General features: G+C 59.6%; 110 protein-coding genes and 1 pseudogene (2 of these 111 running past the window's edge). 92 read left to right on the top strand and 19 right to left on the bottom strand.

Features of this window, described 5'->3' with window-relative positions; translation table 11 throughout:
- A protein-coding gene (gene phhA / locus ACYZTL_RS08160; RefSeq protein ID WP_461951351.1) for a phenylalanine 4-monooxygenase crosses the window boundary here: on the bottom strand, positions 1-603 show its 5' portion. Its footprint begins 183 nt before the window's first position; only the first 603 of its 786 coding nucleotides appear in the window; the start codon lies at positions 601-603; the stop codon falls past the left edge of the window.
- 373 nt (positions 604-976) lie between these two features.
- Between phhA and ACYZTL_RS08155 the strand changes: the two genes are divergently transcribed.
- From ACYZTL_RS08155 to flhB, 50 genes are all read left to right on the top strand, one after another.
- Positions 977-2,536: a sigma-54-dependent transcriptional regulator gene (locus ACYZTL_RS08155; protein ID WP_461951350.1), complete on the top strand. Its 1,560-nt coding sequence runs from the start codon at positions 977-979 to the stop codon at positions 2,534-2,536.
- A gap of 264 nt (positions 2,537-2,800) precedes the next feature.
- Complete coding sequence (locus ACYZTL_RS08150; RefSeq protein ID WP_008030482.1) at positions 2,801-3,541, top strand: flagellar basal body rod protein FlgF; 741 nt, start codon at positions 2,801-2,803, stop codon at positions 3,539-3,541.
- A gap of 45 nt (positions 3,542-3,586) precedes the next feature.
- Positions 3,587-4,372 carry a flagellar basal-body rod protein FlgG gene (gene flgG / locus ACYZTL_RS08145; protein WP_461951349.1) on the top strand — a complete coding sequence of 262 codons (786 nt, stop codon included), beginning with the start codon at positions 3,587-3,589 and terminating at the stop codon, positions 4,370-4,372.
- A 52-nt stretch (positions 4,373-4,424) separates the two neighbouring features.
- On the top strand, positions 4,425-5,120 hold the full coding sequence (flgH, locus tag ACYZTL_RS08140) for a flagellar basal body L-ring protein FlgH (protein ID WP_461951348.1): 696 nt from the start codon (positions 4,425-4,427) through the stop codon (positions 5,118-5,120).
- Between the two features lie 45 nt (positions 5,121-5,165).
- Positions 5,166-6,236 (top strand): flagellar basal body P-ring protein FlgI, encoded by a 1,071-nt coding sequence (locus tag ACYZTL_RS08135; protein WP_461954286.1) that lies wholly within the window; start codon positions 5,166-5,168, stop codon positions 6,234-6,236.
- Positions 6,237-6,247: 11 nt separating this feature from the next.
- Positions 6,248-7,543, top strand: a complete 1,296-nt coding sequence (gene flgJ / locus ACYZTL_RS08130; RefSeq protein ID WP_461951347.1) for a flagellar assembly peptidoglycan hydrolase FlgJ — start codon at positions 6,248-6,250, stop codon at positions 7,541-7,543.
- Between the two features lie 23 nt (positions 7,544-7,566).
- Positions 7,567-9,633, top strand: coding sequence for a flagellar hook-associated protein FlgK (gene flgK / locus ACYZTL_RS08125; protein ID WP_461951346.1), 2,067 nt, complete (start codon positions 7,567-7,569; stop codon positions 9,631-9,633).
- 13 nt (positions 9,634-9,646) lie between these two features.
- The gene (locus ACYZTL_RS08120; protein ID WP_461951345.1) at positions 9,647-11,236 is read left to right on the top strand and encodes a flagellar hook-associated protein 3; all 1,590 of its coding nucleotides are present in this window, start codon (positions 9,647-9,649) and stop codon (positions 11,234-11,236) included.
- A gap of 124 nt (positions 11,237-11,360) precedes the next feature.
- The gene (locus ACYZTL_RS08115; protein WP_461951344.1) at positions 11,361-14,939 is read left to right on the top strand and encodes a glycosyltransferase; all 3,579 of its coding nucleotides are present in this window, start codon (positions 11,361-11,363) and stop codon (positions 14,937-14,939) included.
- A gap of 1,038 nt (positions 14,940-15,977) precedes the next feature.
- A complete protein-coding gene (gene rfbF, locus ACYZTL_RS08110; RefSeq protein ID WP_461951343.1) occupies positions 15,978-16,751 on the top strand; it encodes a glucose-1-phosphate cytidylyltransferase in 774 nt (257 codons plus the stop codon).
- A complete protein-coding gene (gene rfbG, locus ACYZTL_RS08105; RefSeq protein ID WP_461951342.1) occupies positions 16,733-17,815 on the top strand; it encodes a CDP-glucose 4,6-dehydratase in 1,083 nt (360 codons plus the stop codon). Before rfbF ends, rfbG begins: the two co-directional genes overlap by 19 nt.
- On the top strand, positions 17,812-18,372 hold the full coding sequence (locus ACYZTL_RS08100; RefSeq protein ID WP_461951341.1) for a dTDP-4-dehydrorhamnose 3,5-epimerase family protein: 561 nt from the start codon (positions 17,812-17,814) through the stop codon (positions 18,370-18,372). Before rfbG ends, ACYZTL_RS08100 begins: the two co-directional genes overlap by 4 nt.
- Positions 18,369-19,595, top strand: a complete 1,227-nt coding sequence (locus ACYZTL_RS08095) for a methyltransferase domain-containing protein (RefSeq protein WP_461951340.1) — start codon at positions 18,369-18,371, stop codon at positions 19,593-19,595. The genes ACYZTL_RS08100 and ACYZTL_RS08095 overlap by 4 nt, the downstream gene beginning before the upstream one ends.
- On the top strand, positions 19,592-20,713 hold the full coding sequence (locus ACYZTL_RS08090; protein ID WP_461951339.1) for a DegT/DnrJ/EryC1/StrS family aminotransferase: 1,122 nt from the start codon (positions 19,592-19,594) through the stop codon (positions 20,711-20,713). The genes ACYZTL_RS08095 and ACYZTL_RS08090 overlap by 4 nt, the downstream gene beginning before the upstream one ends.
- The gene (locus ACYZTL_RS08085; protein ID WP_461951338.1) at positions 20,710-21,375 is read left to right on the top strand and encodes an acetyltransferase; all 666 of its coding nucleotides are present in this window, start codon (positions 20,710-20,712) and stop codon (positions 21,373-21,375) included. Before ACYZTL_RS08090 ends, ACYZTL_RS08085 begins: the two co-directional genes overlap by 4 nt.
- Before the next feature lie 30 nt (positions 21,376-21,405).
- Positions 21,406-22,134, top strand: a complete 729-nt coding sequence (locus tag ACYZTL_RS08080; RefSeq protein WP_461951337.1) for a cephalosporin hydroxylase family protein — start codon at positions 21,406-21,408, stop codon at positions 22,132-22,134.
- Between the two features lie 54 nt (positions 22,135-22,188).
- On the top strand, positions 22,189-25,122 hold the full coding sequence (locus ACYZTL_RS08075; protein ID WP_461951336.1) for a TIGR00180 family glycosyltransferase: 2,934 nt from the start codon (positions 22,189-22,191) through the stop codon (positions 25,120-25,122).
- Between the two features lie 104 nt (positions 25,123-25,226).
- Positions 25,227-26,396, top strand: a complete 1,170-nt coding sequence (pseC, locus tag ACYZTL_RS08070; protein ID WP_461951335.1) for a UDP-4-amino-4,6-dideoxy-N-acetyl-beta-L-altrosamine transaminase — start codon at positions 25,227-25,229, stop codon at positions 26,394-26,396.
- A 55-nt stretch (positions 26,397-26,451) separates the two neighbouring features.
- Positions 26,452-27,147, top strand: a complete 696-nt coding sequence (gene pseF, locus ACYZTL_RS08065) for a pseudaminic acid cytidylyltransferase (protein WP_461951334.1) — start codon at positions 26,452-26,454, stop codon at positions 27,145-27,147.
- Positions 27,144-28,649: a UDP-2,4-diacetamido-2,4,6-trideoxy-beta-L-altropyranose hydrolase gene (gene pseG / locus ACYZTL_RS08060; protein WP_461951333.1), complete on the top strand. Its 1,506-nt coding sequence runs from the start codon at positions 27,144-27,146 to the stop codon at positions 28,647-28,649. Before pseF ends, pseG begins: the two co-directional genes overlap by 4 nt.
- Complete coding sequence (gene pseI, locus ACYZTL_RS08055) at positions 28,642-29,694, top strand: pseudaminic acid synthase (protein WP_461951332.1); 1,053 nt, start codon at positions 28,642-28,644, stop codon at positions 29,692-29,694. The genes pseG and pseI overlap by 8 nt, the downstream gene beginning before the upstream one ends.
- A gap of 228 nt (positions 29,695-29,922) precedes the next feature.
- A complete protein-coding gene (locus ACYZTL_RS08050) occupies positions 29,923-30,849 on the top strand; it encodes a ketoacyl-ACP synthase III (RefSeq protein ID WP_461951331.1) in 927 nt (308 codons plus the stop codon).
- An 84-nt stretch (positions 30,850-30,933) separates the two neighbouring features.
- Complete coding sequence (locus ACYZTL_RS08045; protein ID WP_461951330.1) at positions 30,934-32,226, top strand: motility associated factor glycosyltransferase family protein; 1,293 nt, start codon at positions 30,934-30,936, stop codon at positions 32,224-32,226.
- Positions 32,223-32,489: a hypothetical protein gene (locus ACYZTL_RS08040; RefSeq protein ID WP_461951329.1), complete on the top strand. Its 267-nt coding sequence runs from the start codon at positions 32,223-32,225 to the stop codon at positions 32,487-32,489. The genes ACYZTL_RS08045 and ACYZTL_RS08040 overlap by 4 nt, the downstream gene beginning before the upstream one ends.
- Positions 32,490-32,741: 252 nt before the next feature.
- On the top strand, positions 32,742-33,587 hold the full coding sequence (locus tag ACYZTL_RS08035) for a flagellin domain-containing protein (protein WP_461951328.1): 846 nt from the start codon (positions 32,742-32,744) through the stop codon (positions 33,585-33,587).
- A 72-nt stretch (positions 33,588-33,659) separates the two neighbouring features.
- The gene (locus tag ACYZTL_RS08030) at positions 33,660-34,025 is read left to right on the top strand and encodes a flagellar protein FlaG (protein ID WP_461951327.1); all 366 of its coding nucleotides are present in this window, start codon (positions 33,660-33,662) and stop codon (positions 34,023-34,025) included.
- Positions 34,026-34,107: 82 nt separating this feature from the next.
- Positions 34,108-35,550 (top strand): flagellar filament capping protein FliD, encoded by a 1,443-nt coding sequence (fliD, locus tag ACYZTL_RS08025; protein ID WP_461951326.1) that lies wholly within the window; start codon positions 34,108-34,110, stop codon positions 35,548-35,550.
- A gap of 126 nt (positions 35,551-35,676) precedes the next feature.
- Complete coding sequence (fliS, locus tag ACYZTL_RS08020; RefSeq protein WP_461951325.1) at positions 35,677-36,072, top strand: flagellar export chaperone FliS; 396 nt, start codon at positions 35,677-35,679, stop codon at positions 36,070-36,072.
- 10 nt (positions 36,073-36,082) lie between these two features.
- A complete protein-coding gene (locus ACYZTL_RS08015; protein ID WP_017337176.1) occupies positions 36,083-36,379 on the top strand; it encodes a hypothetical protein in 297 nt (98 codons plus the stop codon).
- Between the two features lie 172 nt (positions 36,380-36,551).
- Positions 36,552-38,027 carry a sigma-54 dependent transcriptional regulator gene (locus tag ACYZTL_RS08010; protein ID WP_461951324.1) on the top strand — a complete coding sequence of 492 codons (1,476 nt, stop codon included), beginning with the start codon at positions 36,552-36,554 and terminating at the stop codon, positions 38,025-38,027.
- 128 nt (positions 38,028-38,155) lie between these two features.
- A complete protein-coding gene (locus tag ACYZTL_RS08005; RefSeq protein WP_461954285.1) occupies positions 38,156-39,361 on the top strand; it encodes a sensor histidine kinase in 1,206 nt (401 codons plus the stop codon).
- Between the two features lie 5 nt (positions 39,362-39,366).
- Positions 39,367-40,752: a sigma-54-dependent transcriptional regulator gene (locus ACYZTL_RS08000; protein ID WP_461951323.1), complete on the top strand. Its 1,386-nt coding sequence runs from the start codon at positions 39,367-39,369 to the stop codon at positions 40,750-40,752.
- Between the two features lie 294 nt (positions 40,753-41,046).
- On the top strand, positions 41,047-41,376 hold the full coding sequence (fliE, locus tag ACYZTL_RS07995; protein ID WP_461951322.1) for a flagellar hook-basal body complex protein FliE: 330 nt from the start codon (positions 41,047-41,049) through the stop codon (positions 41,374-41,376).
- A 15-nt stretch (positions 41,377-41,391) separates the two neighbouring features.
- The gene (gene fliF / locus ACYZTL_RS07990; RefSeq protein WP_461951321.1) at positions 41,392-43,176 is read left to right on the top strand and encodes a flagellar basal-body MS-ring/collar protein FliF; all 1,785 of its coding nucleotides are present in this window, start codon (positions 41,392-41,394) and stop codon (positions 43,174-43,176) included.
- Entirely contained in the window at positions 43,169-44,188 is a 1,020-nt protein-coding gene (fliG, locus tag ACYZTL_RS07985; protein ID WP_461951320.1) for a flagellar motor switch protein FliG, read from the top strand. The genes fliF and fliG overlap by 8 nt, the downstream gene beginning before the upstream one ends.
- A 7-nt stretch (positions 44,189-44,195) precedes the next feature.
- Entirely contained in the window at positions 44,196-44,996 is an 801-nt protein-coding gene (fliH, locus tag ACYZTL_RS07980; RefSeq protein ID WP_461951319.1) for a flagellar assembly protein FliH, read from the top strand.
- The gene (gene fliI, locus ACYZTL_RS07975) at positions 44,986-46,344 is read left to right on the top strand and encodes a flagellar protein export ATPase FliI (protein ID WP_461951318.1); all 1,359 of its coding nucleotides are present in this window, start codon (positions 44,986-44,988) and stop codon (positions 46,342-46,344) included. The genes fliH and fliI overlap by 11 nt, the downstream gene beginning before the upstream one ends.
- A gap of 6 nt (positions 46,345-46,350) precedes the next feature.
- On the top strand, positions 46,351-46,800 hold the full coding sequence (gene fliJ / locus ACYZTL_RS07970; protein WP_461951317.1) for a flagellar export protein FliJ: 450 nt from the start codon (positions 46,351-46,353) through the stop codon (positions 46,798-46,800).
- A gap of 195 nt (positions 46,801-46,995) precedes the next feature.
- Positions 46,996-47,301, top strand: a complete 306-nt coding sequence (locus tag ACYZTL_RS07965) for an STAS domain-containing protein (protein ID WP_461951316.1) — start codon at positions 46,996-46,998, stop codon at positions 47,299-47,301.
- 5 nt (positions 47,302-47,306) lie between these two features.
- Complete coding sequence (locus ACYZTL_RS07960) at positions 47,307-49,013, top strand: SpoIIE family protein phosphatase (RefSeq protein WP_461951315.1); 1,707 nt, start codon at positions 47,307-47,309, stop codon at positions 49,011-49,013.
- Between the two features lie 30 nt (positions 49,014-49,043).
- Entirely contained in the window at positions 49,044-49,412 is a 369-nt protein-coding gene (locus ACYZTL_RS07955; RefSeq protein ID WP_461951314.1) for an Hpt domain-containing protein, read from the top strand.
- 82 nt (positions 49,413-49,494) lie between these two features.
- A complete protein-coding gene (locus tag ACYZTL_RS07950) occupies positions 49,495-50,862 on the top strand; it encodes a flagellar hook-length control protein FliK (protein WP_461951313.1) in 1,368 nt (455 codons plus the stop codon).
- 207 nt (positions 50,863-51,069) lie between these two features.
- On the top strand, positions 51,070-51,573 hold the full coding sequence (gene fliL / locus ACYZTL_RS07945) for a flagellar basal body-associated protein FliL (RefSeq protein WP_461951312.1): 504 nt from the start codon (positions 51,070-51,072) through the stop codon (positions 51,571-51,573).
- A gap of 9 nt (positions 51,574-51,582) precedes the next feature.
- Positions 51,583-52,551: a flagellar motor switch protein FliM gene (fliM, locus tag ACYZTL_RS07940; RefSeq protein WP_461951311.1), complete on the top strand. Its 969-nt coding sequence runs from the start codon at positions 51,583-51,585 to the stop codon at positions 52,549-52,551.
- Between the two features lie 69 nt (positions 52,552-52,620).
- A complete protein-coding gene (fliN, locus tag ACYZTL_RS07935; RefSeq protein ID WP_461951310.1) occupies positions 52,621-53,079 on the top strand; it encodes a flagellar motor switch protein FliN in 459 nt (152 codons plus the stop codon).
- Positions 53,080-53,523 carry a flagellar biosynthetic protein FliO gene (gene fliO / locus ACYZTL_RS07930; RefSeq protein WP_461951309.1) on the top strand — a complete coding sequence of 148 codons (444 nt, stop codon included), beginning with the start codon at positions 53,080-53,082 and terminating at the stop codon, positions 53,521-53,523.
- 1 nt (position 53,524) lies between these two features.
- On the top strand, positions 53,525-54,283 hold the full coding sequence (fliP, locus tag ACYZTL_RS07925; protein ID WP_461951308.1) for a flagellar type III secretion system pore protein FliP: 759 nt from the start codon (positions 53,525-53,527) through the stop codon (positions 54,281-54,283).
- A complete protein-coding gene (fliQ, locus tag ACYZTL_RS07920; RefSeq protein WP_008024593.1) occupies positions 54,280-54,549 on the top strand; it encodes a flagellar biosynthesis protein FliQ in 270 nt (89 codons plus the stop codon). The genes fliP and fliQ overlap by 4 nt, the downstream gene beginning before the upstream one ends.
- 3 nt (positions 54,550-54,552) lie before the next feature.
- Positions 54,553-55,335, top strand: a complete 783-nt coding sequence (gene fliR, locus ACYZTL_RS07915; RefSeq protein WP_461951307.1) for a flagellar biosynthetic protein FliR — start codon at positions 54,553-54,555, stop codon at positions 55,333-55,335.
- 2 nt (positions 55,336-55,337) lie between these two features.
- A complete protein-coding gene (gene flhB, locus ACYZTL_RS07910) occupies positions 55,338-56,477 on the top strand; it encodes a flagellar biosynthesis protein FlhB (RefSeq protein WP_461951306.1) in 1,140 nt (379 codons plus the stop codon).
- 202 nt (positions 56,478-56,679) lie between these two features.
- On the opposite strand, the gene ACYZTL_RS07905 is transcribed toward flhB, so the two are convergent.
- On the bottom strand, positions 56,680-57,795 hold the full coding sequence (locus ACYZTL_RS07905) for an RHS repeat-associated core domain-containing protein (protein ID WP_461951305.1): 1,116 nt from the start codon (positions 57,793-57,795) through the stop codon (positions 56,680-56,682).
- Positions 57,796-58,198: 403 nt separating this feature from the next.
- Between ACYZTL_RS07905 and flhA the strand changes: the two genes are divergently transcribed.
- The 14 genes from flhA (at position 58,199) to ACYZTL_RS07835 (ending at position 72,598) form a co-directional block, all read left to right on the top strand.
- Complete coding sequence (gene flhA, locus ACYZTL_RS07900; RefSeq protein WP_461951304.1) at positions 58,199-60,328, top strand: flagellar biosynthesis protein FlhA; 2,130 nt, start codon at positions 58,199-58,201, stop codon at positions 60,326-60,328.
- An 11-nt stretch (positions 60,329-60,339) separates the two neighbouring features.
- Positions 60,340-61,668 carry a flagellar biosynthesis protein FlhF gene (flhF, locus tag ACYZTL_RS07895; protein WP_461951303.1) on the top strand — a complete coding sequence of 443 codons (1,329 nt, stop codon included), beginning with the start codon at positions 60,340-60,342 and terminating at the stop codon, positions 61,666-61,668.
- A 116-nt stretch (positions 61,669-61,784) separates the two neighbouring features.
- Positions 61,785-62,615 carry a flagellar synthesis regulator FleN gene (gene fleN, locus ACYZTL_RS07890; RefSeq protein ID WP_007975361.1) on the top strand — a complete coding sequence of 277 codons (831 nt, stop codon included), beginning with the start codon at positions 61,785-61,787 and terminating at the stop codon, positions 62,613-62,615.
- Positions 62,612-63,352, top strand: a complete 741-nt coding sequence (fliA, locus tag ACYZTL_RS07885) for an RNA polymerase sigma factor FliA (protein WP_007894214.1) — start codon at positions 62,612-62,614, stop codon at positions 63,350-63,352. Before fleN ends, fliA begins: the two co-directional genes overlap by 4 nt.
- A gap of 167 nt (positions 63,353-63,519) precedes the next feature.
- Complete coding sequence (locus ACYZTL_RS07880; protein WP_003183998.1) at positions 63,520-63,891, top strand: chemotaxis response regulator CheY; 372 nt, start codon at positions 63,520-63,522, stop codon at positions 63,889-63,891.
- A 22-nt stretch (positions 63,892-63,913) separates the two neighbouring features.
- Positions 63,914-64,702 carry a protein phosphatase CheZ gene (locus tag ACYZTL_RS07875; RefSeq protein WP_461951302.1) on the top strand — a complete coding sequence of 263 codons (789 nt, stop codon included), beginning with the start codon at positions 63,914-63,916 and terminating at the stop codon, positions 64,700-64,702.
- Positions 64,703-64,749: 47 nt separating this feature from the next.
- On the top strand, positions 64,750-66,999 hold the full coding sequence (locus tag ACYZTL_RS07870) for a chemotaxis protein CheA (RefSeq protein WP_461951301.1): 2,250 nt from the start codon (positions 64,750-64,752) through the stop codon (positions 66,997-66,999).
- A 51-nt stretch (positions 67,000-67,050) separates the two neighbouring features.
- A complete protein-coding gene (locus tag ACYZTL_RS07865) occupies positions 67,051-68,175 on the top strand; it encodes a protein-glutamate methylesterase/protein-glutamine glutaminase (protein WP_461951300.1) in 1,125 nt (374 codons plus the stop codon).
- Complete coding sequence (locus ACYZTL_RS07860; RefSeq protein ID WP_461951299.1) at positions 68,175-68,915, top strand: flagellar motor protein; 741 nt, start codon at positions 68,175-68,177, stop codon at positions 68,913-68,915. The genes ACYZTL_RS07865 and ACYZTL_RS07860 overlap by 1 nt, the downstream gene beginning before the upstream one ends.
- A 15-nt stretch (positions 68,916-68,930) precedes the next feature.
- Entirely contained in the window at positions 68,931-69,821 is an 891-nt protein-coding gene (motD, locus tag ACYZTL_RS07855; protein WP_461951298.1) for a flagellar motor protein MotD, read from the top strand.
- A gap of 39 nt (positions 69,822-69,860) precedes the next feature.
- Positions 69,861-70,649: a ParA family protein gene (locus tag ACYZTL_RS07850; protein WP_214381554.1), complete on the top strand. Its 789-nt coding sequence runs from the start codon at positions 69,861-69,863 to the stop codon at positions 70,647-70,649.
- A 117-nt stretch (positions 70,650-70,766) separates the two neighbouring features.
- Entirely contained in the window at positions 70,767-71,645 is an 879-nt protein-coding gene (locus ACYZTL_RS07845) for a CheW domain-containing protein (RefSeq protein WP_461951297.1), read from the top strand.
- Between the two features lie 74 nt (positions 71,646-71,719).
- Positions 71,720-72,205: a chemotaxis protein CheW gene (locus tag ACYZTL_RS07840; protein WP_131061597.1), complete on the top strand. Its 486-nt coding sequence runs from the start codon at positions 71,720-71,722 to the stop codon at positions 72,203-72,205.
- Entirely contained in the window at positions 72,206-72,598 is a 393-nt protein-coding gene (locus ACYZTL_RS07835; protein WP_461951296.1) for a DUF2802 domain-containing protein, read from the top strand.
- A 92-nt stretch (positions 72,599-72,690) separates the two neighbouring features.
- Here ACYZTL_RS07835 and ACYZTL_RS07830 read toward each other — a convergent pair whose 3' ends face one another.
- Both ACYZTL_RS07830 and fliK read right to left on the bottom strand, forming a co-directional pair.
- On the bottom strand, positions 72,691-73,020 hold the full coding sequence (locus tag ACYZTL_RS07830; RefSeq protein ID WP_461951295.1) for an EscU/YscU/HrcU family type III secretion system export apparatus switch protein: 330 nt from the start codon (positions 73,018-73,020) through the stop codon (positions 72,691-72,693).
- Complete coding sequence (gene fliK / locus ACYZTL_RS07825; protein WP_461951294.1) at positions 73,017-74,591, bottom strand: flagellar hook-length control protein FliK; 1,575 nt, start codon at positions 74,589-74,591, stop codon at positions 73,017-73,019. The genes ACYZTL_RS07830 and fliK overlap by 4 nt, the downstream gene beginning before the upstream one ends.
- A 197-nt stretch (positions 74,592-74,788) precedes the next feature.
- On the opposite strand from fliK, the gene ccmA reads away from it, so the two are divergent.
- The 12 genes and pseudogenes from ccmA to phnN all read left to right on the top strand — a co-directional run bounded on the left by ccmA (position 74,789) and on the right by phnN (position 83,067).
- Positions 74,789-75,424: a cytochrome c biogenesis heme-transporting ATPase CcmA gene (gene ccmA, locus ACYZTL_RS07820; RefSeq protein ID WP_461951293.1), complete on the top strand. Its 636-nt coding sequence runs from the start codon at positions 74,789-74,791 to the stop codon at positions 75,422-75,424.
- On the top strand, positions 75,421-76,089 hold the full coding sequence (gene ccmB / locus ACYZTL_RS07815) for a heme exporter protein CcmB (protein WP_084320586.1): 669 nt from the start codon (positions 75,421-75,423) through the stop codon (positions 76,087-76,089). Before ccmA ends, ccmB begins: the two co-directional genes overlap by 4 nt.
- A 97-nt stretch (positions 76,090-76,186) precedes the next feature.
- Entirely contained in the window at positions 76,187-76,942 is a 756-nt protein-coding gene (locus ACYZTL_RS07810; RefSeq protein ID WP_461951292.1) for a heme ABC transporter permease, read from the top strand.
- Entirely contained in the window at positions 76,939-77,115 is a 177-nt protein-coding gene (gene ccmD, locus ACYZTL_RS07805) for a heme exporter protein CcmD (RefSeq protein ID WP_192560104.1), read from the top strand. The genes ACYZTL_RS07810 and ccmD overlap by 4 nt, the downstream gene beginning before the upstream one ends.
- On the top strand, positions 77,112-77,567 hold the full coding sequence (ccmE, locus tag ACYZTL_RS07800) for a cytochrome c maturation protein CcmE (protein WP_008026817.1): 456 nt from the start codon (positions 77,112-77,114) through the stop codon (positions 77,565-77,567). Before ccmD ends, ccmE begins: the two co-directional genes overlap by 4 nt.
- Positions 77,568-77,570: 3 nt before the next feature.
- Positions 77,571-79,559, top strand: a complete 1,989-nt coding sequence (locus tag ACYZTL_RS07795; protein WP_461951291.1) for a heme lyase CcmF/NrfE family subunit — start codon at positions 77,571-77,573, stop codon at positions 79,557-79,559.
- Positions 79,556-80,092 carry a DsbE family thiol:disulfide interchange protein gene (locus ACYZTL_RS07790; protein ID WP_461951290.1) on the top strand — a complete coding sequence of 179 codons (537 nt, stop codon included), beginning with the start codon at positions 79,556-79,558 and terminating at the stop codon, positions 80,090-80,092. Before ACYZTL_RS07795 ends, ACYZTL_RS07790 begins: the two co-directional genes overlap by 4 nt.
- Positions 80,089-80,562, top strand: coding sequence for a cytochrome c-type biogenesis protein (locus ACYZTL_RS07785; protein ID WP_461951289.1), 474 nt, complete (start codon positions 80,089-80,091; stop codon positions 80,560-80,562). The genes ACYZTL_RS07790 and ACYZTL_RS07785 overlap by 4 nt, the downstream gene beginning before the upstream one ends.
- Positions 80,555-81,757, top strand: coding sequence for a c-type cytochrome biogenesis protein CcmI (gene ccmI, locus ACYZTL_RS07780; RefSeq protein WP_461951288.1), 1,203 nt, complete (start codon positions 80,555-80,557; stop codon positions 81,755-81,757). Before ACYZTL_RS07785 ends, ccmI begins: the two co-directional genes overlap by 8 nt.
- A gap of 15 nt (positions 81,758-81,772) precedes the next feature.
- The gene (locus ACYZTL_RS07775; RefSeq protein ID WP_461951287.1) at positions 81,773-82,186 is read left to right on the top strand and encodes a hypothetical protein; all 414 of its coding nucleotides are present in this window, start codon (positions 81,773-81,775) and stop codon (positions 82,184-82,186) included.
- A 76-nt stretch (positions 82,187-82,262) separates the two neighbouring features.
- Positions 82,263-82,438 (top strand): annotated as a pseudogene (locus tag ACYZTL_RS07770) (alpha-D-ribose 1-methylphosphonate 5-triphosphate diphosphatase); the annotation flags it as partial.
- Positions 82,439-82,521: 83 nt separating this feature from the next.
- Positions 82,522-83,067: a phosphonate metabolism protein/1,5-bisphosphokinase (PRPP-forming) PhnN gene (phnN, locus tag ACYZTL_RS07765; RefSeq protein WP_461951286.1), complete on the top strand. Its 546-nt coding sequence runs from the start codon at positions 82,522-82,524 to the stop codon at positions 83,065-83,067.
- A 175-nt stretch (positions 83,068-83,242) separates the two neighbouring features.
- Here phnN and ACYZTL_RS07760 read toward each other — a convergent pair whose 3' ends face one another.
- Positions 83,243-83,638 carry a LysR family transcriptional regulator gene (locus tag ACYZTL_RS07760; RefSeq protein ID WP_461951285.1) on the bottom strand — a complete coding sequence of 132 codons (396 nt, stop codon included), beginning with the start codon at positions 83,636-83,638 and terminating at the stop codon, positions 83,243-83,245.
- A gap of 345 nt (positions 83,639-83,983) precedes the next feature.
- On the opposite strand from ACYZTL_RS07760, the gene ACYZTL_RS07755 reads away from it, so the two are divergent.
- Both ACYZTL_RS07755 and ACYZTL_RS07750 read left to right on the top strand, forming a co-directional pair.
- On the top strand, positions 83,984-84,196 hold the full coding sequence (locus ACYZTL_RS07755; RefSeq protein WP_461951284.1) for a type II toxin-antitoxin system HicA family toxin: 213 nt from the start codon (positions 83,984-83,986) through the stop codon (positions 84,194-84,196).
- Positions 84,196-84,600: a type II toxin-antitoxin system HicB family antitoxin gene (locus tag ACYZTL_RS07750; protein WP_461951283.1), complete on the top strand. Its 405-nt coding sequence runs from the start codon at positions 84,196-84,198 to the stop codon at positions 84,598-84,600. Before ACYZTL_RS07755 ends, ACYZTL_RS07750 begins: the two co-directional genes overlap by 1 nt.
- A gap of 112 nt (positions 84,601-84,712) precedes the next feature.
- On the opposite strand, the gene ACYZTL_RS07745 is transcribed toward ACYZTL_RS07750, so the two are convergent.
- Entirely contained in the window at positions 84,713-85,918 is a 1,206-nt protein-coding gene (locus ACYZTL_RS07745) for an MFS transporter (protein ID WP_461951282.1), read from the bottom strand.
- A 223-nt stretch (positions 85,919-86,141) separates the two neighbouring features.
- Here ACYZTL_RS07745 and ACYZTL_RS07740 point away from each other — a divergent pair, with 223 nt between their 5' ends.
- On the top strand, positions 86,142-86,771 hold the full coding sequence (locus ACYZTL_RS07740) for a hypothetical protein (RefSeq protein WP_461951281.1): 630 nt from the start codon (positions 86,142-86,144) through the stop codon (positions 86,769-86,771).
- Between the two features lie 215 nt (positions 86,772-86,986).
- Here ACYZTL_RS07740 and ACYZTL_RS07735 read toward each other — a convergent pair whose 3' ends face one another.
- The 8 genes from ACYZTL_RS07735 to gcl form a co-directional block, all read right to left on the bottom strand.
- Positions 86,987-87,985 carry a sulfate ABC transporter substrate-binding protein gene (locus ACYZTL_RS07735; RefSeq protein WP_461951280.1) on the bottom strand — a complete coding sequence of 333 codons (999 nt, stop codon included), beginning with the start codon at positions 87,983-87,985 and terminating at the stop codon, positions 86,987-86,989.
- Between the two features lie 195 nt (positions 87,986-88,180).
- A complete protein-coding gene (locus tag ACYZTL_RS07730; protein ID WP_461951279.1) occupies positions 88,181-89,005 on the bottom strand; it encodes an ion transporter in 825 nt (274 codons plus the stop codon).
- A 21-nt stretch (positions 89,006-89,026) separates the two neighbouring features.
- Positions 89,027-89,941, bottom strand: a complete 915-nt coding sequence (locus tag ACYZTL_RS07725) for an urea transporter (protein ID WP_461951278.1) — start codon at positions 89,939-89,941, stop codon at positions 89,027-89,029.
- A 191-nt stretch (positions 89,942-90,132) separates the two neighbouring features.
- Positions 90,133-91,548, bottom strand: coding sequence for a pyruvate kinase (gene pyk, locus ACYZTL_RS07720; protein ID WP_461951277.1), 1,416 nt, complete (start codon positions 91,546-91,548; stop codon positions 90,133-90,135).
- Positions 91,538-92,818, bottom strand: coding sequence for a glycerate kinase type-2 family protein (locus ACYZTL_RS07715; protein ID WP_461951276.1), 1,281 nt, complete (start codon positions 92,816-92,818; stop codon positions 91,538-91,540). Before ACYZTL_RS07715 ends, pyk begins: the two co-directional genes overlap by 11 nt.
- A gap of 180 nt (positions 92,819-92,998) precedes the next feature.
- Positions 92,999-93,886 carry a 2-hydroxy-3-oxopropionate reductase gene (locus tag ACYZTL_RS07710; protein WP_461951275.1) on the bottom strand — a complete coding sequence of 296 codons (888 nt, stop codon included), beginning with the start codon at positions 93,884-93,886 and terminating at the stop codon, positions 92,999-93,001.
- Between the two features lie 198 nt (positions 93,887-94,084).
- Complete coding sequence (hyi, locus tag ACYZTL_RS07705) at positions 94,085-94,867, bottom strand: hydroxypyruvate isomerase (protein WP_461951274.1); 783 nt, start codon at positions 94,865-94,867, stop codon at positions 94,085-94,087.
- Between the two features lie 173 nt (positions 94,868-95,040).
- A complete protein-coding gene (gcl, locus tag ACYZTL_RS07700) occupies positions 95,041-96,816 on the bottom strand; it encodes a glyoxylate carboligase (RefSeq protein WP_214381608.1) in 1,776 nt (591 codons plus the stop codon).
- A gap of 267 nt (positions 96,817-97,083) precedes the next feature.
- On the opposite strand from gcl, the gene ACYZTL_RS07695 reads away from it, so the two are divergent.
- Positions 97,084-97,524: a GlcG/HbpS family heme-binding protein gene (locus ACYZTL_RS07695; RefSeq protein ID WP_461951273.1), complete on the top strand. Its 441-nt coding sequence runs from the start codon at positions 97,084-97,086 to the stop codon at positions 97,522-97,524.
- Positions 97,525-97,718: 194 nt separating this feature from the next.
- Positions 97,719-98,177 (top strand): REP-associated tyrosine transposase, encoded by a 459-nt coding sequence (locus ACYZTL_RS07690; protein WP_461951272.1) that lies wholly within the window; start codon positions 97,719-97,721, stop codon positions 98,175-98,177.
- 110 nt (positions 98,178-98,287) lie between these two features.
- On the opposite strand, the gene ACYZTL_RS07685 is transcribed toward ACYZTL_RS07690, so the two are convergent.
- Positions 98,288-98,896: a TetR/AcrR family transcriptional regulator gene (locus ACYZTL_RS07685; protein WP_461951271.1), complete on the bottom strand. Its 609-nt coding sequence runs from the start codon at positions 98,894-98,896 to the stop codon at positions 98,288-98,290.
- 134 nt (positions 98,897-99,030) lie between these two features.
- Between ACYZTL_RS07685 and ACYZTL_RS07680 the strand changes: the two genes are divergently transcribed.
- Together ACYZTL_RS07680 and ACYZTL_RS07675 are read left to right on the top strand one after the other, a co-directional pair.
- A complete protein-coding gene (locus ACYZTL_RS07680) occupies positions 99,031-99,945 on the top strand; it encodes a DUF808 domain-containing protein (protein WP_461951270.1) in 915 nt (304 codons plus the stop codon).
- A 130-nt stretch (positions 99,946-100,075) separates the two neighbouring features.
- Complete coding sequence (locus ACYZTL_RS07675) at positions 100,076-100,438, top strand: DUF805 domain-containing protein (protein ID WP_461951269.1); 363 nt, start codon at positions 100,076-100,078, stop codon at positions 100,436-100,438.
- Between the two features lie 71 nt (positions 100,439-100,509).
- Here ACYZTL_RS07675 and ACYZTL_RS07670 read toward each other — a convergent pair whose 3' ends face one another.
- Positions 100,510-101,298, bottom strand: a complete 789-nt coding sequence (locus ACYZTL_RS07670; RefSeq protein WP_461951268.1) for an MlaA family lipoprotein — start codon at positions 101,296-101,298, stop codon at positions 100,510-100,512.
- Positions 101,291-102,589, bottom strand: coding sequence for a serine/threonine protein kinase (locus ACYZTL_RS07665; RefSeq protein WP_461951267.1), 1,299 nt, complete (start codon positions 102,587-102,589; stop codon positions 101,291-101,293). Before ACYZTL_RS07665 ends, ACYZTL_RS07670 begins: the two co-directional genes overlap by 8 nt.
- Positions 102,590-102,816: 227 nt before the next feature.
- Between ACYZTL_RS07665 and ACYZTL_RS07660 the strand changes: the two genes are divergently transcribed.
- Positions 102,817-103,185 carry a hypothetical protein gene (locus ACYZTL_RS07660; RefSeq protein WP_461951266.1) on the top strand — a complete coding sequence of 123 codons (369 nt, stop codon included), beginning with the start codon at positions 102,817-102,819 and terminating at the stop codon, positions 103,183-103,185.
- Between the two features lie 96 nt (positions 103,186-103,281).
- Here the strand turns inward: ACYZTL_RS07660 and ACYZTL_RS07655 are convergent, their stop codons facing one another.
- Complete coding sequence (locus ACYZTL_RS07655) at positions 103,282-104,883, bottom strand: glycoside hydrolase family 17 protein (protein WP_461951265.1); 1,602 nt, start codon at positions 104,881-104,883, stop codon at positions 103,282-103,284.
- 287 nt (positions 104,884-105,170) lie between these two features.
- Here ACYZTL_RS07655 and ACYZTL_RS07650 point away from each other — a divergent pair, with 287 nt between their 5' ends.
- From ACYZTL_RS07650 to ACYZTL_RS07640, 3 genes are all read left to right on the top strand, one after another.
- A complete protein-coding gene (locus tag ACYZTL_RS07650; RefSeq protein WP_461951264.1) occupies positions 105,171-106,022 on the top strand; it encodes a glycine betaine ABC transporter substrate-binding protein in 852 nt (283 codons plus the stop codon).
- A gap of 283 nt (positions 106,023-106,305) precedes the next feature.
- Positions 106,306-106,617, top strand: a complete 312-nt coding sequence (locus tag ACYZTL_RS07645; RefSeq protein ID WP_008061165.1) for a DUF485 domain-containing protein — start codon at positions 106,306-106,308, stop codon at positions 106,615-106,617.
- On the top strand, positions 106,614-108,272 hold the full coding sequence (locus ACYZTL_RS07640) for a cation acetate symporter (protein WP_461951263.1): 1,659 nt from the start codon (positions 106,614-106,616) through the stop codon (positions 108,270-108,272). The genes ACYZTL_RS07645 and ACYZTL_RS07640 overlap by 4 nt, the downstream gene beginning before the upstream one ends.
- 1,024 nt (positions 108,273-109,296) lie before the next feature.
- On the opposite strand, the gene gltA is transcribed toward ACYZTL_RS07640, so the two are convergent.
- Positions 109,297-110,586: a citrate synthase gene (gltA, locus tag ACYZTL_RS07635; protein WP_392886569.1), complete on the bottom strand. Its 1,290-nt coding sequence runs from the start codon at positions 110,584-110,586 to the stop codon at positions 109,297-109,299.
- 362 nt (positions 110,587-110,948) lie between these two features.
- Between gltA and sdhC the strand changes: the two genes are divergently transcribed.
- The 5 genes from sdhC to ACYZTL_RS07610 form a co-directional block, all read left to right on the top strand.
- Positions 110,949-111,323 (top strand): succinate dehydrogenase, cytochrome b556 subunit, encoded by a 375-nt coding sequence (sdhC, locus tag ACYZTL_RS07630; RefSeq protein WP_084322329.1) that lies wholly within the window; start codon positions 110,949-110,951, stop codon positions 111,321-111,323.
- Positions 111,317-111,685 (top strand): succinate dehydrogenase, hydrophobic membrane anchor protein, encoded by a 369-nt coding sequence (gene sdhD / locus ACYZTL_RS07625; RefSeq protein WP_007959040.1) that lies wholly within the window; start codon positions 111,317-111,319, stop codon positions 111,683-111,685. The genes sdhC and sdhD overlap by 7 nt, the downstream gene beginning before the upstream one ends.
- Positions 111,686-111,688: 3 nt before the next feature.
- Positions 111,689-113,464 (top strand): succinate dehydrogenase flavoprotein subunit, encoded by a 1,776-nt coding sequence (gene sdhA / locus ACYZTL_RS07620; RefSeq protein ID WP_461951262.1) that lies wholly within the window; start codon positions 111,689-111,691, stop codon positions 113,462-113,464.
- A gap of 11 nt (positions 113,465-113,475) precedes the next feature.
- On the top strand, positions 113,476-114,180 hold the full coding sequence (locus tag ACYZTL_RS07615; RefSeq protein ID WP_145319064.1) for a succinate dehydrogenase iron-sulfur subunit: 705 nt from the start codon (positions 113,476-113,478) through the stop codon (positions 114,178-114,180).
- 259 nt (positions 114,181-114,439) lie between these two features.
- On the top strand, positions 114,440-114,767 hold the beginning of the coding sequence (locus ACYZTL_RS07610; RefSeq protein WP_461951261.1) for a 2-oxoglutarate dehydrogenase E1 component. Its footprint extends 2,504 nt past the window's final position; only the first 328 of its 2,832 coding nucleotides appear in the window; its start codon is at positions 114,440-114,442; its stop codon lies beyond the right edge, outside the window.

Below are 114,767 nucleotides of genomic sequence, written 5' to 3'. Positions count from 1 at the left end.
CTGATGCTCAGGTTCGTCCGACAGGCAGTAAACGGTTTCTTTCGGCGAGGAGAGAATGCCGCCGCCGTAAATGCGCTGGCCTTGTGGTGTATCGACCAGACCGAACTCGATGGTCATCCAGTAAAGACGCGCCAGGTACACGCGTTCTTCCTTGGAAGCCTGTAGGCCGAGTTTGCCGTAGGTGTGGGTGAATTCAGCGAACCAGGGGTTGGTCAGCAGCGGACAGTGGCCAAAGATCTCGTGGAAAATGTCCGGCTCTTGCAGGTAATCCAGCTCTTCGCGGGTACGAATAAACGTCGCCACCGGGAACTGCTTGTTGGCGAGCAATTCGAAAAAGGTCTGGAAGGGAATCAGCGCGGGAACCCGGGCCACCTGCCAGCCGGTGGTTTCACCGAGGACTTTGTTGATTTCGCCGAGTTGCGGGATGCGGTCGTGGGGCAGACCGAGTTTTTCGATACCGTCCAGGTATTCCTGGCACGCACGCCCTTCGATCACTTTCAGTTGGCGAGTGATCAGCGTGTTCCACACCGCGTGTTCTTCGGCGGGGTAGTCGATAAAACCTTGCGCATCGGGCTCGCGAGCCACGTATTGCGTCTGCTTCATGCTGCTCTCCTGCTAGGGGATTTCGTTCTTGTTATGTCCTGCTATGGACTCAGAAATACCTCAAGGATTGCGCCGTTGCAGCACCTCAGTCCTGTGGCGCGTAGGAAAAATCGTTGGTTTTCGTAAAGTTATCGTTACGGATTGGCTGCTGTGGCGCTGCGCTTGAGATTTCAGGGTTTGAAAAGGCTCGCAGGTGTCACATAATCTTGACGACTAAATGAGCAGCTCAGCAAAAAACTCGTCCGGGTGCACTGCAATTCCAAGGTGGGAGCAACTGTCTTGATGACCTTTTTTTGAAGGCTTCTTGATAGACAGCAGTGTTCCCACAGGTTGCGTGCCTGGCATCAACTCACCGCTTTTTTCGGGCCTTCATATGCGTATCAAAGTTCACTGCCAGAACCGCATCGGCATCCTTCGCGACATTCTCAACCTGCTGGTCGAGTACGGGATCAACGTCGCTCGCGGCGAGGTCGGTGGTGAGCATGGCAACGCGATTTACCTGCATTGTCCGAACCTGATCAACATTCAGTTCCAGGCGCTGCGTCCGAAATTCGAGTCGATTGCCGGGGTCTTTGGCGTCAAGCGTGTAGGGCTGATGCCCAGCGAGCGTCGGCACATGGAGCTCAATGCTTTGCTCGGCGCCCTGGAATTTCCGGTTTTGTCGATCGACATGGGCGGTTCGATCGTCGCGGCGAACCGTGCGGCGGCGCAGTTGCTCGGGGTGCGTGTCGATGAGGTGCCGGGGATTCCGTTATCGCGTTATGCCGAGGATTTCGATTTGCCGGAGCTGGTGCGCGCCAACAAGTCGCGGATCAACGGGCTGCGGGTCAAGGTCAAGGGCGACGTGTTTCTGGCCGACATCGCGCCGCTGCAATCGGAGCACGACGACAGCGAAGCCATGGCCGGCGCGGTACTGACGCTGCATCGTGCCGATCGGGTAGGGGAGCGCATCTACAACGTACGCAAACAGGAGCTGCGCGGGTTCGACAGCATCTTCCAGAGTTCGAAAGTGATGGCCGCTGTGGTGCGTGAAGCCCGGCGCATGGCGCCGCTGGATGCGCCGCTATTGATAGAAGGCGAAACCGGCACCGGTAAAGAATTGTTGGCGCGGGCCTGTCACCTGGCCAGTCCGCGGGGGCAATCGCCGTTGATGGCGCTCAACTGCGCCGGTCTGCCGGAATCGATGGCCGAGACTGAGCTGTTCGGCTACGGCCCCGGCGCATTCGAAGGCGCCCGTGCCGAAGGCAAGCTCGGGCTGCTGGAGCTGACGGCGGGCGGAACGCTGTTTCTCGATGGCGTCGGGGAAATGAGTCCGCGCTTGCAGGTGAAATTGCTGCGATTCCTGCAGGACGGTTGCTTCCGTCGTGTAGGCAGTGATGAAGAGGTTTATCTGGATGTGCGAGTGATCTGCGCCACTCAGGTCGACCTGTCGGAATTGTGCGCGCGAGGCGAGTTCCGCCAGGATTTGTATCACCGCTTGAACGTGCTGTCGTTGCACATCCCGCCGCTGCGCGAATGCCTGGATGGTTTGACGCCGCTGGTGGAGCACTTCCTCGATCAGGCCAGTCGGCAGATCGGTTGCCCGCTGCCGAAACTGGCGCCGGCGGCTATGGAGCGGCTCAGTCACTACCATTGGCCGGGTAACGTTCGGCAGTTGGAAAACGTGCTGTTCCAGGCGGTTTCGTTGTGCGAGGGCGGGACGGTCAAGGCTGAACACATTCGCTTGCCGGACTATGGCGTGCGTCAGCCGCTTGGCGATTTCTCGCTCGAGGGCGGGCTGGATGCGATTGTCGGGCGTTTTGAAAAAGCGGTGCTGGAGCGTTTGTATTCAGAGCATCCGAGCAGTCGGCAACTGGGCAAGCGGTTGGGGGTTTCGCATACGACCATTGCCAATAAATTGCGTGAGTATGAGGTTGGCAAGGACAACAGCTGAAGATCAAAAGATCGCAGCCTTCGGCAGCTCCTACATTGGGATGGCGTAATTCCTGTAGGAGCTGCCGAAGGCTGCGATCTTTGCCGCGAAGCGGCATAACACCGCCGGTTTTTCGACTCGACACAATCCCCCATTCCCCTCTAAACCCCTCAAGTCCTTTGTTTGCCGGGCCCTGCGCCGCCAGAAAAAAGTTGGTCTGCAAATTGCTTATGGCTCAGCAGTACAGCGGTGGGCGGCAAACGTCCGGCATGCAGAGGAAAGAGTGTGGACAAGTACCTTTATGTGGCAATGACCGGCGCCAGCCAGAATGCACTGGCGCAGAAGGCTCATGCGAACAACCTGGCGAACATCTCCACCAACGGTTTCCAGAAAGACCTGGAGCAGGCGCGTTCGATGCCGGTGTTCGGTGACAGCTTTCCGGCGCGTGCGTTTGCAATGTCCGAACGTCCGGCCACCGACTTCTCCGCGGGCTCCCTGGTACAAACCGGTCGCGACCTCGACGTCGCGGTGCAGGGCAATGGCTGGATCGCCGTACAGAACCCGGATGGTGGCGAAAGCTACGTGCGCACCGGCAGCCTCAACGTCGACGCCCTGGGCGTATTGCGCGCCGGCAACGGTATGCCGGTGATGGGCAATGGCGGGCCGATCTCCGTGCCGCCCGAGCAGCAAATCGAAGTCGGCGAGGACGGCACCGTCAGCATCCGGGCGATGGGCGAAGGTCCTCGCGTGATGGCGGAAGTCGACCGCATCAAGCTGGTCAACCCGGACTTCAAGAACATGACCAAGGGCCTGGACGGTTCGATCCACACCAAGGACGGCAAGCCGGCACAGGCCGATGCCAACGTCAAGCTGGTGTCCGGGTTCCTTGAGTCGAGCAACGTCAATGCCGTGGAAGAGATGACTTCGGTACTGGCCCTGGCCAAGCAGTTCGAATTGCACATCAAGATGATGAACACCGCCAAAGATGACGACCAGGCCATGGCTCGGGTCTTGCAGATCAGCTAATTATCAGAACGTCGCGCCGTAAAACAGGCGCACGAGGAGAATCGAATGCTTCCGGCTCTATGGGTTGCCAAAACAGGTCTGTCCGCCCAGGACACCAACCTGACCACCATTTCCAACAACCTGGCCAACGTGTCGACCACGGGTTTCAAACGTGACCGTGCCGAGTTCCAGGACTTGCTGTACCAGATCAAACGCCAGCCAGGCGCCCAGTCGACCCAGGACAGCGAACTGCCGTCGGGTCTGCAAGTGGGTACCGGTGTGCGCATCGTCGGCACCCAGAAAAACTTCAGCGCCGGCAGCCTGCAAACCACCGAGCAGCCGTTGGACATGGCCATCGACGGTCGCGGTTTCTTCCAGATCCTGCAACCGGACGGCACCACGTCCTACACCCGTGACGGCACGTTCCACCTCGACTCCACCGGCCAGATCGTCAACGCCAGCGGCTTCGCCCTGGAGCCGGCGATTGTCATCCCGAACGAAGCCCAGACCTTCACGGTCGGTCGCGACGGTACCGTGTCCATCACCATCGCCGGCAACCCGGCCGCCCAGGTGATCGGCAACCTGCAAACCGCCGACTTCATCAATCCGGCCGGCCTGCAAGCCGTGGGTAACAACCTGTTCCTGGAAACCGCCGCCAGCGGCGCGCCGCAAGTCGGTACGCCAGGCCTGGCCGGTTTCGGCACCACGCTGCAGAACACCCTGGAAACGTCCAACGTCAGCACCGTTGAAGAGATGGTCAACATGATCACCACTCAGCGCGCCTACGAGATGAACTCCAAGGTGATCTCCACCGCCGACCAGATGCTCTCGTTCGTAACGCAGAATCTGTAATCAAGTCTATGAGGCGGCCATGAGGTCGCCTGCAACACCGTGAGGTAGGGTCATGAATCGCTTTGTATCTGTTCTGGCACTGAGTGGGGCCGTCGTGGTCGCGGGTTGCGTTGCCCCGCCGCCCAAGCCCAATGACCCTTACTACGCCCCGGTGTTGCCGCGTACGCCGTTGCCGGCTGCCGCGAATAACGGCTCGATCTATCAGGCCGGTTTTGAACAGAACCTGTACAGCGACCGCAAGGCTTTCCGGGTCGGTGACATCATCACCATCACCCTGAACGAGAAGACCCAGGCCAGCAAGAACGCCAACTCGCAAATAGGCAAAAACAGCAAGGCCGACATCGGCCTGAAGTCGTTTTTCGGCGGTGGTCTGAGCACCAGTGATCCAGTGGGCAGCGGTAGCCTGAGCCTGGACGCCAGTTACGAAGGCGACCGCGCGACCAAGGGCGACAGCAAGGCCGGACAGGGTAACAGCCTGACCGGTTCGATCACCGTGACCGTCGCCGACGTCTTGCCCAACGGCATCATTGCCGTGCGCGGCGAGAAGTGGATGACCCTCAATACCGGTGATGAGCTGGTACGGATTGCCGGCCTCGTCCGGGCCGATGACATCGCCACCGACAACACCGTGTCGTCGACCCGCGTCGCCGATGCACGCATCACCTACTCGGGCACCGGCTCGTTTGCCGATGCGAGTCAGCCAGGCTGGTTCGACCGTTTCTTCCTCAGCCCGCTGTTCCCTTTCTAGGTGGTCACGTTGAACTTCAAGCACCTGATAGCGGCTGCGCTGTTGATGACCCTGTCGTTTGGCGTGCAAGCCGAGCGGCTGAAGGACATCGCCAGTATTTCCGGCGTGCGTTCCAACCAATTGATCGGCTACGGCCTGGTGGTCGGGCTTAACGGCACCGGTGACCAGACGACGCAAACCCCGTTCACCCTGCAGACCTTCAACAACATGCTTTCCCAGTTCGGCATCAAGGTGCCGGAAGGTTCGGGCAACGTGCAGCTGAAGAACGTCGCGGCGGTGTCGATCAGTGCCGAATTGCCGGCCTTCGCCAAGCCCGGTCAGCAGGTGGACATCACCGTTTCCTCCATCGGCAACTCCAAGAGCCTGCGTGGCGGCACCTTGCTGCTGACGCCGCTCAAGGGTATCGACGGCAACGTGTACGCGGTCGCTCAGGGCAACCTGGTGGTCGGCGGTTTCGACGCCGAAGGTCGCGACGGTTCGAAGATCACCGTCAACGTTCCGTCGGCCGGTCGAATTCCCGGTGGTGCATCGGTTGAGCGTTCGGTGCCGAGCGGTTTCAACCAGGGCAACAGCCTGACCCTGAACCTCAACCGTTCCGACTTCACCACCGCCAAGCGCATCGTCGACAAGATCAACGACATGCTCGGCCCTGGTGTGGCCCAGGCCATCGACGGCGGTTCGATTCGCGTCACGGCGCCACTGGATCCGAGCCAGCGGGTCGACTACCTGTCGATCCTTGAAAACCTCGAAGTCGATCCGGGTCAGGCGGTGGCGAAAGTCATCATCAACTCCCGTACCGGCACCATCGTGATCGGCCAGAACGTCAAGGTGTCCCCGGCCGCCGTGACTCACGGCAGCCTGACCGTGACCATCACCGAAGACCCGATCGTCAGCCAGCCCAACGCTCTGTCCAATGGTCAGACGGCGGTCGTGCCACGCTCGCGGGTCAACGCCCAGCAGGAAGCCAAGCCGATGTTCAAGTTCGGTCCGGGCACCACCCTCGACGAGATCGTGCGTGCGGTGAACCAGGTCGGCGCGGCACCGGGTGACTTGATGGCCATCCTCGAAGCTCTGAAGCAGGCCGGCGCGTTGCAAGCCGACCTGATCGTGATCTGAGGACGGCGACCATGGATATGCGCAAGAGCGGTCTGGTCAGCAGCAGCGATTCGGGGTCCTATTCGGACCTCAATCGCCTGAACCAGCTCAAGGTCGGCGACAAGGACAGTGACGGAAACATGCGCAAGGTGGCGCAGGAATTCGAATCGCTGTTCCTTGGTGAAATGCTCAAGTCCATGCGCTCGGCCACCGAAGCGCTGGGTCAGGACAATCCGCTCAACACCCCGGCGGCCAAGCAGTATCAGGAAATGTACGACCAGCAGTTGGCCGTTTCCATGTCCCGCGAGGGCGGTGGTATTGGTCTGGCGGACGTGCTGATGCGTCAGATGTCGAAGAACAAACCGCTGGCGCCGGGCGAAGCGGCTGCCGCATCGGCGGCCAAGCAGGCGGCCGCGAAAGCCGCCGTGGAAACGCCGATTGCGGCCGGTACGGTCGCCGTCAACGGGCCGTTGTCGCGCCTCAATGGCCAGCGTCCGCTGTGGGCGTCGCGTGCGATCCATGCACCGCAAGCGGCGGGCGAAGGCGCGCATCGCAATGACATGGAACTGATCAATCAACGGCGTCTGGCGTTGCCACCGAAACTGGCTGACCGTTTGCTCGCAGGTCTGGTGCCTTCCGCCACGACGACGGCCGCGACAGCCGCGGCAGCCAACAGGATTCAGCGGCCGGAGCGCAGCACGCCTACCGGTTCAGGGCCGTTGTACAACGGCGACTGGCTGGAAAATGCGCAAGCGTCATCGGGCGCCGGCCTGCAGATTCATGGTCGTGCCATGGCTCAAATACCTTTGGCGCCCGCGAAGAAAGCCTTCAGTTCCGCCGACCAGTTCGTCAACACCATGTTGCCGATGGCCAAGGAAGCCGCAGAGCGCATTGGGGTCGATCCGCGTTACCTCGTGGCTCAGGCGGCGCTGGAAACCGGTTGGGGCAAGTCGGTCATGCGCGCACAGGATGGCAGCAGCAGCCACAACCTGTTCGGCATCAAGGCCAGCAGTAACTGGCAGGGCAATTCGGCACGCGCGATCACCAGCGAATTCAGGAATGGCGCGATGGTCAAGGAGACGGCCGAGTTCCGTTCCTACGACTCTTACAAGGACAGCTTCCATGACCTTGTGACTTTGCTGCAAACCAACAATCGCTATCAAGATGTCGTGAAGTCGGCCGATAACCCGGAACAGTTTGTACGCGAGTTGCAGAAGGCCGGTTACGCAACCGACCCGGACTACGCGAGCAAGATTTCGCAGATAGCCAAGCAGATGACGAGTTACCAGAACTACGCTGCGGCGGGCGTTTCCACTACGCCTTTATAGGCACCAGGATTAAGGTCTGAACCATGAGTTTGCTCAATATCGGGATGTCGGGTCTGGCCGCTGGTCAATCCTCGTTGATGACCACCGGTAACAACATTGCCAACGTCGACACCGCCGGGTACTCACGCCAGCAAACAGTGCAGGGCACTAAAGCCTCGCAGCAGTTCGGCAACGTGTACATCGGCACCGGCACGACGCTGGCCGATGTGCGTCGGGTGTACAACAGCTACCTCGATGCGCAGTTGCAGACCACCACTTCGCTCAACAGCGATTCGGCCGCCTACCTGAATCAGGTCACGCCGCTGGACAAATTGCTCTCCGACACCAGCACTGGCCTGAACGGCGCACTGACCAAGTTTTTTGCCTCGGTGCAGAACGTCAACGCCAAGCCGGGTGACGATGCTTCCCGCCAGTTGCTGCTCAGCGATACCCAGGCCTTGAGCAATCGTTTCAACTCGGTCTCCACGCAGTTGAACCAGCAGAATGCCAACATCAACGGCAGCCTGACGAACATGGCGGATCAGGTCAACAAGCTGGCCACTACCGTGGCGCAGTTGAACCAGAGGATCTCCGAGGTTTCCAGCTCCGGCGGCATGCCGAACGAGCTGCTCGACGCGCGTAACGAAACCGTGCGCCAACTGTCGACCTTCACCGGTGCTCAAGTGGTGGAGCGTGAAGGCAGCCTCGACATTTACCTGGGCAGCGGCCAGCCGCTGGTCATGGGCAACACGGTCAACAAACTTGAGACGGTGCCAAGCAAAGACGATCCGGGCCGTCTGGCGCTGCAGCTCAATCGCGGCTCGAGCACCATCGACATCACGTCGATCGTGACCGGCGGCGAAATCGGCGGTCTGCTGCGTTATCGCAGCACCGTGCTGGACCCGGCCATGAACGAATTGGGCCGTGTTGCCCTGGTCGTCGCCGATAAGATGAACGGCCTGCAGGCCCAGGGCATCGACAAGAACGGTGACTTCGGTTCGAACCTGTTCACCAACATCAACACGGCCAAGCTGGTCTCTGAGCGCAGCATCGCCAGCACCAGCAACGTGGGCGCCGGCAACTTCGATGTGAGCATCAAGGACACTGGCAAGCTGACCATCAACGATTACAAGGTCACGTTCACCACGGCTACCGACTACACCGTTCAGCGCCTGCCGGACAACTCGCCGATGGGCACCTTCAGCACGGCGGCGCCGGCAACGGCACCGGTCATCGACGGCTTCGAGCTGAAGTTCAACGCGGCTTCTGCCACGGCGGGCGACACCTTCAAGATCACCCCGACCCGCGATGCTGCGGCGAACATCAAGACCGAGATGACCGACTCCAAGCGTCTGGCCATCGCGGCGCCCCTGGGCGCGGCTATTGCGGCGAGCGGCAGTGGCAATGGCACCCTGACGATTCCGGCCAGCGGTCAACCGACACTGACCACCCAGTTCGACATCTACGACACGGCCACCACCACCGCGATGCAGAACGGCCTGAAAAACTCCACGCCGACCAAGATTGTGTTTGGCGCCGTGTCCGCCGCCGGCACCAGTCAGACCTACCAGTTCCTGGATGCCAAGGGGGGGGTGATCAGCAGCGGCACCATCAAGCCAGGTGAGAGCAACACCCTGAACCTGAGCATTCCGCTCACGGACGCTGCGGGGGCACCGATCCCGCCTGCGCCCGCCACTCAGTACGCCGCAGCCTTCAGCATGACCATCGCCGGCGCCCCAAGCAACGGCGCGGGGATCAACGTCTCGCTCAGTCAGCCGGGCAGCCTGGACAACCGTAACGGCACCGCACTGGCCGGCTTGCAGACCGCGCAGACCGTGGACACCGGCTCGGCCAGCAAAGGTATTTCCCTGAACGACGCTTACGGCAAACTGGTCGAGGGCGTGGGTTCCAAGGCTGCACAGGGCAAGCTCGACAGTGCGGCGACCGACGCCATCCTGGCGAATGCCAAGAACGCGCGCGATTCGCTCTCGGGTGTCGACCTCGACGAGGAAACCGGCAACCTGGTCAAATATCAGCAGTACTACACCGCGTCTTCGCAGATCATCAAGGCTGCGCAGGAAACCTTCAGCACACTGATCAACAGTCTTTAAGGAGTCGTAGCCCATGCGCATTTCTACCGCCCAGTTTTACGAGTCCTCGGCTGCGAACTATCAGAAGAATTTCGCCAACATCGTCAAGAGCAGCGAAGAGGCGAGCAGCCTGGTTCGCGTCAACACCGCCGCCGATGATCCGGTTGGCGCCTCGCGTCTGCTGCAATTGGGTCAGCAGGCTTCGATGCTCGATCAGTTCACGAACAACATTACGACGATCAAAGCCACGCTTGGCCAGACTGAAGCGGTGATGACCAGCATCGGCAATGTGCTGCAACGTGCCAAGGAACTCGCCCTGGGTGCCGGCAGCGCCGGTTATACCGATGCCGACCGCCAGGCCAACGCTTCGGAGCTCGGCCAGATCGAAGAGCAGCTGTTGAGCCTGATGAACACCAAGGACGAAAACGGCAAATACATTTTCGCCGGCTCCAAGGGCGATACCGTTCCGTTCACGCGTAACACCGACGGCACCTACAGCTATAACGGTGATCAAGTCACGCTGGACCTGCCGATTGGCGATACCCAGTCGATGGCCACCAACAGCACCGGTTGGGCTGTGTTCCAGCAAGCGATCAACACCAGCCGCACGCAATCCACCATGACCTCGCCCACGCCTGCCGTCGATGGCGGTCGTGTGGTGCTCTCCGATGGTCAGGTGAATTCGGACGTGACCTACAACGCCAAATTCCGCGGTGGCGAACCCTACACCGTGAATTTTCTCAGCCCTACGCAACTGGAAGTCCGGGATTCGCTGGGTAACGACGTCACGTCTGAGGCTTCTGGAAATGGCGTGTTCAGTTCCAGCGGTGGTGCGGTCACGCAGACGATCAATTTCCGTGGTGTTGATCTGAAGTTGAACATCAACATGCAATCAGGTGATGTTCCGGCAACCGTGTTCGCCAACAACTACAGTTTCACCCTGGCAGCCAAGCCGGACAGCTTCAATGCGTCCCGTGCTCCAGGCAACGTGTCGACAGAGGTGGTCACCAACACCACAATCACCAACAGCGCTGCCTACCACGCCAGCTTCCCGGAGGGGGCGGCGATTCTCAAGTTCAGCAGTCCTACCGCTTTCGATTTGTATGCCGCGCCTCTGACCGCGAACAGCAAGCCGGTTTCCAGCGGCGTTCTGGCGGGCAACGTCGCCAGCGCATCGGGTGTCGACTTTACGCTGAGCGGGACGCCGGCGCCGACGATGTTTGCCGGTGACCAGTTCTCTGTTGCGGTCAACACTCACCAGACGCAGAACATTCTGGACACCGTTAGCCAGCTGAAAACCGCGCTGTCGACACCGACCAACAACAATCCGGTGGCCATTCAAAAACTGAACGCGGCAATGGTTTCGGGCATTGGCAACCTGGCCAGTGGCACCGACCAGTTGACCTCCGGCCTCAGTTCCGTGGGTGGCCGTGGCGCGTCGCTGACGACCCAGACCGATATCAACCAGAGCCTGGTGCTGGCCAACACTCAGACCCAGGGGGCGATCCGTGATTCGGACCCGGCCACGGTGATGACCCGCTTGACCTTGCAGCAAACCATGCTGCAGGCCTCGCAATTGGCGTTCAGCAAAATCGCTCAGTTGGGGCTGTTCAACAAAGTATGAGTCGAGGCCTTCGCGCTATTGGCGCGAGGGTTGAGGCACCGAGTGCAAACCGTCTTTTTTCAGCGGTTCAGGGCTGCTCCACTCGTTCCAGAGTGAGCGCCCGCCGCTCGAGAGTTCCCCCGCCGTGAAACCAGCTCCTCTTGTCAGCATCGCCATTCCCGCCTACAACGCGCCGTACTTTAAGGCCGCGCTGCAAAGTGCTCTGAATCAGACTTATGCGTCGCTTGAAGTGATTGTCTGTGACGACAGCAATAGCGACGAAATCCATGACCTGGTCCAGGCCTGCATGGTGCCGGAAGGCTTGACGCTGCGCTATGTGCGCAATGATCGGCACTTGGGTTTCAAGGGTAATCTGATCGCCTGCGCCGAGCAGGCAACCGGGGAGTACCTCAAGTTTCTCTGTGATGACGATCAATTGCTGCCTGAGTGTATTGCCCGTCAGGTGCAGGGTTTCATCGATCATGACGATGTGAACCTGGTGATTGCCCAGCGTCAGTATTGCGACGGCGATTACCTGCTGCTTCCCGAGCGGCTGGAGAACACCAGCTTTGCCTCGGGGGATACGCTGTTCAAGGGCGAAGACTTGCTGGATGTACTGGAAAGCACGGCTCTCAACTTTCTCAGCAATCTGAGTGGCGCGCTGATGCGTACCTGTCAGGTGCTGGAGTACTTGCCTGCCTTGACCCAGATCGGTGAAGGGTTTGTCGCCCGCCTCGATTTTGCCTTGTTTGTCTGCCTGCTGCGTCGCGGCAATCTGGCGGTAATAGGACAGGTGCTCAGCTTCGAGCGCTTGCACCCGGCGCGCATGAGCAATCAATTGGAAGTCGAGCAGGCCGTGACGGTCGAGCTTGGCTGGCTGACCCAAATGCTGGAGGTGCGCAGCGGCGAGCCGGCACCTGCGCCGGGACATGTTCGCTACATCGATCTGGCCAGCGCCGCCCTCGGTGAGCCGTATGCCTGGGAGGAAATGCCCCTGAGTCGTTCACTGGGCTTTTCTGCGACCTTGATACGTTCGCGGGTGGGTGAAAACTGTGACAGCTTCGCTGATGTGTACCAGCAATGGCTGGCCTGTCGCACCCTGAACCCGGCCCAGCAGCGCCTGTTGCCCACGCGCCTTGCCTCGTGGGCATGGCAGCCGCGAATTGTACCGGTGGTGATGGATGCCGACGCCGACGATGCGGCGCTGGGCGTCACACTTGAGAGCATCGAACGGCAGGTCTATGCCGCCGAAACGGTGTTGGTGCTCTCCGGTGAAAATCGTGCCAGTGCCCTTGCTGGTAACTTGATTCGTGTGACCTTGCAAGGCGACGGACTTGAGCAGCTCAATGTCCTGCTGATGCAAATGGACGGTGCGGACTGGTTCTATCTTCTGCGGGCGGGTGATCGCCTGAATGAGCTGGCCTTGCTGCTCCTGGCCGAGCGCATGGTCGAGAGTGCCGACGCGTTGTGCATTTACAGCGATGAAGGTGGTCTGCGCAATGAGTTGTCGGTGGAGCCGATCTTCAAATCCGATTTCAATCTGGACCTTTTGCGCAGTTATCCCTACATCGGGCGGACACTGGCCATTCAGCGTCAGCGCTTTGTGGACGCCGGTGGTTTCAACCCGGACTTCGCCGAACTCAGCCCCCATGATCTGGTCTGGCGGCTCGTTGAAAACCACGGCGCGCATGTCGTGGAGCATGTCGCCCAAGTGCTGGTCGAGTCCTCGTTCGGCCTGTCGCAATGGCTCGCTCTGCCGCAGGTTATCGAGCAGAACGCCCAAGTACTGACCGCGCACCTTGATCGTATCGGCGCTGCACATGAGGTCCGGCAGGGCAGCGTGCCGCTGATCAATCGAATTGACTACCACCATGGCTTTCAGCCGTTGGTGTCCATTGTTGTGGTGATGCGGGACCGGCTCGGCCCGCTTCAGCGCTGCATCGAGAGTGTGCTGGAGCACACGGCGTATGCTCACTACGAATTGTTGATCGTGGACAACGCAAGCACCTCGATCGAGGCTCGGGACTGGCTGGCCGCCATGTCGCAAATGGGCGGCGAAAAATTGCGCGTGCTGCGCTGCGATTACCCCGATAACCCGGCCGCGGCGCAGAACTTCGCGGTTGCTCAGGCTCGCGGCGAGTATGTGCTGTTGCTCAGCCCGGACAGCCTGATCGTCAACCGCGACTGGCTTGGCGAACTGCTGAATCACGGCTTGCGTCCGGAAGTGGGGGTCGTTGGCGGCCGAATGGTCAGCCCTCAAGGACGCATTGAAGGTTCGGCGCTGGTACTGGGAATGCGCGGGCCTGTCGGCGTGCCTTGGCGCGGGGAAGTGGTGACCGCCCCGGGTTACATGCAGCGTCAGCAAGCGGTGCAGAACTTGAGTGCTGTGAGCCCCGAATGCCTGCTGGTCCGCAAGCAAGTGTTCGATGAACTCCAAGGGTTTGACGATCAGGCCTTTTCCCAAAGGCTCAGCGGCCCTGATTTCTGCCTGCGTGTCAGGCAGAAGGGATATCTGGTGGTCTGGACACCGTATGCCGAATCGGTCAGCGTGGCTGCCGAGACGGAGAACGGGCCGGTGGCGTCAACGCTGGTGGCTGAGCACACGTGTTTTTATCAGCGCTGGCTGCCGATCATCGCCAGAGATCCTGCGTACAACGTCAACCTGAGCCTCAACACCAATAATTTCAGCCTTGAACCTGGTTTCAAGAACGATTGGAATCCTTTTACCCGTCACATGCTGCCGCGGGTTCTGGCGATTCCGATCAACGAGACCGCGGTGGGGCATTACCGTGTCACCCAGCCGTTTCTGGAGCTGGAAGCCGCGGGGCGAGTGCTCGGTAACCTTGCTTTCCATACACCCTCGGACATTGACCTGGAGCGCCAGTCGCCTGACGTCATCATCCTGCAGGGACGCTACAGTCAGAGCGCGGTGGATGAAGTGGAGCGGGTCAGGAACAGCTCCCGGGCTTTCCGGATCTTCGAGCTTGATGACTACGTCATCGATGTTCCCAAGAAAAATGCTCACGTGCGCAAGGCCACCGTCGGCGTTGAACAGATCGTGCGGCGTGCGATCGGGCTGTGTGACCGGGTAGTGGTGTCGACCCAGCCGCTGGCCGATGCTCTCAACGGTATGCATGACGATATTCGTGTGGTGCCAAACATGCTCGCTCCGCATCTGTGGACCGGTCTGAGCAGTCAGCGACGTACGTCCCGCAAGCCGAGGGTCGGCTGGGGTGGAGGGACCAGTCATGATGGGGATCTGGCGATCATTGCCGATGTCGTTCGCCTGCTGGCGGATGAAGTCGAATGGGTGTTTTTCGGCATGTGCCCGCCGGCACTCAAGCCTTACGTACATGAATTCCATCCGGCCGTCGGCCTGCAGGCCTACCCCGCCAAACTGGCCAGCCTGAACCTCGATCTGGCATTGGCGCCGTTGGAGTTCCACATCTTCAACGACTGCAAGAGCAACTTGCGGCTGCTGGAGTACGGTGCCTGCGGTTACCCGGTGATCTGCACGGACACCGAGGCCTATCGTGGTTACTTGCCGTGTACCAAGGTGGTGAGCAACAGCACCGAGGAATGGCTTGAGGCGATTCGTATGCACCTGGCTGACCCGGATGCGAGTTATCGCATGGGTGATGCGCTGCGCGAGGAAGTGCTGCGTGACTACATGCTGCGGGGTAACAATCTGAATTACTGGGCTGAGGGTTGGTTGCCGAACTGATCCGGGGATTCTATTGCGATCGGGTGCATATCTGTTGGTGCGGTAACGGCCGGCGGGTCACTTGGAAAAACGGAACGCCGCCCAGCGCCAAGTAACCAAAAGCTCTTGCCCCTGATCCGGTGCCTCGCCCAGGCTCGGCATGTGCATTTCGGTTGTGGGGCGGGTGGCTGACCTGGCCTTGCGGATGTACCCGGAACCCTGTGGGAGCGGGCTTGCTCGCGAAGGCTGTGTGTCAGGCGGCGCGTTTTTTGATGGGGTACATATCCGTTGCTGTGGTAACGGCGGCTGGCGGTTTCGCCCTTACGGCGAGTCCCTTTTCCAAACGCCGAAAAGGAACCAAATGTGGGAGCGGGCTTGCTCCGGGCGGCGTTCCGACGAATGCGGTTTGGCATCCGCCATTGATGTCGACTGACACGGCCCCTTCGCGAGCAAGCCCGCTCCCACAGTGGATCGGCGTACGGCTTTGGCTTTTCACCACTCATCAGGTCGAGCGTTAGCTCGCCTGCAGCTTTTGATCTTGCGGTGCACGCCCCCTCGAGAGGCCGAGTGGAGGTCCTGCGCAGTGGGCAACCCGGCATGGATGCCGGGTTAGCCGCCCCCGGCCATGGATGGCCGATGGCGGCGGGCCCACGGAGCAGGACCGGAGCGAGGGCATGCCGAGCCACAGCGAGGCACCGAACGAAAGGGGCAAAAGCCCTTGGTTACTTGGGGCTCTTCCAAGTGACTCGCTGTAAAAGCGAAACCGTCAGCGGCCGTTACCGCAGAAACGGATATGTACCCCAACCCCAACCCCAACCCTCGAACCGCCAGCCAGGTAAACAGCATCAGGCCTGCACTGCCTGGCTTTTACGTTTCATACCCAGCCCACCCTGGAGAAAGAGCTGGCGCGTTTCCTGCAAGTCCCCCCGATATCGCCATAAAACGAGCACTTCCGGTGAATCCAGAAGCGCCCTGACCGGCATTGAAGGTTTTATCCAGACGGCCCGCAAAAGCTTGATACAGCTTGGCTGAGCCCTTTGACGAACAAGAGGGGAGACGATGAAGGCAGTTATTTTGGCGGGTGGTCTGGGCACGCGCATCAGTGAGGAGTCGCACCTCAAACCCAAGCCAATGATTGAAATCGGCGGCAAGCCAATTCTCTGGCACATCATGAAACAGTACTCCGCTCACGGGATCCATGATTTCGTGATTTGCCTGGGCTACAAGGGCTACGCGATCAAGGACTTCTTCGCCAACTATTTCCTGCATACCTCCGACGTCACGTTCGACATGTGCAATAACCGCATGGACGTTCACCAGAACTACAGCGAGCCATGGCGCGTGACCCTGATCGACACGGGCGAAGACACCATGACAGGTGGGCGCTTGCGTCGTGCCAGCCGCTACCTGGAAAACGAAGACGCGTTCTGCTTCACCTATGGCGACGGAGTGTCCGATCTGAACATCGGTGCACTGGTGGATTTCCATTTGTCCCACGGCAAACTCGCCACAGTCACGGCGGTCCAGCCGCCCGGTCGTTACGGAGCCTTGGAGCGCGACGGTGACCTTGTCCGCGGTTTTACCGAAAAGCCGCGCGGTGATGGTGGCTGGATCAACGGCGGCTTCTTTGTGTTGTCACCCAAGGTGCTTCCGCTGATTACTGCCGACGAGACGGTCTGGGAATCCGAACCTTTGACCGGCCTGGCCAGCAGTGGTCAATTGGCCGCGTTCCAGCACGACGGTTTCTGGCACCCAATGGACACTCTGCGTGACAAAAACCACCTTGAGCAACTGTGGTTGAGCGGGGAGGCCCCATGGAAGCAATGGGACTGAGTCCGGAGTTCTGGCGGGGCAAACGGGTTCTGTTGACGGGGCACACCGGTTTTAAAGGCAGTTGGCTGGCCTTGTGGCTGCAAAGCCTGGGTGCCGAGGTCAGCGGGTTTTCCCTTGATCCGTCGACCGAGCCGAGCCTGTTCAAACTGGCGCGTGTTCACGAAGGCATCAACGATCAGCGCGGTGACCTGCGTGACCTGGGCGCCTTGCTCGAATTGATCGCCGACACCCAGCCGGAAATCGTCCTTCACCTGGCGGCGCAACCGCTGGTGCGCGAGGGTTATCGCGATCCGTTGGGGACTTACTCCAGTAACGTCATGGGCACCCTGAATCTGCTCGAAGCAATCCGTCAGGTCGGCGGCGTGCGCGCTTGTGTACTGGTGACCACCGACAAGGTCTACGCCAATCAGGAATGGCTGTGGCCGTATCGTGAAAACGAAGCCCTTGGCGGTCACGATCCTTACAGCAGCAGCAAGGCCTGTTGCGAGTTGCTCGCGCAGTCCTACGCCGCGTCGTTCTTCCCGGCTGAACGTTATGCCGAACACGGCCTGGCACTGGCCACGGCACGGGCCGGCAATGTGCTGGGCGGTGGCGACTTCGCTCCGGAACGCCTGATTCCCGATGTGCTCAAGGCCTGGTCGGCGGATGAGCCGGTGACCCTGCGCTACCCGCAAGCGGTCCGCCCCTGGCAGCACGCGCTGGAACCGCTGGCCGGTTACCTGCAACTGGCCGCCGGTCTCTATGAACGAGGCCCCGAGTTCGCCGGTGCCTGGAACTTCGGCCCGAGCGAAGCGGACATGTGCAGCGTCGGCGAAGTGGTCGAACTGCTCGCCAACCGTTGGCCACAATCGCGCGGATTGCGCATCGAGCCGAGTGAACTGCATGAGGCAGGCCTTTTGCGCCTGGACAGCAGCCGCGCCCGTCAACTGTTGGCCTGGCAACCGCGCTGGTCGTTGCAACAGTGCCTGACCCAGACCCTCGATTGGCATCTGGCCTGGCAAAACGGCGACGACATGCGTGCATTCACGTTGAGCCAGTTGAACTTGTACCGAGGCGCGCTGTGAGCGAATTTTTGTTGAAAGCGCTGCCGCTGGCGGGTTTGTTCAGCGTGCAGCACAAACGCTTCGAGGACGATCGCGGGCACTTCGCCCGGTTGTTCTGCGAAGGCAGCCTGAGCGCTTTCGGCCAGGCGTTTCATATTCGCCAGATCAACCATTCCTGCACCCGCGCATGCGGCAGTGTGCGTGGCTTGCATTACCAGAATGCCAACGCGCCGGAGGCCAAGCTGATCACCTGCCTGCGCGGTGAAGTCTGGGATGTGGCGGTGGACCTGCGCCCCGACTCCAAGACGTTCCTGCACTGGCACGCCGAACACCTGCGCGCCGGCGACGGTCGCAGCCTGCTCATTCCAGCCGGATTTGCCCACGGCTTCCAGACCCTGACCGACGACGCCGAATTGCTTTACCTGCACAGCGCCGACTACGCGCCGGAGCACGAAGGCGGCTTGTCGATAAACGATCCACGGCTGGCGATTGCCTGGCCGTTGCCTGTCAATAATCTGTCGGCCAGGGACGCCAGCCATCCCTTGCTCGATGAACGCTTTGCTGGAGTGCGTCTATGAACTGCCGTGGTTGCGGTACTCCATTGGCCTTGCCGCTGATCGACCTCGGCACGTCGCCGCCGTCGAATGCCTACGTCCGTGCCGACCAGCTGGAGCAAGTCGAACAATGGGTGCCGCTGAAAGTTGCGGTATGTCAGCAGTGCTGGCTGGTGCAGACCGAGGATTACACCAGCGCCGACAGTCTGTTCGACGCCGAGTATGCTTATTTCAGTTCGTTCTCCAGTACCTGGCTGGCGCATGCCGATCGCTACGTCGCCGAGATGGTCGAGCGCTTCGGCCTGACCGCCGACAGCCGTGTGGTGGAAATCGCTGCCAATGACGGTTACCTGTTGCAGTACGTCGCCGGTCGCGGCATCCCTTGCCTGGGCGTTGAGCCGACCCGCAGCACCGCGCAAGCGGCGCGGGAAAAAGGCCTGGAGATTCGCGAGTTGTTCTTCGGCCGTGAAACCGCCGCGCAATTGGTCAGCGAAGGCTGGTCTGCCGACCTGATGGCTGCCAACAACGTGTTGGCCCACGTGCCGGACATCAATGATTTCCTCGGCGGCTTCGCAACCCTGCTCAAGCCGACCGGCGTGGCGACCTTCGAGTTTCCGCAACTGCTGACATTGATGGCCGGCCAGCAGTTCGACACGCTGTATCACGAGCATTATTCCTACCTGTCGCTGACTGCCGTGCAGACGCTGTGCGAACGCAATGGCCTGGAAGTGTTCGACGTCAGTCAGCTGTCGACCCACGGCGGTTCGCTGCGGGTCTTCGTTCAACGCGCTGATGGCGTTCGTCGCGACGTGCGACCTGCGGTGGCTCAGCAACTGCACGCCGAACTCGTCGCCGGGGTGAAAACGCCCGAGTATTACGCGACCCTCGCGCCGGCCGCCGAGAGCATCAAGCACCAACTGCTGCGCTTCCTGTTGCAGGCCAAAGCCGATGGCAAGCGTGTGGTCGGTTACGGCGCCGCCGCCAAGGGCAACACGTTGCTCAACTATGCCGGGGTCAAGCCTGATCTTTTGGCCTGGGTCGCCGACGCCAATCCGCATAAACAGGGCAAGTTCTTGCCTGGCAGCCGGATCCCGGTGGTTTCGCCCGAGCGTATCGCCCTCGAACGACCCGACTACATCCTGGTTCTGCCCTGGAACCTGTTGCCTGAAATCACCCAGCAATTCGCCTCGGTCAAAGCTTGGGGCGCACAGTTTGTCGTTGCCGTTCCGGAGTTGAGTATTCAATGAGCAGAATTCATTACACCAAACCGAGCGTCGGCGATCTGGAAGCCCGGTATGCCCTGGATGCCGTGCAGAACGGTTGGGGCGCGCGTTGCTACGAATACCTGACGCGTTTCGAGCACGGGTTTGCCGAACACCTCGGGGCGACCTATGCCATCGCGACCTCCAGCTGCACCGGCGCGCTGCACATGGGCATGGCGGCGCTGGGGATCGGCGCGGGTGACGAAGTGATCCTGGGCAACACCAACTGGATCGCTTCGGCGGCACCGATTACCTATCTGGGTGCTACCCCGGTGTTTGTCGATGTTCTGGCGGACAGCTGGTGCCTGGATCCGGAGCTCGTCAGGCAAGCAATTACCCCGAAGACCAAAGCCATTCTCGCGGTTCATCTTTACGGCAATCTGTGCGACATGGATGCATTGCTGGAGATCGGTCGCGAGCACGGTATTGCGGTTATCGAAGATGCCGCCGAAGCCATCGGCTCGCAGTGGCGCGGCAAGGCGGCCGGCTCGATGGGAGCGTTCGGTGCGTTTTCATTTCATGGCACCAAGACCATGACCACCGGGGAGGGCGGCATATTCGTTACCTCGGACAAGACCCTGTACGAGCGCGTCCTGACCTTGTCCAACCATGGTCGTGTCGCGGGCAGCACCAAACAATTCTGGCCCGAGTTCATGGGCTTCAAATACAAGATGAGCAACCTGCAAGCCGCCGTCGGCTGCGCCCAGGTCGAGCGTATCGAGGAGCTGATCGAACGCAAGCGGACGATTTTCGCCAATTACGCCCGTGCGCTGGCATCCCTGCCGGGTATTGCGCTGAACCCCGAGCCTGCACACGCCCGTAACGGTTACTGGATGCCGACCGTGGTGTTCGATGCCGAGACCGGGATTCATCGCGACGAAATGATCGCCGCCTTCCAGGCCGCCGATATTGACGCCAGGGTGTTCTTCTGGCCACTGTCGTCGTTGCCCATGTTCAGCGAGCACGATGTCGATACACCGGTAGCGTTTGCCTTGCCGGAACGCGCGTTCAACCTGCCGAGTTATCACGACATGACCGACGCCGATCAGGCACGAGTGGTGGATGTGGTGCGTGCGCTGCTCGCAAAAAGGCAATCGCTGTGAGGATGTATTTGCTGGGCGCTGCCAACCCGGAAGCGGTGCGCATGCTGCACGCAGTGAAACGCAGCACGCCGGACGTCGAGTTCGCGTTTCTGGACAATGACCCAAACAAACACGGGATACCGTTTTTTGGTGTGCCCGTCATTGGCGGTTCCGCGCTGGTCGGCGAGCTCAAGGGGCCGGATGCGCGTTTCGTCAACCTGATCACCGGCAGCACCCGACTGCGCTACGAGACCACCCGCGAGCTGATCGAGGCCGGTGCCACCCTGGGCCAGTTCATCCACCCCGGCATCGACCTGACCATGATCCGCATGGGGCAGGGCAGTTACCTGCAGGAAGGCGTGATCATGCAAGCCGAAGTGACACTGGGTGACAACACCAGCATCAGCGCCGGCAGTGTGGTGGGGCATGAAGGGCAGATCGGTCACTCGGTGTTCATGGCGCCAGGCGTGTGCATCGCCGGTTGCGTGGAAATCGGCGACGGCACGTTTATCGGCACCAACGCCACCATTCTTCCGCGCTTGCGCATCGGTCGCTGGGTCACCATCGGTGCCGGTGCTGTCGTGACCAAGGATATTCCGGATTTTTCAGTCGTGGCGGGCAACCCCGCCAGGATCATCAAGACCAACGCGGTGCCTTACTCCGACGGTAGGGTCTTCAAGTAACCCGTTTCCCCATTTTTCTGGAGCGTTTCAATGAATCCCCATGAGCAGTTTCGCGAAGAAGTAAAAGGCAACATCGAAGGCCTGCAGCAGGACAAGGCGTTGCAAGCCGAGTCGCTGGGCTGGGTCGGCACCACGGCCAAACACAAGTACACCTACAACTTCAGCTGGATGGGCCGGCCGATCATTCAGTTTCCTCAGGACATGGTCGCCATGCAGGAAATCATCTGGAACCTGCGTCCGGATGTGATCGTTGAAACCGGTATCGCCCACGGTGGCTCGCTGGTGTTTTACGCATCGATCCTGGAACTGATGGGCCATGGTGAAGTGCTGGGTGTCGACATCGACATTCGCCAGCACAACCGTGAAGCGATCGAAGCTCACCCGATGAGCAAACGCATCCAGATGATTCAGGGTTCGAGCATCGACACCGCCATCGTCGATCAGGTGCGCGAGCGCATTCAGGGCAAGAAAGTGCTGGTGGTACTGGACTCCAACCACACCCACGAACACGTCCTCGAAGAGCTGCGTCTGTATGCACCAATGGTCTCTGTGGGCAGCTATTGCGTGGTCATGGACACCGTGGTCGAAGACATGCCGGAAGATGCGTTCCCGGATCGTCCATGGGGCAAGGGTGACAACCCGAAAACCGCAGTCTGGGCGTACCTGGAAGAAAACCGCGATTTCGAGATCGACCAGACGATTCACAGCAAGCTGCTGATCACAGTCGCGCCAGATGGGTACCTGCGCCGAGTGCGTTAAGCGACAACTTTATTCAAGCGTTCATCAAGCAATCGGTCTGTGGTGGGGAAGGATATGCAAGGCATTTACGGTTCTGAAAACACGCTGCCCTTGAGTGAACTGTTCACTCTGGTGCTGATTACACACAATCGCCCGGCGTTCCTGCGCAGGGCATTGCAGTTCTACAGCACGTTGCCTTGCAAGATTCTGGTCCTCGATTCATCGGCCGTCGCTCTGGAGGGCGCGGCTGCGGTCGCGGACACCATCGACTACCGGCATTTGCCGCAGTTTGGCTACTGGGGCATTCAGGCCAAACTGGTGTACGGCGTCGAGCAGGTCACCACGCCGTATATGGTCTTTGCTTCCGACGATGATTTTCTGTTGCACGGTGCGCTCACCGAGTCGGTGAACTTCCTGGAAGCCAACCCCGACTACGGTCTGTGCCATGGCTATTGCCTGATGTACCTGACCCACTCCAACTACGTGCAGTACTACCGGCGTGACAAGAAAGTGCACGAGGACTACAACGCCGAACACGGTCAGGATCGTTTACTCGATTACATGAGCCAGTACATTCCGCCGTTCTATGCGGTGCACCGTACTTCGTTGTTGCGTGACTGGTATGAAGCGATGCCTGAAGGCACGATCTTCCAGTGGCAGGAAATCGGTCATGTCTACTACATGCTGGCGCGGGCCAAGGCGCGGATTCTGCCAATGCCCTACGTGGTGCGTGAGGTCAACTATGGCCGCTCGGATCACAACACTGAAATCATGACGACCCTGACCTTCAAGGATGCTCGTTCTGTTGCCGAGCGCGAGCGCTTTGCCGGGTTTCTGGCATCGCTGCCGACCGGCATCAGTGACCTGAATGAACAGCAGACCGCGCAACTTGCCCTGCAAAGTTTCGCCGCCCTGGCCGAGAGCCTGACGACCCGTAACGCGCTGACCATCGAACCGATTTTCGAGTCTTACTGGACGGATCCGACGGCGGAGCCGAAGCGGGTATTCGGCGCTCAGCAATACGTCGAAATGCCGTTCTACAACAGTGCCTTCTTCGAGCAACTGGCGCAGTGCGAGTTTCTGCTTCATGCGATGCCGGCCGGGCGCTTGCAGCTCGAAGAAATGGAAGGCGCATTGCTCAAGCAGGAAGCCTTGCAGCGCACCTACTCCAATGACAGTTCGGCGACGATTCAGAACCGTCTGCTTCAAGCTGTTCAGCTGGGGGCCTTCAACCGTCGGGTGGTGCAAAAGCTGGCGCAGCAGCTGCTGGATATGGATGAGGCCGCCGATGCCCAGGTGCTGACCGACTGGGTTCAGCGTCTGGACAGCGTGCCCGTTTTTGACAGTCGGCAGTTGCTCGACACGATGCCGTCGGGGCATGTGCGGAACTGGTTGCAGGCCCGTCAACCGAACGACACCGCGGTGAGGAAAATCAATCAGCACCTGGCCGCCAACGACGGTGGTCCTCAGTTCGGCATTCTGCTGCTGGATCTGGACGCTGACATGGACAAGCTCCAGGTCACCCTGGATAGCCTTATGGAGAGTGCGTTCCGGGCATTCAAAGTGGTGGTCTTCACCACGGGTGACTTGCCGGCGGTCACCACCGCGCAAAACACGCTGCATTTCGTCAAGGTCACGGCGGCCAATTACGTCGACAAGCTGAACCAGATCGCTCGTCAGTCGACCTCGGACTGGTTGCTGCTGGCCGAGGCGGGCGACGAGTTCACCGCTGCCGGGTTCCTGCGTGCCAGTCTCGAGTTGCAGAACGCCGAGGGTTGCCGTGCGGTGGCGATGGACGAGATTCATCGTCAGGCCAATGGCACATTGGTCGACGTCTTCCGGCCAGCCTTCAACCTTGACCTGTTGCAGAGCATGCCGGCGCTGGTCGCGCGGCACTGGCTGATCCGCCGCGAAGCGTTGGTGGAGGTCGGTGGTTTTGCCCGCGAGTTCACGTCTGCGCTCGAATTCGACCTGTTGCTGCGTTTGATCGAAACCGGCGGCCTTGGCGGCCTTGCTCATCTGGCAGAGCCGTTGCTGATCACCGCAGCACCGGGTTTGGCGCCCAACGAACACGAACGTCAGACGTTGGTTCGTCATCTGGCGACTCGCGGTTATCAAGCGCAGGTCAACGCCGAAGCGTCGGGTGGTTACCGTATCGACTACCGCCATGCCGATCGCCCGAAAGTGTCGATCGTCGTCCACAGCGAAGACAACCTGGAGCATTTGCAACGCTGCCTGGTCAGTGTCTTGCAACGCACCCGTTATCAAAACAATGAAATCGTCATTGCCGATAACCATAGCCAGTCCGCCGAGCTGCTCGACTGGCTCGACAGCCTGGAGCAAAACGGTCGTGGCCGGATTCGTCTGGTCAAGGCCGCGCAGCGACTGAGCACTTCGGCACTGCTCAACCTGGCAGCCGAGCAGACTCAAGGTGAATACCTGGTGCTGCTGGCGGCGGACGCCGAAGTGGTCAACGCGAACTGGATCGAGGCGTTACTCAATCAGGCCCAGCGTCCAGAAGTCGGGGTGGTCGGTGCAAAACTGGTGGATCGCGAGGGTAATGTGAGCGGTGCAGGACTGATTCTCGGGTTCGATGGCGGGATCGCTTCGCCATTCACCGGCGAGAAAAAGGATGCACCGGGCTACATGCGCCGACTGGCCGTCGAACAGAATTACACGGCCGTTTCCGGTGCGTGCCTGATGATTCGCAAGGAAGTCTTCGTTGCCCTCGGCGGACTGGATCGCGAGCATTTCGATGAGGTTTACGCCGATGTCGATCTCTGCCTGAAAGTCGCCGACGCCGGTTTGCTGACGGTGTGGACGCCGCAGGTTCAGATTGCCCACCCGGGCACTTTGCCGAACGAACCGCAGATTCTGGCGGCGTTGCGCGATAAGTGGCAGGCGCGCTTTGTCCGCGACGAGGCTTACAACCAGAACCTGGCCCTGACCGGCAAAGGTTTTACTCTGGGCGACGCCGGCAGTGTGAACTGGGCGCAATTGCTCGCATGAGCTGTCTGATCAAATAAAAGGACTCACGCCATGTGCAAGGGCAAATTGATGTTCAAAAGTGTGCGTATTTGCCAGCTCGTCGGGCGTCGCGTTGAGTCACGGTCATGATGCCCTACCGGATTCCTTACGGGCGGCAGAACATTGATCAGGCGGATATCGACGCCGTGATGGAAGTGCTCAAGTCACCCTGGCTGACACAGGGACCGACCATCGAACGCTTCGAAAAGGCCCTGGCCAACCACTGTCAGGCGGAGCACGCAGTCGCCGTGTGCAACGCCACGGCGGCGTTGCACATCGCCTGTCTGGTCGCGGATCTTGGCCCGGGAGATTACCTCTGGACCAGTCCGAACACGTTCGTCGCGTCGGCCAACTGCGCTCGCTACTGCGGCGCCGACGTCGATTTCGTCGACATTGATCCGCACACCCTGAACCTTGATGCGAGGTTGCTTGCAGAGAAACTCGAGGTTGCCGAGGCCGCCGGAAAATTGCCCAAAGTGGTGATTGCAGTCGCTTTCGCCGGGCAGAGTTGCGACATGCGTGCCATTGCGCAGTTATCCGAGCGCTATGGCTTCACGCTGATCGAGGATGCCTCCCATGCGGTGGGGGCCTCGTACCTGGGTCGGCCGGTAGGCTGTGGCCAATACGCCGCCATGACCATTTTCAGCTTTCATCCGGTCAAGATCATTACCAGCGCCGAGGGTGGCATGGTGCTGACCAATAATGCCGAGTATGCCAAACGCCTGCGACGGTTACGCAGCCACGGCATCACGGGTGATCCGGCGCAGATGAAGGTGCCGGAGACGGGATTGTGGTACTACCAGCAACTGGAGCTGGGGTTCAATTACCGGATGACCGATTTGCACGCCGCCCTGGGGTTGTCGCAGCTGACGCGTCTTGACGCGTTTGTCGCCAGGCGTCGTCAATTGGCCGCGCGTTATGAAACACTGTTGGCCGGCCTGGCGGTGACATTGCCGGTCACACAGCCGGGTGCAGAGTCGGCCTGGCATCTGTATGTCGTTCGCTTGCAGCTGTCGCAAAACACGCTCAGTCAGGCGCAGGTGTTCAAGGCGCTGAGGGCGGCGGGGCTGGGAGTGAATCTGCATTACATTCCGGTGCATTTGCAGCCGTACTACCGCGAGCAAGGTTTCAAGGACGGCGATTTTCCACAGGCCGAGCGTTATTTTTCCGAAGCCATCAGCCTGCCGTTGTATCCCGATCTGACGGATGAAGAGCAAGAGGAAGTGGTGGAACATTTGAGGCGAATCCTGGGTTGAACAGCATGATTCACCGCGCGGGCATCTGTGCCAGTCTCATGCCGGAGCATCGGCCGTGAGCTGCGTCGCTATCATTCCTGCCCGTGGCGGCAGCAAACGGATCCCTCGCAAGAACCTCAAACCGTTCGACGGCGTGCCGATGATCGCTCGTTCGATCCGTACGGCGCTGGCATCGAACCTGTTCGATCAGGTGATTGTCAGCACTGACGACGAGGAAATTGCCGAGGTCGCGCGGACTCACGGCGCTGACGTTCCGTTCATGCGTCCCGCTGCGCTTGCCGATGATTTCACCGGGACTGCCGCGGTCATCGTTCACGCCTTGAATCAACTGCCGGCGTTCGACTTTGCCTGCTGTATCTACGCGACCGCGCCGCTGTTGCAGGCACGGTTTCTGCGTCAGGGACATGAATTGCTGGTGCAGCAACCAGACAAGTCATTCGCTTTTTCCGTGGCCGGTTTCGGTTTCCCGGTACAACGTGCCCTGGTGCTTGATGAGACGGGCGCATTGACTTCGCTTTACCCGGAATTTCGCACTACCCGCTCCCAGGATCTGCCCGAAGCTTTTCAGGATGCCGGCCAGTTTTACTGGGGCCGCAGCGAAGCCTGGTTGCGAGGGGATGTGTTGTTTTCTTCGGCGAGTCTGCCGGTGATTCTGCCGCGACATCTGGTGCAGGACATCGACACCCCCGAAGACTGGAAGCGTGCCGAATACCTTTTCGCCGCGCTCAAGGCCGGTGGTGAGTTGCAATGAGAGTGCTGATTCGCTCCGACGCATCGCCAACCATCGGCAGCGGTCATATCGCTCGCTTGTTGCCGTTGGCCAGAACCTTGCGCAAGCAGGGTTCGCACGTTGCGTTTGCGTGCCGCCAACTGCCGGGGCATCGGCTGGACATGCTGGCGGCCGAAGGTTTCGAAACCTTCGCGCTGCCGGATCGTTATCCCGATGAAGACCCGCAGCAGGCCATTGAATCCATGCTGCCGTGGCAGGCGGACATTGACGCTTTGGCGCAAGCGCTGGAAAACCATTGCGCGTTTGACTGGATCATCGTCGACCACTATGGCCTCGATCATCATTGGCAGACCGCAGCCCGGCGCTGGGCGCCGCGGATTGCGGCGGTGGATGACCTTGCCACTCGCACCTACGCCGTCGACCTGCTGCTCAATCAGAATCTGTCCGGAACGCCAGAGGCTTACACCTCGTTGCTGACATCGAATTGCCAGGCCTTGCTCGGCCCGCGTTTTGCGATGCTGCGTGAAGAATTCAGCGGCCCGATGATCGAGATCAAACCCCAGGCGAAGCGGGTGCTGGTGAACTTCGGCGGCTTCGATGCGGCGATGCAGACTCACCACGCGATGCTGGCGCTGGCGGACTTTCATGAGCTTGAAGTCGATTTCGTTGCCGGTGCCGATAACCCGGCCTGGGAGAAAATGCAGGTTCTTGCGGCGGATCATCCAAATTGGCGCCTGCACAGTTTTGTCAGCGACTTCTACCGATTGATGACCGAGGCCGACCTGTTTGTCGGCGCCGGCGGTGGAACCAGTTGGGAGCGGGCGGCCCTGGGGCTGCCGACGATCTGCATTGCGGTCTCGAACAATCAGCAAGCCAACGGCGAGGTCATGGCGACTGCCGGGGCTCATGTGTATCTGGGCGCCCGTGAGCAGGTCAGCGTCGAACAGTTGCGTCAGGCCATCGGTTTTGTCGCGGGCAATCAGGGGATCCGCCAAAGTCTGGCCGAGCATTCCCGACGGTTGGTTGATGGCCGGGGCGCACAGCGGGTGGCGGCAGCCTTGGCCGGTGCGGTGTTGCAGATTCGTCCCGCGACCGCAGACGATGCGCAGCTGCTGTTTGACGGACGCAATGCCGAACCGGTACGGCGCTGGTCGCTGGAGACCGGGTTGATTGAATGGCCGTCGCATCAAAACTGGCTGGCCGCCAGTTTGAATAATGCGCAGCGCTTGCTGTTGATCGCCGAGGCCGATGACGGTCCGGTGGGTGTGCTGCGTTATGAATTGCGCGGCGGTGCGGCCGAAGTTTCGATTTATCTGTTTGAAGATCGCATTGGCCTGGGTTGGGGCAGGGCGCTGTTGGCCCGCGGCGAGACTTTCGTCACGGCCTGTTGGCCGCAACTGACCGCCATCACCGCCCAGGTGTTGCCGGCCAACCAGCCGTCGCTGAAAGTTTTTCGCGAAGCCGGTTTCAATCAGAGTGCTTGCGTGTTCACGCGCGTATTGAAGGATCACCACCATGACTAGTTTCAAGATCGGCCATCGCTCTATCGGGGCCGACTCGCCACCGTTCATCATCGCCGAGATGAGTGGCAACCATAACCAGTCCCTGGAGGTGGCGCTGCAGATCGTCGACGCTGCGGCCAAGGCTGGTGCGCATGCCTTGAAGCTGCAAACCTACACCGCCGAGACCATGACCCTGGACCTGTCCGAAGGCGAGTTCTTCATCAAGGACCCGAGCAGCCTCTGGGCCGGTTCTTCGCTGTACGCGTTGTACGAAAAAGCCCACACCCCTTGGGAGTGGCACGCACCGATTTTTGCTCGCGCCAAGGCGCTGGGCATGCTCGCGTTTTCCACACCGTTTGATGACACCGCAGTGGACTTCCTCGAAAGTCTCGACGTGCCGGCTTACAAGATCGCCAGTTTCGAAAACACCGACCTGCCGTTGATTCGTCGGGTCGCTGCGACTGGCAAGCCATTGATCATTTCTACCGGCATGGCCAGCATTGCCGAACTCGACGAAACCGTGCGTGCCGCCCGCGAGGCCGGCTGCAAGGATCTGGTGTTGCTTAAATGCACCAGCACTTACCCGGCAACGCCAGCCAACAGCAACGTGCGTACGATTCCTCATTTACGCGAGTTGTTTGGCTGTGAAGTCGGGCTGTCCGACCACTCCATGGGCGTCGGTGTGTCCGTGGCCGCGGTGGCGCTTGGGGCGACAGTGGTAGAAAAGCACTTCACGCTTGACCGCAGCGCGGGTGGGGTGGATGCGAGTTTTTCCCTCGAGCCGGCTGAGCTCGCCAGCCTGGTGATTGAAACCGAACGCGCCTGGCAGGCCATGGGGCAGGTGCATTACGGTGTGACGGATGCTGAGCGCAAGTCGATGGTTTTCCGCCGTTCACTCTACGTGACTCAGGACATGGCTGCCGGCGAGCCCTTCACCAACGCCAATCTGCGAGCCATTCGTCCGGGGCATGGGCTGGCCCCAAAACACGCGGAAACCCTTCTGGGCCGTCGCGCCCGTCAGTCCATCAAGCGCGGAACGCCGCTGGACTGGTCGTTGGTCGAATAACCGCTTGTAAGGCTGATTCGGCAAAATAGCGTGACCCGCGAGTCATAACGCGCATCTTCACTGTATTGTATTAATAGGGAAGGTGGCGCCTGGGCTGTTTTTGGTCCAGTGATAGCCTTTTATTCTTCCGGCTGTCGCCTCTATGGGGCGACGTTTTTCTCTGTTTGTCGGCGCCCCTCGAATCATTACGAGCGGTGGAATTGGGCTGTTTATTATTGGGAAGCCGTAATGATTGGCATAAAAAGCATTGCGAGCTACGTTCCTGTAGCCGGCGTGGACAATTACGCACAGGGTGCAAAATTCGAAAAGGATGAAGAGTTCATCCTGGGCAAGATCGGTTCGGCCTTCCTGCCGCGCAAAGACCCTGGGCAGGAAACTTCGGACCTGTGTGTCGAAGCAGCCAATGCGCTGTTCGCCAATAACCCTGATTTGAAACGTGAAGCCATCGACGTGCTGATCGTCGTCACCCAGAACGGCGATGAAGAAGGCCTGCCACACACCGCTGCCATCGTTCAGGACAAACTGGGCCTGCCGACCACCGTAGCCGCGTTCGATATTTCCCTGGGTTGCTCCGGCTACGTCTATGGCATTTACGCGATCAAGGGCTTCATGGAAGCCGCGGGCCTGAAGAATGGCCTGCTGATCACCGCCGATCCGTATTCGAAGATCGTTGATCCGGAAGACCGCAACACCACCATGCTGTTCGGCGATGCCGCCACTGCGACCTGGATGGGTGAAAACGCGCCTTGGCAGTTGGGCAAGGCCAAGTTCGGCACCGACGGTTCCGGCGCGCCACACCTGAAGGTCACCGATGGCGTGTTTTTCATGAACGGCCGTCAGGTGTTCAACTTCGCGTTGCTCAAGGTTCCGGCACATTTGCATGAACTGCTGATCGACTCGCAGCTGACGGCTGACGATATCGATGCCTTTTGCATCCATCAGGGCAGTGCAGCGATTGTCGATGCCGTGGCACGACGTTTCGAGGGCCATCCCGAGAAGTTCATCAAGGACATGGTCGAGACCGGCAACACCGTGTCGTCGAGCATTCCGTTGCTGCTGGAAAAACACGTGCTGGGCTCCAGCTGGAAGCGCGTTGCGTTGAGCGGTTTCGGCGTCGGACTGTCATGGGGATCGGCGATTATCTATCGCCCCTGAACCTCTAAAAGTCAGGCACAAAAAAAGCGTTCAAGGTGTAACCTTGAGCGCTATTTTTTTGCCCGAATGAAAAAGCGAGGCTCCATGAGCGAGTTCTTTGAGCGCAACGGCGAGTTGATTCAGCAGCGCTGGCCCAAGGTCTGGCATCGACTGTCAGTTGAAGACAGTGCAGCCTTGCAAGCTGATCTGGTGGAAGGCCTTGGCTCGACGTTGAGCATCAATGGCATTCAATTGACCAGTCGCCATGACCGCACCCGCGAAGCCGCGCTTCAGGCCGATAGCCTGCCCATCGACAGTCCGGTGGTGCATGTCTATGGCACCGGGCTGGGTGATTTGCAGGCGCAATTGCTGGAGCGTGCCGGGCTTGAACGGTTGTACGTGCATATTCTGAACGGTGCGGTGTTTGCCCTGGTGCTGCAACTGCTCGATCAACAGCAGTGGCTCGGCGATTCGCGCGTGGAGCTTTTGTACGCCGGCGATCTGGCGGAAATCCAGTTGCCGTATTTCGCGCTGCCTTCGGAACTGGTACTGGCGGACGACTTCAACGCCAAGATCCGCGACCGGCTGATCAGTGAGACTCACCTGACCTTCAATAATCGTAACTTCGATCCGGACAATCCCGAGATTGCCGAGCGATTGCAGGCATCTGTCGAGCGCGTTCGTGCCGATGCCGATGCTGCCGAGTTGTTTGCCACCTGTTCCGGCAGGCAGGTGTTTGTCATCGCCACCGGGCCGAGCCTGGAACAGCACTTCGACACCCTGCGTTCAGTACGCGAGCGCGCGCAGCGGCCCTTGTTCATTTGTGTGGATACCGCCTACCGGCCGCTGATCGAGCAGGGCATCAAGCCGGATGTGGTGGTCACGATCGATCAGCGTATCTCGACGCGACATTTGCCGCCCGATGGCACCCGCGATATCACGCTGGTCTACATGCCTATGGTCGAGCCAGCGGTTTTGGGGGCCTGGGAGGGCAAGCGTTACGTGGCTTATTCTGCCAGTCCGATCTATAGAGAATTGCGCGAGAGACTACCCAAGGCCCAGCTTTATGTCGGTGGCAGTGTGATCCATCCGGCTGTGGATCTCGCGGTAAAAATGGGCGCCAGCCAGATCACTCTGTTCGGCGCTGACTTCGCTTTTCCGAACAACAAGACCCACGCAGGCTGGAATGACGGTGATCTTGGACCGCAATTGGGCGCAGCCAGGCATTGGGTGCTCGACGGCCACGGTCAGCGGGTCAAGACACAGCTCAATTTCCGCAGCTACTTGTGCGAGCTGGAACGGTACATCGCCGGGCATCCTCAAGTGGGTTTCTATAACAGCAGTCGGGCAGGGGCGATGATCGTCGGCACGACGTTTCACCCGGAGTTCACGCGATGACTCAACGCTTGCTGGCTGCCCAGGCGCAGCAGTGTTCCGGTTTGTTCCGTCTGGGGCGAGACGTCGAAGCGGCGCTGCTGATGGTTCAGGTGTGCAGCGATGTTCAACTCGTGATGGGGCGTGCGAGTGTCGAGGTTCAATCCCGCTGGACGGCGTTGCTCACCGACATGCTGGCCCGTCAGGAGGCGCAGGACTGGTTGGCGCTGGCGGATCATCTTGACTATGAGCTGTCGGAACTGCTGAAGGCGGCAACCGCCGTTTAATGCTTTTGATATGTGCCGGTACAGGCGAGTCCTCGCTGTCCCGTTACCGGCATTTCCCTGGCGTCACTTTTTTGCATTGAGCTTCCGCCAAGCCCTTGTTTCATGAAGGATGGCAGTGTGATGGCAAATATTTTTCAAAATCCCCTAAAGCAACCTGCATTGGCGACGATAACTATTACGAAGGTTCTCTAGGCCATACCCGGCGGTTGCCAGGGCCGGAAGCCGCAGTACCCAACCAACGAGGAATTCGTCATGGCTTTGACAGTAAACACCAACACTACTTCGCTGAACGTTCAGAAGAACCTGAACAAGGCTTCTGATGCTCTTTCGACTTCGATGACTCGCCTGTCTTCCGGCCTGAAAATCAACAGCGCCAAAGACGACGCCGCTGGCCTGCAAATCGCTAACCGTATGACCTCGCAGATCCGTGGTCAGACCATGGCTATCAAAAACGCCAACGACGGTGTTTCGATCGCTCAGACCGCTGAAGGCGCTCTGCAAGAGTCGACCAACATTCTGCAGCGTATGCGTGAAATCTCCCTGCAATCGCGAAACGACTCCAACGGTACTGCTGACCGTACCGCTCTGGACAAAGAATACCAACAGTCGATCGCTGAACTGACCCGTATTGCTCAGTCCACCAACCTGAACGGCAAGGCGCTGATCGACGGTTCTGCTGGCGCGATGGAATTCCAGGTAGGTGCGGGTACTACTTCCGACAACCAGATCACCCTGACCCTGTCGACGAGCTTCGACGCCAGCGCCCTGCTCCTGACCGGTACTACCATCTCCGGTACTTCAAACGGCGCCAACCACTCGGCAGTACTGTCGGCTATTTCGGCCATCGACCTTGCACTGAACAAAATCAACGCCACTCGCGCTGACCTCGGTGCTGCTCAAAACCGTTTCTCCACCACCATCTCCAACCTGCAGAACATCAACGAAAACGCCGAAGCTGCACGTAGCCGCGTACAAGATACCGACTTCGCTGCTGAAACTGCACAGCTGACCAAGCAACAAACTCTGCAACAAGCTTCCATGTCGGTTCTGGCTCAGGCCAACCAACTGCCATCCGCTGTACTGAAACTGCTTCAGTAATAGCCGGGTGAGTGTTGGCGGGGGAGTGCGCACGCGCGCTCTCTCGCTTTTTTAGTTTAAGAGGTGATGGACATGGATATGAGCGTGAAGCTGAACTTGTCTTATCCAGCTGCGAAGCCGGCGACGACTGTTGCTGACAAGCCGGTGGAGAAGCCTCAAGCCGATGCTGCCAAAGTGGCAACGGTCAAGGATGAGCCAAAAAACGCGCAAACCGAACAGGACAAACTGAAGATGGCCGTTCAGGAAATCGAAAAGTTCGTTCAGTCGATCAAGCGCAATCTGGAGTTCTCGATCGATGAGCCTTCAGGCAAAGTAATTGTCAAAGTGATTGCCAGTGACTCGGGTGAAGTGGTTCGCCAGATCCCCAACGAAGAAGTCCTCAAGCTGGCCAATAGTTTGAATGATGCAAGCAGCCTGTTGTTCAGCGCTAAAGTCTGACAGCTGGCACAAATTTTGTTGCTATGTTCTTTTGGGCGTTGTAGTGGTCAAAAGACCGGCGACACACTGAAGGGAGTTCCACATGGCAAGTCCAATTCTACCGGGTTCGGGTTTAGGCTCCGGCATTGACACCGGTGCTATCGTCAAAGCCTTGGTTGATGCTGACAAGGCGGCCAAGCAGGGTCAGATCAACCGGCAGACGACTACCAATACCTCGCAGATTTCCGGTGTCGGGACCCTCAAGAGTGTGCTGGCGAATTTCCAGACCGCGATCAAAAACCTCGGCGATACGAAAAACCCGCAGTTCCTGGGTTACAACGCCACGAGTTCCGATCCCAAAGTGCTGACCTCTGTCGCCAGCAACACGGCGGTCAACGGCACTTATGTCATCAAGGTCAACACCCTTGCGACTTCATCGAAAGTGGCGACTGCTGCGTTTTCCGGTGGTCCTAGCAGTGCCATTCCGAGTGGTACGCTCAATATCACTCAAAATGGCATTTCCCGCCCTGTTGTCATTCCCACCGGCGCTACGCTGCAGTCGGTACGGGATGCGATCAATACCCAGCAAGGTGCCAATGGCTTCAGTGCCAACATTGTCACTGACTCCTTCGGTTCGCGTCTGGTCATGGGGTCTACCGTTACCGGTCTGGGTTCCGATATCGAGCTCAGTGGTATTGCCGGCCTGGAAATCACCCCCGGCCAGAAAATGGGCACTACGCCTACGGCGACCTCGGCCGGTGCCATCGGCGAACTCGCCGCGAACGCCAGCTTCACGGTTGACGGACTGGCGATCACCAGCAAATCCAACACCGTGGATAGTGCCATTTCCGGTCTGACACTGAATCTGGTGGCGGGCGGTGGGGCGACATCCACTGTGACGGTCGGACCGAACAGTGACGGTTTGAAAAAATCGATCCAGGCCTTTGTCGATGCTTACAACCAGGTTGTCACCAGCGTCAATACGCTGAGCAAGCCCTCCCTGGATAAAGATGGCAAACCAACCGTTGCTGCGGCATTGACCGGTGACTCGCTGGGTCGGGGTATCCTGGCGTCGATCCGTGAGCCGTTGACCAGTACCGGTGCAGGCGACAAGCTGACCGTACTTTCGCAGTTGGGTATTACCACCAACCAGAAAACCGGTGCGCTCGATTTTGACAGCACCAAGTTCTCTACGGCGATGGATACGCAGAAGCTGGGTGGTGAGGTTCAGAAGCTGTTCCTGGGTGATCCGACGGCGACTGGCACTGCGGCCCAAGGTCTGCTGGAACGAATGAATACGGCGATCACGCCTTATACCCTGACCGGCAGCGACGGCATCCTTGATGCGCGTTCTACCAACCTGGCAAAAGCCAAAGCCAACCTGGTCAGCCAGCAGGAAGCACTGGATCGTCGGATCGAGACTCTGACCGCCGTGCTGACCAAGAAGTACAACGACATGGATACCCTGGTCGGCAAGCTCAAGGCCACTGCCAGCAACATTACCTCGATGTTCGAGGCGATGAACGCACAGAAAAACGCCTCATAGCGCCCAAGCGCCAAAAGCCCGGCAGCGGATTCCGCCTGTCGGGCTTTTTTTGTTTCAATCTAAAGTTTTTTGACGCCGTGTCGATACACTGGCTATACGAATCACACAGTTTTGATGAGGTACAACATGAACCCGATGTTAGCCCTTCGGCAGTACCAGAAGATTGGCGCTCAGGCCCAGACTTCCGAAGCCAGCCCCCATCGCTTGGTGCAAATGCTCATGGAAGGCGGTCTGGATCGTATCGCTCAAGCCAAGGGTGCCATGGAGCGCAAGGATATCCCCGGCAAAGGCATTTTTATCGGCAAGGCCATCGGCATCATCGGTGGCCTGCGCGAAGGTCTGGATCTGGAAAACCAGGCCGAATCCGTGGGTGAACTGGACAACCTCTACACCTACATGATGAAGCGCCTGACAGAAGCCAACATCAAAACCGATCCAAAAATTCTCGACGAAGTCGCCGATCTGCTTCGCACCGTCAAGGACGGCTGGGACGCTATCGCCGCGCCGGGGCCGCAGTTTTAAGGAGATCACCATGAGTCTTGTATTGCAGCGAATCGAAGAAACCCGTGAAGGCCTGGTCGGTGCCCTGGCCGAGCGAAACTGGGAAGCCATTGGTGAACTGGACCTGGCTTGTCGTTCCTGCATGGAAGACGTCTTGAGTGAAGCTTCAGTGGACGAGGCCGCGTTGCGCGACAACCTTGAGGAGTTGCTGGGGGTGTATAAACAGCTTCTTGAGGCGGCGACGGGGGAGAGGCAAGCAATAGTTGATGAGATGTCGCAGATCCATCAAGCACAGAACGCTGCAAAGGTTTACCATCTGTTCGGTTGATTAACCCTCAGTTAATACAGACCGGGTGCGCCATAAATTTGACTGTGCACGGTTTTTTGACTTAACTAGTGGCTGGTTGCAGATTTCAGGCGTCTATGGGCATAACGTGCCTGCAGGCGTCTAGCTTGCCCATCATTTCGGGCATTGAGTTGACTAGGGAAGTTGCTATTGCATGTGGCGTGAAACCAAAATCCTGCTGATTGATGACGATAGCGTCCGCCGCCGCGATTTGGCGGTGATTTTAAATTTTCTTGGCGAAGAAAATTTACCCTGCGGTAGCCATGACTGGCAGCAGGCTGTCGGCTCTTTGTCATCAAGTCGTGAAGTGATCTGTGTCCTCATCGGGACGGTCAATGCTCCTGGCGCACTTCCGGGCTTGTCAAAGACACTCTCTACCTGGGATGAGTTCCTTCCGGTTTTGTTAATGGGCGATAATTCTTCCGTTGACCTGCCAGAAGACCAGCGTCGCCGAGTGCTTTCGACCCTCGAAATGCCGCCCAGCTACAGTAAGCTGCTCGATTCGCTGCACCGTGCCCAGGTCTATCGCGAGATGTATGACCAGGCTCGCGAGCGCGGTCGTCACCGTGAACCCAATCTTTTCCGCAGTCTTGTCGGCACCAGCCGGGCGATTCAACACGTCCGTCAGATGATGCAGCAAGTCGCCGACACCGACGCCAGCGTGCTGATCCTCGGCGAGTCCGGCACCGGCAAGGAAGTGGTTGCGCGTAACCTGCACTATCACTCCAAGCGTCGTGATGCGCCGTTCGTACCGGTCAACTGCGGGGCGATCCCGGCCGAGTTGCTGGAAAGCGAATTGTTCGGTCACGAGAAGGGGGCCTTCACCGGGGCAATCACCAGTCGCGCCGGGCGTTTTGAACTGGCCAACGGCGGCACGCTGTTCCTCGATGAAATCGGCGACATGCCACTGCCGATGCAGGTCAAGTTACTGCGCGTGTTGCAGGAGCGCACCTTCGAACGCGTGGGCAGCAACAAGACCCAGAGCGTCGATGTGCGCATCATCGCGGCGACGCATAAGAATCTCGAAAGCATGATCGAGATCGGCACTTTCCGCGAAGACTTGTACTACCGCCTGAACGTGTTCCCGATCGAGATGGCGCCGTTGCGTGAGCGCGTCGAAGACATTCCGTTGCTGATGAACGAACTGATCTCGCGCATGGAGCACGAGAAGCGTGGTTCGATCCGATTCAACTCCGCGGCGATCATGTCGTTGTGCCGGCACGGCTGGCCGGGCAACGTGCGCGAGCTGGCGAACCTGGTGGAGCGCATGGCGATCATGCACCCGTACGGGGTCATCGGCGTCGTGGAGCTGCCGAAGAAATTCCGCTACGTCGACGACGAAGACGAGCAACTGGTCGACAGCTTGCGCAGCGATCTGGAAGAGCGCGTGGCCATCAACGGCCATACGCCGGACTTCACCGCCAACGCCCTGCTGCCGCCGGAAGGCCTGGACCTGAAAGACTATCTTGGTGGTCTGGAACAAGGGCTGATCCAGCAGGCGCTGGATGATGCCAATGGCATCGTGGCGCGCGCCGCCGAGCGGCTGCGGATTCGTCGCACCACGCTGGTGGAGAAGATGCGCAAGTACGGCATGAGCCGTCGTGACGGTGATGAGCAGGCGGATGATTGACGCCTGTTTTTCAAGTCGTTCATTTATAGGCGGTTTTTTTTAGGCACGGGTATTGCTACATCCCTCGCAACGTTCCGTTTCACTGACGGTCAGCCACGCGAGAGAGCACGATGCCCCACGCCGCCCAGATGTCTCCTGTCCCTGACGCTTCGGGGCACCCGTCGTCCGTAGAGCAGGCAAGCCGGTTTGGTCTCGAGCAGGCGTACGCGCTGTTCAATCAGATGTCGAGCCAGTTGACCGACTCCTACAGCATGCTCGAAGCGCGGGTTACCGAGCTCAAGGGTGAGCTGGCGGTGGTCAGCGCTCAGCGCATGCAGGAGCTGGCGGAAAAAGAACGCCTGGCCAACCGGCTGCAAAACCTCCTCGATCTATTGCCTGGCGGCGTCATCGTCATCGATGCCCAGGGCATTGTACGCGAGGCCAATCCCGCGGCCTGCGAACTGCTCGGTCTACCCCTTGAAGGCGAGCTGTGGCGCCATGTCATTGCCCGTTGCTTTGCGCCGCGTGAAGACGACGGTCATGAAATCTCTCTCAAGGACGGTCGGCGCCTGTCGATCGCCACTCGCTCGCTGGATGCCGAGCCCGGCCAGTTGGTGCTGCTCAACGACCTGACCGAAACCCGCCACCTGCAAGATCAACTGGCCCGCCATGAACGCCTGTCGTCGCTCGGTCGCATGGTTGCGTCGCTGGCTCATCAAATCCGCACGCCCTTGTCCGCTGCATTGCTCTACGCCAGTCATTTGACCGAGCAAGCGTTGCCGGTCGCCACGCAGCAGCGCTTTGCCGGGCGCCTGAAAGAGCGTTTGCATGAGCTGGAACATCAAGTGCGCGACATGCTGGTGTTCGCCCGCGGCGAGCTGCCGCTGACTGATCGCGTCACGCCGAAGATGCTGATGCAGTCCCTGCAATCGGCTGCATTGACCCACGTGCAGGACCTGCCGATTCGCTGGCAGTGCGACAGCCATACGGGAGAATTGCTGTGCAATCGCGACACTCTGGTCGGAGCGATTTTGAACCTGATCGAGAACGCCATCCAGGCCAGTGCCGGCGACGTCCGTTTGAAAGTTCATCTCTACAGTCGTGACAACAACCTTCGGGTATCGGTCAGCGACAGCGGCAGCGGTATTGATACGAAAGTGCTGGCGCGTCTCGGTGAGCCTTTCTTCACCACAAAAACCACCGGAACCGGCCTCGGTCTGACCGTGGTCAAGGCAGTGGCGGGTGCTCATCAGGGAGAATTGCAGCTGCGCTCGCGGCTGGGGCGCGGCACTTGCGCGCAGGTGATTCTGCCGCTTTTTTCTGATGAGAAGCGTAGCGCTCTGGGAGCGGAGTGAAGGGCATGGCAATCAAGGTTTTACTGGTCGAGGATGACCGCGCGTTGCGCGAGGCACTGGCGGATACGCTGTTGCTCGCAGGGCACAACTACAAGGCTGTCGGTTCGGCGGAAGAGGCGCTCGAGGCTGTCGGTGCTGATTCGTTCAACCTGGTGCTCAGCGACGTCAACATGCCGGGCATGGACGGGCATCAACTGCTCGGTTTGTTGCGGGCTCGTCAGCCGCAATTGCCGGTCTTGCTGATGACGGCTCACGGCGCCGTGGAGCGCGCGGTCGATGCGATGCGTCAGGGGGCGGTGGATTATCTGGTCAAGCCATTCGAACCCAAGGCGTTGCTGGATCTGGTGGCGCGTCATGCGCTGGGCAGTCTCGGCGCTCCCGAGAGCGAAGGGCCTGTCGCGTTCGAGCCGGCCAGTGCGCAATTGCTGGAATTGGCCGCACGAGTGGCGCGCAGTGATTCCACAGTGTTGATCTCTGGCGAGTCCGGGACCGGTAAAGAGGTGCTGGCGCGCTACATCCATCAGCACTCGCATCGCGCCAGTCAGCCGTTCATTGCCATCAACTGCGCAGCGATTCCCGACAACATGCTTGAAGCGACGCTGTTCGGTCACGAAAAGGGTTCGTTTACCGGCGCCATCGCGGCGCAGGCCGGTAAGTTCGAGCAAGCCGACGGCGGCACCATCCTGCTCGATGAAATTTCTGAAATGCCCCTCGGTCTCCAGGCCAAATTGCTGCGCGTGTTGCAGGAGCGCGAAGTCGAGCGGGTAGGGGCACGCAAGCCCATCGCGCTGGACATCCGCGTTGTCGCGACGACCAACCGTGACTTGGCCGCAGAGGTGGCGGCGGGCCGTTTTCGTGAAGACCTCTTCTATCGCCTGTCGGTATTTCCACTGGCCTGGCGTCCGTTGCGCGAGCGCACCGCCGACATCCTGCCACTGGCCGAGCGCCTGCTGGCCAAACACGTCAATAAAATGAAGCATGCTGCGGCGGGACTGTCGCCAGAGGCACAGGCGTGCCTGATCGGTTATCCATGGCCGGGCAACGTGCGAGAGCTGGACAACGCGATTCAGCGTGCATTGATTCTGCAGCAGGGCGGATTGATCCAGCCTCAGGATTTCTGCCTCGCCGGGCCGGTTGCCTGTGCGCCGTTGCCGGCATTGGCGCCGGCGCCGGTGCGAGCGGTGGAGGTCGAATCCGAGTCGGCGGGTGCGCTGGGCGACGATCTGCGTCGCCGCGAATTCCAGATGATCATCGACACACTGCGCTCCGAGCGTGGGCGTCGTAAAGAAGCGGCCGAGCGCCTGGGTATCAGTCCGCGGACGCTGCGCTACAAGCTGGCGCAAATGCGCGATGCCGGAATGGACGTGGAAGCTTATTTGTTCGCCACCTGAAGGTTGACGGAAACAACACTGATCTAAATGTGGGAGCGGGGGGGCGACGATTCGACTTGCTCGCGAAAGCTGTAGACCAGCCAGCATCTCTGTTGAATGGAAAACCGTATTCGCGAGCAAGTCGAATCGTCGCACCGCCGCTCCCACATTGGTTTTGCGGTGATTCACGGTAGAGGTGAAACCCTGGAAGGGCTTTTGTTGAGAGTGGCCGCGGAGCTGGCACCCTTGTTGCTAACACCTCACTATCCGCCGAGTGAGTGTCAAAAAATTGCGGGTCGCCAAAGAGAGTAGTCCATGAGCCAAGGTATTGAATTCAATCGATTGATGCTGGATATGCGTTCCATGCAAATGGATGCCATGTCTGCGCCTAAATCGGCTGCCGCCGTCCCTGAACTGAGTGGCAGCAGCTTCTCCGACATGCTCGGTCAGGCCGTCAATAAAGTGAACGATACGCAGCAGGCGTCCAGCCAGTTGGCCAATGCCTTCGAGATCGGCAAGAGCGGCGTGGATCTGACCGACGTGATGATTTCCTCGCAGAAGGCCAGTGTGTCTTTCCAGGCGTTGACCCAAGTGCGCAACAAGCTGGTTCAGGCCTACCAAGACATCATGCAGATGCCGGTTTAAGGACGAGATTGAGTCATGGCAGATGCAGTCGCCGATAATGTTCCGGCCAAGGCCACTCCGATAGACGGCAAACCGCCGCTGTTCGGCTTGTCCTTCCTGGAAAACCTCTCCGAGATGACCATGTTGCGTCAGGTGGGCCTGTTGGTCGGCCTGGCGGCGAGCGTGGCGATTGGCTTCGCCGTGGTGTTGTGGTCCCAGCAACCGGACTACCGGCCTCTGTACGGCAGCCTTGCCGGTATGGACGCCAAGCAAGTCATGGATACCCTGGCTTCCGCTGATATTCCCTACACCGTTGAACCGAACTCCGGTGCCTTGCTGGTCAAGGCCGATGACCTGTCCCGTGCGCGACTCAAGCTCGCGGGCGCTGGTGTCACTCCCAGCGACGGCAACATCGGTTTCGAGATCCTCGACAAGGACCAGGGCCTCGGCACCAGCCAGTTCATGGAAGCGACCCGTTATCGTCGCGGCCTCGAAGGCGAACTGGCCCGGACCATTTCCAGCCTGAACAATGTCAAGGGTGCCCGCGTGCACCTGGCGATTCCGAAGAGTTCGGTATTCGTGCGCGACGAGCGCAAGCCAAGCGCGTCGATTCTGGTCGAGCTGTATTCCGGTCGCTCGCTGGAGCCGGGTCAGGTGCTGGCAATCATCAACCTGGTGGCGACCAGCGTGCCTGAGCTCAGCAAGTCGCAGATCACCGTCGTCGATCAGAAGGGCAATCTGCTCTCGGATCAGGCGGAGAACTCCGAACTGACCATGGCCGGCAAGCAATTCGATTACAGCCGTCGCATGGAAAGCATGCTCACCCAGCGCGTGCACAACATTCTGCAGCCGGTGCTGGGCAACGACCGCTACAAAGCCGAAGTCTCCGCCGACGTGGACTTCAGCGCCGTCGAGTCGACCTCCGAGCAGTTCAATCCGGACCAGCCGGCGCTGCGCAGCGAGCAGTCGGTCAACGAACAACGCACCGCCAGCAATGGCCCGCAAGGTGTTCCGGGTGCGCTGAGCAACCAGCCGCCGTCGCCTGCTTCGGCGCCACAAACCACCGGTGGCGCCACCGCGCAGGCCGGTATGATTCAGCCAGGCCAGCCACTGTTGGATGCCAACGGTCAGCAAATCATGGACCCGGCCACCGGTCAGCCGATGCTGGCGCCGTACCCGGCGGACAAGCGTCAACAATCCACCAAGAACTTCGAGCTCGACCGTTCCATCAGCCACACCAAGCAACAGCAAGGCCGGTTGAATCGCCTGTCGGTGTCGGTGGTGGTGGACGATCAGGTCAAGGTCAACGCGGCCAACGGCGAAACGACCCGTGCACCGTGGAGCGCTGATGAGCTCGCGCGCTTCACCCGTCTGGTACAGGACACCGTCGGCTTCGACGCCAGCCGTGGCGACAGTGTCAGCGTGATCAACATGCCGTTCTCCGCCGAGCGCGGTGAAGTGATTGCCGATATTCCGTTCTACTCCCAGCCGTGGTTCTGGGACATCGTCAAGCAAGTGCTGGGTGTCTTGTTCATCCTGATACTGGTGTTCGGTGTGCTGCGTCCGGTGCTCAACAACATCACCAATGGTGGCAAAGGCAAACAACTGGGCCTCGGCAGCGACATGGAACTCGGTGGCATGGTTGGCATGGATGGCGAACTGGCCAACGACCGCGTCAGCCTCGGTGGTCCGACCAGCATCCTGCTGCCGAGCCCGAGCGAAGGCTATGACGCACAGTTGAACGCAATCAAGAGTCTGGTGGCTGAAGACCCGGGTCGTGTGGCCCAGGTCGTGAAAGAGTGGATTAACGCAGATGAGTGATAACCGAGCCATTGCCGCCAAACTGTCCCGGGTCGACAAAGCCGCGATTCTGCTGCTGTCCCTGGGGTCAACCGATGCCGCGCAAGTGCTGCGCCACATGGGGCCCAAAGAGGTCCAGCGTGTGGGGGTGGCCATGGCGCAGATGGGTAATGTGCACCGCGAGCAGGTCGAACAGGTGATGAGCGAGTTCGTCGACATCGTCGGCGATCAGACCAGCCTGGGCGTCGGTTCCGACGACTACGTGCGCAAAATGCTCACCCAGGCCCTGGGCGAAGACAAGGCTAACGGCCTGATCGACCGGATCCTGCTGGGCGGCAACACAAGTGGCCTCGACAGCCTGAAGTGGATGGAACCGCGCGCCGTTGCCGACGTGATCCGTTACGAACACCCGCAGATCCAGGCGATCGTCGTGGCGTATCTCGATCCGGACCAGGCCGGCGAAGTGCTGGGCAACTTCGACCACAAGGTGCGTCTTGACATCATTCTGCGGGTCTCCTCGCTGAACACCGTGCAGCCAGCGGCCCTGAAAGAACTCAACCAGATTCTCGAGAAGCAGTTCTCCGGCAACTCGAATGCCGCGCGCACCACCCTGGGTGGCATCAAGCGTGCGGCCGACATCATGAACTTCCTCGACAGCTCGATCGAAGGCCAGCTGATGGACTCGATCCGCGAAGTCGACGAGGACCTGTCCGGTCAGATCGAAGACCTCATGTTCGTGTTCAACAACCTGTCCGATGTCGACGACCGCGGAATTCAGGCGTTGCTGCGCGAAGTGTCCTCCGACGTGCTGGTGCTGGCCCTCAAGGGCTCGGACGAAGGCGTCAAGGAAAAGATCTTCAAGAACATGTCCAAACGGGCGGCCGAACTGTTGCGCGACGACCTCGAGGCCAAGGGCCCGGTACGCGTCAGCGACGTGGAAACCGCACAGAAAGAAATCCTCACCATTGCTCGCCGTATGGCCGAAGCCGGAGAAATCGTTCTCGGCGGGAAGGGCGGCGAAGAGATGATCTAAGGTCACTATGTCGTCCAAACATGATGAGTCCCAGACTGACCTGATCCGTGCCAAGGACGTCGGTGGTTTCGATGTCTGGTCGCTGCCCAGTTTCGACCCGCATGTACCGGAGCCCGAGCCTGAACCTGAGCCCGAGCCGCCGGAAATGGAAGAAGTGCCGCTGGAAGAAGTCCAGCCACTGACCCTCGAAGAGCTCGAAAGCATTCGCCAGGAGGCCTACAACGAGGGCTTCGCGACGGGCGAGAAAGAAGGTTTTCACAGCACCACGCTCAAGGTTCGTCAGGAAGCAGAGGCAGTTCTGGCGCCGAAAGTCGCGGCGCTGGAACAGCTGATGGCCAACCTGTTCGAACCCATCGCTGAGCAGGACACGCAGATCGAGAAGTCCCTGGTCGACCTCGTTCAGCACATCACCAAGCAGGTGATTCAGCGCGAGCTGGCCATCGACTCGACGCAGATCGAACACGTCATGCGCGACGCCCTCAAGCTGTTGCCGCTGGGCGTGGGCAATGTGCGGCTGTACATCAATCCGCAGGATTTCGAACAGGTCAAAGCCCTGCGCGAGCGCCATGAAGAGTCCTGGCGCATCGTCGAGGACGAAGCGTTGTTGCCGGGCGGTTGCCGGGTCGAGACTGAGCACAGTCGCATCGACGCCACTGTTGAAACCCGGATCGCCAGGGTCATGGACAAGCTGTTCGATCAGTTGCACGAACAGGCCTTGCACCCGGCCGCACCGGATCTGAGCCTGGAGCTGCCGATCGACGCCACGCCTGCCGTCGAGCCCGAACCGGAAGATCCCGATGCGCCTTGACCGCACCAGCTTCGCCAAACGCCTGGGCAGTTACGCCGAGGCCACGGAGCTGGCCGGCGCACCGATCCTGGAAGGCCGCTTGCTGCGCATGGTCGGCCTGACCCTCGAAGCCGAAGGCTTGCGCGCCGCCATGGGCAGCCGCTGCATGGTGATTAACGACGACAGTTATCACCCGGTGCAGGTCGAAGCCGAAGTCATGGGTTTCTCCGGCAGCAAAGTCTTCCTGATGCCGGTCGGCAGCGTCGCCGGCATTGCGCCCGGCGCCCGTGTGGTGCCTTTGGCTGACACCGGCCGCTTGCCGATGGGTATGAGCATGCTCGGGCGGGTGCTGGATGGCGCCGGTCGTGCGCTGGACGGCAAGGGCGGGATGAAAGCTGAAGACTGGGTGCCGATGGACGGCCCGACGATCAACCCGCTCAAGCGTCACCCAATCAGCGAGCCGCTGGACGTGGGCATTCGTTCCATCAATGGTTTGTTGACGGTCGGTCGCGGCCAGCGGCTCGGGTTGTTCGCCGGTACTGGCGTGGGCAAGAGCGTGCTGCTGGGCATGATGACTCGCTTCACCGAGGCCGATATTATCGTCGTCGGGCTGATCGGTGAGCGGGGTCGCGAAGTTAAGGAATTCATCGAGCATATCCTCGGTGAAGAAGGCCTCAAGCGGTCGGTGGTGGTGGCATCCCCGGCGGACGATGCGCCACTGATGCGTCTGCGAGCCGCGATGTATTGCACGCGGATCGCCGAGTATTTCCGCGACAAGGGCAAGAACGTCCTGTTGCTCATGGACTCCCTGACCCGTTTCGCCCAGGCCCAGCGGGAAATCGCCTTGGCCATCGGCGAACCGCCGGCGACCAAGGGTTATCCGCCATCGGTGTTCGCCAAGTTGCCGAAACTGGTGGAACGTGCCGGTAATGCCGAGAAGGGCGGCGGTTCGATCACGGCGTTCTACACCGTGCTGTCCGAGGGTGATGACCAGCAGGATCCGATCGCCGATGCGGCGCGGGGCGTGCTTGACGGGCATATCGTCCTGTCCCGGCGTCTGGCCGAGGAGGGGCATTACCCGGCCATCGATATCGAAGCCTCCATCAGCCGGGTCATGCCGTCGGTGGTGTCGCCGGAACACATGACCCGCGCGCAATATTTCAAGCAGTTGTGGTCGCGCTATCAGCAGAGTCGGGATTTGATCAGCGTGGGCGCCTACGTCGCCGGCGGTGACCGGGAAACCGACCTGGCGATTTCCCTGCAGCCACAGCTGGTCAAATACCTGCGTCAAGGGCTTAACGACAGCATCAGCCTGGGCGAAAGCGAAGCCTATCTTGGCTCGATCTTCGCGCCTGCGGCTGGCGGTTAATCGATCATGGCCCAGAGTCGGGCAGGGCGATTGGCGCCGGTGGTCGAAATGGCCGAGAAGGCCGAAAAAACCGCCGTACAGCGTTTGGGCCACTTTCAAGGCCAGGTTCGCCTGGCTGAAAGCAAACTCGCCGACCTTGAGGCCTTTCGTCTCGATTATCAGGAACAGTGGATCATTCGTGGCAGCAGTGGCGTTTCGGGCCAATGGCTGCTGGGGTATCAAGGCTTTCTTGCGCAACTGGGCGTCGCCATCGACCAGCAGCGGCAAAGTCTGGCGTGGCATCAGAACAACCTGAACAAGGCGCGGGACACCTGGCAGCAGGCGTTTGCCCGGGTCGAAGGCTTGCGCAAGCTGGTTCAGCGCTACGCGGACGAGGCGCGGTTGCTGGAAGACAAGCGCGAGCAGAAGCTGCTGGACGAGTTGTCGCAGCGGTTGCCACGGCAGGATTCGTATTGATTGTTTCGCGGTGGGAGTGCGCCCCCTGTAGGATCGAGCTTGCTCGCGATGGTCGTCAACGATAACGCTGTTTTCCTGATAGCCCTGGGCGCGCTCAGGTTCATCGCGAGCAAGCTCGCTCCTACACTTGCCGCCATCCCCGCCAAGTGCTAAACCTTCTACACGTACGTTCGCCAATGACAAGGAAGCCGATCAATGTCAGTCGTTACAGAAGTCTCTCCGGATGGGCAAAAACTGACGATATCGATCAAGGGAAGATTCGATTTCGCCAAACATCAGGAATTTCGTGAATCCTACGAAAACCTTGAGCCAAAACCCGAGTCCTTTGAAGTGAACCTGAAGGACGCCACTTACCTCGATAGTTCAGCGCTCGGCATGTTGCTGCTATTGCGCGATCACGCGGGTGGCGAGAGCGCCGAGATCACGTTGACCCACGCCAACGCCGATGTGCGCAAGATTCTCGCCATCTCCAACTTCGAACAGATCTTCGACGTGGCGTGACGGCCATGCAATCGTTGTTCGAACCGCTGACGATTCTGATCGCTGAAGACAGCGCGGCCGATCGCATGCTGCTGTCGAGTATCGTCCGCCGCCAGGGCCATGAAGTACTGACGGCGGCCAATGGCGCCGAAGCGGTCGAAGCGTTTCACCAGCAACGACCGCAACTGGTCCTGATGGACGCCATGATGCCGGTGATGGACGGTTTCGAGGCTGCGCGGCAGATCAAGGCGCTGGCTGGGGAAACCCTGGTGCCGATCATCTTTCTGACCTCGTTGACCGAAAGCGAGGCGCTGGCCCGCTGTCTTGAGGCTGGCGGCGACGACTTTCTGGCAAAGCCCTACAACCAGGTGATCCTCGCCGCCAAAATCAAGGCGATGGATCGTTTGCGGCGGTTGCAGGCCACCGTGCTGGAGCAGCGTGACCAGATCGCCAGGCATCACGATTACCTGCTCAACGAACAGCGTGTGGCCAAGGCCGTCTTCGATAAGGTCGCCCATTCCGGCTGCCTGAACGCCCCCAATATCCGCTACCTGCAATCGCCCTATGCGCTGTTTAACGGCGACCTGTTGCTGGCGGCATTCACCCCGGCCGGCGACATGCACGTAATGCTCGGCGACTTCACCGGCCATGGTTTGCCGGCTGCCGTCGGGGCAATGCCCCTGGCTGAAGTCTTCTACGGCATGACTGCCAAGGGCTACGGCCTGTCGGAAACCCTGCGCGAGATGAACGCCAAGCTCAAGCGCATCCTGCCGGTGGACATGTTCTGTTGTGCCACACTGCTGTGCCTGAGTTTTCAGCGACGATCGGTGGAAGTCTGGAACGGCGGGATGCCGGACGGTTATCTGCACAGCATCGCCAGCGCAGAGCGCACGCCGCTGACGGCCCGGCATTTGCCGCTTGGCGTGCTGAGTCCGCAGGCCTTCGATGACCGCACTGAAGTCTTTCCGATGGCCGTCGGCGATCGGGTCTTCCTGTTGTCCGACGGGGTCATCGACACCTGCGACGCCCATGAGCAATTGTTTGGAGTCGAGCGGTTGCAGGAGGTGTTTGCGGCCAACCGTCACCCCGACCAGCTTTTCGAAGAGATCGAGCTGGCGCTGCGGGATTTTGGCGGTGAGGCCCGCGACGATGTCAGCATGGTCGAAGTCAGCCTGCTTGATGCGGCGCAGTTGAGTCCGTCGGCCCCGGTCTATTCCGATAGCGGCCAGTCCTGCCCGCTGGACTGGTCGGTGAGTTTCGAGTTCCGTGCCGATACCCTGAAACGCTTCAATCCGCTGCCGTATCTTTTGCAGTTGCTGTTGGAGGTCCATGGTTTGCGTGCGCAGAGCGGGGCGCTCTACAGTGTGCTCGCGGAGCTGTATTCCAATGCGCTGGAGCACGGCGTGCTGGGTCTGGATTCGAGCCTCAAACGCGATGCTTCGGGTTTTGCCCGCTATTACCAGCAGCGCAATGCGCGTCTGGATGAGCTGCAGGATGGCTATGTGCGGGTGCATTTGCAGGTCACGCCAAAGGATGACGGCGGTTGCCTGACGATTCGGGTCGAAGACAGTGGCAAGGGTTTTGATGTCGAGCGGGTGATGGCGCGTCCCGTTGATGGCGTCCGTCTGTCAGGACGTGGTGTCAGTCTGATTCGCCAGTTGAGCCGTAACGCCAGCTGGTCCGACGAAGGTAGAAGTGCCCGCGTGGAATTTTCCTGGGAGGCTCTGGCATAATCCACGCATTCTTGATCAAGGAGTGAGCAAGTGGCTGACACACATCTGAACCGCGACGTGCTGAGCGCGTTGCAAGAGGTCATGGAGGATGAGTACCCGACGTTACTGGATACCTTCCTCGCCGATTCCGCAGAGCGCCTGAGTCTGTTGCATGAGGCAGGGGATGCCGAGACGCTCGGTGCCATAGCGCACAGTTTCAAGGGTAGTTGCAGCAACATGGGCGCCATTCGCCTCGCGCAGCTGTGCGATGAGCTCGAGCAGCGAAGCAAGCACGAGTCTCTGGAAGGCATCGAGGGACTGGTCGGAGAAATTGATGGCGAATTCGCCATAATCCGTCCCCTCTACGAAGCAGAGCTTCAGCGCTCTCTCGCTGGCAGTGCAACCGTCCGGCGTTATTAACGCCGTTTGAGCAAAACTGGCTCAACCCTTGCAGTATTCACAGCAACTGTACCTACGATCCCAGTGCCGCGGAGACCGTTTCATGCCCGTTACCCCCAATATTCTTCTTCAGGCCACCGCGCAGGCCAAGACTCAAGCCGCCTCCGCCAATACACCGGCGCTGTCCGCTGAGCCCGGGGACAAGGCGTCCAGCTTCGCTCAGGTTTACGCCACTCAGGCCCAGAACAAACCCTCTGCGGCCTCTGATAGTTCGGCGAAGCCGGTACGCGATAAAACCTCGGACAGCCCTGGTAAAAAGGACGTCGGCAACGACAAGTCTGCCGCCCCGGAGCCAGCGGTTGCCGATAGCGGCAAATCCTTGCCCGCCGACAAACCGGCGCCGAGCGACGACCGGACTGCCAGTGATGATGCGGCAGACGCTGCCGCATCGTCGGTGGCCGACACCGCGCCGGTTGATCCGGCCCTCGACCCTGCTTTGTTGCCAGAGTTGCAGCCCGTAGTGACCACCCCTGTTGCGGAGGCGCCGCCAGTGGTCGCCGCCGGGCAGCCGCAAGTCGAAGTGCCGGTCATTGCGGCAGCTCCGGCAGCATCGGCAGCGCCGGTTGTTGCAGCGACTGATAGCGATTTCGATCCCGAAGCCGATCCTCTCGATGCGTTGCCGGCGGTGCGCATGGCCATGGAGCAGGGCGGTCATATTTCGGCGTCGAGTCAGGCGCAGCCCAAGGCAGCACCGACATCTGCGCAGGCTCAGGCTGATGGCGAGCCGACCTCGGCGCAGAACTTCGCTGCCGGTATGGCTGGCATGCTCGATGTGCAGGCCGACAAGGACAGTACCAGTCAGGGTGGCGAGAAAGCGTTCAGTGGGTTGATCGATGGCGGCCTCAAGGATTTGAAGTCTGCCAGCAGCGATACCCGCGTCGATGATTTCGCCAACCGTCTGGCGGCGCTGACCCAGGCTGCCACGCCGAAAACCGCCAATGCCTTGCCGGTAAATCAGCCGATCGCCATGCATCAGAGCGGCTGGACCGAAGAAGTGGTGAACCGGGTCATGTACCTGTCCAGTGCCAACCTCAAGGCAGCCGATATCCAGTTGCAGCCTGCCGAACTGGGTCGCCTCGATATTCGGGTGAACATGGTGCCGGACCAGCAGACCCAGGTAACTTTCATGAGTGCACACCCAAGCGTTCGGGAGGCGCTGGATGGCCAGATGCATCGCTTGCGTGACATGTTCGCGCAGCAGGGCATGGGTCAGGTCGATGTCAATGTTTCCGACCAGTCTCGCGGCTCTCAGCAAGGTCAGGACCAGGCTCAACAAAGTCAGAGCGGACGCACCAACGCCAGCGGCGGTCGTCTCGATGGCATGGATGAAGAGCTCACGTCGACTGTTGCCGAAGTGGCGGCCAGCACGACCAGCGTCATCGGTTCCAGCGCGGTCGACTACTACGCCTGATAAGTCGCGGCGCCCCCAAAAGATCGCAGCCTTCGGCAGCTCCTACGGGGTGTATACCCTACAAATGTAGGAGCTGCCGGAGGCTGCGATCTTTTGATTTCAGCGCCGGCCTGCCGCAGACCCTTTACCCTCCGACACTTCTGGCATAACACTTGCTCTTGCCTTGCCGTGCGACTGTGAAAACCCGAATAGTGACGGATTATTGGCATGGCGAAGAGCGAAGCAGCAGCTGTAAAAGACCCCGCAACCAAAGGCAAAATCAAGCTGATCATTGTGATCGTGGTGGCCCTGCTGCTGGCGATCGGCTTGTCCGTGGGGGCGACCTGGTTCTTCATGCACAGCGCCCAGAGCAAACCTGTCGCCGTGGCTGAAATTGCCCCGGTCGGCAAGCAACCAGCGGTTTTCGAGCCCATGGCGCCGGCCTTCGTGGCCAATTACAACCAGAACGGCCGTCAGCGCTACATGCAGGTGAGCATCACCATGCAGGGCCGCAATCAGGCTGATCTGGAAGCGCTCAAAGTCCACATGCCGGTGATTCGCAATAACCTGGTCATGCTGTTCTCCGGGCAGGATTTCGCGACGCTGGCGTCGCCAGTCGGTCAGGAAATGTTGCGTCAGAAGGCTACCGCCAGCGTCCAGGAAGTGGCGCAGAAAGAACTCGGCAAAGTGGTCGTCGAACAGTTGCTCTTCACTAATTTCGTACTGCAGTAGGAACACGACATGGCCGTGCAGGACCTGCTGTCCCAGGATGAGATCGATGCGCTGTTGCATGGCGTCGATGACGGTCTGGTACAGACCGATATCGCTGCCGAGCCCGGCAGCGTCAAAAGCTACGACCTGACCAGCCAGGATCGCATTGTCCGCGGACGCATGCCGACCCTGGAAATGATCAACGAGCGTTTTGCCCGCTACACCCGCATCAGCATGTTCAACATGCTGCGCCGCTCGGCGGACGTTGCCGTCGGTGGCGTGCAGGTGATGAAGTTCGGCGAGTACGTGCACTCGCTGTACGTGCCGACCAGCCTCAACCTGGTCAAGATCAAACCGTTGCGCGGCACCGCGTTGTTCATCCTCGACGCCAAACTGGTGTTCAAACTGGTGGACAACTTCTTCGGCGGCGACGGCCGTCACGCGAAAATCGAAGGGCGTGAATTCACCCCGACCGAGCTGCGTGTGGTGCGCATGGTGCTGGAGCAGGCCTTCGTCGATCTGAAGGAAGCCTGGCAGGCAATCATGGAAGTGAACTTCGAGTACATCAACTCGGAAGTGAACCCGGCCATGGCCAACATCGTCGGCCCGAGCGAAGCCGTTGTCGTGTCGACGTTCCACATCGAACTCGATGGCGGTGGCGGCGATCTGCACGTGACCATGCCGTACTCGATGATCGAGCCGGTGCGCGAAATGCTCGACGCCGGCTTCCAGTCGGACCTCGACGATCAGGACGAGCGTTGGGTCAATGCCCTGCGCCAGGACGTGCTGGACGTTGACGTGCCGATCGGTGCCACGGTGGCTCGTCGCCAGTTGCGCCTGCGGGACATTCTGCACATGCAGCCGGGGGACATTATCCCGGTCGATATGCCGGAAGAAATGATCATGCGCGCCAACGGCGTGCCTGCGTTCAAGGTCAAGATGGGCTCGCACAAAGGCAACCTCGCGTTGCAAGTGATCGAGCCGATCGAGCGCCGTTAAGCGGCGCAGCTCCCCATTCGCTATTAACAGACGGCAGCCCGTTCAAGGGTTGCCCGCCGAGGACACATGATGGCTAACGATATGAATATCCAGGACGACCAGGCGCTGGCCGATGAATGGGCTGCGGCCCTTGAAGAAACCGGCGACGCCGGGCAGGACGACATCGACGCCTTGCTGGCCGCCGATGCCGCGAGCTCGCCGTCCAACCGTCTGCCGATGGAAGAATTCGGCAGCGTGCCGAAAAACAACGACCCGGTGACCCTGGACGGTCCGAACCTGGACGTGATCCTCGACATCCCGGTGTCGATTTCCATGGAAGTGGGCAGCACCGACATCAACATCCGCAACCTGCTGCAACTCAACCAGGGTTCGGTGATCGAGCTCGATCGTCTGGCCGGTGAGCCGCTGGATGTGCTGGTCAATGGCACGCTCATCGCTCACGGTGAAGTGGTTGTGGTCAACGAGAAGTTCGGCATCCGCCTGACCGACGTGATCAGCCCAAGCGAACGTATCAAGAAGCTGCGCTGAGTGAAAAAGCTTTCGGGGTTGTTACTGGCCTTGCCGTTCAGTGCCTTGGCGGCCGAACCGGCGGCTAATGCTGCCGCGGCTGCGGCACCTGCTGTCAGCAGTGGCGTGGCGGGGCAATTGACGCAACTGGTGCTTGGTTTGCTGCTGGTGTTGGGGTTGATCTTCTTCCTCGCCTGGCTGTTGCGCCGGGTCCAGCAGGCCGGGCCGGCCGGCAAGGGGCAGGTGATCGAACTGATCGGCTCCCGCGCGCTCGGCCCACGTGACCGTTTGATGCTGGTGCAGGTCGGCAGCGAGCAGATTCTGCTCGGGTTGAGCCCCGGTACCATCACTGCTTTGCATGTGCTCAAGGAGCCGGTGCAGGTGCCGGTCACCGAGAAAGCGACCCCGGAGTTTGCCCAGCGCCTGATGGAGCTGATGGGCAAGGACCAGAAGGATAAGAAGTAATATGGGTGCGCTACGCATCATCTTGACGCTGGCCCTGATGCTGGCTGCGCCGCTGGCCTTCGCCGCCGACCCGTTGTCGATCCCGGCGATCACGCTGGGCACCAATGCTCAGGGCGCTCAGGAATACTCGGTCAGCCTGCAAATCCTGCTGATCATGACCGCGCTGAGTTTTATTCCGGCGTTCGTCATGCTGATGACCAGCTTCACCCGGATCATCATCGTCTTCTCGATCCTGCGTCAGGCCCTGGGCCTGCAGCAGACGCCGTCGAACCAGATCCTCACCGGCATGGCACTGTTTCTGACGATGTTCATCATGGCGCCGGTGTTCGACCGGGTTAACCAGGATGCCTTGCAACCGTATCTGGCGGAAAAACTCACCGCGCAGGATGCCGTGGCCAAGGCTCAGGTGCCGATCAAGGACTTCATGCTTGCCCAGACGCGCAGCAGCGACCTGGAACTGTTCATGCGCCTGTCCAAGCGCACTGACATCGCGACCCCGGATCAGGCGCCATTGACCATCCTGGTGCCGGCCTTCGTCACCTCTGAGCTGAAGACCGCGTTCCAGATCGGTTTCATGATCTTCATTCCGTTCCTGATCATCGACCTGGTCGTGGCCAGTGTGCTGATGGCCATGGGTATGATGATGCTCTCGCCACTCATCATTTCCCTGCCGTTCAAGATCATGCTGTTCGTGCTGGTGGATGGTTGGGCGCTGATTATCGGTACGTTGGCCAACAGCTTCAGCGGTGTCTCGCCATGACGCCGGAAGTCGCGGTAGACATCTTTCGTGAAGCGCTCTGGCTGACCACCATGATGGTTGCGGTGCTGGTGATTCCGAGTCTGCTGGTGGGCCTGCTGGTGGCGATGTTTCAGGCGGCCACGCAGATCAACGAACAGACCCTGAGCTTCCTGCCGCGCCTGCTGGTGATGCTGGTCACGCTGATCGTCGCCGGTCCGTGGCTGGTACAGACTTTCATGGAATACATCCTGCAGTTGTACGGCAACATTCCTCGGGTCATCGGCTAAGTCATGTCACTGCTGCAGCTGACCGACACCCAGATCAGTACCTGGGTCGCTTCGTTCATATTGCCGCTGTTTCGCATCGGCGCGGTACTGATGACCATGCCGATCTTTGGCACGACCCTGGTGCCGACCCGCGTGCGATTGTATTTCGCTTTGGCAATCACCGTGGTTGTCGTGCCTGGTCTGCCACCGATGCCGCAGGTTCACGCGCTCGACCTGAGCGCACTGCTGCTGATCGCCGAGCAGATCATTATCGGCGCATTGATGGGGCTCTCCCTCCAGCTGTTTTTTCAGGCGTTTGTCGTCGCCGGGCAGATCATTTCGATTCAGATGGGGATGGGCTTCGCCTCCATGGTCGACCCTACCAACGGTGTGTCGGCGGCGGTGATCGGGCAGTTCCTGACGATGCTCGTGACCCTGCTGTTTCTCGGCATGAATGGACATCTGGTGGTGTTCGAGGTGCTCACGGAAAGCTTCACCACCCTGCCGGTCGGCAGTGCAATGCTGATCAACCACTTCTGGGAACTGGCCAACAAACTGGGGTGGGTGCTGGGCGCGGCGATGCTTCTGGTATTGCCGGCGATCACGGCGTTGCTGGTGGTTAACATCGCCTTCGGGGTGATGACGCGGGCGGCGCCGCAGTTGAACATTTTCTCCATCGGTTTCCCCCTGACTCTGGTGCTGGGGCTGGTGATTTTCTGGGTCGGTCTCGGCGACATTCTCAATCAGTATCAGCCCTTGGCCACCGAGGCCCTGCAGCTGTTACGTGACATGGCACAGGCGCGCTAGCCATGGCCGAGAGCGAGAGCGGTCAGGACAAAACAGAAGACCCCACGGAGAAGCGCAAAAAGGACTCCAGGGACAAGGGCGAGATTGCCCGATCCAAAGAGCTCAATACTCTGGCAACCATGATGGCCGGTGCCGGGGGATTGTTGATCTACGGCGGCGGTCTGGCTCTGGATCTGCTGGAAATCATGCGCCTGAACTTTTCCCTGCCGCGGGATGTGTTGCTTGATCCCGGGCAGATGAGTCAGTACCTGCTGCATTCGGGAAAGATCGCAATTCTGGCGGTACAGCCGATATTGCTGACGCTCCTGCTGGCGGCCATTCTGGGGCCGATTTCCCTGGGCGGCTGGTTGTTCGCCGGCAAGAGCCTGGCGCCCAAATTCAGCCGGATGAACCCGGCGGCGGGGCTCAAGCGGATGTTCTCCAGTACGGCCGTGATCGAACTGCTCAAGGCGCTGGCCAAGTTTCTGCTGATCCTGTTTGTGGCGTTGACCGTCCTGCGTTCGGACATCGATGACCTGTTGCGCATTGCCCATGAGCCGCTTGAGCAGGCGATCATCCACAGTGTGCAGTTGGTAGGCTGGAGCACGTTATGGATGGCGTGCGGGCTGATTCTGATCGCGGCGGTGGATGTTCCGGTGCAGCTTTATCAGAGCCACAAGAAACTGCTGATGACCAAGCAGGAAGTGCGCGACGAGCACAAGGATCAGGAGGGGAAACCGGAGGTCAAGCAGCGGATTCGCCAGTTGCAGCGCGAGATGTCTCAGCGGCGGATGATGGCCGCGATTCCCGAGGCCGACGTGGTGATCACCAACCCGACTCACTACGCCGTGGCGCTCAAGTACGATCCGGAAAAAGGCAGTGCGCCAGTGCTGCTGGCCAAGGGTAGTGACTTCGTGGCCCTGAAAATCCGCGAAATCGCTGTGGCCAATGAAGTGTTGCTGCTGGAGTCGCCGGCCCTGGCGCGTTCGATCTATTACTCCACCGAGCTGGAGCAGGAAATTCCTGGCGGGCTGTATCTTGCCGTCGCGCAGGTGCTTGCCTACGTTTACCAGATCCGCCAGCACCGTGCCGGCAAGGGCAAGCGTCCCGAGCCGCTCAAGGATGATTTGCCAATTCCGCCGGACCTGCGGCGCGATTCCTGAGTTTTGTGCTGTCGCGGGTGGCCTCTTCGCGAGCAGGCTCACTCCCACATTGGTTGTGTGTCGAACGCTGATTTTCCGGTTGGCTTCGATCATTGTGAGCGAGCCTGCTCGCGATAGAGGTCTGCCCAGACAAACCTAATCCCCCCCAACAAATCCTCCCGAGCCCCAGCGGAAGTTTGGTAATTAAATCGGCCCCCTTTTTTTAAGAGTGGATATCAATAAAGTGCTGGCGAAATATTTTGTCGCGTTGATTTATTAGACTATTGATATTGCGAGTATTGGCAGTTATCAAATGCTCTAAATATTCATTTTCAAGTCTCCCGTAGAGTCCAGGTGACTTTTTGAGGTGTTCCGGTTTGAGTCCGAGCAAATTGTTTTTGTATAATTGGCGAGTTCCATTTTTTTCAAAGCCTAGATTGTTAAGTACAGCTTTAAATGTTGAGTCGTATTCCGCTGTTCTGTGGTTGAGGGTTAGTTTTTGCACAGGCGCGGGGGCATCGTAAAATTGTTGCAGGGGGACCCAGTTGGCTGCAGCCTGTTGCAGGCTGGAATTGTTCGTCGAAGCGTTGCCGGTGTGGGTAATGGCTTTGTAATCCATATCGTAGACTTTATCTAAATGGTTGCCGTGGCGGCCGATTTCTTTTTGTAGTTGGTATATCTCGTTGCGCGCGCTCAAGGCTTTTTGGGTGGAGATTTCAGGGCGTATTTTATATTCATGATGATAACCAGTAACTTTGAAGGGTATTTTTCTAGGGCGAATATAATTAAACAGTTTCATAATGGAAAATCGCCCATTAGGATCTCTTCTGTTTATCGGGTCTCCCAGGCAATACCCATAAGAATTCATCCCGCCTTTGCTAAACGGACTCAAACTATCCGGGCTATTAAATCGCATCAACACCGGATTAAATGCCCGATGCCCATTCCCCAGCAAATAACACCCCGTCACCGGGTCCGCTCCTTCACCGTTGAAGCCGAGCAGACTGAGTAATGCATTCAAATACGGATAGTAGCCATAGGGTGAGTAAACCAGAGGCTGTGGTGGTTGGTTTGCGTTGAGTGTCCGCAACACCGAACGCTGCTCATCGGTGGCCAGCAGTGAAGTCTCGTGAGCGCCTCCCTCTATCCGTTGTTGCGCAAGCAATTGGTCGCCGCTTTGAACGATGGAGTAATGGATGGCGCCCTCGATTTCCGTGGCCAAACGGCTTTTGCAATAGAACCGCTGGCGCTCTGGCTCGTTCGGCAGCGCGTTGGCGACCAGCCGGTCGAGGGCGTCGTAGCGATATTGGCAGAGCAGGGTTTCGCCCGGCGATTGCATGAATGAATGCTCCGTAGGTCCGAAGTGCAGGCGTTCAGTATCGGCGGTAGCGCATGGCGTGGGTACTAGCAGAACTGATAGGTTCGCTGACGTTGGTCCGTTCGATTAGCTCCTCGCCTAAGTCAGATCAGCGGCGCGATTCTTCAGAAGTGCGCTGGCAGTTCTGGCCTCTTCGCGAGCAGGCTCGCTCCCACAGTGAATGTGTGTCGAACGCTGATTTCGCGGTGAGCCTGGATCATGGTGGGAGCCTGCTCGCGAAGCGGCCAGATCAGGCAACACAAATCTCCCTCGATACCCCCCCCCTGTTCCAACCCCCCCGCAAAAGTTGGAAGGCTTCTTGCAGTACCCGCTCTGCGCCTGCTTCGGGCGTCAAAAGTTTGCTTTAAAGGAACGGGGAAAATCGGTGGATCGCTCTCAGTTACTCAACAGTGCCCGCACTAACGTCGCCGACCTGAGTCGGGGTAATTTGGGTGTGCCGCTGTTGCTGCTGGTCATGCTGGCCATGATGATGCTGCCGGTGCCGCCGTTCCTGCTGGACGTGTTCTTCACATTCAACATTGCGCTGTCGATTGTCGTGTTGCTGGTCTGCGTCTACGCCTTGCGGCCGCTGGATTTCGCGGTGTTCCCGACCATTTTGCTGGTGGCAACGTTGTTGCGGCTGGCGCTGAACGTGGCCTCCACGCGAGTGGTGATGCTCCATGGCCAGGACGGCCATGCCGCTGCCGGTAAGGTGATCCAGGCCTTTGGCGAGGTGGTGATCGGCGGTAACTACGTGGTCGGTATCGTGGTCTTCGCGATTTTGATGATCATCAACTTTGTCGTGGTGACCAAGGGCGCCGGGCGGATTTCCGAGGTGAGCGCGCGTTTCACCCTCGATGCAATGCCCGGTAAACAAATGGCGATCGACGCCGATTTGAACGCCGGCCTGATCGATCAGAACCAGGCCAAATTGCGCCGGATGGAAGTGGCCCAGGAGGCCGAGTTCTATGGTTCCATGGACGGTGCCAGCAAATTCGTGCGCGGTGACGCCATCGCCGGTTTGCTGATTCTGTTCATCAACCTGATCGGCGGTATGGCGGTCGGTATCTTCCAGCACGGCATGACCTTCGGCGATGCCGGCAAGGTTTACGCGCTGCTGACCATCGGTGACGGTTTGGTGGCGCAATTGCCATCACTGCTGTTGTCCACTGCCGCCGCGATCATGGTGACCCGTGCTTCCGGTTCGGAAGACATGGGCAAGCAGATCAATCGCCAGATGTTCGCCTCGCCCAAGGCGCTGGCTGTCGCGGCGGGTTTGATGGCGGTGATGGGCCTGGTGCCCGGCATGCCGCACTTCTCCTTTCTGAGCATGGCGGCCCTCGCGGCCGGTGGCGCGTACCTGTTCTGGAAGAAGCAGAACGTCGTCAAGGTTCAGGCCTTGCAAGAGGTCAAGCGTCAGCAGGAATTGCTGCCATCGCCGGCTCGCGCGCAGGAAACCAAGGAGCTTGGCTGGGACGATGTGACCCCGATCGACATGATTGGCCTGGAAGTCGGTTATCGCCTGATTCCGCTGGTGGATCGCAATCAGGGTGGTCAGTTGCTGGCGCGGATCAAGGGCGTGCGCAAGAAGCTGTCCCAGGATCTGGGTTTCCTGATGCCGACTGTGCATATCCGTGACAACCTCGACCTCGCGCCAAGTGCTTATCGACTGACCCTGATGGGGGTGATCCTGGCCGAAGCGGAGATTTATCCGGATCGGGAGCTGGCGATTAACCCGGGTCAGGTCTACGGTTCGCTCAACGGGATTACCGCCAAAGATCCGGCTTTCGGGCTGGAAGCGGTCTGGATCGAAATCAGCCAGCGTGCGCAGGCGCAATCCCTCGGTTACACCGTGGTCGATGCCAGTACAGTAGTGGCAACCCACTTGAACCAGATTCTGTACAAACACTCCAGTGAGCTGATCGGTCACGAAGAAGTGCAGCAACTCATGCAATTGCTGGCCAAAAGCTCGCCGAAACTGGCCGAGGAGCTGGTGCCTGGCGTGGTGTCGTTGTCGCAGCTGCTCAAGGTTCTCCAGGCGTTGCTGGCCGAACAGGTGCCCGTGCGGGACATTCGCAGCATCGCCGAGGCGATCGCGAACAATGCCGCCAAGAGTCAAGATACTGCCGCGCTGGTGGCCGCGGTGCGCGTCGGCGTATCCCGTGCAATCGTCCAAAGCATTGTAGGGACTGAGTCGGAGCTGCCAGTTATTACTCTTGAGCCAAGGTTGGAACAAATATTGCTCAATAGTCTTCAGAAGGCAGGACAAGGCTCGGAAGAGGGCGTTCTGCTGGAGCCAAGCATGGCCGAAAAACTGCAACGCTCGTTGATCGAAGCGGCGCAGCGTCAGGAAATGCAAGGTCAACCGGTGATTCTGCTGGTGGCCGGTCCGGTTCGCGCGATGCTGTCGCGATTTGGCCGACTGGCAGTCCCGGGTTTGCATGTGTTGGCTTACCAGGAAATCCCTGACAACAAGCAAGTGACCATCGTTGCGACTGTAGGGCCCAACGGCTGAGGTAGTGGTTTATGCAAGTTAAGCGTTTTTTCGCCGCCGATATGCGTCAGGCCATGAAGCTGGTTCGTGATGAGCTGGGCGCTGATGCCGCCATCATTGGCAACCGCCGGATCGCCGGTGGTGTGGAGCTGACGGCCGCCCTCGATTACAAACTGTCGGCGCTGGCCCCGCGTGTTCCGAACATGGAACTCGAGGACGAGCTGCGCAAGACCCAGTCGCGGATCGTGACCGCCCAGGCCGAACTGAGCCTGCGTAGCGAAGGCGAGAGCGACAAGGCCACCAATCGCCAGTTGTTCGCCGGTCTGCCGCTGACTGCCGCCGAACCGCTGATCGAACCGACTTACACCGAACCCCGTCGTGCAGCGCCGGCCCCTGCGCCAGCCGCAGGCGGTGTCGATCCGCGGGCTTTCGACTCGATGCGTTCCGAGCTCAACAGCCTGCGCGAGCTGATGGAAGTACAACTCGGCTCCCTGGCCTGGAACCAGCTGCAAGGCAGCCGTCCGGCCCAGGCCAACCTTTGGCGTCGCCTGCAGCGCATCGGTTTGTCCGGACCGTTGTCCCGCGATCTGCTGGAAATGATTACCGACATTGAAGAACCTCGTCAGGCCTGGCGCATGTTGCTGGCGCACCTGGCGCGGATGATCGCCACACCGGAAGTCGAGCCGCTGGAAGAGGGTGGTGTAATTGCCATGGTCGGTCCTGCCGGCATGGGCAAGACCACCACCCTGGCCAAGCTCGCGGCCCGTTACGTGCTCAAGTATGGTGCGCAAAACATCGCGCTGGTGAGCATGGACAGCTACCGCATCGGCGCTCAGGAACAACTCAAAACGCTCGGCCGGATCCTCAACGTGTCGGTAACGCACGTCGATCCGGGCCAGTCCCTGGTGCAGGCGCTGGACCCTTTGCTGCGCAAACGCGTGGTGCTGATCGATACCGCAGGCCTTCAGGCCAGCGATCCGGCACTGCGCATGCAGCTCGAAAGCCTGGCCGGTCGTGGTATCAAATCAAAAAATTATCTGGTTCTGGCAACCACCAGCCAGAAACAGGTTTTAACCGCCGCTTATCACAGTTACAAGCGCTGCGGGCTCGCTGGCTGCATCCTGACTAAACTGGATGAGACGGCAAGCCTGGGCGAGGTGTTGAGCCTGGCAATCAGTCATGAGTTGCCGGTGGCTTACCTGACCGATGGACCTCGGATTCCGGATGATTTGCATCTGCCGCGTCGTCATCAGTTGGTCAGCCGCGCCGTCAGTGTGCAAATGCAGGAAGAACCCAGCGAGGAAGCCATGGCTGACATGTTCGCTGACATTTACCACAGTCCGACCAAGCAGGTCGGCTGAGGTGACAATGAATAGTTTTTGTACCTACATCGATGGTCTGCCATGCATTGTTCAGTTGATGAACGCGCAGCCAGTAATGTGGCCTCCGTCTATGCAAGACAAGGTAAAGAAATAACATGGGCAGCATGCATCCCGTACAGGTGATCGCGGTGACCGGCGGCAAAGGTGGCGTCGGGAAGACTAATGTGTCAGTGAACTTGTCCCTGGCTCTAGCTGAGCTCGGCCGGCGCGTCATGCTGCTGGACGCCGATCTGGGGCTGGCGAATGTCGACGTCCTGCTGGGACTGACACCCAAACGTACCCTGGCCGACGTGATCGAAGGCCGCTGTGAGCTGCGCGACGTGTTGTTGCAGGGGCCCGGTGGCATCCGCATCGTCCCGGCGGCGTCCGGCACTCAGAGCATGGTGCATCTGAGCCCGGCGCAGCATGCCGGCCTGATCCAGGCGTTCAGCGATATCGGCGATAACCTCGACGTCCTGGTGATCGACACCGCTGCGGGTATTGGTGAGTCGGTCGTCAGTTTCGTTCGCGCCGCGCAGGAAGTCTTGCTGGTGGTCTGCGACGAGCCGACCTCGATCACCGACGCCTACGCACTGATCAAACTGCTTAACCGCGACTACGGCATGAACCGCTTCCGCGTTCTGGCCAACATGGCCCAGAGCCCGCAGGAAGGTCGCAACCTGTTCGCCAAGTTGACCAAAGTCACGGATCGCTTCCTCGACGTCGCCTTACAATACGTCGGTGCGGTGCCGTACGACGAAAGCGTGCGCAAGGCCGTTCAGAAGCAGCGTGCGGTTTATGAAGCTTTCCCGCGTTCCAAGTGCTCCCTGGCCTTCAAGGCCATCGCACAAAAGGTCGATACCTGGCCGCTGCCCGCCAACCCGCGTGGGCACCTGGAGTTTTTCGTCGAGCGCCTCGTGCAACAAACGGCAGGACCCGTGCTATGACAGCCAGCGGTTACAATCTTTACAAGAAGTCGGCGCGTGACGCGCAGTACGAGCTGATCGAGCGTTACGCGCCACTGGTCAAACGCATTGCTTACCACTTGCTGGCGCGTTTGCCGGCCAGTGTCCAGGTCGAAGACCTGATCCAGGCCGGCATGATCGGCCTGCTTGAAGTATCGACCAAATACGACGCCAGCAAAGGCGCGAGTTTCGAGACTTACGCGGGCATTCGAATCCGCGGCGCGATGCTCGATGAAGTCCGCAAGGGGGACTGGGCGCCACGTTCGGTCCACCGCAATACCCGCATGGTCAGCGACGCAATTCGCTCGATTGAAGCTAAAACCGGTCGTGACGCTAAAGATCACGAAGTTGCGGCCGAACTCCAATTGAGTCTCGACGATTACTACGGGATTTTGAACGACACCCTGGGCAGCCGGTTATTCAGTTTCGACGATCTGTTGCAGGACGGCGAACACGAAGGGCTGCACGAGGATGGCGCGAGTGCTCATCTCGAGCCGTCACGCGATCTGGAAGATGAACGCTTCCAGGCGGCGCTGGCGGACGCGATTGCCAATTTGCCGGAGCGTGAGCGACTGGTGTTGGCGCTGTACTACGACGAAGAGTTGAATCTCAAGGAAATCGGTGAGGTCCTGGGGGTCAGCGAATCTCGGGTCAGCCAGTTACACAGCCAGTGCGCGGCCCGTTTGCGGGGGCGTTTGGGGGAGTGGCGAGCGCGCTGAAGGCAGTGTGGGGACACTGCGAACGTGGCTGGTGTGGTGTTGAACTGCGCCGGTTTCGATCTGTTGTGCTCCAGACAGTCATTGAGTGCTTTGCCGGATTGATTGAAATGGCGCGTCCAGGTGCTGGGCGCGTTTAAGACTGCTTGGAGGTCGAATTGGACAAGAACATGAAAATCCTCATCGTTGATGACTTCTCAACGATGCGGCGGATCATAAAAAACCTGTTGCGTGACCTTGGGTTCACCAACACGGTCGAGGCCGACGATGGCACTACTGCCATTCCGGTTCTCAACAGCGGAAGCATCGACTTTCTGGTAACGGACTGGAACATGCCTGGCATGACCGGTATCGATCTGCTGCGTCACGTGCGCGCCGATGAAAAGCTCAAGCACCTGCCGGTGCTGATGGTGACCGCTGAAGCCAAGCGCGAGCAGATCATCGAAGCGGCCCAGGCCGGTGTTAACGGCTATGTGGTCAAACCCTTCACGGCCCAGGCGTTGAAAGAAAAAATCGAGAAGATTTTCGAACGCATCGGTTGAGAAACTGCGCCACGGGGGAGCTATGGACCAAAAAGAATCTTCACAGGGCAATTTTGAATCGACCCTGAAAAAACACGCGGTCGAACTGGTCGAAAGCCTTGAAAAAGGCAAGTTCGGCGACGCTGTACAACTGATCCATGAGCTCAATCAGACCCGTGACCGCGGCCTGTATCAGGAAGTGGGCAAGCTCACCCGCGAGCTGCACAGCGCGATCGTCAATTTCCAGATTGACCCGCACATGCCGCAAGCCGAGGAAGTGTCGCAGATCACGGATGCCACCGAGCGTCTGGGTTACGTTGTGAAACTGACCGAGGCTGCTGCCAACCGCACCATGGATCTGGTCGAAAACTCCACGCCGCTGGTCAACAGCCTGAGCAATGAAGCCCAGGCGCTGAGCACGGACTGGGGGCGGTTCATGCGTCGCGAGGTCGGGGCTGAGGAGTTCCGCGAACTGGCACGGCGTGTCGACGGTTTCCTGACACGCAGCAGCGTGGACAACCGCGCGGTGTCGAGCAACCTCAACGACATTCTGCTCGCTCAGGATTACCAGGACCTCACAGGTCAAGTGATCAAGCGTGTGACCCAATTGGTCACTGAAGTTGAAAGCAACCTGCTCAAGCTCGTGCTCATGGCCAGTCACGTGGACCGCTTTGCGGGCATCGAACATGACCGTGAAGCGATGCTTGCTGAAAAAGATCCGCAAAAACATCTCTCTCAGGGTGAAGGTCCGCAGATTCATGCCGATAAAAGAGAAGACGTTGTGTCCGGTCAGGACGATGTGGACGATTTGCTATCCAGCCTAGGGTTTTAGAATTTTAGGTATTTTAGGTTTTTAGACCTGTTAGGAGCACACCCTTAATGAGCTTCGGCGCCGATGAAGAGATCCTTCAGGATTTCCTGGTTGAGGCCGGCGAGATTCTTGAGCAACTGTCCGAACAACTGGTCGAGCTTGAAAGCCGACCGGATGATGCGGACTTGCTCAATGCAATTTTTCGCGGTTTTCACACTGTAAAAGGGGGCGCCGGCTTCCTCCAGCTCAACGAGCTGGTGGAGTGCTGTCACATCGCCGAGAACGTGTTCGACATCCTGCGCAAGGGTGAGCGTCGCGTCGACCCGGAATTGATGGACGTGGTTCTCGAAGCGCTGGACGCGGTGAACAGCATGTTCAGCGAAGTCCGCGAACGCAGCCCGATCACGGCTGCCACGCCTGAATTGCTTGCAGCCCTGGCCCGTCTGGCCGAGCCGCAATCCGCCGATCAAGCCGCGCCTGTGGCTGAAGTGGTGGAAGAACCGGCTGCCGAAGCCGATTCGGGCGACATCACCGATAGCGAATTTGAACAACTGCTGGACTCGCTGAACGCCGTCAAGGCTCAGGCCGAGGCGCCGGCGGCTGCTCCGGTTGCAGCTTCCGATGCTGCGGCCAGCGACGAAATCACCGATGCAGAATTCGAGTCGTTGCTCGATCAACTGCACGGCAAAGGCCAGTTCGCCGTCGACGCGGTAGCTGCGCCTGCTGCACCGGCTGCCCCGAAAGCGCCAGGCGACAGCTCCGACATTACCGACGACGAGTTCGAAGCCCTGCTCGATCAGTTGCACGGCAAGGGCAACTTTGCCGTCGACGCGCTGGAATCGGCGATTGCTTCGGTCCCGGTCGCCGCTGCGCCCATCGCCAAAGCGGCTGGCAGCGATCTGATCTCGGATCACGAGTTCGAATCGCTGCTCGACGAATTGCACGGTAAAGGCAAGTTCACTGAAGTCGGCACCGGTTCTGCCGCTTCTTCGGTAGCGGCGCCCGTCGCCAAAGCCCCGGCACCTGTCGCCAAGGCGCCCGAGCCAAAAGCCGAAGCACCGAAGCCTGCCGCCGCTGCACCGAAGCCTGCCGCCGCTGCACCTGCCCGTGCACCGGCCGCGCCACCTGCGGAAAAACCGGCCAGCGAAGCCGAGACCACCGTGCGGGTCGACACCGCGCGTCTCGATGAAATCATGAACATGGTCGGCGAATTGGTTCTGGTGCGTAACCGCTTGGTTCGCCTGGGCGCCAACAGCGCCGATGAAGCCATGTCCAAGGCCGTGTCGAACCTTGACGTGGTCACGGCCGACCTGCAAACCGCGGTCATGAAGACCCGGATGCAGCCGATCAAGAAAGTCTTCGGGCGCTTCCCGCGTCTGGTTCGCGACCTGGCTCGCCAGCTCAAGAAAGAGATCAACCTGGAACTGGTCGGCGAAGAAACCGACCTCGACAAGAACCTCGTCGAGGCCCTGGCCGACCCGCTGGTCCACTTGGTGCGCAACTCGGTCGACCACGGTATCGAAGAGCCGGCCGATCGCGAAGCGATGGGCAAGCCGCGCAGTGGCAAAGTGATTCTGTCCGCCGAACAGGAAGGCGACCACATCCTGCTGTCCATCTCCGATGACGGCAAGGGCATGGACGCTGACGTGTTGCGCGGCATCGCGGTCAAGAAAGGTTTGATGGACAAGGATGCGGCGGACCGTCTCAGCGAGTCCGACTGCTTCAACCTGATTTTCGCCCCGGGTTTCTCGACCAAAACCGAGATCTCCGACGTGTCGGGTCGTGGCGTGGGCATGGACGTGGTGAAAACCAAGATCGCCCAGCTCAACGGCACCATCAACATCTACTCGACCAAGGGCAAAGGCTCGAAGATCGTCATCAAGGTGCCGTTGACCCTGGCGATCATGCCGACGCTGATGGTCATGCTCGGCAACCAGGCGTTTGCGTTCCCGCTGGTGAACGTCAACGAGATCTTCCATCTCGACCTGTCGCGCACCAACGTGGTGGACGGCCAGGAAGTGGTGATCGTGCGGGACAAGGCGCTGCCACTGTTCTACCTCAAGCGCTGGCTGGTCAGCTCCGCCGCTCACGAAGAGCAGCGCGAAGGCCATGTGGTGATCCTTTCGGTGGGCACCCAGCGGATCGGCTTCGTCGTCGATCAACTGGTCGGCCAGGAAGAAGTGGTCATCAAGCCATTGGGCAAAATGCTCCAGGGAACCCCGGGCATGTCCGGCGCCACCATCACCGGTGACGGCCGCATTGCGCTGATTCTCGATGTTCCGAGCATGCTCAAGCGTTACGCCGCACGGCGTATTTGATTCTGGGGGGAGCGGGGCGACTGAGCCTCGCCCCCGCCTAACGGAGTGTTTATGGTAGTCAAAGTCCTGGTGGTGGACGATTCGGGGTTTTTCCGCCGCCGCGTCTCGGAAATTCTTTCAGCGGATTCGAATATCCAGGTCGTCGGTACGGCGACCAACGGAAAAGAGGCGATCGATCAGGCGCTGGCCCTCAAGCCGGACGTGATCACCATGGACTACGAGATGCCGATGATGGATGGCATCACGGCGGTGCGGCACATCATGCAGCGCTGCCCGACGCCGGTGTTGATGTTCTCCTCGCTGACGCACGAAGGCGCCCGGGTCACTCTGGATGCGCTGGACGCAGGCGCGGTGGATTTCCTGCCGAAGAATTTCGAAGACATCTCGCGCAATCCCGAGAAGGTCAAGCAACTGCTGTGCGAAAAGATTCTCAGCATTTCGCGCAGTAACCGTCGTGTCAGCGCTTACAGTGCACCGGCACCCGTCGCCACGCCAGCTCCGACCCCTGCGCCTTCCAGCGTCAGCAGTTATGGCAGTAGCGCGCCTGTTCGTCCGGCACCTATCCCGGCTCGTGCACCTGCGCACGCACCGTCGTCGCCAGCGCCGAAACGCAAAGCCTACAAGCTGGTTGCCATCGGCACCTCCACCGGCGGCCCGGTTGCCCTGCAGCGTGTATTGACGCAATTGCCGGCCAACTTCCCGGCTCCGATCGTGTTGATCCAGCACATGCCGGCCGCCTTCACCAAGGCGTTCGCCGAGCGTCTGGACAAGCTCTGCCGCATCAGTGTCAAGGAAGCCGAGGATGGCGACATCCTGCGTCCGGGCCTGGCATTGCTGGCGCCGGGTGGCAAGCAAATGATGATCGACGGCCGTGGCGCGGTGAAAATCCTGCCGGGCGACGAGCGTCTGAACTACAAACCGTGCGTGGACATCACGTTCGGTTCGGCCGCCAAGTCCTACGGTGACAAAGTTCTGGCGGTCGTACTGACCGGCATGGGCGCCGACGGTCGTGAAGGTGCGCGTCTGCTCAAGCAGGGCGGCAGCTCGATCTGGGCTCAGGATGAAGCCAGCTGCGTGATCTACGGCATGCCGATGGCCATCGTCAAAGCCGAACTCGCCGATGCGGTGTACGGCCTCGACGACATTGGCAAGCACCTGGTCGAGGCGTGTGTCTGATGGATGTACTCAGCCTTATCGGGATCATCCTCGCGTTTGTCGCCATCATCGGTGGCAACTACCTTGAAGGCGGTCACCTCGGCGCGCTGGCCAACGGCCCGGCGGCGTTGATCGTACTCGGCGGGACCGTCGGTGCGGCGCTGCTGCAATCGCCGATGAGCGCCTTCAAACGCGCCATGCAGATTCTTGGCTGGACCCTGTTCCCGCCGCGCGTGGACCTGGCCGGCGGCGTCGACCGCGTGGTGAACTGGAGTCTGACCGCGCGCAAGGAAGGTCTGCTCGGCCTGGAAGGTGTGGCCGATGCCGAACCCGACAGCTACTCCCGTAAAGGCTTGCAACTGCTGGTGGACGGCGCCGAGCCGGAAGCGATTCGCAGCATCCTGGAAGTGGATTTCTACACTCAGGAAAGCCGCGACATCGAAGCCGCCAAGGTCTTCGAGAGCATGGGTGGCTATGCGCCGACCATCGGCATCATCGGTGCGGTGATGGGCCTGATTCACGTCATGGGCAACCTGGGCGATCCTTCGCAACTGGGCAGCGGCATCGCCGTGGCCTTCGTCGCCACCATCTACGGCGTGGCCAGTGCCAACCTGGTGCTGCTGCCGATTGCCGCCAAACTCAAATCCGTTGCATTGCGCCAGTCGCGTTATCGCGAAATGTTGCTCGAAGGCATCCTGTCGATCGCCGAAGGCGAAAACCCTCGCTCTATAGAATTGAAGCTTCAGGGCTTCATGGATTGATGGGGGTAATGGACCATGGCTCGTCGTCGGCAACCTGAAGAACATGTAAACCACGAACGCTGGCTGGTTTCCTACGCCGACTTCATTACGTTGCTGTTCGCCTTTTTCGTGGTGATGTACTCGATTTCTTCGATCAACGAAGGCAAGTACAAGATCATTTCGGAAGCGTTGATCGGCGTGTTCACCGATACGGATCACGCGCTCAAGCCGATTCCCATCGGTGACGAACGTCCGAAAACCGTGACCCCGGCCAAGCCGCTGGTCAAGGACAGCGAGCAGGTCGACGCCGGTATTGCCGGTGCCAGTGATCCGCTGAAAAGCATCGCCGATGACATCAGCGCCGCGTTCGGCGACTTGATCAGCTCCAAACAGATGACCATTCGCGGCAACGAGTTGTGGGTCGAAATCGAGCTCAACTCCAGCCTGTTGTTCGGCAGCGGCGACGCCATGCCCAGCGACATTGCTTTCAACATCATCGACAAGGTCGCAGCGATTCTGAAACCGTTCGACAACCCGATACACGTCGAAGGTTTTACCGACGATCAACCGATCCGTACCGCGCAGTACCCGACCAACTGGGAATTGTCCTCGGCGCGTTCGGCGAGCATCGTGCGCATGCTGGCGATGCAGGGTGTGAACCCTGGCCGGCTGGCGTCGGTGGGTTACGGCGAATTCCAGCCGGTGGCCAACAACGCCACGGCAGAGGGCCGGGCGCGCAACCGTCGCGTGGTGCTGGTCGTGTCACGAAATCTCGATGTACGTCGCAGCCTCACTGGCACCGGAACCGCCCATGCGCAACCGGATGCCGCGTTGAAGCGTGCTGGCACACAAACTGCACCTGCACCGGTCAAGTCGCCGGGACGAGAGAGCGCCGTCAATTCTCCGTCACCCGCATTAATACGTTGAGCTATTTCCCGGTCGACCCGACCGGGAGGAACAATCCGAATGAGAGTCTGGGCAGTCGCCAATCAAAAGGGTGGTGTTGGTAAAACCACTTCCTCCATCGCTTTAGCCGGGTTACTGGCCGAGGCGGGCAAGCGCGTGGTCGTGGTCGATCTCGACCCACACGGCTCGATGACCAGCTATTTCGGTTACGACCCCGACAGCCTGGAACACAGCAGCTACGACTTGTTCCTGCACAAGGGCAGCGTGCCGCAAGGCTTGCCCGGTCAGTTGCTGTTGCCTACCAGTCACGCGAGTATTTCCCTGCTGCCGTCGAGCACAGCGCTGGCGACGCTTGAGCGTCAGTCGCCGGGCCAGAGTGGCTTGGGCCTGGTGATCGCCAAGAGCCTGGCGCAACTGTGGCAAGACTTCGATTACGCAGTGATCGACAGCCCGCCGTTGCTCGGTGTGCTGATGGTCAATGCCTTGGCGGCCAGTCAGCAATTAGTGATTCCGGTGCAGACCGAACACCTGGCGGTCAAAGGCCTGGAACGCATGGTCAACACCTTGGCGATGATCAACCGCTCACGCAAACTGCCACTGGCATTCAGCATCGTGCCGACCCTGTTTGATCGCCGCACACAAGCCTCCCTCGGGACCTTGCGGGTATTGCGCGACAAGTACCCTGAAGAAATCTGGCAAGGCTACATCCCGGTCGACACACGCTTGCGCGACGCCAGCCGCGCCGGCGTCACGCCTTCGCAATTCGACGGCAAAAGCCGCGGCGTGATGGCCTACCGCGCGCTGCTCAAGCACATGTTGACGCAGCAATCCGTTGCGCAGGTGGCCTGACATGAACCCAATCCCAGTAGGAGCTGCCGCAGGCTGCGATCTTTTGATCTTGCTTTGCGATAACTTCGGATCCGCCAAAAGATCGCAGCCTTCGGCAGCTCCTACGATGGTGTGCGCATGAACCGTCCGGTGAAGGTCACCTCGCGTCCGCAATTGGCGCTCCAGTCCTATCTGGACAACTTGCTGATGGACGCGACCGAAGAGTTGCTGCCGGAAATCGAAGCAATTCCCGAGGTGATCGAGGTGGAAGCGGCGCTGGACGAGTTCCAGGCTGCGGTGCTTGAAGAGCAGGCCCGCGATGCGCAGAAACCTGCCGAGACACCGGCAGCCGTTGCCGCGCCGGTCGCAGCGCCCGTGGTGAGAACCCCGGTTGCGCTGATCGAGGCGCCGGCGCCGGTTCTGGCGCCCGTCTCGACCATCGCTCCGTTGCTGCAAGCCCTGGTGCCGCCGATCGTCGAAGTTCATTTGCCACCGAGCAACACGCCGCCACCGGTGGTAACGGACGGCCGTCCTGCGTGGGCCGCCGAGCCGTTCGAATGCCTGTTGTTCGATGTCGCCGGGTTGACCCTGGCGGTGCCGCTGGTGTGCCTGGGCTCGATTTATTCCTTGGCCGGTCAAGAGCTGACATCGTTGTTCGGTCAGCCGGAATGGTTCCTCGGGATCCTGCCGAGCCAGGCCGGCAACCTGAAAGTACTCGATACCGCCCGTTGGGTCATGCCCGACCGCTATCGCGATGACTTCCGTCAGGGCCTGCAATACGTTATTTCGGTTCAGGGCTACGAGTGGGGGCTGGCGGTGCATCAGGTCAGCCGCTCGTTGCGCCTGGACCCGAACGAAATCAAATGGCGCAGCCACCGTGGTCAACGGCCATGGTTGGCAGGCACGGTGATTGAGCACATGTGTGCGTTGCTCGATGTTTCCGAACTGGCCGAGCTGATTGCCAGCGGTGGGGCGAAGCACATGGGCGGCAGCAAGCCGAACCACAAACCGACATAACAACACGCGGGGCAAGTGACTTGCCATCGCACCGAACACACACCGCCAGGGGCGGTTTTTCGAGGGGTCAGGGTATGAATGATAAGGCGTCGTCTGCAAAGGGTTCCGAAGATCCGATCCTGCAATGGGTAACCTTCAAGCTGGACAATGAAACCTACGGCATCAACGTGATGCGCGTTCAGGAAGTCCTGCGTTACACCGAAATCGCCCCGGTCCCGGGTGCCCCGAGCTACGTGCTGGGCATCATCAACCTGCGCGGTAACGTGGTCACCGTGATCGATACCCGTCAGCGCTTCGGCCTGATGAATGCCGAGATCAGCGACAACACCCGGATCGTCATCATTGAAGCCGACAAACAAGTGGTCGGGATCATGGTCGACAGCGTGGCCGAAGTGGTTTACCTGCGGCAGTCGGAAATCGAAACCGCGCCGAACGTGGGTAACGAAGAGTCCGCCAAGTTCATTCAAGGCGTGTGCAACAAAAACAACGAATTGCTGATCCTGGTCGAGCTGGACAAGATGATGAGCGAAGAAGAATGGTCGGACCTGGAGAACATCTGATTGATTCTTGAGGTTGCGGTCATTGTCCTGTTCCTCTTCTGGGCGGGCACGCTGGCGATGTTTCTGGCGTACATTCGGGGCCAGCGGCAGATCGCTGCGCAACAGGCCCAGGGCGATGCGCTGCGCGATCAGCGCATCAAGGACCTGGGCAAACGGGTCGATGACTACCAGAACGGTAACGTGCGCATGGGTGAAGACCTGCATGAACTGCGCGCGGTGGTCAGGCCGTTGCCGGACAAGCTGGCTCAGCTTGAACAGCGCGACCCGTCGAGCCTGTCGTTTGCCCAGGCAGCACGGCTGGTCGGAATGGGCGCGAGCGTCGACGAACTGACTCAGTCCTGTGGGTTGACCCAGGCTGAGGCGGAGTTGATGAGCAAGGTGCACAAGAACTGAAAGATCAAAAGATCGCAGCCTTCGGCAGCTCCTACTGGATATCCGGTGTAGGAGCTGCCGAAGGCTGCGATCTTTTTGCATTCAACGCCGAATCAGTAGTCATCCCCGCGATCGGTGATGTCTTTCTCGATCATCAGCGCATTCGGATCATGCCCCTCAGGAAACTTGCCCTTCAAATTCCACGCAAACGCAATGATCTCGGCGATCGTGCGATACAACTCCTCCGGAATACTGTCCCCCAGCTCCATTCTCGCCAGCAGTTTCACCAGCTCGGCGTTCTCGTAAATCGGCACTTCATAATCGCGGGCAATCTTCAGGATTTCTTCCGCCAGTTCTTCGTCGCCCTTGGCCGTGAGGGTCGGGGCGTGGGAGCCGTCGTATTTGAGGGCGATGGCCTGGCGTGGAGTTTCGGGATTTCTCATGCGGTTTCGTCGACCCAGCGTTGTTCCAGTCGGGTTTGGGGGCCTTGCGGCGGCGTGCCGAGGTGGCAATCGAGATCGCCGACGTTCAGGCCTGACGCCAGCAAGCGTTCGCGCAGCCCGGCCAGATTGCTCTCGATCAGGCTGGCGGTGTAGGGCCGCTCGGCCCACAGCTGGCTGGACAGGCTGCCCTCGATCAACTGCGCCTGAATCTGCATCGGGCCCAGCGGCTCCATGTTGAACGCCAGATCGACGCGCCAGAGCTGTTGCTTGGGTTCGCGTTCGTCACGGCGTTCCTTGGCTTGATCTTTTTCGGGCGCTTCCTCGCGCTGAAACTTGACCTGCAACGGCACGATGTCCTGCAAATTGCGCATCGGGATTTCGAGCTGCCAGGTGCTCATCAGCCGGCCATCGTCCGTGACGCCGCTCTGCTCCAGGCTCGACAGTTGATGGCTTTGCAGGCGTGAAACCGCCGCGGCGGCCAAACGCAGCAAGTGCTCCAGATCACCTTCGCCCTCCAGGTTTTGCAGGAAACGCTCGGGCAGGGGAAAACTGGTCGGCTGCGGTTTGGTGCTGACCTGGCCGAGCATGCCGAGGGCGCTGCGCACGAAACTCGGCATGGCTTGGGCCAGCGTATTGGCAGCAATGATCGCGTTGAGGTTGGTGTTGGCCGGCAGCCCCTGGCTCAGTTGTGCGATCAGCTTGAGCAGATCGCCTTTCATGTCGGGTGCCAGTGTCGGATTTTGCCCGGTGAGCAGTTTTGCCTCGAGGAACAGCCCGCTGTTGGCCAGTGCCAGGGCCAGGCCTTTTGGCGTGCTCAGTTGCTGAACATCCGGCAGGCCGGCGAGCAATTTGTTCACTGCAGTTCGCAGGTCACTGGAGGTCTGGTCCGAGGCAGGCAGGTTTTGCAGGAGTTTGAGCAATCCGTCCAGCGAACCCTGGCGGCTCTGTTGGCTGACCAGTTGCTGAGTGACCGCCAGTTGTTCCTGACGGCTGCTCAGCGGGACGAATTTCAGGGTCTGGGTGTCTTGCACCAGCGCGCTCAGCAAGGTGCCGATGCGCAGCGGCGTCGGACTGTCGATGCTCAGGGTGCTGCCACTCAGCCCGGTGTTGAGCAGGCTTACCAGCGAGCGGAACACCGTCGGTTGCCCCGGCACTTGCGGCATCACCTGGGAGGTCAGCACTTTGCCTTGCAGCAAGGTGCCCACCGGCAGTTGCGCCGTGTCGATGCGGGTGAGGGTGGCAACGCTGGAGGCGATGGCCTGTTGCACGGTGACGGCCAGGTTGCCCGCCGATGGTTGGGTGATCGCCAGGTTCGTGCCCTGAGGCAACGGCTGAGAGCTGGTGGCCTGAACCGTGGTCTGCCGGCCATTTTCGAGGGTGACTTTAAGCAGCAGTTGAAAAGACTGATCCGCCTGCTTCAGCGACAGCACTTCGGCTTTGGCGGTCTGCCCGGCGGTAATCAGGCCCTCCATCGGCGTCAGCAGCTTCAGCAGATCGCCGCTCACACCCTGCGGCCGCGACGTCGCGGGCGTGGTCGGTGGTAGCGGGAGGATGTTCATTTCGCCTGTCATACGCGGTCACAACCTGAGGAAATTGCCCTCTTTAGAGTAGGGCACGGCATGTATAATGCCGCCCGTCCTTCGGAGAGTGGCGAAAACATTGCAATTGTTTGACGCAGCTCTCTAGAACAGGTCGCCAATGCATCTATGCTGCATCTCTTTAGCGGCCGCTCCGCCGCCGACTTGAACCGCAAAAGGCCCGTGATCTCTTGACCAGTCCTGTCCTGCAAACCGTTGCCCTCGCCTGTGAGCGAGACTTTCGGCTGCTCTTCGAAAATCTCGAATTGAGACTGGCCAGTGGCGAAATGTTGCAAATCAGTGGCCCCAACGGCAGCGGCAAAACCAGCCTTTTGCGTCTGCTGTCGGGGCTGATGCAACCGACCGCCGGTCAAGTGCTGCTCAACGGCCAGCCGTTGAACGAACAACGCAGTGAACTGGCGCGCAACCTGCTGTGGATCGGTCACGCCGCCGGCATCAAGGATTTGCTGACGCCGGAAGAAAACCTCAGCTGGCTCTGCGCCCTGCATCAACCGGCCTCCCATGCAGCCATTTGGGAGGCGCTTGCTGCTGTCGGACTGCGCGGTTTCGAAGATGTTCCTTGTCACACCCTGTCCGCCGGTCAGCAACGTCGCGTGGCGTTGGCCCGTTTGTATCTGGACAGTCCGCCGCTGTGGATCCTCGACGAGCCGTTCACCGCACTCGACAAGCAAGGCGTGGCGCAACTCGAAGAGCACCTGGCCGCGCACTGTGAGCGCGGCGGCATGGTGGTGCTGACCACGCACCACACGCTGAGCCGAATGCCGACCGGCTATCGCGATATTGATCTGGGGAATTGGGCCGTATGAGTGTTTTCGGCCTGTTGGTCGCCCGTGAGGCTCGCTTGTTGTTCCGTCGTCCGGCGGAGTTGGCCAATCCGCTCGTATTCTTCGCGATCGTGGTTTCGCTGTTCCCGTTGGCGGTCGGCCCCGAGTCTCAATTGTTGCAAACCTTGTCTCCGGGACTGGTCTGGGTGGCAGCCCTTTTATCGGTTTTGCTCTCGCTGGACGGGCTTTTCCGCAGTGATTTCGAAGACGGTTCCCTTGAGCAGTGGGTCCTTTCGCCGCACCCCCTGCCTCTTCTGGTTTTGGCCAAGGTACTGGCACACTGGGCCTTCTCTGGCCTGGCACTGGTTTTGCTCGCTCCACTGCTGGCGTTGATGCTCGGTTTGCCAACCGCCTGTCTGCCGGTGTTGCTGCTTTCCCTGTTGCTCGGTACACCGGTGCTCAGCCTGCTCGGTGCGGTGGGCGCGGCCCTGACGGTGGGATTGAAGCGCGGCGGCCTGTTGCTGGCGTTGCTGATTCTGCCGTTGTACATCCCGGTGTTGATTCTCGGCAGTGGCGCCTTGCAGGCCGCCTTGCAGGGCATGCCGGCGACCGGTTATCTCCTGTGGCTTGGTAGCCTGACCGCCCTGGCGATAACCCTGACACCTTTTGCAATAGCTGCTGGCCTGAAGATCAGCGTCGGCGAATAATAATGAGGTCTGATCAATTTTCGATCGCTTTCTTTTGATTGAAAGGCAGACCCTTCGCTACTCGTGATGGCGAGTAGCAACCGTGATGGAAACAGTAATGAACTGGACCTGGTTTCATAAGCTCGGCTCACCCAAATGGTTTTACGGCATCAGCGGCAAACTGCTGCCGTGGCTGAGCATCGCCGCGTTGCTGCTGATCGGCGTCGGCGTCGTTTGGGGCCTGGCCTTTGCGCCGCCTGATTACCAGCAAGGCAACAGCTTTCGCATCATCTATATCCACGTTCCGGCCGCCATGCTCGCGCAGTCCATCTACGTGATGCTGGCGGTGTGCGGGATCGTCGGGCTCGTGTGGAAGATGAAACTGGCCGACGTCGCCCTGCAATGCGCCGCCCCCATCGGTGCCTGGATGACCGCCGTGGCGCTGGTCACCGGCGCGATCTGGGGCAAGCCGACCTGGGGCTCGTGGTGGGTCTGGGATGCGCGACTGACGTCCATGCTGATTCTGCTGTTTCTGTACTTCGGTCTGATTGCGCTGGGCAACGCCATCAGCAATCGGGACAGCGCGGCCAAGGCCTGCGCGGTGTTGGCGATTGTCGGCGTGATCAACATCCCGATCATCAAATACTCGGTGGAGTGGTGGAACACCCTGCACCAGGGCGCGACCTTTACCCTCACAGAAAAACCGGCCATGCCGGCCGAAATGTGGCTGCCACTGCTGTTGACGGTGCTGGGCTTCTACTGTTTCTTCGGCGCGGTATTGCTGCTGCGCATGCGCCTTGAAGTGCTCAAGCGCGAAGCCCGCGCCAGTTGGGTAAAAGCAGAAGTGCAGAACAGTCTGGAGACCGCTCGATGAGTTTTGCTTCATTCGGCGACTTCCTCGCCATGGGCCATCATGGCCTGTATGTCTGGTCAGCCTATGGCATCTGCCTGGCGGTGCTGGCCCTCAACGTGGCGGCGCCGGTCCTGGCCCGCAAGCGGTATCTGCAACAAGAGGCGCGTCGTCTGCGCCGGGAGAACGGCAAGTGAATCCGCTGCGCAAAAAGCGTCTTATCATCATTCTCGCGATCCTGGTCGGTGTCGGCGCTGCCGTCGGCCTGGCCCTGAGCGCCCTGCAGCAGAACATCAATCTGTTTTACACCCCGACGCAAATCGCCAATGGCGAAGCGCCGCAAGACACGCGCATTCGTGCGGGTGGCATGGTCGAGAAAGGTTCGCTGCAACGTTCCGGCGATTCGCTGGACGTGAAATTCATCGTCACCGACTTCAACAAATCCGTGACCATCAGCTACCGCGGCATCCTGCCGGACCTGTTCCGCGAAGGGCAGGGCATCGTCGCCCTGGGCAAGCTCAACGCTGACGGCGTGGTGGTGGCCGACGAAGTGCTGGCCAAGCACGACGAGAAATACATGCCGCCGGAAGTGACCAAGGCTTTGAAAGACAGCGGTCAATCTGCTCCAACGCCCGCAAAGGAGGGTTGATCGATGACTTCCGCAATCTTTATTCCTGAGTTGGGCCATCTGTCCATGATTCTGGCGCTGTGTTTCGCGCTGGTTCAGGCCGTGGTGCCCTTGCTCGGTGCCTGGCGCGGTGACCGCTTGTGGATGAGCCTGGCTCAGCCGGCTGCCTGGGGGCAGTTTGCGTTTCTGCTGTTCGCCTTCGGTTGCCTGACCTACGCGTTCATGGCCGACGACTTCTCTGTCGCCTACGTCGCCAGCAACTCCAACAGCGCGTTGCCGTGGTACTACAAGTTCAGCGCCGTGTGGGGCGCGCACGAAGGTTCGTTGCTGCTGTGGGCGTTGATCCTCGGTGGCTGGACCTTCGCGGTGTCGGTGTTCTCCCGGCAGTTGCCTCAGGTGATGCTGGCCCGAGTCCTGGCGGTGATGGGCATGATCAGCACCGGTTTCCTGCTGTTCCTGATCCTCACCTCGAACCCGTTCGCCCGTATCCTGCCGCAAATTCCAGCGGACGGTCGCGACCTCAATCCGTTGCTGCAAGACATCGGCCTGATCGTTCACCCGCCGATGCTGTACATGGGTTACGTCGGGTTCTCCGTGGCGTTTGCGTTCGCCATCGCCGCATTGCTCGGCGGTCGTCTTGATGCGGCGTGGGCACGCTGGTCGCGTCCGTGGACCATCGTCGCCTGGGCGTTCCTCGGCATCGGCATCACCCTCGGTTCGTGGTGGGCTTATTACGAACTTGGCTGGGGTGGCTGGTGGTTCTGGGATCCGGTGGAAAACGCCTCGTTCATGCCATGGCTGGTGGGCACCGCGCTGATCCACTCGTTGGCGGTCACGGAAAAACGTGGCGTGTTCAAGAGCTGGACCGTGTTGCTGGCCATCGCTGCGTTTTCGTTGAGCTTGCTGGGTACGTTCCTCGTGCGTTCCGGCGTGCTGACGTCGGTTCACGCGTTTGCGTCCGATCCTGAGCGCGGCGTGTTCATTCTGATCTTCCTGCTGTTCGTGGTCGGCGGTTCGCTGACGCTGTTTGCCCTTCGCGCGCCGGTCGTGAAGAGCCATGTCGGCTTCAACCTCTGGTCCCGGGAAACCCTGCTGCTGGGTAACAACCTGGTGCTGGTGGTGGCGGCGTCGATGATCCTCCTTGGCACTTTGTATCCGCTGATCCTCGACGCGATGACCGGCGCCAAGCTGTCGGTTGGCCCGCCGTACTTCAATGCGCTGTTCATTCCGTTGATGGCGTTGCTGATGGTGGTGATGGCGGTCGGCATGCTGGTGCGCTGGAAAGACACCCCGCTCAAATGGCTGATGAGCATGCTGACCCCGGTGTTGCTCGGCAGCGCCGCGTTGGCCGTGGTGGCCGGTGTCGCTTACGGCGATTTCAACTGGGCGGTGATCGCGACGTTCATGCTGGCGGCCTGGGTGTTGCTGGCCGGCGTACGCGACATTTTCGACAAGACGCGCCACAAAGGCTTGATCAAAGGCCTGCCGACCCTGACCCGCAGCTACTGGGGCATGCAGGTTGCGCATTTGGGCATCGCCGTGTGCGCGCTCGGGGTCGTGCTGTCGAGCCAGAACAGTGCCGAACGCGACCTGCGCCTGGCGCCGGGCGAATCCATGGACCTCGGCGGTTATCAGTTCGTGTTCGAAGGCGCCAAGCACTTCGAAGGCCCGAACTTCACCTCGGATAAAGGCACTGTTCGTATCATCCGCGACGGCAAGGAAATCAGCGTGCTGCACCCGGAAAAACGTCTGTACACCGTGCAGAACTCGGTGATGACCGAAGCCGGTATCGACGCCGGTTTTACCCGTGACCTCTACGTCGCTCTCGGCGAACCACTGGGCGATGGCGCCTGGGCCGTGCGCGTGCACGTCAAACCGTTCGTGCGCTGGATCTGGTTCGGCGGCCTGCTCACCGGTTTGGGCGGGTTGCTGGCGGCGCTTGATCGCCGTTATCGGGTCAAGGTGAAAAGCCGCGTGCGTGAAGCATTGGGCATGACGGGAGCGACTGCATGAGACGTTGGTTGATGCTGTTGCCGCTGGTGATTTTCCTGGTGGTGGCTGTGTTCCTTTATCGCGGTCTGTACCTGGACCCGGCCGAGCTGCCTTCGGCAATGATCGGCAAGCCGTTCCCGGCGTTTTCCCTGCCAGCGGTGCAGGGCGACAAGACCCTGACCAGGGCTGACATTCTCGGTAAACCGGCACTGGTCAACGTCTGGGGCACCTGGTGCGTTTCCTGCCGGGTCGAGCATCCGGTGCTGAACAAACTGGCCGAGAAGGGCGTGGTGATCTACGGCGTCAACTACAAGGACGTCAACGCCGACGCCTTGAAGTGGCTGGCGGAATTCCACAACCCGTATCAACTGGACATCCGTGACGATGAAGGCACTCTCGGCCTGAACCTCGGAGTGTACGGCGCTCCGGAAACCTTCTTCATCGACGCCAAAGGCATCATCCGCGACAAGTTCGTCGGTGTGATCGACGAACAGGTCTGGCGCGAAAAACTGGCGGCCAAGTATCAGGCGCTGGTCGATGAGGCGAAACCATGAAGCGCTGGATAGCCGCTGTTGCATTGGGCTTGAGCATGGCCGGCGTCGCACACGCCGCCATCGACACCTACGAGTTCGCCAAAGAAGGTGATCGCGAGCGTTTTCGCGAGCTGACCAAAGAGCTGCGTTGCCCAAAGTGCCAGAATCAGGACATCGCCGATTCCAACGCACCGATCGCCGCCGACCTGCGCAAAGAGATTTTCCGCATGTTGGGCGAGGGCAAGGACAATCAGCAGATCATCGATTTCATGGTCGATCGCTACGGTGATTTCGTCCGCTACAAACCCGCGCTCAACGCCAAAACCGCTTTGCTCTGGTTCGGCCCGGCCGGCCTGTTGCTGGGCGGTGTTGTGATCATCGCCGTGATCGTCCGCCGTCGTCGCGTGCAACGCGCTGACACCAGGGATGAGCTTACTGCCGAGGAGCGCGAGCGCCTCGACCACCTGTTGGATAAAACCAAGAATGATTGATTTCTGGCTCGCTGCAGGTCTGCTGCTTCTGGTTGCCCTGAGTTTTCTGCTGATCCCCGTTTTGCGTGGCCGTCGCGCTCAGTTGGAAGAGGATCGTACTGCCCTGAACGTCGCGCTGTATCAGGAGCGCGTGGCTGAGTTGCAGACTCAGCAGGAAGAGGGCGTTCTCGACACCGCGCAACTGGACACCGGTCGCGCCGAAGCGGCCCGTGAACTGCTTGCCGACACTGAAGGCGTCGAAGTGCCGCGGGTGTCCCGTCTGGGCAAACCGTTGCCACTGTTGGCGGCGATTCTGGTGCCGGTGCTGGGACTGGGTCTTTATCTGCATTTCGGCGCCAGCGACAAGGTCGAACTGACCCGCGAATTCGCCCAGGCGCCGCAGTCGATGGAAGAGATGACCCGTCGCCTGGAACGCGCCGTCGCGGCTCAACCGGATTCGGCCGAAGGCCTGTACTTCCTGGGTCGGACCTACATGGCGCAGGATCGTCCCGGTGACGCGGCGAAGATCTTCGAACGCACGGTGAACCTCGCCGGTCGTCAGCCGGAACTGTTGGGGCAATGGGCGCAGGCTCAGTACTTCGCCGATGGCAAGAAGTGGTCGGACAAGGTTCAAGCCTTGACTGACGAAGCGTTGAAAGCCGATCCGAAGGAAGTCACCAGTCTTGGTCTGCTCGGTATTGCCGCGTTCGAGAGTGCGCGTTATAAGGACGCCATCGATTACTGGAATCGTCTGCTGGCGGAACTGCCGCCGGACGACAATTCCCGGGCCGCGCTGCAAGGCGGGATTGCCCGGGCCACCGAGAAACTCGAAGCCAGCGGCGGCAAGGTTGTCCAGGCGCCTGCGGCAAAGGCTGCGGCATTGCTCAAAGTCAGTGTCGATCTGGCACCAGAGCTTAAAGCCAAGGTGCAGCCGGGTGACAGCGTGTTCATCTTCGCTCGCGCCACCAATGGCCCACCGGCGCCACTGGCCGCCAAACGCCTGACCGTGGCTGACTTGCCGGCGACTGTCGAACTGGGTGATGCCGACGCAATGATGCCGCAGTTGAAACTGTCGAACTTCCCTGAAGTCCAACTGGTTGCGCGCATCTCCCGTGCGGGTCAACCAACCGCCGGCGAATGGATCGGTCGCAGCCAGCCGCTGGCCAGCAGCACCACCGCGCCGCAAAAACTGACCATCGACAGCCCGGACAAATAACAGGAAAACGCAACTATGACCGCTATCGCTCGTATCACCCTGCTCAGTCTGGTTTTGGGGTTAAGCGCGTGTGCGGTCCAGCGGCCGGAGCCGACGCCGCTGCCACCGATTCCGCCTTCACAACCCCGCCCGACACCGTCAACGACACCGACGCCGGGCAAACCGGGCAAACCGGGCATTCCGGCCAAACCCGCCAAACCGCTGCCGCGCACCTCTGCCAGCTTCGCGCCGCCGCCGGGTGGCAACAGCCATTGGGATCCCAAGCTTGGCGTCTATGTGCTGGATGATCAGACCAATACCTTCTACCGCCAGCGCACGTATTACCGCTGGAACAACGGCTGGAGCCGGTCGATCAGCCCGAACGGGCCTTGGGAAGAGACGGATATCCATGGCGTGCCGGGTGGGTTGGGAAGGCAATTCGGGCAGTAACGCAAAAGGCGACTTTAGGGGTCGCCTTTTTTGTGGGCGCATAAAAAAGACGGGTCAGCGGTAACCCCACCCGCTCTTGTGCTATCCAGACACATTGAGCGTATTCCACGACCTGGTGGCGCATCCGCTGGTGCAGCGGGTGTCGGTGATGGACCACTCGCCGGGCCAGCGCCGGTTTGTCCTGGAATCCAAGTACCGTACTACATGGGCAAATATCAGCTGACGACTGCGCAGATGGAAGAAGTCATCCTGCGCGCCGATCTGATGCAGGTACGGAGTCAGGCCGGTTGGCCGGTGGTCCAGCAAGTATGGCGACAAGCGAAGAGGATGTTTTGATGTCAGGCAGGTTGATCTATCTCATCGGGCCTTCAGGTTCGGGCAAGGACAGCCTGCTGGATGCCGTGCGAACGCGGTTGGCCGAACGCGGCTGTCGTATCGTGCGGCGGGTCATCACGCGCTCGGCGGAAGCGGTGGGCGAGGCGGCGCTGGGTGTCAGCATGCAGCAGTTCGCCGAGATGCAGGCTCAGGGTGCATTTGCCCTGAGCTGGCAGGCCAATGGTCTGGCTTATGGCATCCCGCGGGAAATCGACGAGTGGCTGGCGGCGGGGGACGACGTGCTGGTCAACGGTTCACGCGGGCATCTGGCGCAAACCCGTGAGCGTTATCCGCACGTGTTGGTGGTGTTGCTGACCGTGGACGAGGCGGTGTTGCGCCAGCGCCTGCTGGTGCGCGGGCGTGAATCGGTGGCCGAGATCGATCAGCGATTGGCGCGTAATGCCCGTTTCAGTGAGCGCCTGTTGGCTGAGGACCCGAGCGTGCATGTGCTCGACAATTCCGGACCGCTGGAGCGCACCGTCGAACACCTGCTGGCCTGCATGTGAGTTGCCCGGGAATGTCAGGGTTGGGTTTGATGGGAGTGTGCTTTAGCACCAAAAGGCAAAAGATCGCAGGCTTCGCCAGCTCCTACAGGATCGTGTATGACGATGATCACCGGTGTACGCAGTGATGTAGGAGTTGGCGAAGCCTGCGATCTTTTGATTTTGAGTCAGGGCCTCTTCATATCTCCCTGACCAACAACCCCCGCACATACTCCACAAACGCCCGAGCCTTTGCGCTCGCCATCCGTCCGGTGGGAAACACCGCCCACAGGTCCTGATTCGGCAGCGACCATTCCTTCATCACTTCCCTGACCGTTCCGCTGGACAGCTCTGGTGCAAACATCCACTGCGACGCCGGCCAGCACCGCTTCACGCGGAAAAACACCAGACCGGCTTCGGTCGGCGTCAGGCCTCGGGTCGAGCGCAACAACAGTCGGACCGCGAGCCGTGCTTCCAGTTGCGCGATGGTTTTCGACACGGCGGGCTGGCCGATGTTCAGCCGTCGTGCGGCAGCGGAAAACGAACCGGTTTCCACCACGTAGACGAAGGTTTCCATTGCGGCCAAACGGTCCATCTCAAGTCCTTGTGAAGATCACCTGTGGGAGCGGCGGTGCGACGATTCGACTTGCTCGCGAAAGCGGTGTGTCAGTCACATCAATGCTGGATGTGCTGCCGCCTTCGCGAGCAAGCCCGCTTGTGTCTATGCCTATGGATAAACTCTGGGGTGAGAGAGGTGAATGTAATCCGGGTTGACCTCGGCGTAACGGCTCACACAGGGCAAAAGGACTCACGCCTGGAAAGAGTGCGCCAGGCACCAATCACACTTCGTAAAACAACCGAACGTCGCAATCAGGATTTTTGTGCTTGAGTAAAGATAACTCTAGGGTTACTTTTGTCTGGGCCAGCAAGGAGGCTAGTGGTGCAAAGCAGGTTATTGATCAAGGAGCTGGAGGAGGCGGGCTGGGCGCTGGATCGGATTACCGGCAGCCATCATCTCTTCACTCACCGATACAACCCGTACACGATTCCCGTCCCTCACCCGAAAAAGGATTTACCGATCGGGACGGTTAAAAGCATCAGGAGGCGAGCCGGGCTTTACTGCCCGCCAGCCAGTTACGCAGGAGATCCATAATGCAATATCCAATCTGTATCGAGTGGGGCGACGAGAACACCGCCATCGGTATTCAGATCCCCGATATTCCGGGCGCCGTAACGGCCGGGGATACGTTTGAAGACGCCTATAACGCGGCGATCGAGATTGCCCACATCATGCTTCAGGAAATAGCGGCTGACGGGGAATCGATTCCGATGCCTACCTCGGCAGCCGTCCATCGTGGCAACCCGGACTTTGCCGACATGGGATGGGGAATGCTGGAGCTGGACATCGCGCCGTACATGGGCAAGACCGAGAAGGTCAATGTAACGTTGCCTGGCTATGTGATTCAGCGTATTGACCGGTATGTGCGCGAGCACAATGTCAAAAGCCGCTCTTCCTTTCTGGCAGATGCGGCGATGGAGAAGCTGGTTCGACACTAAGTGAAATCAGGTCTATCGCCTTCACGGGCAAGCCACGCTCCTACAGGATTTGCGCTGGACCTGTAGGCGCGTGGCTTGGTCTGGGCGGCATTCCGACGAAGCTTTTGGCGTCTTAAGCGGTAGCGAGCGAACGCTCCTGCGAAACACTCAAAAACCGCAACAACGCCAACAACGGAAACGCGCTGCCCACAATCACGATCCACAACCAGCCGCCGTGCTCATACACTGCACTGGCCACCGAGGAGCCAAACGCGCCACCGATGAAGATGCTGGTCATGTACAGCGCATTCAAACGACTGCGGCTTTTGGCGTCGAGGGCGTAGACCGCGCGTTGGCCGAGGACCATGTTCATTTGTACGCAGAAGTCGAGCACCACACCGGTGACGGCAAGGCCGATGACGCTGTAGGCCGGATGGATGAAGGCTGGCAGGAAGCTCAGGCTGGCGAACAGCAGGGCTAACAGCGAAGCGATGCGGGTGTGGCCGGCGTCAGCCAGTCGACCGGCGATCGGCGCAGCGATCGCACCGATGGCTCCAACCAAGGCGAAAATCGCAATCTGGGTTTGCGACAGGCCGTGATTGCGCGCCAGTTCCAGCGGCACGGCTGTCCAGAACAGGCTGAAGGTGGCGAACATGCAACCCTGGTAAAACGCGCGCTGACGCAGTACCGGCTGTTGGCGCAACAGCGTCCACAACGAGCCCAGCAATTGGCCGTAAGAGGCGCTGTGATCCGGCTGGCGCTTGGGAATCGTCACGGCCAGCACGATGCTGATCGCCGCCATCAACACGGCCGCGATCACGAACATCGCGCGCCAGCCGAAGTGATCAGCCACAACGCTGGACACCGGCCGCGCCAACAGAATCCCCAGCAGCAAACCACCCATGATTCCGCCGACCACCCGGCCACGAGTCTCTTCCGGCGCCAGGTGCGCGGCCAGAGGAATCAGGATCTGCACCGACACCGAGCTGAAACCCACCAGCAACGAGATCAACAGAAACACGTTCGGCTGATCGGTAAACGCAGCGCCCAACAGACTGGCAATCGCCACCACCGTGGTGATGATCATCAACCGACGGTTTTCCAGCAGATCGCCCAACGGCACCAGGAAGAACAGGCCCAGCGCGTAACCAATCTGGGTCAGCGAAACGATCAGGCTGGCCATGGTGTTGGTCAGGCCAATGTCCGGCGCGATCAGGCCGATGATCGGCTGGGCGTAGTAAATGTTGGCAACAATGGCGCCGCAGCAAAAGGCGAACAGAAGCACCATGCCTTTGGTCATTGTCGCGGCGCTGTGGGGCGCCTGATTCGCTGGGTTCATAACGTGTCTCGCTGAGCAAAATGGAATGCGCGCAGGCTAAGCGGCTGGCCGGAAAGGCGGAAGTGGGATTGGAGTGATAGTAATCATTCCTTTGCGGAATGAGTGACGCCGTGCCGATGAACCGTGCGCCAGAATGTCGAGGTCCGATGATACATTCACTTACATCTTGTTCGATAGCGTGCTTATGTTCTCTCTTCACGACTCATCACCGGAAGGCACTTTCATGAACGCGATGTTCCGTCACCTGATTCGCGGTGCTTCAGTTATCAGCTTGATTGGCTTGTTCACGGCAGGTCTCGTCCAGGCGGCTGACGCGCCGGGGATGCGCATCGGCGTTCGCGGCGAGATCACCGGGGTGAGCCCCGACGTCTTGAAAGTCCACGCCAACAGTGGAGAAAACGTGGTCATTCACCTGACCAAGGACACCAAGGTCCGGGCTGTCACCCTCGTCAGTATTGAAGACATCAAGCCCGGCAGTTACATCGGTTCGGCTGCCATTCCCCAGGAAGATGGCTCACTGAAGGCGCTGGAAGTCCATGTCTTCCCGCCGGAGCTGGCCGGCAGCGGCGATGGCCATCGGCCGTTCGATCTGGCGAAGGGCAGCAGCATGACCAATGGCAGCGTCGGCGATCTGGTGGTCAGCAATGGCCGTGTGCTGACCGTCAACTACAAGGGTGGTCAGCAGAAGATTCTGGTGCCGGAGGATGTGCCGATCGTGAACCTGGTGCCGGGGGATCGCAGCTTGCTGAAAGTGGGCGTGAAGATCGTGACGTTCGTAACGCAAAGTGCGGATGGAACGCTGACCGCTCAACCCATCTCGGCCGGCAAGGACGGCGTCACACCGCCGATGTAACGGTGTACCGAAATCCCTGTGGGCGCGGCGGTGCGACGATTCGACTTGCTCGCGAAAGCGGTGTGTCATTCGACATTGATGTCGGCTGATAAGGCCTCTTCGCGAGCAAGTCGAATCGTCGCACCGCCGCTCCCACAGGATTGGCGTCGCACAATAATTCTGTGGCCACAAAAAAAGGCGACCTTCTCAGGTCGCCTTTGCATTGCGCTCAGGAATTACTGACCGCTGTAAATCTGATCAAAAATCCCGCCATCATTGAAGTGAGTCTTCTGCACGGTGCGCCAGTCACCAAAGGTCTTCTCAACCGACAGGAAATCCACTTTCGGGAAGCGATCGGTGTACTTGGCCAGTACCGCCGGATCACGCGGACGCAGGTAGTTGGCGGCGGCAATTTCCTGACCTTCCGGCGACCACAGGTACTTCAGGTATTCTTCGGCGGCAGCGCGGGTGCCTTTCTTCTCGACCACTTTGTCGACCACAGACACGGGTGGCTCGGCTTCGGCGGAGACGCTTGGGTAGATGACTTCGAACTGGTCACGACCAAACTCGCGGGCAATCATTTCCGCTTCGTTTTCGAAGGTCACCAGCACGTCGCCGATCTGGTTGGTCATGAACGTGGTGGTGGCGGCACGGCCACCGGTATCGAGTACTGGCGCTTGTTTGAACAGCTTGCCGACGAAGGCTTTGGCCTTGTTCTCGTCACCGCCGTTTTTCAGCACATAACCCCAGGCCGAAAGATAGGTGTAGCGGCCGTTGCCCGAGGTTTTCGGGTTCGGCACGATCACTTGCACGCCGTCCTTGAGCAGATCCGGCCAGTCTTTCAGGGCTTTCGGGTTGCCTTTGCGAACGATGAACACAGTCGCCGAGGTGAACGGCGCGCTGTGGTTCGGCAGGCGGGTGACCCAGTTGTCCGGGACCAGTTTGCCGTTGTCCGCCAGGGCGTTGATGTCGGTCGCCATGTTCATGGTGATGACGTCTGCCGGCAGACCGTCGATCACGGAGCGCGCCTGTTTGCTGGAACCGCCGAAGGACATCTGCAGGGTGATGTTTTCGTGGTGCTCGGCCTGCCAGTGTTTCTGGAACGCAGTGTTGTAGTCCTTGTAGAAATCTCGCATCACGTCGTAGGAAACGTTGAGCAGGGTCGGTGCAGCCTGAGCCACGCTGGTAAGTGCCAGGCCAGCGGCCAGAAGTGAGGCGCCAAAGAGTTTTTTCACTGCGCATTCCTTGTTCTATTTGTAGGAGCTGCCGGAGGCTGCGATCTTTTGATCTTGCTTTCAACGATCAAAAGATCGCAGCCTCCGGCAGCTCCTACGGATTAGTTGTCAGTCGTTAAAAGAGGTGTTGCCACCGTTTTGCCAGCGACTATAACCGGGCGCTCATAGTCCTTTAAAGATTAAAAAGCACTTTGCTTATTCCCGTTTCCTAAACAGAGCATTGCCGCACCGCGAGCAAAATGCAGCGCCATGCTCGTGGCTGTTTTTCCTGCACACCGGACAATCGTGTTGCAACTGTTCACCGTGCATGGCGTTGGCCAGCTCAGCGGTGAAAATCCCCGTCGGCACCGCGATGATCGAGTAACCGGTGATCATCACCAGCGACGAAATCACCTGACCCAGCGGGGTCTTGGGCACGATGTCGCCAAAGCCTACGGTGGTCAGCGTCACGATAGCCCAGTAAATGCCTTTGGGAATGCTGGTAAAGCCGTGCTCCGGGCCTTCGATCACATACATCAGGGTGCCGAATACCGTCACCAGCGTGCAGACGCTGACCAGAAACACCACGATCTTCTGCTTGCTGCCGCGCAGCGCCGACATCAGATAATTGGCTTGTTTCAGATAAGGACTGAGCTTGAGCACGCGGAAAATCCGCAGCATCCGAATGATCCGGATAATCAGCAAATACTGCGCATCGGCGTAATACAGCGCGAGGATGCCGGGCACGATCGCCAGCAAATCCACCAACCCGTAAAAGCTGAACGCGTAACGCAATGGCTTCGGCGAACAGTAGAGCCGCAGGCCATATTCGATGGCGAAGATGACGGTGAAGCCCCACTCGATGTACGCCAGCACGTCGGCGTAGTTCTGGTGGATCGTGTCGATGCTGTCGAGCATCACGATCACAATGCTGGCGAGGATGATCAACAACAGAATGCCATCGAAGCGCCGTCCGGCCTTGGTGTCGCTCTGGAAAACCATGACGTAAAGCTCTTCACGCCAGTTTTTGCTGCAGTCCATGGAAAACGCCTGAATCGAGAATCAGCGAAGCCTAGGGTGATTCTCCTCTCGAGTGCAAGGCGTATGGGCGACAGCGGTCTTGCCGAGCATTTGAACAACCGTGCGGATCAGCCAACAGGCGAGGATGAACGGCGCGGTCAGCGTTGGCAGACCGATGGCGGCAAACACCGGCGTCAGCAACAGCGTTGATGCGATGCCGGCCAGCGGCAGCCACGGATGCTGGCGCAGCGAGCTGAAGGCGAGGGCGGCGAGTATGGCGTTATAGCCACCGAGGCCGATCAATGCGGTATAGAAGTCGTGATGCAGCATGCTCCAGCCCATGCCCGCGACAGATGCCAACAATGCCCAGCAGAATGCGCGGCGATCAGCGATCAGCAAACCCACGGCAATCATCGCACCGGCCAGCGGATGACCGAGGAACATCACCTGACCGAAGCCTTTGAGTGGTGCGGCGAGCAAGTTCAGCGTATTGATTTCGATCAAATGCGCTTCCGTCGAGGGTGTGGCGAAGCACAGCAGCAACCAGCCCAGCGCCACGAAGGGCGCTGTATAGGCAGGCAGGTAGTGGCTGACCCGGACGCGTTTCAGCCATTGCTGAGTGAGCATCGCACTCAGTCCGCCAGCGGCAATGATCAGCGGCGGCAACACCGCTGACCAGGGGAAATACAGGCTCAGCAGCAAGCCGAGCAGGACACCGTTGTAACTGAACAGCCCGGCCTGACGATCGGCCTTGGCGTAGTTGCGACGTTGCGCGGTGAGCAAACCGGCGACACCGCCCAGCAGGGCACCGCCGAGCAGGGTTGGTGCGGTAAAAAGAATCGCCAACAGGCACAGCAGGCCACACAGCGGATGGCGCTGGAGGAAAATCTGGCTGAAGCCGTTGAGCAGGGCAGTCGCCCAGTCGGGGCAGTGGGTATTGAAATGGTTGGCAGGCATGATGAAGTCTAGGGGCAGAGGAAAATCCAAGGTCTTGCATAAACTTTGTGGCGAGGGAGCTTGCTCCCGCTGGGCTGCGAAGCAGCCCCAAAATCGGTGAATGCGGTTTCCCTGTGGAACCCGTCATGCTGAAGCGACGACTGCTTCGCAGCCGAGCGGGAGCAAGCTCCCTCGCCACAAAAACGCGTTTGCTAAATCAATGTTTCGATACGCAAGGAGTTAGTCGACCCAGGCTGCCCAAATGGCACACCCGCCGTGATCAATAAAGTGTCCCCGCGCTGCGCCATGCCCTGCGCCTGCGCAATTTCCAGCGCTGTGGAGCAGACTTCATCGACCTGACGCAGGCGATCGTTGACCACCGAGTGCACGCCCCACGCCACGCTCAGGCGACGAGCGGTTTGCAGGTTCGGCGTCAGGTTGAGGATCGGCACCGTCGGCCGCTCCCGCGCCGCACGCAGGCTCGACGCGCCGGACTCGCTGTAGTTCACCAGCACCGCCACCGGCAACACATTACTGATGCGACGAATCGCACAGCTGATCGCATCGGAAACAGTCGCCTCAGCCTTCGGTCGGCTCACGTCCAGTTGCGTCTGATAGTCCGGACCGTTTTCCACCTGGCGAATGATTTTGCTCATCATCTGCACGGCTTCCATCGGGTACTCGCCGGACGCGGTTTCCGCCGACAGCATCACCGCATCCGCACCTTCGGCCACGGCGTTGGCCACGTCGGTGACTTCGGCGCGGGTCGGTGCCGGAGAGAAGCGCATCGACTCGAGCATCTGCGTCGCCACCACCACCGGTTTACCCAGCTCGCGGCAGATGCTGATGATGCTTTTCTGAATCTGCGGCACGCTTTCGGCCGGTACTTCGACGCCGAGGTCGCCACGGGCAACCATGATTGCGTCGCTCAATTCAGCGATTTCCCGCAGATGAGTGACCGCTGACGGTTTCTCGATCTTGGCCATCAAAAACGCTTTGTCGCCGATCAGCTCACGGGCTTCGCGAATGTCTTCCGGGCGCTGCACGAACGACAGCGCGACCCAGTCCACACCCAGCTCCAGACCGAAACTCAAGTCGCGGCGATCCTTGGCGGTCAGCGGGCTCAGTTCCAGCACCGCTTGTGGGACGTTCACCCCTTTGCGGTCCGACAACTCACCGCCATTGAGCACCGTGGTGTCGATGGCGTCGGCGTACTGGGTGACCACCCGCAGACGCAGTTTGCCGTCGTCCAGCAGCAGGTCCATCCCCGGCTCCAGCGCGGCGATGATTTCCGGGTGCGGCAGATTAACGCGACGTTGATCACCCGGCGTCGGGTCCAGGTCCAGGCGCAGGGCCTGGCCGCGATGCAGTTGCACCTTGCCTTCGGCGAACTTGCCGACCCGCAGTTTCGGGCCTTGCAGGTCCATCAGAATGCCCAGCGGATAATTCAGCTGACGCTCGACTTCACGAATCCACTGGTAGCGCTGGGCGTGGTCGGCGTGATCGCCGTGGCTGAAGTTCAGGCGGAAAATGTTGACCCCGGCCTGTACCAGCTCACGGATGTCTTCGATCCCGTTGGTGGCCGGGCCGAGGGTGGCGAGGATTTTGACCTTTTTATCAGGCGTCATGTTCAGGGCTCTCGAGAATCAGAATGGCGCGGAAGTCGTTGACGTTGGTGCGGGTCGGCTCGGTGACGATCAGTGCGTCGAGCGCCGCGAAATAGCCGTAGCCATTGTTGTTGTCGAGTTCGTCGCTGGCGCTCAGACCGAGTGCAGCGGCGCGGGCGTAACTGTCCGGGGTCATGATCGCGCCGGCGTTGTCTTCGGAACCGTCGATGCCATCGGTGTCACCGGCCAGCGCGTAGACGCCAGGCAGGCCTTTGAGACTGTCGGTCAGACTGAGCAGGAATTCGGCGTTGCGTCCGCCACGGCCATTGCCGCGCACGGTGACGGTGGTTTCGCCGCCCGAGAGGATCACGCACGGCGCGGCCAGTGGTTGGGCATGCAAGACCACTTGCCGCGCGATGCCGGCGTGCACCTTGGCGACTTCGCGGGATTCGCCTTCGAGGTCACCGAGGATCAATGGGCTGAAGCCGGCCTGAAGCGCTTTCACCGCTGCGGCTTCAAGCGACTGTTGTGGACGGGCGATCAATTGGAAGTGACTGCGCGCCAGGCTCGGATCGCCGGGTTTGACCGTTTCCGATTCCGGGCTCTGTAGCCAGTTGCGCACGGAGGCGGGGACTTCAATCGCGTAGCGCTTGAGGATCGCCAGCGCTTCGGCGGAGGTGCTCGGGTCGGCCACAGTCGGGCCGGAGGCGATGACCGTGGCGAGGTCGCCCGGCACATCGGAAATCGCATAGGTGTAAACAGTGGCAGGCCAGCAGGCTTTGCCGAAACGGCCCCCCTTGATCGCGGAGAGGTGCTTGCGCACGCAGTTCATCTCGCCAATGGTCGCGCCGGATTTGAGCAGGGCTCTGTTGATTGATTGCTTGTCGGCGAGGGTGATGCCGGCAGCGGGCAGGGCCAGCAATGCCGAGCCACCGCCGGAGAGCAGGAAGATCACGCGGTCGTCTTCGTTCAGGTTGCTGACCAGTTCCAGCACGCGTTTGGCGACGGCCAGACCGGCAGCATCCGGCACCGGGTGCGCGGCTTCGACCACTTCGATTTTTTCGCACGGGGCGCCGTGACCGTAACGCGTCACCACCAGACCGGACACTTCACCCTGCCAGCAGCGCTCGACCACCTGGGCCATGGCGGCCGCGGCTTTGCCGGCACCGATGACGATCACCCGACCGCTTCGATCGGTGGGCAAATGGGCTTCGAGGACGTGCTGCGGATGGGCCGCGTCGATGGCTGTGGCAAACAGCTCGCGCAGGAATTGTTGCGGATCGACCGACATGGCGGGCTCCCGGGTTTTTTGTTGTTGGAGGAAGGCAACCTGCGCCAGCTCTGGGAAGGTTCACCCTTTAAGAGGTGTGAACCCGATCCTGTAGGAGCTGTCGCAGGCTGCGATCTTTTTGCGGATAACGCGGTGAGCGGTCGGGCGTAAAGATCAAAAGATCGCAGCCTTCGGCAGCTCCTACTTGCGAATCGAGAAATTCGCCATGTGTTCCAGGCCCTTGATCAGCGCCGAGTGGTCCCAGTTGCTGCCACCGATGGCCGCGCAGGTGCTGAACACTTGCTGGGCGTTGGCGGTGTTCGGCAGGTTGATGTTCAGCTCCCTGGCGCCTTGCAGGGCCAGGTTCAGGTCCTTCTGGTGCAGGCTGATGCGGAAGCCTGGGTCGAAGGTGCCTTTGATCATGCGCTCGCCGTGCACTTCGAGGATCTTCGACGAAGCGAAACCGCCCATCAGCGCTTCACGCACCTTGGCTGGATCGGCACCGTTTTTCGAGGCGAAGAGCAGGGCTTCGGCGACGGCCTGGATGTTCAGCGCCACGATGATCTGGTTCGCCACTTTCGCGGTTTGCCCGTCGCCGTTACCGCCGACCAAGGTGATGTTCTTGCCCATCGCCTGGAACAGCGGCAGTGCGCGCTCGAAGGCGTCGGCGTCGCCACCGACCATGATGCTCAGGCTCGCAGCCTTGGCCCCGACTTCGCCGCCAGACACGGGGGCGTCGAGGTACTGCGCACCTTTTTCGTTGATTTTGGCAGCGAAGGCTTTGGTGGCGGTGGGCGAGATCGAGCTCATGTCGATGACGATTTTGCCTTTACCCACACCGGCTGCGATACCGTCGGCGCGGAACAGCACGTCATCGACCTGCGGGGTATCCGGCACCATGACGATGATGAATTCGGCTTCTTGCGCGACTTCTTTCGGGGTCGCCAGGGCGATGGCGCCTGCAGCGACCAGGTCGGCAGGCGCGGCGTCGTGGTGCGCCGACAGGAACAGGCTGTGACCGGCTTTCTGCAGGTTCAACGCCATTGGGTGGCCCATGATGCCGGTGCCGATAAATCCGATTTTAGCCATGAGAAATTCCTCTTGTTTTTGTCTTGCCAATTATTTTCACGACACACCCTGTGGCGAGGGAGCTTGCTCCCGCTGGGGCGCGAAGCGGCCCCAAATCAGCCAACGCGGCGTATCAGATAGATCCGGATTGCAGGTTTTACGACTGCTTCGCAGCCGAGCGGGAGCAAGCTCCCTCACCACAATGGTTGTGCGACAGTGTCAGATCGCGTTGTGGGTTTTGAGCCAGCCCAGACCCGCTTCCGTGGTGGTCAGCGGCTTGTATTCACAGCCAACCCAACCCTGATAACCAATGCGGTCCAGATGCTCAAACAGGAAGCGGTAATTGATTTCACCGGTGCCCGGTTCATTGCGCCCAGGGTTGTCGGCCAACTGGATGTGGTTGATCTCGTCCAGATGCGCGGACATGGTGCGGGCCAGGTCGCCCTCCATGATTTGCATGTGATAGATGTCGTATTGCAGGAACAGATTGGCACTGCCGACCTGTTCGCGAATCGACAGGGCTTGCGCCGTGTTGTTCAGGTAAAAACCCGGGATGTCGCGGGTGTTGATCGCTTCCATCACCAGTTTGATGCCCGCCGCTTGCAGCTTGTCGGCCGCGTACTTGAGGTTGGCGACGAAGGTTTTTTCCACGGTGGCATCGTCGACGCCTTGTGGACGAATGCCGGCCAGGCAGTTGACCTGGGTGTTGCCCAGCACTTGCGCGTAGGCGATCGCCAGATCGACACCCGCGCGGAATTCTTCAACGCGGTCCGGCAGGCACGCGATACCGCGTTCACCCTTGGCCCAGTCACCGGCCGGCAGGTTGAACAGCACTTGGGTCAGACCGTTGGCGTCGAGCGTGGCTTTGATATCGGCGGAACTGAAGTCGTAAGGAAACAGGTACTCGACACCACTGAAGCCGGCCTTGGCGGCCGCTTCGAAACGGGCAAGAAAATCCTGTTCGGTGAACAGCATGGACAGGTTGGCTGCGAAACGCGGCATGGTGGTCTCCCGTAAATGTATGGACTCCCCTGTGGGAGCGGGCTGTGTGGCGAGGGAGCTTGCTCCCGCTCGGCTGCGAAGCAGTCGCAAAACTTTTGGGGCCGCTTCGCGACCCAGCGGGAGCGAGCTCCCTCGCCACACAGGCTCGCTCCCACAGGGGAAACGATCAGCAGTTAATCGAGCAACGAAATCGCAGTCGGCGCATCGTTGCCGACCAGCGCCAGGTCTTCGAATTCGTTGACGGCATTGATCTCGGTGCCCATGGAAATGTTGGTCACACGCTCCAGAATGATCTCGACGATCACCGGCACCTTGAACTCTTCGATGAGTTCCTGAGCCTTGCGCAGGGCAGGCTGGATCTGGCCCGGTTCGAACACACGCAGCGCCTTGCAACCGAGGCCTTCGGCGACCGCGACGTGATCGACACCGTAACCGTTGAGTTCCGGAGCGTTCAGGTTGTCGAAGGACAGCTGCACGCAGTAGTCCATGTCGAAACCGCGCTGAGCCTGACGAATCAGCCCCAGGTACGAGTTGTTTACCACTACGTGGATGTACGGCAGCTTGAACTGTGCGCCCACCGCCAATTCCTCGATCATGAACTGGAAATCGTAGTCGCCCGACAGTGCCACGACCTTGCGGGTCGGATCCGCTTTGACCACGCCCAGCGCTGCCGGAATGGTCCAGCCCAACGGGCCGGCCTGTCCGCAGTTGATCCAGTGACGCGGCTTGTAGACGTGCAGGAACTGCGCGCCGGCAATCTGCGACAGACCGATGGTGCTGACGTAGCAGGTGTCTTTGCCGAACACCTGGTTCATCTCTTCATAAACGCGTTGCGGCTTGACCGGCACGTTGTCGAAGTGAGTCTTGCGCTGCAGGCTGGCTTTACGCTGTTGGCAGTCTTGCAGCCAGGCGCTGCGGTTTTTCAGTTTGCCGGCGGCTTGCCATTCGCGAGCGACCTCGATGAACACGGTCAGCGCGGCAGCGGCGTCGGACACGATGCCCAGGTCCGGGGTGAACACGCGGCCGATCTGAGTGCCTTCGATGTCGACGTGAATGAACTTGCGGCCTTCGGTGTACACGTCGACCGAACCGGTATGACGGTTGGCCCAACGGTTACCGATGCCCAGCACCACGTCGGATTTGAGCATCGTCGCGTTGCCATAACGGTGCGAGGTTTGCAGACCGACCATGCCGACCATCAGCGGGTGATCGTCGGGAATGGTGCCCCAGCCCATCAGGGTCGGAATCACCGGTATACCGGTCAGCTCAGCGAACTCCACCAGCAAGTCGCTGGCGTCGGCATTGATGATGCCGCCACCGGCTACCAGCAATGGGCGTTCGGCCTGATCGAGCAGGGCCAGGGCTTTTTCCACCTGAACGCGGGTTGCGCTCGGCTTCGCCAATGGCAGCGGCTGGTAGGCATCGATGTCGAACTCGATTTCGGCCATCTGCACGTCGAACGGCAGGTCGATCAGCACTGGGCCTGGACGGCCGGAGCGCATTTCGAAAAAGGCTTTCTGAAAGGCGTAAGGCACTTGGCCCGGTTCCAGAACAGTGGTTGCCCACTTGGTCACTGGCTTGACGATGCTGGTGATGTCGACAGCCTGGAAGTCTTCCTTGTGCATCCGGGCGCGGGGTGCCTGGCCGGTGATGCACAGGATCGGGATCGAGTCGGCCGAGGCGCTGTAGAGCCCGGTGACCATGTCAGTACCGGCAGGGCCGGAGGTGCCGATGCACACGCCGATGTTGCCGGCCTTGGTGCGGGTGTAGCCCTCGGCCATGTGCGAGGCGCCTTCAACGTGGCGAGCGAGGACGTGATCGATGCCACCGACCTTCTGCAAGGCGTTGTACAGCGGGTTGATCGCGGCGCCCGGGATGCCAAAAGCGGTATCAACCCCTTCACGGCGCATCACCAGAACGGCGGCTTCGATTGCTCTCATTTTGCTCATGGTTTTGTGCCTCTTACGTTTTGTAATTGTATACAAGTGGCTTTGCGCAGAGTGTATTCACGGCGGACGGCGCAGGTCAATCCATTTTCTCAAGCGGTTGTTTCATTCGTCTGAAGCCTGTTCTGCTGTGGCTTTTCGTCGCATGCGGCACTTTTCGAGAATTATTGTATACAAAATAATTATTCATTGTGTTCTATTTGTTGCATCGGACTGCGGCGCAAGCGCGCAGTCCATCCGCTTTCCCTATAACAAAATGAGGACGGCACCATGAGCGCTTTAACCTTGAAAGTGGCAGTCAACCTGACCAGTCAGGCCATCTCCGCCGCACGTGCAATTTCCGCGGCCCCGTTGACCATTGCCGTACTGGATGCCGGCGGGCATCTGGTCACCCTGCAGCGCGAAGACGGCGCCAGCCTGCTGCGACCGCAAATCGCCATTGGCAAAGCCTGGGGCGCCATCGCGCTGGGCAAAGGCTCACGCCTGCTGGCGCTGGACGCCCAGCAACGTCCGGCGTTTATTGCTGCTTTGAACAGTCTGGGGCAGGGCAGTGTGGTACCGGCACCGGGCGGAGTGTTGATCCGGGATCTGGACGGGAATGTGCTGGGGGCGGTGGGCATCAGCGGGGATCTGTCTGATGTTGACGAGCAGTGTGCGATCAATGCGATCGAGGCGTTAGGGTTGCGGGCGGATGCGGGGGTTACTGCTTGATCTTTAGCGCGTGAACAAATGTAATCGCTAGCAGGCTAGCTCTCACAGGGGATTTGTGGACACTCGAGATCCACTGTGGGAGCTAGCCTGCTAGCGATAGCTATCGTCCAGACACATCCGGCTAAAAGTCTGCACATCCCTCCTGAATCCGCCGAGCTAGTCTTCTCATGATCAACCCATGAGAGAGGCAAAGGATGCCTGATTTACCTGCTTCACATCGCCTGCGCCGTGGTCGCTACGCCGAGTCGAACCGAATTTACCTGTTGACCACCAATACGCTTGGACGAAAACCGGTGTTCGAGAATTTCGCGCTGGGTCGTTTGGTCGTGGATCAGTTTCGCAATACACAACATCAAGGCATGGCTAATTCGCTGGCCTGGGTCATCATGCCCGATCATTTCCACTGGCTGGTCGAGTTACAGCAGGGATCGTTGGGTGACCTGATGCAAAAGACCAAATCACTGAGCACCAAAGCGGTGAATCAGTTCACTGGCCGCAAGATCACCCTCTGGCAGAAAGGCTTTCACGACCGGGCTCTGCGGCGGGAGGAGGATTTGGTGAAGGTGGCGCGGTATGTCGTAGCCAACCCGTTGCGGGCTGGACTGGTGGAAAAGCTTGGCGACTATCCACTGTGGGATGCCATTTGGCTTTGAGCTGAAACCGAGTCGACTTCATCGCTAGCAGGCTAGCTCCCACACTGGAGCTATGGCGTTCACAAATCCCCTGTGGGAGCTAGCCTGCTAGCGATAAAGTCACCGCAATCTTAATGATCCGTCTCACACCCCTTAAGCACCAACCGAATAATCGTCTGCGCCGCCGCTTCATAATCCTCTTCATCCAGCTTGGCCTTGCCCGTGATGGCGGTGATTTGCCAGTCAAAGTCGGCGTAGGTCTGCGTGGCGGCCCAGATGCTGAACATCAGGTGGTTGGGGTCGATGGGGGCGATCTGGCCGCGGTCGATCCACGTCTGGATGCAGTCGATGTTGTGCTTGGCCTGGCTGTTCAGTTGTTCGACCAGGTCGGCACTCAGGTGCGGGGCGCCGTGCATGATTTCGCTGGCGAACACCTTCGAGGCGAAGGGCAGGTCGCGGGAGATGCGGATTTTCGAGCGGATGTAGCTGCTCAGCACTTCACTGGGTACGCCGTCGGCGTTGAACGGCGTCGAGGCCTGCAGGATGGGCTCGATGATGCTTTCCAGAACCTCGCGGTAGAGGTTTTCCTTGGATTTGAAGTAGTAGTAGACGTTGGGCTTGGGCAATCCCGCCTTGGCTGCGATGTCACTGGTTTTGGTCGCAGCGAAGCCCTTGTCGGCAAATTCTTCACTGGCGGCACGCAGGATCAGTTCTTTGTTGCGCTCGCGGATTGTGCTCATAAACCAGGTGGTTCCTTGCCTGTTCTGGCGGTTGCGCATGGTAGCACCGGCCTCGCGCGGCGCTCAAGAATGCCCCGTGTGGCGCTCGGCCACGCTATGCTGCGCAGCATTCATTCAAGAAGGAAACCTGATCCATGGCAGGAAGCAGTTTACTGTTGCTGATCGACGACATTGCCGCCGTACTCGACGACGTGGCGTTGATGACCAAAATGGCCGCCAAGAAAACCGCTGGCGTGCTCGGTGACGATCTGGCGCTCAACGCCCAGCAGGTCAGCGGTGTACGCGCCGAGCGGGAAATTCCGGTGGTTTGGGCGGTGGCCAAGGGCTCGTTTCTCAACAAGCTGATCCTGGTGCCGTCAGCGCTGGCGATCAGTGCGTTCATTCCGTGGCTGGTCACGCCGTTGCTGATGGTGGGCGGCGCCTACCTGTGCTTCGAAGGTTTCGAAAAACTCGCGCACAAATTCCTGCACAGCAAGGCTGAAGACCAGGCCGAGCACGCTGAACTGGTCGAGGCGGTGGCCGATCCTGCGGTCGATCTGGTGGCGTTCGAAAAGGACAAGATCAAAGGTGCCATCCGTACCGACTTCATTCTCTCGGCGGAAATCATCGCCATCACCCTCGGCACCGTGGCGGACGCCTCACTGACCCAGCAAGTCATCGTGCTGTCGGGCATTGCCATCGTCATGACCATCGGCGTCTACGGCCTGGTGGCCGGGATTGTCAAGCTCGATGACCTCGGTCTGTGGCTGACCCAAAAACCTGGCCAGATGGCCAAAAGCATCGGCGGCGGGATTTTGCGGGCGGCGCCGTACATGATGAAAAGCCTGTCGGTGATCGGCACGGCGGCGATGTTCCTGGTGGGGGGCGGGATTCTGACCCACGGCGTGCCGGTGGTTCATCACTGGATCGAAAGCGTCAGCGCAGGGGCGGGCGGTGCCGGGTTTATCGTGCCGACGTTGCTGAATGCGGTGGCGGGGATTGTGGCGGGTGCGGTGGTGTTGGCGGGTGTGATGGTTGTCGGCAAGATCTGGAAAGCGCTGAAAGGTTAATAAACTCTAGGTGCCCACAGTTCTTTCAGACTTTCCCTACAAGGCTATATTGGATGTTCTCTTAAACTGCGCTCCGCTATTTGGGCTGCAATGGCCTGAGTAGATTTTCCGATAGCGAAAGGGTTTAGGGATGAAGTGGTATTTTCAGGTATTGAATAAGTACGCAGCGTTTCAAGGTAGGGCCAGCAGGAAAGAGTATTGGATGTTTGTTCTTGTCGAATCTTGCTTGGTTTTATTCTGGTGGGCATTTGGGGCATGGTCAGAATTGCTGTATGAGCGTATTTACTTGCTGCTTTTGCCCGTGTATTCGGTGTGCACTCTCTGCCCTCGGTTGGCGGTTACGTGGCGGCGATATCATGACTTGAACAAAAGCGGGATCAACATTTTATGGGGATTTACTCCTTTCGTTGGCCCGATTTTGGTTCTTATCTCACTGGGGACGCGTGGAACGAAGGGTGAAAATGACTACGGTGCGGATCCCCAAGAGTCGTAAATCTATGGGTAATTGAATTAAAAAAGGCCATTCGATCTGCATCGAATGGCCTTTTTTTGTTGCCGATAAAATTACTCGGCAATCTGCAACTTGCGCGACTCGGTGTACACGTAACGCACTTTCTCGTATTCGAACGGCGAGTTCAGCTGGCCATAACGAAAGCCGGTCTGGTTGCGCCTGTCGATGCTGCGCAACACCAACACTTCAGGGTGGTTGGAGCTGACTTCGGCGACGTTCAGGAAGTTGATTGCCGACTCGGCGGTGAAGTCCACGGCCAAGCCGCCGGTGTCGCGGATGTTGGACGGGCCGAGGACCGGCAGCACGAAGTAGGCGCCGCCCGGTACGCCGTAGAAACCGAGTGTCTGGCCGAAGTCTTCGCTCTGGCGCGGCAGGCCCATGGCGGTGGCCGGGTCCCACAGGCCGGCGATGCCGATGGTGGTGTTGAGCAGCAGGCGCGCGGTGGTTTCCATCGAGCGCTTGCCTTTGAACTGCAGCAGGCTGTTCATCAGGTTCGGCACGTCGCCGAGGTTGTTGAAGAAATTGCTGACGCCGGTGCGCAGGAAGCTTGGCGTGATGTAGCGATAACCGTCGACCACTGGCAAGAACACCCATTGGTCGAAGCGATAGTTAAAGTGATACACCCGGCGGTTCCACTCTTCCAGCGGGTCGTAGACGGCCAGCGCGCTGAGTGTCGAGCGTTCGAACTCGCGCTGATCCAGGCCCGGGTTGAATTTCAGTTTGCTCAACGGCTCCTTGAAACCGTCATTGTCGATGACAACCGGTGCGTTGGCTTTGCTGTTGTCGGCATTGGCGACGCCTGCACAGAGTAACGCTGCGATGAGCAGGAGATATTTAGCCACGGAAGAACTCCAGCATGGCGTCGCTGTTGACGCGGTAGTTAAGGTTGCCGCAATGGCCGCCCAGTGGATAAACAGTCAAGCGGTCGCCGAAGGTCTTGCGCAGAAAGCCGAGGTCCCCAGGACCGAGAATCACATCGTCAGCATTGTGCATGACCGCGATTTTCGGGCTGTCGTGCAGGTAATCCTTCAAGGCATACAGGCTGACCTGGTCGATCAGTTGCAGCAGGCTGCCGCCGTCAGTGCGCGCGCGCCACATCGGGATCACCTGTTCAGTGAGGTAGCAGTCGAAGTCGCATTGCAGCGCACGCTTGAGGTACGGCGTGAGACTGGTGCCTTCTGTGATGGGCGTTTTCGGTGGAGTGATCAGGCCGCGACGGTTGATCAGGTCCGAGGTGAAGGCAATGTCTGCCGCCGAAAAACGGAACGAGGTGCCGATCAGCATGGCCATCTGTTCGTTGGTCAGGTGCTGCTTGGACTGCTGGAAGTCATAGAGCAGAGCATCGTTGAGGTCGATGTAGCCTTTTTGCTGGAAGTAGCGGGTCAGTTTGTCCAGCACCAGTTCATAGAACGTGGTGGTGTTGTTGATGCCCTTGACCTCTGTCTGGACGAGTCTGTCCAGGTTGGTGATCGAGGTGTAGAGGTTGACCGGCGGGTTGAGCAGCAAGACTTTCTTGAAATTGAAACTGCGACGGGTTTCGTCCAGGTGCGCGACGAATGCGGCGTCCAGTGCGCCCAGGCTATAACCGGTCAGGTAATAATCGGTGACGGGCAGTTTCGGATTTTGCGCCCGCACGGCTTGCATCACCCGGTACATGTCTTCGGCGTCATCCTTGGTGATACCGGGTGTGGCAAAGCGTGAGGCGGCGCTCATGAAGTCGAAGCTGGTGGGCGACGAGAGTTGCACCACGTGGTAGCCGGCCTTGTAGTAGAGCTTTTTCAAATATTCGTTAAGGCTGCTGTCATAGCGCGCGCCAGTGCCGGAGATCAGGAAGATCAGTGGTGCGGCTTTATCCTGGGTGGCGATCCGGTAGGTGAGTTTCTTCACCGGCCAGAAGTTGTCCGGCAATTCGAATTCACGCTCCGGGCGCAACGTGACGCTGCGGTCCGACTGATTGATGTCTTCGTCCAGCGGCAATTCCGGACGCAGGTCCGGCGGTGTCGTCGCAATGGTAGCCTCGAACGGATTGGTCAAGGGGTAGCCATAACTGGCGGCGTCGATATCGACCGCCAGTGCGGACGCACTCAAAATAAGGCCGACAAACAGGGCGGCGAAGCGCAAGGAACGGAGCATGACTAGATCCCTTAGAGAGAAAGGTGCCGAATGAAGTTCGCAGGCTATGACCACAGGGGTTGCGCCAAAGTGCCATGCATCGGCACCAAACAGGCCTAATTTCGGAGTAATGGTAGCTGGACGATACACTTTGCAGCGATTTCGTGGCCATTTATCTGTTTCGCGCGTTTTGCTTACCGCCGTCAGGGGATTAAGCTGGCCGCCGTTTTCGTTTATTGGAGTGCCTCATGTCCCGCCGTCTGCCCGTGATTCTGCTGCTTGTCTTGCTGCCTTTATGGCTGGCCGCCAGTTATGGCGCGCGTTATGGCTTCATGGAGGATGCGCAGTGGGTCGGTCTCTGCGTCGACGACGCGAGTCGCTGGGAATGCCTGGTCCGTTCGAACCTGGGCCTGATGATTCATTTCAAGGTATTGGGCTGGGCGGCCTTGGCGGCAGCGGTGATCGGCTTTGTGCTACCGGGCCGGGCCGGGTGGTGGCTGGCGGTGCTGGCGCTGGTGTTCGGGTTTCCGGCGCTGGCGTTGTACAACACGACGATGGCGGTGTTTGCGGTGGTGATTGCGGGGTTGCGGTTGGTTCGGGCGTCTCCTGGCGCCTGATCAAAAAGATCGCAGCCTGCGGCAGCTCCTACATGGAAAACGCGTTTCTCCGTAGGAGCTGCCGCAGGCTGCGATCTCTTGATCTTGCTTTGTCAGTTAACCCTTGCGAACCCGCAAACTGCGCCACAACGCCGCCACCATCAACACACTCACCAACGCCCAACCCCAGGCTTGCTGGTTCTGCAAACCTTCGCGATACAACTGTGGCGCAATGCCGGCACCGATGATGAAGGTCAGCAGGGCAATCTCTCGACGCGGCACGCTCACCGGACGGCACAGGTAAACCAGCGCTGGCAGGATGAAAGCAACACTCGGGAAGCTGCGATAACGCGGATCGAACACCAGCTCCAGCATCATCACCGCCGCCGCGAAACCTGCCGTCGCCAGCAACCAGCCCGCCCGACGTTCAAGCACATTGAAGGCCCGCCCACGCCAGCCATTGCGAGCACTCAACGTCAGCGCTGCATGCGCCAGCACCAACAGATTCAAACCCGTCAGCAAGGCGTCCCACAACCATTCACTGGCAAACCGTGTGGTCACCCGCGCCAAATCGCCCCACGCGCCAATCGAGCAGGCCGCCAGCGCACCCAGCAGCGGCAGAACCAGTGCAGCACGGGTGCTGCGTACGCGTCCGCCAAGGATCAGCGTGCCGAGAAAAATCACTCCCCCCACCGCCAGCCATTGCGACCAGTACGGTACGTTCGACACCGGCCCCGCCAGCACGCCCTTGTCCTGGCGATCAGCATCAAACAGCCCCCAGTAACCACCGACCGCACCTTCACTGGCGCGTTTCCAGGGTTGGTCGAAGGCTTCGATCAGGTTGTAATGCCAGCCTTCCTGTTCAGCGATGATGACAAATGCGCGAATGAACCTGGCTTCATTGACCCGGCTCGGCAGGGCGGTTTCGCGCTGACGGCCTTCGCTCGGCCAGCCGGTTTCGCCAATCATCACGTCTTTTGGCGCGAATTTGTTGCCGAACACTTGGCGCACTTCGTGAACATGCTGGAGCGCGGCGTCGATGTTCGAAGGCTCATCCTCCCAGTACGGCAGCAAGTGGATGGTCAGGAAGTCCACCGCCGGGGCGATTTCCGGGTGTTTGAGCCAGAACTCCCAGACGTCGGCATAAGTGACAGGTTGCTTGACCTGGCTTTTGACCTTGTTGATCAGCCTGGCCAGCTGCGCACCGGTGACTTCCTTGCGCAACAGCGCTTCGTTGCCGACGATCACCGACGTCACCACGTCCGGGTTGGCGTTGGCGGAGGCAATCAGCAAGTCGACTTCTTTCTCGGTGTCCACCGGGTTGCTGTTGACCCAGGCGCCGATCATCAACTTCAAACCATGCTTGCGCGCCAGATCGGGCAGGGCCTCAAGGCCGGTCATGGAATAAGTGCGGATGCATTCGAAGCGGGTGGCCAGCAGGGCGAGGTCGGCGTCCATGCGCTCGGGACGCAACTTGAACGGCTGATCGAACGGCGATTGGTCTTTGTCGAATGGGGTATAGGAGGCGCATTGCAATTTGGGTTTGTGCGTTGCGTTGGCCACGTCCGCCAGAATCACTGGTTTGCCGAGGCCATACCAGAAGCCACCCAGGGCAAAAAGCCCCAGCAGGCAGGCAAATAAATAAGCAAAAAAAGGAAAGCGTGATGTCGCGGGCATGGTCAGGCCGTCTGGGAGCAAAGCCGCGCATGTTACCTGCAATTGCCCCGCGCTTGGTGGCCTGCATAATTTTGACATGCAAAGTTCGGGCGGATTGGCGGGAGCATTAGAGGTGGTCGTGATTAATGGCGTTCTGATGTCGTTTCTCGATGCCTTGAGGTCGCTGACAGCACAGGTTCAGGTTGGCGTCAGGTTGATTATCGAGGCGTCAGTACTCCGCTGATGTTCGAACGAGTTTGCGGTGAGGCGTGATGGGGGCGCTGTGCACCATAACAATACGTTGGCGCGACTCGGCACCCGTCGAGCGCAGCACTTTCGGGGAAGTAACGATGAAGATGCGACGACTTTTAGGCGCAGGTGCCGCTCTGGTGCTTGCGATCGGTTCGACAGTAGCCAGTGCCGATAGCAAAACCCTGAACATTGGTTACGTTGACGGCTGGTCTGACAGTGTTGCGACCACCCACGTGGCGGCCGAGGTGCTGAAGCAGAAGCTGGGTTATGACGTGAAGCTGCAAGCGGTTGCGACCGGGATCATGTGGCAGGGTGTCGCCACTGGCAAACTCGACGCCATGCTGTCTGCGTGGCTGCCGGTAACGCACGGCGAATATTGGACCAAGAACAAGGACCAGGTTGTCGACTACGGCCCGAACTTCAAGGACGCGAAGATCGGCTTGATCGTTCCGGAGTACGTCAAGGCGCAAAGTATTGCCGACCTGAAAACCGATGACACCTTCAAGAATCGCATCGTCGGTATCGACGCCGGTTCGGGCGTGATGCTCAAGTCCGATCAGGCAATCAAGGACTATGGCCTGGACAATTACACCCTCAAGGCAAGTTCCGGCGCTGGCATGATTGCCGAGCTGACCCGTGCCGAGAAGAAAAACGAATCGATCGCCGTCACCGGTTGGGTGCCGCACTGGATGTTCGCCAAGTGGAAACTGCGTTTCCTGGAAGACCCGAAAGGCGTATATGGCGCAGCTGAAACCGTAAACAGCATCGGTAGCAAAGGCCTGGAAGCCAAGGCGCCAGACGCGGCCAAATTCCTGAAGAATTTCCAGTGGGCGTCGAAAGACGAAATTGGCGAAGTCATGTTGGCCATTCAAGACGGTGCCAAACCTGAAGCTGCTGCGAAGGATTGGGTCGCCAAGCATCCGGAACGCGTTGCAGACTGGACCAAATAATGTGAGCTGACGCGTCTGGTCAGCACTTCTCAAAGCCCCTTGGCGTAACAGCCAAGGGGCTTTTTGTTGTGCTGTAGGAGCAAGCTTGCTCGCGATGGAGGTGATAGCGCCGCACTTTTTCAGACAGTACGCGTTTTCGTTCACGTCCATCGCGAGCAAGCTCGCTCCTACAAATGGCGATTCAGTCATGTCGTTCTAATACTAAGGTCGTCTGGAACCTGCCCCGCAGCCGCATAGAGTGAATACCGTTCCAACAATAATCTGTGCTGCGAGGATAAAAACAATGAACGACAGCATTTACCTCTCGATTCAAAACAGCCCGCGCTTCAAGGAGCTGGTTAGTAAGCGAGAAAGGTTCGCCTGGATTCTTTCGGCGATCATGCTTGGGCTTTACTCCGGATTCATCCTTTTGATCGCTTATGGGCCGCATGTTCTGGGCGCGAAGATCAGCCCTGAGTCATCGATAACCTGGGGCATTCCGATCGGTGTCGGGCTGATTGTTTCAGCCTTCATCCTGACCGGGATCTACGTTCGACGCGCCAATGGCGAATTCGACGACCTGAACAATGCGATTCTCAAGGAGGCTCAGCAATGATCCGGCGTCTAATGGCTCTTTTGAGCATCGCAGCCTTCGCACCTGGCGCCTGGGCGGCTGACGCCCTGACGGGCGTGGTGCAGAAACAACCCCTCAACGTTTCCGCGATTCTGATGTTTGTTGCTTTCGTCGGCGCGACCCTGTGCATCACCTACTGGGCGTCCAAGCGCAACAACTCGGCGGCCGACTACTATGCGGCCGGCGGCAAGATCACCGGCTTCCAGAACGGCCTGGCGATTGCCGGCGACTACATGTCCGCGGCGTCCTTCCTGGGTATTTCCGCCCTGGTGTTCACCTCCGGCTACGACGGCCTGATCTACTCGATCGGCTTCCTGGTGGGCTGGCCGATCATTCTGTTCCTGATCGCCGAGCGCCTGCGTAACCTGGGTAAGTACACGTTTGCCGACGTGGCGTCCTACCGCCTCGGGCAAACCCAGATTCGTTCGCTGTCCGCTTGCGGTTCGCTGGTGGTGGTGGCGTTCTACCTGATCGCGCAAATGGTCGGCGCCGGCAAGCTGATCCAGCTGCTGTTCGGCCTCGACTATCACGTTGCCGTGATCCTGGTCGGTATCCTGATGTGCATGTACGTGTTGTTCGGCGGAATGCTGGCGACCACCTGGGTGCAGATCATCAAAGCTGTGCTGTTGTTGTCCGGTGCCTCGTTCATGGCGCTGATGGTGATGAAACACGTCAACTTCGACTTCAACGCACTGTTTTCCGAGGCGATCAAGGTTCACCCTAAAGGTGAAGCGATCATGAGCCCGGGTGGTCTGGTCAAAGATCCGATCTCCGCGTTCTCCCTGGGGCTGGCACTGATGTTCGGTACTGCTGGCCTGCCGCACATCCTGATGCGCTTCTTCACCGTGAGTGACGCGAAAGAAGCTCGCAAGAGTGTGCTGTATGCAACCGGTTTCATTGGTTACTTCTACATTCTGACCTTCATCATCGGCTTCGGCGCGATCCTGCTGGTCAGCACCAACCCGGTCTTCAAAGATGCGGCTGGCGCGCTGTTGGGCGGCAACAACATGGCGGCGGTGCACCTGGCCAACGCGGTGGGTGGCAGTATCTTCCTGGGCTTCATCTCGGCGGTAGCGTTCGCGACCATTCTGGCGGTGGTTGCCGGCCTGACCCTGGCCGGTGCTTCGGCGGTGTCCCATGACCTGTATGCCAGCGTGATCAAGAAAGGCAAGGCGAACGAGAAGGACGAGATCCGTGTCTCGAAAATCACCACCATCGCATTGGCGGTGCTGGCGATTGGTCTGGGCATTCTGTTCGAAAGCCAGAACATTGCGTTCATGGTGGGCCTGGCGTTCTCCATCGCGGCAAGCTGTAACTTCCCGGTGCTGCTGCTTTCCATGTACTGGAAGAAGCTGACCACGCGCGGTGCGATGATTGGTGGCTGGCTGGGGCTGGTCAGTGCCGTAGGCTTGATGATCCTTGGGCCAACCATCTGGGTGCAGATCCTGCATCATGAGAAGGCGATCTTCCCGTATGAATACCCGGCGCTGTTCTCGATGATCATTGCGTTTGTGGGGATCTGGTTCTTCTCGATCACTGACAAGTCGACTGCTGCGGATAATGAGCGGGCGTTGTTCTTCCCGCAGTTTGTTCGTTCGCAGACGGGGCTGGGGGCGAGTGGGGCGGTTTCGCACTAAGGCTTTGAGATTGTTTGTGTAAGTTGGGTTAGACAAAAATGCCCCGGTCAAGAGATCGGGGCATTTTTTGTTGGGTTGCTGCTGTAGGAGCGAGCGGTGCGGCGATTCGATTTGCTCGCGATGGCAGCCTAATAGTCGGACAGGATTGTGCGGCTTACTCGATCCATTGTGGGAGCGAGCCTGCTCGCGAAGGCGGCCTGACAGCCGACCTGTCTTTTGTTGATCGAGTACATATCCATTCCTGCGGTAACGGCCGCCGGCGGTTTCGCCCTGACGGCGACTCACTTTTTTTCAAGCGCCAAAAAAAAGTAAGCAAAAAAAGGCTCGCCCCGAGCGTCCGGCCCCTCGCTAGGGCTCGGCGTTCCTTCGCTCCGGTATTCATCCGGGGACACTGCCCTCCGGTCTGCTTCGCGACGACCTACATGCAGCGTGTTCGACTGCGTCGAACGGCGCTGCGCGCCACTCCCCGGATGAACACCTCCACTCAGCCTACCAAAGGGGCGGGTGGATCAAGATCAAAAGCCAAAGCAACGGCAACAGCAAGATCAACAGCTTCGCGAGCAAGCCCGCTCCCACAGTGGATCAGCGTACGGCTGTCGCTTTTCACCACTCAACAGGTCGAGCGTTAGCTCGCCTGCAGCTTTTGATCTTGCGGTGCACGCCCCCTCGAGAGGCCGAGTGGAGGTTCTGCGCAGTGGGCAACCCGGCATGGATGCCGGGTTAGCCGCGCACGGCCATGGATGGCCGATCGCGGCGGGCCCACGGAGCAGGACCGGAGCGAGGGCATGCCGAGCCTAGGCGAGGCACCGAACGAAAGGGGCAAGAGCCCTTGGTTACTTGGGGCTCTTCCAAGTGACCCGCCATAAGGGCGGAACCGCCAGCCGCCGTTACCGAAGAAACGGATATGCACACAACCAAAGAGCCAGTCGGCCCTAAGGCTGCTGAGACCACACAAACAAAAACGGCCTCTGTTTATTTAGAGGCCGTTCCCGTTACAACTCAAGACGTTATCGCAAGACAAGTCTTATTTGCGGTCTTCCAGCTTGGTGATATCACGCGACTCGTAGCCAGTGTACAACTGGCGCGGACGGCCAATCTTGTACGGGCTGGAGAGCATTTCTTTCCAGTGGGAGATCCAGCCGACAGTCCGCGCCAGAGCGAAGATCACGGTGAACATGCTGGTTGGAATGCCGATCGCCTTGAGGATGATCCCCGAGTAGAAGTCGACGTTCGGGTACAACGAGCGCTCGATGAAGTACGGATCGGTGAGAGCGATCTCTTCCAGGCGCATGGCCAGTTCGAGTTGCGGATCGTTCTGGATGCCCAGTTCCTTCAGCACTTCGTCGCAAGTCTGCTTCATGACGGTAGCGCGAGGGTCGCGGTTTTTGTAAACCCGGTGACCGAAGCCCATCAGCTTGAACGGATCGTTCTTGTCCTTGGCCTTGGCGATGAACTTGTCGATGTTCGAGACATCGCCAATTTCATCCAGCATGGTCAGAACAGCTTCGTTCGCGCCGCCGTGGGCAGGGCCCCACAGTGCAGCGATGCCGGCGGCGATACAGGCGAACGGGTTGGCACCCGAAGAGCCGGCCAGGCGCACGGTGGACGTCGAAGCGTTCTGCTCGTGGTCGGCATGGAGGATGAAGATCCGGTCCATGGCCTTGGCGAGTACCGGGCTGATCGGTTTGATCTCGCACGGGGTGTTGAACATCATGTGCAGGAAGTTTTCCGCGTACGTCAGGTCGTTGCGCGGGTACATCATGGGTTGGCCCATGGAGTACTTGTAAACCATCGCTGCCAGGGTTGGCATCTTGGCAACCAGACGGATCGCGGAGATTTCGCGATGCTGCGGGTTATTGATGTCCAGGGAGTCGTGGTAGAAGGCCGAGAGGGCGCCGACTACGCCGCACATGACGGCCATCGGGTGAGCGTCACGACGGAAGCCGTTGAAGAACGTCTTGAGCTGTTCGTGAACCATGGTGTGGTTCTTCACGGTGCTGACGAACTGGGCCTTCTGTTCTGCGGTCGGCAATTCGCCGTTGAGCAGCAGATAGCAGGTTTCCAGGTAGTCCGACTTTTCAGCCAGCTGTTCGATCGGGTAGCCGCGGTGCAGCAGAATGCCGTTGTCGCCGTCGATATAGGTGATCTTCGACTCGCAGGAAGCGGTCGACATGAAACCAGGGTCAAAGGTGAAACGGCCCGTGGCCGTCAGGCCCCGAACATCGATAACATCGGGACCAACGGTGCCGGTTAAAATGGGCAGCTCGACGGGGGCAGCGCCCTCGATGATCAACTGCGCTTTTTTGTCAGCCATGTGGCCTCCTATTTATGCTTGAAATCATCAGACAGACCCCCCACGCAGGGCCCGCACCACTATAGTGAGATAAATTCGAATGTCAATTTGCCTAAAGTCTTGCTCCAGAAGGCTTTAACCGGACTTTTTCCTCGAAATTGACTGCCATTTACGCCTTTTATCAAAGTTGTGCAATCAGCTATTTGGGGAAGGCGAACGCGTTGTCATTAGTAGCCTAACTGTCTATACTCGGCCACCGACCGCCAGGGGCTTTTGGGCCTGCTTTATTGGGGGTCGCATCCCTGGGTGGTGTTTACCTGACCAGTGCACTCCCCAACAACTTTGCCCTGATTGTTAGGGGCTCTTCAGTGTGAAAAAAAGCCGTGAAAAGCCAACGACCTGTAAACCTAGACCTAAGGACCATCAAACTCCCCATCACCGGCGTTACGTCGTTTCTTCACCGTGTTTCCGGCATCATCCTCTTCCTGGGCCTTGGCTTCATGCTGTATGCATTGAGCAAATCCCTGGGTTCCGAGGAAGGTTTTGCCGACGTGAAGGCAACCTTGACCAGCCCTCTGGCCAAGTTCGTAGCATGGGGCCTCCTGTCCGCTCTTCTGTATCACCTGGTAGCCGGTGTGCGCCATATGATTATGGACATGGGCATCGGTGAGACGCTGGAAGGCGGCACGCTGGGCTCGAAAATCATTATCGCCGTGTCTGCGGTGTTGATCGTTCTGGCGGGAGTTTGGATATGGTAACCAGCGTAACGAACCTGTCGCGTTCAGGCCTCTATGACTGGATGGCACAGCGTGTGTCTGCGGTCGTTCTCGCGGCTTATTTCATCTTCCTGATCGGATACCTCGTTGCGAATCCGGGCATTGGCTACGACCAATGGCATGGCCTGTTCGCCCACAACGGAATGCGTATCTTCAGTCTGCTGGCCCTCGTAGCCCTGGGCGCTCACGCCTGGGTCGGCATGTGGACCATCGCGACCGACTACCTGACGCCGATGGCGCTGGGCAAGTCCGCGACTGCAGTACGTTTCCTTTTCCAGGCGGTATGCGGCGTTGCGATGTTCGCTTACTTCGTCTGGGGTGTGCAGATTCTCTGGGGTATCTGATTCATGTCTACTACAGTTAATACGCTTTCGTTCGACGCCATCATCATTGGCGGCGGCGGTGCTGGCATGCGCGCTGCGCTGCAGCTGGCACAAGGTGGTCACAAGACTGCCGTGGTCACCAAGGTTTTCCCGACTCGTTCGCACACCGTATCCGCCCAGGGTGGCATCACCTGCGCCATCGCGTCTGCTGATCCGAACGATGACTGGCGCTGGCACATGTACGATACCGTCAAGGGTTCCGACTATATCGGTGACCAGGACGCTATCGAATACATGTGTTCCGTAGGCCCGGAAGCGGTCTTCGAACTCGAGCACATGGGTTTGCCGTTCTCCCGTACCGAACAGGGCCGCATCTATCAGCGTCCGTTCGGCGGTCAGTCGAAAGACTTCGGTAAGGGTGGCCAGGCTGCCCGTACGTGCGCTGCTGCCGACCGTACCGGTCACGCACTGCTGCACACCCTGTACCAGGCCAACCTCAAGGCCGGCACCGTATTCCTCAACGAATACTATGGCGTCGACCTGGTGAAGAACGAAGACGGTGCCTTTGTCGGCATGATCGTCATCTGCATCGAAACCGGCGAAACTTCCTACGTCCGCGCTAACGCCACCGTACTGGCGACTGGCGGCGCAGGCCGTATCTACTCGTCCACCACCAATGCCCTGATCAACACCGGTGACGGCGTCGGCATGGCTCTGCGTGCTGGCGTGCCGGTACAAGACATTGAAATGTGGCAGTTCCACCCGACCGGCATCGCCGGCGCCGGTGTACTGGTTACAGAAGGCTGCCGCGGTGAAGGCGGTTACCTGATCAACAAGCACGGCGAGCGTTTCATGGAGCGTTATGCTCCGAACGCCAAAGACCTGGCGGGTCGTGACGTTGTTGCCCGTTCGATGGTTAAAGAAATCATCGCCGGCAACGGTTGCGGTCCGGATGGCGACCACGTAATGCTGAAACTCGATCACCTCGGTGAAGAAGTTCTGCACAGCCGTCTGCCAGGCATCATGGAACTGTCCAAGACCTTCGCCCACGTCGATCCAGCCGTGGCGCCGATTCCGGTCGTTCCAACCTGCCACTATATGATGGGCGGCGTTGCCACCAACATTCATGGTCAGGCAATCACTCAAGACGCTGACGGCAAAGACGAGATCATTCCTGGTCTGTTCGCTGTAGGTGAAGTGGCTTGCGTATCGGTTCACGGTGCCAACCGTCTGGGCGGCAACTCGCTGCTCGACCTCGTGGTATTCGGTCGTGCCGCCGGTCTGTTCCTGGAGCAGACCCTGAAAGAAGGCGTTGATTACGCCCGTCCTCGCCAGTCCGACATCGACGCTGCCCTGGCACGTCTCGATGGCCTGAACTCGCGTACCGAAGGCGAAGACGTCGCCACTCTGCGCAAAGAACTGCAAAGCTGCATGCAGAACTACTTCGGTGTATTCCGTACCGGCGAATACATGCAGAAGGGTATCGCCCAGCTGGCTGATCTGCGTGGCCGTATCGCCAACGTCAAGATCAACGACAAGAGCCAGGCGTTCAACACGGCTCGTATCGAAGCCCTGGAACTGCAAAACCTGCTGGAAGTGGCCGAAGCCACCGCCATCGCTGCAGAGATCCGCAAAGAGTCCCGCGGTGCTCACGCCCGTGAAGACTACGAAGATCGCGACGACGAAAACTGGCTGTGCCACACCCTGTACTTCCCGGGTGACAAGCGCGTGACCAAGCGTGCTGTGAACTTCTCGCCGAAGACTGTTCCGACTTTTGAACCTAAGATTCGGACTTATTAAGGGTGGCCGCCATGTTGCAAGTCAGTGTTTATCGCTACAACCCTGATCAGGACGCTGCGCCGTTCATGCAGGAATTCCAGGTCGATACCGGTGGTAAAGACCTGATGGTGCTGGACGTGCTGGCCCTGATCAAAGAGCAGGACGAAGGTTTCTCCTATCGTCGCTCTTGCCGTGAAGGCGTTTGCGGTTCCGACGGCATGAACATCAACGGCAAAAACGGTCTGGCGTGCGTCACGCCGCTGTCATCTGTCGTAAAAGGTAACAAGCTGATCGTTCGTCCGCTGCCAGGTTTGCCGGTTATCCGTGACCTGGTCGTCGATATGAGCATCTTCTACAAGCAATACGAGAAGGTTAAGCCATTCCTGCAGAACGACACGCCGGCTCCGGCCATCGAGCGTCTGCAGACTCCGGAAGAGCGTGAAAAACTCGACGGTCTGTACGAGTGCATCCTGTGCGCTTGCTGCTCGACCTCTTGCCCGTCCTTCTGGTGGAACCCGGACAAGTTCCTGGGTCCAGCTGCTCTGCTGCAAGCGTACCGCTTCCTGGCAGACAGCCGTGACACCAAGACTGCCGAGCGTCTGGCTTCGCTGGATGACCCGTTCAGCGTGTTCCGCTGCCGCGGGATCATGAACTGCGTTAACGTTTGCCCGAAAGGCCTGAACCCGACTAAGGCCATCGGTCACGTACGTCACATGTTGCTGCAAAGCGGCGTGTGATTCAGCAGTACCTGTAGGACCGCTGTACCCGTAGATGCTACGGCGCAGGCTTCAACCGGCGCCGTAGTTTTAACCTGAGCAGCAGCTCACAAAGCTGCAGCTCTTATTTTGAAGAAATGAGACAAGCAGGGGCATCCGGGCTGGTACCCGGACTATCAGCGTGATCCTAAGTGGCTTGTTTTGGTCGCTGCATTCGGACTTCTGCAAGTTTGCTCGGTGTCGACGCCGGTGGTGTTCCCCTAACCGAGGGTGACCAAGCATGCAAGAAAGCGTGATGCAGCGCATGTGGAACAGCGCCTACCTGTCCGGTAGTAACGCTGCCTATGTGGAAGAGCTCTACGAGCTCTACCTGCACGACCCTAACGCTGTGCCAGAAGAGTGGCGCACCTACTTCCAGAAGTTGCCTGCTGATGGCAACACTGCTACCGATGTTTCGCACTCGACAATTCGCGATCATTTCGTCTTGCTGGCAAAGAACCAGCGCCGCGCACAACCGGTTTCCGCCGGCAGCGTGAGCAGTGAGCACGAGAAGAAGCAAGTTGAAGTGCTGCGATTGATCCAGGCCTACCGTATGCGTGGCCACCAGG

It is taken from the genome of Pseudomonas sp. LB3P81, assembly GCF_054897965.1.
The sequence above is the reverse complement of the archived record's forward strand: the minus strand, read 5'-3'. Positions and strand labels throughout refer to the sequence as shown.

Bases quoted from the DNA above. Each gene is read 5' to 3' on its own strand.
- ACYZTL_RS08155 (WP_461951350.1), top strand. From the start codon at position 977: ATGCGTATCAAAGTTCACTGCCAGAACCGCATCGGCATCCTTCGCGAC.
- flgG (WP_461951349.1), top strand. From the start codon at position 3,587: ATGCTTCCGGCTCTATGGGTTGCCAAAACAGGTCTGTCCGCCCAGGAC.
- flgH (WP_461951348.1), top strand. From the start codon at position 4,425: ATGAATCGCTTTGTATCTGTTCTGGCACTGAGTGGGGCCGTCGTGGTC.
- ACYZTL_RS08135 (WP_461954286.1), top strand. From the start codon at position 5,166: ATGACCCTGTCGTTTGGCGTGCAAGCCGAGCGGCTGAAGGACATCGCC.
- flgJ (WP_461951347.1), top strand. From the start codon at position 6,248: ATGGATATGCGCAAGAGCGGTCTGGTCAGCAGCAGCGATTCGGGGTCC.
- flgK (WP_461951346.1), top strand. From the start codon at position 7,567: ATGAGTTTGCTCAATATCGGGATGTCGGGTCTGGCCGCTGGTCAATCC.
- ACYZTL_RS08120 (WP_461951345.1), top strand. From the start codon at position 9,647: ATGCGCATTTCTACCGCCCAGTTTTACGAGTCCTCGGCTGCGAACTAT.
- rfbF (WP_461951343.1), top strand. From the start codon at position 15,978: ATGAAGGCAGTTATTTTGGCGGGTGGTCTGGGCACGCGCATCAGTGAG.
- rfbG (WP_461951342.1), top strand. From the start codon at position 16,733: ATGGAAGCAATGGGACTGAGTCCGGAGTTCTGGCGGGGCAAACGGGTT.
- ACYZTL_RS08095 (WP_461951340.1), top strand. From the start codon at position 18,369: ATGAACTGCCGTGGTTGCGGTACTCCATTGGCCTTGCCGCTGATCGAC.
- ACYZTL_RS08090 (WP_461951339.1), top strand. From the start codon at position 19,592: ATGAGCAGAATTCATTACACCAAACCGAGCGTCGGCGATCTGGAAGCC.
- ACYZTL_RS08080 (WP_461951337.1), top strand. From the start codon at position 21,406: ATGAATCCCCATGAGCAGTTTCGCGAAGAAGTAAAAGGCAACATCGAA.
- ACYZTL_RS08075 (WP_461951336.1), top strand. From the start codon at position 22,189: ATGCAAGGCATTTACGGTTCTGAAAACACGCTGCCCTTGAGTGAACTG.
- pseC (WP_461951335.1), top strand. From the start codon at position 25,227: ATGATGCCCTACCGGATTCCTTACGGGCGGCAGAACATTGATCAGGCG.
- pseG (WP_461951333.1), top strand. From the start codon at position 27,144: ATGAGAGTGCTGATTCGCTCCGACGCATCGCCAACCATCGGCAGCGGT.
- pseI (WP_461951332.1), top strand. From the start codon at position 28,642: ATGACTAGTTTCAAGATCGGCCATCGCTCTATCGGGGCCGACTCGCCA.
- ACYZTL_RS08050 (WP_461951331.1), top strand. From the start codon at position 29,923: ATGATTGGCATAAAAAGCATTGCGAGCTACGTTCCTGTAGCCGGCGTG.
- ACYZTL_RS08045 (WP_461951330.1), top strand. From the start codon at position 30,934: ATGAGCGAGTTCTTTGAGCGCAACGGCGAGTTGATTCAGCAGCGCTGG.
- ACYZTL_RS08040 (WP_461951329.1), top strand. From the start codon at position 32,223: ATGACTCAACGCTTGCTGGCTGCCCAGGCGCAGCAGTGTTCCGGTTTG.
- ACYZTL_RS08035 (WP_461951328.1), top strand. From the start codon at position 32,742: ATGGCTTTGACAGTAAACACCAACACTACTTCGCTGAACGTTCAGAAG.
- ACYZTL_RS08030 (WP_461951327.1), top strand. From the start codon at position 33,660: ATGGATATGAGCGTGAAGCTGAACTTGTCTTATCCAGCTGCGAAGCCG.
- fliD (WP_461951326.1), top strand. From the start codon at position 34,108: ATGGCAAGTCCAATTCTACCGGGTTCGGGTTTAGGCTCCGGCATTGAC.
- fliS (WP_461951325.1), top strand. From the start codon at position 35,677: ATGAACCCGATGTTAGCCCTTCGGCAGTACCAGAAGATTGGCGCTCAG.
- ACYZTL_RS08015 (WP_017337176.1), top strand. From the start codon at position 36,083: ATGAGTCTTGTATTGCAGCGAATCGAAGAAACCCGTGAAGGCCTGGTC.
- ACYZTL_RS08010 (WP_461951324.1), top strand. From the start codon at position 36,552: ATGTGGCGTGAAACCAAAATCCTGCTGATTGATGACGATAGCGTCCGC.
- ACYZTL_RS08005 (WP_461954285.1), top strand. From the start codon at position 38,156: ATGTCTCCTGTCCCTGACGCTTCGGGGCACCCGTCGTCCGTAGAGCAG.
- ACYZTL_RS08000 (WP_461951323.1), top strand. From the start codon at position 39,367: ATGGCAATCAAGGTTTTACTGGTCGAGGATGACCGCGCGTTGCGCGAG.
- fliE (WP_461951322.1), top strand. From the start codon at position 41,047: ATGAGCCAAGGTATTGAATTCAATCGATTGATGCTGGATATGCGTTCC.
- fliF (WP_461951321.1), top strand. From the start codon at position 41,392: ATGGCAGATGCAGTCGCCGATAATGTTCCGGCCAAGGCCACTCCGATA.
- fliG (WP_461951320.1), top strand. From the start codon at position 43,169: ATGAGTGATAACCGAGCCATTGCCGCCAAACTGTCCCGGGTCGACAAA.
- fliH (WP_461951319.1), top strand. From the start codon at position 44,196: ATGTCGTCCAAACATGATGAGTCCCAGACTGACCTGATCCGTGCCAAG.
- fliI (WP_461951318.1), top strand. From the start codon at position 44,986: ATGCGCCTTGACCGCACCAGCTTCGCCAAACGCCTGGGCAGTTACGCC.
- fliJ (WP_461951317.1), top strand. From the start codon at position 46,351: ATGGCCCAGAGTCGGGCAGGGCGATTGGCGCCGGTGGTCGAAATGGCC.
- ACYZTL_RS07965 (WP_461951316.1), top strand. From the start codon at position 46,996: ATGTCAGTCGTTACAGAAGTCTCTCCGGATGGGCAAAAACTGACGATA.
- ACYZTL_RS07960 (WP_461951315.1), top strand. From the start codon at position 47,307: ATGCAATCGTTGTTCGAACCGCTGACGATTCTGATCGCTGAAGACAGC.
- ACYZTL_RS07950 (WP_461951313.1), top strand. From the start codon at position 49,495: ATGCCCGTTACCCCCAATATTCTTCTTCAGGCCACCGCGCAGGCCAAG.
- fliL (WP_461951312.1), top strand. From the start codon at position 51,070: ATGGCGAAGAGCGAAGCAGCAGCTGTAAAAGACCCCGCAACCAAAGGC.
- fliM (WP_461951311.1), top strand. From the start codon at position 51,583: ATGGCCGTGCAGGACCTGCTGTCCCAGGATGAGATCGATGCGCTGTTG.
- fliN (WP_461951310.1), top strand. From the start codon at position 52,621: ATGGCTAACGATATGAATATCCAGGACGACCAGGCGCTGGCCGATGAA.
- fliP (WP_461951308.1), top strand. From the start codon at position 53,525: ATGGGTGCGCTACGCATCATCTTGACGCTGGCCCTGATGCTGGCTGCG.
- fliQ (WP_008024593.1), top strand. From the start codon at position 54,280: ATGACGCCGGAAGTCGCGGTAGACATCTTTCGTGAAGCGCTCTGGCTG.
- fliR (WP_461951307.1), top strand. From the start codon at position 54,553: ATGTCACTGCTGCAGCTGACCGACACCCAGATCAGTACCTGGGTCGCT.
- flhB (WP_461951306.1), top strand. From the start codon at position 55,338: ATGGCCGAGAGCGAGAGCGGTCAGGACAAAACAGAAGACCCCACGGAG.
- ACYZTL_RS07905 (WP_461951305.1), bottom strand. From the start codon at position 57,795: ATGCAATCGCCGGGCGAAACCCTGCTCTGCCAATATCGCTACGACGCC.
- flhF (WP_461951303.1), top strand. From the start codon at position 60,340: ATGCAAGTTAAGCGTTTTTTCGCCGCCGATATGCGTCAGGCCATGAAG.
- fleN (WP_007975361.1), top strand. From the start codon at position 61,785: ATGGGCAGCATGCATCCCGTACAGGTGATCGCGGTGACCGGCGGCAAA.
- fliA (WP_007894214.1), top strand. From the start codon at position 62,612: ATGACAGCCAGCGGTTACAATCTTTACAAGAAGTCGGCGCGTGACGCG.
- ACYZTL_RS07880 (WP_003183998.1), top strand. From the start codon at position 63,520: ATGAAAATCCTCATCGTTGATGACTTCTCAACGATGCGGCGGATCATA.
- ACYZTL_RS07875 (WP_461951302.1), top strand. From the start codon at position 63,914: ATGGACCAAAAAGAATCTTCACAGGGCAATTTTGAATCGACCCTGAAA.
- ACYZTL_RS07870 (WP_461951301.1), top strand. From the start codon at position 64,750: ATGAGCTTCGGCGCCGATGAAGAGATCCTTCAGGATTTCCTGGTTGAG.
- ACYZTL_RS07865 (WP_461951300.1), top strand. From the start codon at position 67,051: ATGGTAGTCAAAGTCCTGGTGGTGGACGATTCGGGGTTTTTCCGCCGC.
- ACYZTL_RS07860 (WP_461951299.1), top strand. From the start codon at position 68,175: ATGGATGTACTCAGCCTTATCGGGATCATCCTCGCGTTTGTCGCCATC.
- motD (WP_461951298.1), top strand. From the start codon at position 68,931: ATGGCTCGTCGTCGGCAACCTGAAGAACATGTAAACCACGAACGCTGG.
- ACYZTL_RS07850 (WP_214381554.1), top strand. From the start codon at position 69,861: ATGAGAGTCTGGGCAGTCGCCAATCAAAAGGGTGGTGTTGGTAAAACC.
- ACYZTL_RS07845 (WP_461951297.1), top strand. From the start codon at position 70,767: ATGAACCGTCCGGTGAAGGTCACCTCGCGTCCGCAATTGGCGCTCCAG.
- ACYZTL_RS07840 (WP_131061597.1), top strand. From the start codon at position 71,720: ATGAATGATAAGGCGTCGTCTGCAAAGGGTTCCGAAGATCCGATCCTG.
- ACYZTL_RS07830 (WP_461951295.1), bottom strand. From the start codon at position 73,020: ATGAGAAATCCCGAAACTCCACGCCAGGCCATCGCCCTCAAATACGAC.
- fliK (WP_461951294.1), bottom strand. From the start codon at position 74,591: ATGACAGGCGAAATGAACATCCTCCCGCTACCACCGACCACGCCCGCG.
- ccmB (WP_084320586.1), top strand. From the start codon at position 75,421: ATGAGTGTTTTCGGCCTGTTGGTCGCCCGTGAGGCTCGCTTGTTGTTC.
- ACYZTL_RS07810 (WP_461951292.1), top strand. From the start codon at position 76,187: ATGAACTGGACCTGGTTTCATAAGCTCGGCTCACCCAAATGGTTTTAC.
- ccmD (WP_192560104.1), top strand. From the start codon at position 76,939: ATGAGTTTTGCTTCATTCGGCGACTTCCTCGCCATGGGCCATCATGGC.
- ACYZTL_RS07795 (WP_461951291.1), top strand. From the start codon at position 77,571: ATGACTTCCGCAATCTTTATTCCTGAGTTGGGCCATCTGTCCATGATT.
- ACYZTL_RS07790 (WP_461951290.1), top strand. From the start codon at position 79,556: ATGAGACGTTGGTTGATGCTGTTGCCGCTGGTGATTTTCCTGGTGGTG.
- ACYZTL_RS07785 (WP_461951289.1), top strand. From the start codon at position 80,089: ATGAAGCGCTGGATAGCCGCTGTTGCATTGGGCTTGAGCATGGCCGGC.
- ccmI (WP_461951288.1), top strand. From the start codon at position 80,555: ATGATTGATTTCTGGCTCGCTGCAGGTCTGCTGCTTCTGGTTGCCCTG.
- ACYZTL_RS07775 (WP_461951287.1), top strand. From the start codon at position 81,773: ATGACCGCTATCGCTCGTATCACCCTGCTCAGTCTGGTTTTGGGGTTA.
- phnN (WP_461951286.1), top strand. From the start codon at position 82,522: ATGTCAGGCAGGTTGATCTATCTCATCGGGCCTTCAGGTTCGGGCAAG.
- ACYZTL_RS07760 (WP_461951285.1), bottom strand. From the start codon at position 83,638: ATGGACCGTTTGGCCGCAATGGAAACCTTCGTCTACGTGGTGGAAACC.
- ACYZTL_RS07750 (WP_461951283.1), top strand. From the start codon at position 84,196: ATGCAATATCCAATCTGTATCGAGTGGGGCGACGAGAACACCGCCATC.
- ACYZTL_RS07745 (WP_461951282.1), bottom strand. From the start codon at position 85,918: ATGAACCCAGCGAATCAGGCGCCCCACAGCGCCGCGACAATGACCAAA.
- ACYZTL_RS07740 (WP_461951281.1), top strand. From the start codon at position 86,142: ATGAACGCGATGTTCCGTCACCTGATTCGCGGTGCTTCAGTTATCAGC.
- ACYZTL_RS07730 (WP_461951279.1), bottom strand. From the start codon at position 89,005: ATGGACTGCAGCAAAAACTGGCGTGAAGAGCTTTACGTCATGGTTTTC.
- ACYZTL_RS07725 (WP_461951278.1), bottom strand. From the start codon at position 89,941: ATGCCTGCCAACCATTTCAATACCCACTGCCCCGACTGGGCGACTGCC.
- pyk (WP_461951277.1), bottom strand. From the start codon at position 91,548: ATGACGCCTGATAAAAAGGTCAAAATCCTCGCCACCCTCGGCCCGGCC.
- ACYZTL_RS07715 (WP_461951276.1), bottom strand. From the start codon at position 92,818: ATGTCGGTCGATCCGCAACAATTCCTGCGCGAGCTGTTTGCCACAGCC.
- ACYZTL_RS07710 (WP_461951275.1), bottom strand. From the start codon at position 93,886: ATGGCTAAAATCGGATTTATCGGCACCGGCATCATGGGCCACCCAATG.
- hyi (WP_461951274.1), bottom strand. From the start codon at position 94,867: ATGCCGCGTTTCGCAGCCAACCTGTCCATGCTGTTCACCGAACAGGAT.
- gcl (WP_214381608.1), bottom strand. From the start codon at position 96,816: ATGAGCAAAATGAGAGCAATCGAAGCCGCCGTTCTGGTGATGCGCCGT.
- ACYZTL_RS07695 (WP_461951273.1), top strand. From the start codon at position 97,084: ATGAGCGCTTTAACCTTGAAAGTGGCAGTCAACCTGACCAGTCAGGCC.
- ACYZTL_RS07690 (WP_461951272.1), top strand. From the start codon at position 97,719: ATGCCTGATTTACCTGCTTCACATCGCCTGCGCCGTGGTCGCTACGCC.
- ACYZTL_RS07685 (WP_461951271.1), bottom strand. From the start codon at position 98,896: ATGAGCACAATCCGCGAGCGCAACAAAGAACTGATCCTGCGTGCCGCC.
- ACYZTL_RS07680 (WP_461951270.1), top strand. From the start codon at position 99,031: ATGGCAGGAAGCAGTTTACTGTTGCTGATCGACGACATTGCCGCCGTA.
- ACYZTL_RS07675 (WP_461951269.1), top strand. From the start codon at position 100,076: ATGAAGTGGTATTTTCAGGTATTGAATAAGTACGCAGCGTTTCAAGGT.
- ACYZTL_RS07665 (WP_461951267.1), bottom strand. From the start codon at position 102,589: ATGCTCCGTTCCTTGCGCTTCGCCGCCCTGTTTGTCGGCCTTATTTTG.
- ACYZTL_RS07660 (WP_461951266.1), top strand. From the start codon at position 102,817: ATGTCCCGCCGTCTGCCCGTGATTCTGCTGCTTGTCTTGCTGCCTTTA.
- ACYZTL_RS07650 (WP_461951264.1), top strand. From the start codon at position 105,171: ATGAAGATGCGACGACTTTTAGGCGCAGGTGCCGCTCTGGTGCTTGCG.
- ACYZTL_RS07645 (WP_008061165.1), top strand. From the start codon at position 106,306: ATGAACGACAGCATTTACCTCTCGATTCAAAACAGCCCGCGCTTCAAG.
- ACYZTL_RS07640 (WP_461951263.1), top strand. From the start codon at position 106,614: ATGATCCGGCGTCTAATGGCTCTTTTGAGCATCGCAGCCTTCGCACCT.
- gltA (WP_392886569.1), bottom strand. From the start codon at position 110,586: ATGGCTGACAAAAAAGCGCAGTTGATCATCGAGGGCGCTGCCCCCGTC.
- sdhD (WP_007959040.1), top strand. From the start codon at position 111,317: ATGGTAACCAGCGTAACGAACCTGTCGCGTTCAGGCCTCTATGACTGG.
- sdhA (WP_461951262.1), top strand. From the start codon at position 111,689: ATGTCTACTACAGTTAATACGCTTTCGTTCGACGCCATCATCATTGGC.
- ACYZTL_RS07615 (WP_145319064.1), top strand. From the start codon at position 113,476: ATGTTGCAAGTCAGTGTTTATCGCTACAACCCTGATCAGGACGCTGCG.